Annotated in this window: 88 protein-coding genes and 1 tRNA gene (2 of these 89 only partly in view); 42 read left to right on the top strand and 47 right to left on the bottom strand. The window is 69.8% G+C overall.

Annotated features, from left to right (window positions below; all coding sequences use genetic code 11):
* Positions 1 to 513: the 5' portion of a cyclase family protein gene (locus tag ACIBH4_RS17120; RefSeq protein WP_362506526.1), read on the bottom strand. Its footprint begins 261 nt before the window's first position; only the first 513 of its 774 coding nucleotides appear in the window; the start codon lies at positions 511 to 513; its stop codon lies beyond the left edge, outside the window.
* 207 nt (positions 514 to 720) lie between these two features.
* On the opposite strand from ACIBH4_RS17120, the gene dhaK reads away from it, so the two are divergent.
* From dhaK to dhaM, 3 genes are all read left to right on the top strand, one after another.
* Positions 721 to 1,713, top strand: a complete 993-nt coding sequence (gene dhaK, locus ACIBH4_RS17115) for a dihydroxyacetone kinase subunit DhaK (protein WP_362506529.1) — start codon at positions 721 to 723, stop codon at positions 1,711 to 1,713.
* A 110-nt stretch (positions 1,714 to 1,823) separates the two neighbouring features.
* The gene (gene dhaL / locus ACIBH4_RS17110; protein ID WP_362766607.1) at positions 1,824 to 2,453 is read left to right on the top strand and encodes a dihydroxyacetone kinase subunit DhaL; all 630 of its coding nucleotides are present in this window, start codon (positions 1,824 to 1,826) and stop codon (positions 2,451 to 2,453) included.
* Positions 2,447 to 2,818: a dihydroxyacetone kinase phosphoryl donor subunit DhaM gene (dhaM, locus tag ACIBH4_RS17105; protein WP_362506535.1), complete on the top strand. Its 372-nt coding sequence runs from the start codon at positions 2,447 to 2,449 to the stop codon at positions 2,816 to 2,818. The genes dhaL and dhaM overlap by 7 nt, the downstream gene beginning before the upstream one ends.
* Positions 2,819 to 3,024: 206 nt before the next feature.
* Here dhaM and ACIBH4_RS17100 read toward each other — a convergent pair whose 3' ends face one another.
* The 3 genes from ACIBH4_RS17100 to ACIBH4_RS17090 form a co-directional block, all read right to left on the bottom strand.
* Positions 3,025 to 3,387: a hypothetical protein gene (locus ACIBH4_RS17100; protein WP_362506538.1), complete on the bottom strand. Its 363-nt coding sequence runs from the start codon at positions 3,385 to 3,387 to the stop codon at positions 3,025 to 3,027.
* A 274-nt stretch (positions 3,388 to 3,661) separates the two neighbouring features.
* The gene (locus ACIBH4_RS17095) at positions 3,662 to 5,017 is read right to left on the bottom strand and encodes a hypothetical protein (RefSeq protein ID WP_362766610.1); all 1,356 of its coding nucleotides are present in this window, start codon (positions 5,015 to 5,017) and stop codon (positions 3,662 to 3,664) included.
* A gap of 147 nt (positions 5,018 to 5,164) precedes the next feature.
* The gene (locus ACIBH4_RS17090) at positions 5,165 to 5,419 is read right to left on the bottom strand and encodes a Smr/MutS family protein (RefSeq protein ID WP_329093428.1); all 255 of its coding nucleotides are present in this window, start codon (positions 5,417 to 5,419) and stop codon (positions 5,165 to 5,167) included.
* 386 nt (positions 5,420 to 5,805) lie between these two features.
* Between ACIBH4_RS17090 and ACIBH4_RS17085 the strand changes: the two genes are divergently transcribed.
* Positions 5,806 to 9,150, top strand: a complete 3,345-nt coding sequence (locus ACIBH4_RS17085) for a S8 family serine peptidase (RefSeq protein WP_362506545.1) — start codon at positions 5,806 to 5,808, stop codon at positions 9,148 to 9,150.
* A gap of 266 nt (positions 9,151 to 9,416) precedes the next feature.
* Here the strand turns inward: ACIBH4_RS17085 and ACIBH4_RS17080 are convergent, their stop codons facing one another.
* Both ACIBH4_RS17080 and ACIBH4_RS17075 read right to left on the bottom strand, forming a co-directional pair.
* Positions 9,417 to 9,845, bottom strand: coding sequence for a CBS domain-containing protein (locus ACIBH4_RS17080; protein WP_362506548.1), 429 nt, complete (start codon positions 9,843 to 9,845; stop codon positions 9,417 to 9,419).
* A gap of 92 nt (positions 9,846 to 9,937) precedes the next feature.
* Positions 9,938 to 11,137, bottom strand: a complete 1,200-nt coding sequence (locus ACIBH4_RS17075) for a helix-turn-helix domain-containing protein (RefSeq protein ID WP_362506551.1) — start codon at positions 11,135 to 11,137, stop codon at positions 9,938 to 9,940.
* A gap of 183 nt (positions 11,138 to 11,320) precedes the next feature.
* Here ACIBH4_RS17075 and ACIBH4_RS17070 point away from each other — a divergent pair, with 183 nt between their 5' ends.
* From ACIBH4_RS17070 to ACIBH4_RS17030, 9 genes are all read left to right on the top strand, one after another.
* Positions 11,321 to 12,148 (top strand): ABC transporter ATP-binding protein, encoded by an 828-nt coding sequence (locus tag ACIBH4_RS17070; RefSeq protein WP_362506554.1) that lies wholly within the window; start codon positions 11,321 to 11,323, stop codon positions 12,146 to 12,148.
* The gene (locus ACIBH4_RS17065) at positions 12,145 to 13,119 is read left to right on the top strand and encodes an ABC transporter ATP-binding protein (RefSeq protein ID WP_362506557.1); all 975 of its coding nucleotides are present in this window, start codon (positions 12,145 to 12,147) and stop codon (positions 13,117 to 13,119) included. Before ACIBH4_RS17070 ends, ACIBH4_RS17065 begins: the two co-directional genes overlap by 4 nt.
* Entirely contained in the window at positions 13,116 to 14,006 is an 891-nt protein-coding gene (locus tag ACIBH4_RS17060) for a branched-chain amino acid ABC transporter permease (RefSeq protein WP_362766613.1), read from the top strand. The genes ACIBH4_RS17065 and ACIBH4_RS17060 overlap by 4 nt, the downstream gene beginning before the upstream one ends.
* Positions 13,999 to 15,177: a branched-chain amino acid ABC transporter permease gene (locus ACIBH4_RS17055; protein ID WP_362506563.1), complete on the top strand. Its 1,179-nt coding sequence runs from the start codon at positions 13,999 to 14,001 to the stop codon at positions 15,175 to 15,177. The genes ACIBH4_RS17060 and ACIBH4_RS17055 overlap by 8 nt, the downstream gene beginning before the upstream one ends.
* Before the next feature lie 4 nt (positions 15,178 to 15,181).
* Positions 15,182 to 16,465, top strand: a complete 1,284-nt coding sequence (locus tag ACIBH4_RS17050) for an ABC transporter substrate-binding protein (protein WP_362506566.1) — start codon at positions 15,182 to 15,184, stop codon at positions 16,463 to 16,465.
* 111 nt (positions 16,466 to 16,576) lie between these two features.
* Complete coding sequence (locus ACIBH4_RS17045; protein ID WP_362506569.1) at positions 16,577 to 18,001, top strand: aminopeptidase P family protein; 1,425 nt, start codon at positions 16,577 to 16,579, stop codon at positions 17,999 to 18,001.
* A 378-nt stretch (positions 18,002 to 18,379) separates the two neighbouring features.
* Positions 18,380 to 18,844 carry a MarR family transcriptional regulator gene (locus ACIBH4_RS17040; protein ID WP_362506572.1) on the top strand — a complete coding sequence of 155 codons (465 nt, stop codon included), beginning with the start codon at positions 18,380 to 18,382 and terminating at the stop codon, positions 18,842 to 18,844.
* 59 nt (positions 18,845 to 18,903) lie between these two features.
* Entirely contained in the window at positions 18,904 to 19,584 is a 681-nt protein-coding gene (locus ACIBH4_RS17035; RefSeq protein WP_362506575.1) for an LppX_LprAFG lipoprotein, read from the top strand.
* A gap of 49 nt (positions 19,585 to 19,633) precedes the next feature.
* Positions 19,634 to 21,184 carry an MFS transporter gene (locus tag ACIBH4_RS17030; protein ID WP_362766616.1) on the top strand — a complete coding sequence of 517 codons (1,551 nt, stop codon included), beginning with the start codon at positions 19,634 to 19,636 and terminating at the stop codon, positions 21,182 to 21,184.
* A gap of 147 nt (positions 21,185 to 21,331) precedes the next feature.
* On the opposite strand, the gene ACIBH4_RS17025 is transcribed toward ACIBH4_RS17030, so the two are convergent.
* The 4 genes from ACIBH4_RS17025 to ACIBH4_RS17010 are packed head-to-tail and all read right to left on the bottom strand — an operon-like array spanning position 21,332 to position 23,802.
* Positions 21,332 to 22,618 carry an ArsB/NhaD family transporter gene (locus tag ACIBH4_RS17025; RefSeq protein WP_362506581.1) on the bottom strand — a complete coding sequence of 429 codons (1,287 nt, stop codon included), beginning with the start codon at positions 22,616 to 22,618 and terminating at the stop codon, positions 21,332 to 21,334.
* On the bottom strand, positions 22,615 to 23,076 hold the full coding sequence (locus ACIBH4_RS17020; RefSeq protein WP_362506584.1) for a CBS domain-containing protein: 462 nt from the start codon (positions 23,074 to 23,076) through the stop codon (positions 22,615 to 22,617). The genes ACIBH4_RS17025 and ACIBH4_RS17020 overlap by 4 nt, the downstream gene beginning before the upstream one ends.
* 44 nt (positions 23,077 to 23,120) lie before the next feature.
* Complete coding sequence (locus ACIBH4_RS17015; RefSeq protein WP_362506587.1) at positions 23,121 to 23,423, bottom strand: hypothetical protein; 303 nt, start codon at positions 23,421 to 23,423, stop codon at positions 23,121 to 23,123.
* A 34-nt stretch (positions 23,424 to 23,457) separates the two neighbouring features.
* On the bottom strand, positions 23,458 to 23,802 hold the full coding sequence (locus ACIBH4_RS17010; protein ID WP_362506590.1) for a hypothetical protein: 345 nt from the start codon (positions 23,800 to 23,802) through the stop codon (positions 23,458 to 23,460).
* Positions 23,803 to 23,974: 172 nt separating this feature from the next.
* Here ACIBH4_RS17010 and ACIBH4_RS17005 point away from each other — a divergent pair, with 172 nt between their 5' ends.
* A complete protein-coding gene (locus tag ACIBH4_RS17005) occupies positions 23,975 to 24,979 on the top strand; it encodes a histidine kinase (protein ID WP_362506593.1) in 1,005 nt (334 codons plus the stop codon).
* Positions 24,976 to 25,680, top strand: coding sequence for a response regulator transcription factor (locus tag ACIBH4_RS17000; RefSeq protein ID WP_362506596.1), 705 nt, complete (start codon positions 24,976 to 24,978; stop codon positions 25,678 to 25,680). Before ACIBH4_RS17005 ends, ACIBH4_RS17000 begins: the two co-directional genes overlap by 4 nt.
* 76 nt (positions 25,681 to 25,756) lie before the next feature.
* On the opposite strand, the gene ACIBH4_RS16995 is transcribed toward ACIBH4_RS17000, so the two are convergent.
* Positions 25,757 to 26,284: an ATP-binding protein gene (locus ACIBH4_RS16995; protein WP_399172322.1), complete on the bottom strand. Its 528-nt coding sequence runs from the start codon at positions 26,282 to 26,284 to the stop codon at positions 25,757 to 25,759.
* 221 nt (positions 26,285 to 26,505) lie between these two features.
* Here ACIBH4_RS16995 and ACIBH4_RS16990 point away from each other — a divergent pair, with 221 nt between their 5' ends.
* Both ACIBH4_RS16990 and ACIBH4_RS16985 read left to right on the top strand, forming a co-directional pair.
* Positions 26,506 to 27,462 carry a helix-turn-helix transcriptional regulator gene (locus ACIBH4_RS16990; protein ID WP_362506602.1) on the top strand — a complete coding sequence of 319 codons (957 nt, stop codon included), beginning with the start codon at positions 26,506 to 26,508 and terminating at the stop codon, positions 27,460 to 27,462.
* Positions 27,463 to 27,495: 33 nt separating this feature from the next.
* Positions 27,496 to 27,906: a DUF397 domain-containing protein gene (locus ACIBH4_RS16985; RefSeq protein WP_362506605.1), complete on the top strand. Its 411-nt coding sequence runs from the start codon at positions 27,496 to 27,498 to the stop codon at positions 27,904 to 27,906.
* 55 nt (positions 27,907 to 27,961) lie between these two features.
* Here ACIBH4_RS16985 and der read toward each other — a convergent pair whose 3' ends face one another.
* From der to ACIBH4_RS16930, 11 genes are all read right to left on the bottom strand, one after another.
* Positions 27,962 to 29,386, bottom strand: a complete 1,425-nt coding sequence (der, locus tag ACIBH4_RS16980) for a ribosome biogenesis GTPase Der (RefSeq protein WP_362506607.1) — start codon at positions 29,384 to 29,386, stop codon at positions 27,962 to 27,964.
* Positions 29,383 to 30,039, bottom strand: a complete 657-nt coding sequence (gene cmk, locus ACIBH4_RS16975; protein ID WP_362506610.1) for a (d)CMP kinase — start codon at positions 30,037 to 30,039, stop codon at positions 29,383 to 29,385. Before cmk ends, der begins: the two co-directional genes overlap by 4 nt.
* 262 nt (positions 30,040 to 30,301) lie before the next feature.
* The gene (locus tag ACIBH4_RS16970) at positions 30,302 to 31,384 is read right to left on the bottom strand and encodes a prephenate dehydrogenase (protein WP_362506613.1); all 1,083 of its coding nucleotides are present in this window, start codon (positions 31,382 to 31,384) and stop codon (positions 30,302 to 30,304) included.
* Positions 31,385 to 31,418: 34 nt separating this feature from the next.
* Entirely contained in the window at positions 31,419 to 31,778 is a 360-nt protein-coding gene (gene aroH, locus ACIBH4_RS16965; RefSeq protein WP_350948236.1) for a chorismate mutase, read from the bottom strand.
* Between the two features lie 75 nt (positions 31,779 to 31,853).
* Positions 31,854 to 33,773, bottom strand: a complete 1,920-nt coding sequence (locus ACIBH4_RS16960) for a pseudouridine synthase (protein ID WP_362506617.1) — start codon at positions 33,771 to 33,773, stop codon at positions 31,854 to 31,856.
* A complete protein-coding gene (gene scpB, locus ACIBH4_RS16955) occupies positions 33,770 to 34,453 on the bottom strand; it encodes an SMC-Scp complex subunit ScpB (RefSeq protein ID WP_362766618.1) in 684 nt (227 codons plus the stop codon). The genes ACIBH4_RS16960 and scpB overlap by 4 nt, the downstream gene beginning before the upstream one ends.
* Positions 34,446 to 35,279, bottom strand: coding sequence for a segregation/condensation protein A (locus ACIBH4_RS16950; RefSeq protein ID WP_362506622.1), 834 nt, complete (start codon positions 35,277 to 35,279; stop codon positions 34,446 to 34,448). Before ACIBH4_RS16950 ends, scpB begins: the two co-directional genes overlap by 8 nt.
* 30 nt (positions 35,280 to 35,309) lie before the next feature.
* On the bottom strand, positions 35,310 to 36,257 hold the full coding sequence (locus ACIBH4_RS16945; protein ID WP_350948232.1) for a ParA family protein: 948 nt from the start codon (positions 36,255 to 36,257) through the stop codon (positions 35,310 to 35,312).
* Positions 36,258 to 36,356: 99 nt separating this feature from the next.
* A complete protein-coding gene (locus ACIBH4_RS16940) occupies positions 36,357 to 37,283 on the bottom strand; it encodes a tyrosine recombinase (protein ID WP_362507257.1) in 927 nt (308 codons plus the stop codon).
* A gap of 12 nt (positions 37,284 to 37,295) precedes the next feature.
* A complete protein-coding gene (locus ACIBH4_RS16935; RefSeq protein WP_399172378.1) occupies positions 37,296 to 37,946 on the bottom strand; it encodes an NUDIX domain-containing protein in 651 nt (216 codons plus the stop codon).
* A gap of 71 nt (positions 37,947 to 38,017) precedes the next feature.
* A complete protein-coding gene (locus tag ACIBH4_RS16930; RefSeq protein ID WP_362506626.1) occupies positions 38,018 to 39,688 on the bottom strand; it encodes a CTP synthase in 1,671 nt (556 codons plus the stop codon).
* A gap of 186 nt (positions 39,689 to 39,874) precedes the next feature.
* Between ACIBH4_RS16930 and ACIBH4_RS16925 the strand changes: the two genes are divergently transcribed.
* The 4 genes from ACIBH4_RS16925 (at position 39,875) to ACIBH4_RS16910 (ending at position 42,938) form a co-directional block, all read left to right on the top strand.
* The gene (locus ACIBH4_RS16925; protein WP_362766621.1) at positions 39,875 to 40,672 is read left to right on the top strand and encodes an acyltransferase; all 798 of its coding nucleotides are present in this window, start codon (positions 39,875 to 39,877) and stop codon (positions 40,670 to 40,672) included.
* A gap of 28 nt (positions 40,673 to 40,700) precedes the next feature.
* On the top strand, positions 40,701 to 41,294 hold the full coding sequence (locus ACIBH4_RS16920) for a DUF4126 domain-containing protein (RefSeq protein WP_362506632.1): 594 nt from the start codon (positions 40,701 to 40,703) through the stop codon (positions 41,292 to 41,294).
* A 265-nt stretch (positions 41,295 to 41,559) separates the two neighbouring features.
* A complete protein-coding gene (locus ACIBH4_RS16915; protein ID WP_362766624.1) occupies positions 41,560 to 42,174 on the top strand; it encodes a hypothetical protein in 615 nt (204 codons plus the stop codon).
* Between the two features lie 173 nt (positions 42,175 to 42,347).
* A complete protein-coding gene (locus ACIBH4_RS16910; RefSeq protein ID WP_362506638.1) occupies positions 42,348 to 42,938 on the top strand; it encodes a Uma2 family endonuclease in 591 nt (196 codons plus the stop codon).
* Position 42,939: 1 nt separating this feature from the next.
* Here the strand turns inward: ACIBH4_RS16910 and uvrB are convergent, their stop codons facing one another.
* A complete protein-coding gene (gene uvrB, locus ACIBH4_RS16905) occupies positions 42,940 to 45,051 on the bottom strand; it encodes an excinuclease ABC subunit UvrB (protein ID WP_362766627.1) in 2,112 nt (703 codons plus the stop codon).
* Between the two features lie 247 nt (positions 45,052 to 45,298).
* Between uvrB and ACIBH4_RS16900 the strand changes: the two genes are divergently transcribed.
* The 6 genes from ACIBH4_RS16900 (at position 45,299) to ACIBH4_RS16875 (ending at position 51,886) form a co-directional block, all read left to right on the top strand.
* Complete coding sequence (locus tag ACIBH4_RS16900) at positions 45,299 to 46,876, top strand: SPFH domain-containing protein (protein ID WP_399172315.1); 1,578 nt, start codon at positions 45,299 to 45,301, stop codon at positions 46,874 to 46,876.
* Positions 46,876 to 48,126 (top strand): SPFH domain-containing protein, encoded by a 1,251-nt coding sequence (locus ACIBH4_RS16895; protein WP_362766632.1) that lies wholly within the window; start codon positions 46,876 to 46,878, stop codon positions 48,124 to 48,126. Before ACIBH4_RS16900 ends, ACIBH4_RS16895 begins: the two co-directional genes overlap by 1 nt.
* Before the next feature lie 30 nt (positions 48,127 to 48,156).
* A complete protein-coding gene (locus ACIBH4_RS16890; RefSeq protein WP_362506650.1) occupies positions 48,157 to 48,930 on the top strand; it encodes a sporulation protein in 774 nt (257 codons plus the stop codon).
* 187 nt (positions 48,931 to 49,117) lie between these two features.
* Positions 49,118 to 50,167 carry a sigma-70 family RNA polymerase sigma factor gene (locus ACIBH4_RS16885; protein WP_362766635.1) on the top strand — a complete coding sequence of 350 codons (1,050 nt, stop codon included), beginning with the start codon at positions 49,118 to 49,120 and terminating at the stop codon, positions 50,165 to 50,167.
* 63 nt (positions 50,168 to 50,230) lie between these two features.
* On the top strand, positions 50,231 to 50,773 hold the full coding sequence (locus tag ACIBH4_RS16880; RefSeq protein ID WP_362766637.1) for a dihydrofolate reductase family protein: 543 nt from the start codon (positions 50,231 to 50,233) through the stop codon (positions 50,771 to 50,773).
* Positions 50,774 to 51,088: 315 nt separating this feature from the next.
* Positions 51,089 to 51,886, top strand: a complete 798-nt coding sequence (locus ACIBH4_RS16875) for a hypothetical protein (RefSeq protein ID WP_362766640.1) — start codon at positions 51,089 to 51,091, stop codon at positions 51,884 to 51,886.
* A gap of 130 nt (positions 51,887 to 52,016) precedes the next feature.
* Here ACIBH4_RS16875 and ACIBH4_RS16870 read toward each other — a convergent pair whose 3' ends face one another.
* The 4 genes from ACIBH4_RS16870 to ACIBH4_RS16855 all read right to left on the bottom strand — a co-directional run bounded on the left by ACIBH4_RS16870 (position 52,017) and on the right by ACIBH4_RS16855 (position 57,674).
* Positions 52,017 to 52,874: an SAM-dependent methyltransferase gene (locus tag ACIBH4_RS16870; protein WP_362766643.1), complete on the bottom strand. Its 858-nt coding sequence runs from the start codon at positions 52,872 to 52,874 to the stop codon at positions 52,017 to 52,019.
* A gap of 316 nt (positions 52,875 to 53,190) precedes the next feature.
* The gene (locus ACIBH4_RS16865; protein WP_362766646.1) at positions 53,191 to 54,594 is read right to left on the bottom strand and encodes an endo-1,4-beta-xylanase; all 1,404 of its coding nucleotides are present in this window, start codon (positions 54,592 to 54,594) and stop codon (positions 53,191 to 53,193) included.
* Between the two features lie 152 nt (positions 54,595 to 54,746).
* Positions 54,747 to 55,997 (bottom strand): cellulose-binding domain-containing protein, encoded by a 1,251-nt coding sequence (locus ACIBH4_RS16860; RefSeq protein ID WP_362766649.1) that lies wholly within the window; start codon positions 55,995 to 55,997, stop codon positions 54,747 to 54,749.
* 360 nt (positions 55,998 to 56,357) lie between these two features.
* Positions 56,358 to 57,674, bottom strand: a complete 1,317-nt coding sequence (locus ACIBH4_RS16855; protein WP_362766652.1) for a cellulose binding domain-containing protein — start codon at positions 57,672 to 57,674, stop codon at positions 56,358 to 56,360.
* 609 nt (positions 57,675 to 58,283) lie between these two features.
* Between ACIBH4_RS16855 and ACIBH4_RS16850 the strand changes: the two genes are divergently transcribed.
* From ACIBH4_RS16850 to ACIBH4_RS16835, 4 genes are all read left to right on the top strand, one after another.
* A complete protein-coding gene (locus ACIBH4_RS16850; protein WP_399172309.1) occupies positions 58,284 to 58,577 on the top strand; it encodes a DUF397 domain-containing protein in 294 nt (97 codons plus the stop codon).
* Positions 58,578 to 58,762: 185 nt separating this feature from the next.
* Positions 58,763 to 59,011 carry a type II toxin-antitoxin system prevent-host-death family antitoxin gene (locus tag ACIBH4_RS16845; protein WP_362506677.1) on the top strand — a complete coding sequence of 83 codons (249 nt, stop codon included), beginning with the start codon at positions 58,763 to 58,765 and terminating at the stop codon, positions 59,009 to 59,011.
* Positions 59,008 to 59,448, top strand: a complete 441-nt coding sequence (locus ACIBH4_RS16840) for a PIN domain-containing protein (RefSeq protein ID WP_362506680.1) — start codon at positions 59,008 to 59,010, stop codon at positions 59,446 to 59,448. Before ACIBH4_RS16845 ends, ACIBH4_RS16840 begins: the two co-directional genes overlap by 4 nt.
* A gap of 64 nt (positions 59,449 to 59,512) precedes the next feature.
* Positions 59,513 to 60,154, top strand: coding sequence for a transposase family protein (locus ACIBH4_RS16835; RefSeq protein WP_362507263.1), 642 nt, complete (start codon positions 59,513 to 59,515; stop codon positions 60,152 to 60,154).
* Positions 60,155 to 60,210: 56 nt separating this feature from the next.
* Here ACIBH4_RS16835 and ACIBH4_RS16830 read toward each other — a convergent pair whose 3' ends face one another.
* From ACIBH4_RS16830 to polA, 6 genes are all read right to left on the bottom strand, one after another.
* A complete protein-coding gene (locus ACIBH4_RS16830) occupies positions 60,211 to 61,389 on the bottom strand; it encodes an SLC13 family permease (protein WP_362506683.1) in 1,179 nt (392 codons plus the stop codon).
* Between the two features lie 56 nt (positions 61,390 to 61,445).
* Positions 61,446 to 62,045 carry a dephospho-CoA kinase gene (gene coaE / locus ACIBH4_RS16825; RefSeq protein ID WP_362506686.1) on the bottom strand — a complete coding sequence of 200 codons (600 nt, stop codon included), beginning with the start codon at positions 62,043 to 62,045 and terminating at the stop codon, positions 61,446 to 61,448.
* A 311-nt stretch (positions 62,046 to 62,356) separates the two neighbouring features.
* Entirely contained in the window at positions 62,357 to 62,812 is a 456-nt protein-coding gene (locus tag ACIBH4_RS16820) for a GNAT family N-acetyltransferase (protein ID WP_362506689.1), read from the bottom strand.
* A 128-nt stretch (positions 62,813 to 62,940) separates the two neighbouring features.
* On the bottom strand, positions 62,941 to 64,449 hold the full coding sequence (rpsA, locus tag ACIBH4_RS16815; RefSeq protein ID WP_362506692.1) for a 30S ribosomal protein S1: 1,509 nt from the start codon (positions 64,447 to 64,449) through the stop codon (positions 62,941 to 62,943).
* A gap of 219 nt (positions 64,450 to 64,668) precedes the next feature.
* Positions 64,669 to 65,784: a polysaccharide deacetylase family protein gene (locus tag ACIBH4_RS16810; protein ID WP_362766655.1), complete on the bottom strand. Its 1,116-nt coding sequence runs from the start codon at positions 65,782 to 65,784 to the stop codon at positions 64,669 to 64,671.
* A gap of 435 nt (positions 65,785 to 66,219) precedes the next feature.
* The gene (gene polA, locus ACIBH4_RS16805) at positions 66,220 to 68,955 is read right to left on the bottom strand and encodes a DNA polymerase I (RefSeq protein WP_362766658.1); all 2,736 of its coding nucleotides are present in this window, start codon (positions 68,953 to 68,955) and stop codon (positions 66,220 to 66,222) included.
* A 68-nt stretch (positions 68,956 to 69,023) separates the two neighbouring features.
* On the opposite strand from polA, the gene ACIBH4_RS16800 reads away from it, so the two are divergent.
* Complete coding sequence (locus ACIBH4_RS16800; protein ID WP_386211623.1) at positions 69,024 to 69,446, top strand: hotdog fold thioesterase; 423 nt, start codon at positions 69,024 to 69,026, stop codon at positions 69,444 to 69,446.
* 294 nt (positions 69,447 to 69,740) lie between these two features.
* Here the strand turns inward: ACIBH4_RS16800 and ACIBH4_RS16795 are convergent, their stop codons facing one another.
* The 3 genes from ACIBH4_RS16795 to ACIBH4_RS16785 are packed head-to-tail and all read right to left on the bottom strand — an operon-like array spanning position 69,741 to position 72,247.
* Complete coding sequence (locus ACIBH4_RS16795) at positions 69,741 to 70,535, bottom strand: amino acid ABC transporter ATP-binding protein (RefSeq protein ID WP_399172304.1); 795 nt, start codon at positions 70,533 to 70,535, stop codon at positions 69,741 to 69,743.
* Positions 70,532 to 71,380, bottom strand: a complete 849-nt coding sequence (locus ACIBH4_RS16790; RefSeq protein WP_362506704.1) for an amino acid ABC transporter permease — start codon at positions 71,378 to 71,380, stop codon at positions 70,532 to 70,534. Before ACIBH4_RS16790 ends, ACIBH4_RS16795 begins: the two co-directional genes overlap by 4 nt.
* A gap of 3 nt (positions 71,381 to 71,383) precedes the next feature.
* On the bottom strand, positions 71,384 to 72,247 hold the full coding sequence (locus ACIBH4_RS16785; RefSeq protein WP_362506707.1) for an ABC transporter substrate-binding protein: 864 nt from the start codon (positions 72,245 to 72,247) through the stop codon (positions 71,384 to 71,386).
* Between the two features lie 240 nt (positions 72,248 to 72,487).
* On the opposite strand from ACIBH4_RS16785, the gene ACIBH4_RS16780 reads away from it, so the two are divergent.
* Positions 72,488 to 73,048: a DUF4352 domain-containing protein gene (locus tag ACIBH4_RS16780; protein WP_362506710.1), complete on the top strand. Its 561-nt coding sequence runs from the start codon at positions 72,488 to 72,490 to the stop codon at positions 73,046 to 73,048.
* Positions 73,049 to 73,282: 234 nt separating this feature from the next.
* On the opposite strand, the gene ACIBH4_RS16775 is transcribed toward ACIBH4_RS16780, so the two are convergent.
* The 6 genes from ACIBH4_RS16775 to ACIBH4_RS16750 form a co-directional block, all read right to left on the bottom strand.
* On the bottom strand, positions 73,283 to 74,101 hold the full coding sequence (locus tag ACIBH4_RS16775) for an ABC transporter ATP-binding protein (RefSeq protein WP_362506713.1): 819 nt from the start codon (positions 74,099 to 74,101) through the stop codon (positions 73,283 to 73,285).
* Positions 74,091 to 74,855: an ABC transporter ATP-binding protein gene (locus ACIBH4_RS16770; RefSeq protein ID WP_362507269.1), complete on the bottom strand. Its 765-nt coding sequence runs from the start codon at positions 74,853 to 74,855 to the stop codon at positions 74,091 to 74,093. The genes ACIBH4_RS16775 and ACIBH4_RS16770 overlap by 11 nt, the downstream gene beginning before the upstream one ends.
* An 80-nt stretch (positions 74,856 to 74,935) precedes the next feature.
* Positions 74,936 to 76,105: a branched-chain amino acid ABC transporter permease gene (locus ACIBH4_RS16765; RefSeq protein WP_362506716.1), complete on the bottom strand. Its 1,170-nt coding sequence runs from the start codon at positions 76,103 to 76,105 to the stop codon at positions 74,936 to 74,938.
* On the bottom strand, positions 76,102 to 77,070 hold the full coding sequence (locus tag ACIBH4_RS16760; protein WP_362766664.1) for a branched-chain amino acid ABC transporter permease: 969 nt from the start codon (positions 77,068 to 77,070) through the stop codon (positions 76,102 to 76,104). Before ACIBH4_RS16760 ends, ACIBH4_RS16765 begins: the two co-directional genes overlap by 4 nt.
* 218 nt (positions 77,071 to 77,288) lie before the next feature.
* Positions 77,289 to 78,443, bottom strand: a complete 1,155-nt coding sequence (locus tag ACIBH4_RS16755) for a branched-chain amino acid ABC transporter substrate-binding protein (RefSeq protein ID WP_364237367.1) — start codon at positions 78,441 to 78,443, stop codon at positions 77,289 to 77,291.
* 355 nt (positions 78,444 to 78,798) lie between these two features.
* Positions 78,799 to 79,401, bottom strand: coding sequence for a response regulator (locus tag ACIBH4_RS16750; RefSeq protein WP_362766667.1), 603 nt, complete (start codon positions 79,399 to 79,401; stop codon positions 78,799 to 78,801).
* 112 nt (positions 79,402 to 79,513) lie between these two features.
* Here ACIBH4_RS16750 and ACIBH4_RS16745 point away from each other — a divergent pair.
* From ACIBH4_RS16745 to ACIBH4_RS16715, 7 genes are all read left to right on the top strand, one after another.
* A tRNA-Leu gene (locus ACIBH4_RS16745) sits at positions 79,514 to 79,590 on the top strand.
* Between the two features lie 400 nt (positions 79,591 to 79,990).
* Entirely contained in the window at positions 79,991 to 80,605 is a 615-nt protein-coding gene (locus ACIBH4_RS16740) for a GNAT family N-acetyltransferase (RefSeq protein ID WP_362766670.1), read from the top strand.
* Between the two features lie 146 nt (positions 80,606 to 80,751).
* Positions 80,752 to 87,648, top strand: a complete 6,897-nt coding sequence (locus ACIBH4_RS16735) for an amino acid adenylation domain-containing protein (protein ID WP_362766672.1) — start codon at positions 80,752 to 80,754, stop codon at positions 87,646 to 87,648.
* Positions 87,645 to 90,818, top strand: coding sequence for an amino acid adenylation domain-containing protein (locus tag ACIBH4_RS16730; protein WP_362506731.1), 3,174 nt, complete (start codon positions 87,645 to 87,647; stop codon positions 90,816 to 90,818). Before ACIBH4_RS16735 ends, ACIBH4_RS16730 begins: the two co-directional genes overlap by 4 nt.
* A 309-nt stretch (positions 90,819 to 91,127) precedes the next feature.
* On the top strand, positions 91,128 to 96,365 hold the full coding sequence (locus ACIBH4_RS16725; protein ID WP_362506734.1) for an amino acid adenylation domain-containing protein: 5,238 nt from the start codon (positions 91,128 to 91,130) through the stop codon (positions 96,363 to 96,365).
* Between the two features lie 202 nt (positions 96,366 to 96,567).
* Entirely contained in the window at positions 96,568 to 102,240 is a 5,673-nt protein-coding gene (locus ACIBH4_RS16720; RefSeq protein WP_362506737.1) for an SDR family NAD(P)-dependent oxidoreductase, read from the top strand.
* Positions 102,237 to 102,446 (top strand): MbtH family NRPS accessory protein, encoded by a 210-nt coding sequence (locus ACIBH4_RS16715; protein ID WP_362506740.1) that lies wholly within the window; start codon positions 102,237 to 102,239, stop codon positions 102,444 to 102,446. Before ACIBH4_RS16720 ends, ACIBH4_RS16715 begins: the two co-directional genes overlap by 4 nt.
* 250 nt (positions 102,447 to 102,696) lie before the next feature.
* Here ACIBH4_RS16715 and ACIBH4_RS16710 read toward each other — a convergent pair whose 3' ends face one another.
* Positions 102,697 to 107,274 (bottom strand): molybdopterin-dependent oxidoreductase, encoded by a 4,578-nt coding sequence (locus ACIBH4_RS16710; RefSeq protein WP_362506743.1) that lies wholly within the window; start codon positions 107,272 to 107,274, stop codon positions 102,697 to 102,699.
* Positions 107,275 to 107,724: 450 nt separating this feature from the next.
* Positions 107,725 to 108,771 (bottom strand): hypothetical protein, encoded by a 1,047-nt coding sequence (locus ACIBH4_RS16705; protein ID WP_362506746.1) that lies wholly within the window; start codon positions 108,769 to 108,771, stop codon positions 107,725 to 107,727.
* Between ACIBH4_RS16705 and ACIBH4_RS16700 the strand changes: the two genes are divergently transcribed.
* Both ACIBH4_RS16700 and ACIBH4_RS16695 read left to right on the top strand, forming a co-directional pair.
* A complete protein-coding gene (locus tag ACIBH4_RS16700) occupies positions 108,694 to 109,272 on the top strand; it encodes a DUF5753 domain-containing protein (protein WP_362766693.1) in 579 nt (192 codons plus the stop codon). The two genes, ACIBH4_RS16705 and ACIBH4_RS16700, sit on opposite strands and share 78 nt — an antisense overlap.
* 23 nt (positions 109,273 to 109,295) lie before the next feature.
* Positions 109,296 to 109,493 carry a DUF397 domain-containing protein gene (locus ACIBH4_RS16695; RefSeq protein WP_362506751.1) on the top strand — a complete coding sequence of 66 codons (198 nt, stop codon included), beginning with the start codon at positions 109,296 to 109,298 and terminating at the stop codon, positions 109,491 to 109,493.
* Between the two features lie 116 nt (positions 109,494 to 109,609).
* Here ACIBH4_RS16695 and ACIBH4_RS16690 read toward each other — a convergent pair whose 3' ends face one another.
* From ACIBH4_RS16690 to ACIBH4_RS16680, 3 genes are all read right to left on the bottom strand, one after another.
* Positions 109,610 to 110,647, bottom strand: a complete 1,038-nt coding sequence (locus ACIBH4_RS16690) for an LLM class F420-dependent oxidoreductase (protein ID WP_362766678.1) — start codon at positions 110,645 to 110,647, stop codon at positions 109,610 to 109,612.
* Positions 110,626 to 111,507, bottom strand: coding sequence for a thioesterase domain-containing protein (locus ACIBH4_RS16685; RefSeq protein ID WP_362766681.1), 882 nt, complete (start codon positions 111,505 to 111,507; stop codon positions 110,626 to 110,628). Before ACIBH4_RS16685 ends, ACIBH4_RS16690 begins: the two co-directional genes overlap by 22 nt.
* Before the next feature lie 91 nt (positions 111,508 to 111,598).
* Positions 111,599 to 115,343 carry the 3' portion of an amino acid adenylation domain-containing protein gene (locus ACIBH4_RS16680; RefSeq protein WP_362766684.1) on the bottom strand. Its footprint extends 887 nt past the window's final position, so only the last 3,745 of its 4,632 coding nucleotides appear in the window; its start codon lies beyond the right edge, outside the window; the stop codon is at positions 111,599 to 111,601.

The raw sequence follows: 115,343 nt of genomic DNA, 5'->3' as shown, positions 1-115,343 counted from the left end.
CTCGACCGAGACACCGGGCGTGTGCGGGCCCGTCTCGTTCGCGTTCAGGAAACGCTCCTGGTCGTGGGAGTAGGCGTCCCAGCCGGTGCGGTAGAGCAGCCATCCCCCCTCGGGCAGCGGCCCGTTGACCTTCTCCCACTCCTTGACGTGCGCGACCTCCAGCAGGAAGTCGGGATCCTCGGCAGCCTCCGCGGCGAAGTCGAGCACCACGGCCGGGGCGATCAGCCGCTCGACCGGCACCCGCGAGACGTCCTCGCCGTCCTTGCCGGTGACCCAGTGAACGGGCGCGTCGAAATGGGTGCCGGTGTGCTCACCGGTCACGATGTCGTTCCAGTACCACGCGGGGCCACGATCGTCGTAGTGGCTGATCTCCTTGAGCGTGAACGGGACGGTGTTGCCGAACGGCTCCGGCAGCCGCAGGATCGGCGTCTCCGACGACAGCGGCGCCGTCAGGTCGATCACCTCGATCCCGCCGCTCCGGATGCTCTCCACCAGGTTCCGCAACACCGACATGACGCCTCCAGCAGGGATGAGATCTGGGCAGATCCTCCTACACCGCCACCTCGGACCGCCAGCTTCGTGTGCGCGTGCCGGGACTCCGGGATCCGTACCGGTCTCGCGCCGATCCCCACCCGCCGCTTCGGGATCCGATCCCGGGCAGGAACGGGCTTCCACCGCCGGTGCTTGCCATCGCTTGCGAACAAGGCGAGGTTGGGAGTTGTGAAAAAGCTCATCAACGATGTCGGGTCAGTCGTTCCCGATGCGCTGCGCGGCCTCGCGGCGGCCCATCCCGGGCTCCGGGTGGACGTGGACAACCAGATCGTGTTCCGGGCCTCGGGGCCCCGCCCCGGCAAGGTGGGCCTGGTGTCCGGCGGTGGTTCGGGGCACGAGCCACTGCACGCCGGATTCGTGGGGTACGGCATGCTCGACGCGGCCTGCGCCGGTGAGATCTTCACCTCTCCCGTACCCGACCAGATGATCGAGGCCACCACGGCGGTGGACGGCGGGGCGGGAGTCCTGCACATCGTGAAGAACTACACGGGCGACGTGCTGAACTTCCGGATGGCGGCCGAACTGAGCGGCGAGGAGGGGGTGCGGGTGGAGAGCGTGCTGGTCGACGACGACGTGGCCGTACGCGACTCCCTCTACACGGCGGGGCGCAGGGGCACCGGCGCCACCCTGTTCGTCGAGAAGATCGCCGGGGCGCTCGCCGAGACCGGCGCGCCACTGCCCGAGGTCGCGCGGGTGGCCAGGGAGGTCAACGCCCGCAGCCGTTCCTTCGGGGTCGCGCTGAGCCCCTGCACCACGCCCGCGGCGGGCAGGCCCACCTTCGACCTCTCCGACACCGAGATCGAGCTGGGCATCGGCATCCACGGTGAACCCGGCAGGACGCGCTCGGCCATGCGCCCGGCCCGCGAACTGGTCCACCTCGCGATGGACGCGATCCACGAGGACCTGCCGATCTCCGGCGACACCCTCGTCATGGTGAACGGCATGGGCGGCACGCCGCTGATCGAGCTGTACATCGCCTACGCGGCCGTCGTGGAACACCTGGCGGAGAAGGGGGCGCGGGCGGCGCGCAACCTCGTCGGCAACTACGTGACGAGCCTCGACATGCAGGGATTCTCGATCACGGTCTGCCGGTTGAACGAGGAGCTCACCCGGCTCTGGGACGCCCCCGTCGAGACCTCCGCCCTGCGCTGGGGCCGCTGATGACCTCCGACTCGGGCGCCGGCTCGGGTGCTGACACGCCCACCGGAACACAGGCCGACACGGACACCGGGGCACACACTGACACGAACCAGGCCGAGATGAGCACCGCGATGGACACCGCCTTTTTCGCCGCCTGGATCGAGGAGATCGCCAGGGTCGTCGCCGCGGAGAAGGAGTGGCTGACCGGTCTGGACGCCGCGATCGGCGACGCCGACCACGGGGCCAACCTCGACCGGGGGTTCACCGCGGTCGCCGGGGCGCTCGCGGCCAAGGGACCCGACACCCCGGGGTCGCTGCTGGTGCTGGTGGGCAACACCTTGATCCGCAAGGTCGGCGGGGCGTCCGGCCCCCTCTACGGCACGGCGTTCCGCGAGGCGGGCAGGACGCTGGGCGACACCCCCGAGGTGTCCCTCGCGCAACTCCACACCGCTCTGGAGGCCGGGCTCGCCGGGGTGCGGAAGCTGGGCGCGGCCGCCGAGGGTGACAAGACCATGGTGGACGCCCTCGCCCCGGCCGTACGGGCACTGGAGCAGGCCGTACGGGACGGCAGGGACCCGGCGGAGGCGATCGGCGCCGCGTCGGAGGCGGCACGTACCGGAGCCGAGGCGACGATCCCGATGCAGGCACGCAAGGGGCGGGCGAGCTATCTCGGGCCGCGCAGCGTGGGCCACGAGGACCCCGGCGCCGCCTCCACCGCGCTCGTCGTCTCCGCCCTGCACACGGTGGCGACGTCGTGGTAGGCATCGTCCTCATCTCGCACAGCGGCCCGCTGGCGGCCGAGGTGGCACGGCTCGCCTCGCAGATCGGCGGCGCGAACGTGCCGCTCGCCGCCGCGGGCGGCACCGAGGACGGCGGTCTCGGGACCAGTCCCGACCTGGTGGCGGCGGCGATCGAGGAGGTGGACCGGGGGGACGGGGTGATCCTCATCCCCGACCTGGGAAGCTCGGTGCTCACCGCCCGGCTCTTCGCCGACGAGCGCGTGGTGATCGCCGACGTGCCGTTCGTCGAGGGGACCATCTCGGCCGTCGTGTCGGCGGGCATCGACTCCTCGCTGGACGTCGTGCTCGCGGCGGCCGAGGAGGCGAGGACCATCCGCAAACTCTGACGCGGAAAACCCCGCCCTCCGCGGGGGAGAGCGGGGTCCGGCGTACACGTGAGGCCGGACGGTGCGGGCCAAGGCTCCGGCGCACGACGCGGAGGCGCGGCGCGAGCCGAGGCCCGGCGCACGACGCGGAGGCGCGGAGGCGCGGAGGTGCGGAGGTGCGGAGGTGCGGTGCCGAGGCTCCGGCGCATGGCGCGCGAAGGTGCGGGCTAGCGCATGGCCAGCAGGCCCTCCAGCAGGCCGAGGACGGCCTGGATCGGAGGGGGCGTGGTCCCGAACTCCACGTCGGTCCCGCTGACTGAGTCCATCACGCTGACCGAGCTCTGCGGCAGCCCCCAGCGCTCACCGCCGTCGTGTCCCACGCCGACCTCGATACCGGCGAAGGTGACGTACTCCCAGTTCTTGAGGTCCCTCCTGAGCGCCTCGTGACCGCGTGCCGTGGCCCACTCGGCGACGGCCACGAGGATGCCGCCGAGCGTGTTCTCGCGCTCCTTCAGGTCTCCGGACTGGAGTTCCTCGATCTGACGGTCCAGCTCGGCGCGCTGGGCGAGGAGGGCGTTGAGGTCGCTCATGGGGGGCCTTTCGGGGAGGTGAGAAGTGTGCGGGCGGGACACCGGGCTCTTCAAAAAAGGTCGTGCACGAGGGAACCGGGCCCGTACCCGGGCAGAACCTCGCCGCGATCCACGAGCTGCTGGAGGCTTCGCCGATCCTCGGAGAGGACATTGCCGTCATGCGTCACATAATGGTGCCGTATGAGCCCACTCGGCGTCGATCTATCCCGATGGAATCCTCATGCTCAGAGACCTCGGGCGTCGAGATATACCCCTCGCGGCGTCGTCGCGCCGGTCAGGGCACGGCGTCCCGGGCGCGGGCGGTGAGGTCGAGATACTCCTCGCGGCCCAGCGTACGGGCCTCGAAGCCGAGTCCGTGCCGCGCGGCGAAGCGGTGCGCCTCCTCCGGCGGCCACGGCCCCGGCAGGTGGCGTACGGGCCTTCCCACACCGTCCATCACGAAGAGCCCGGACAGCCTCTCGTGACGGTAGGCCATCAGGCCGCCGACACAGCGGGATTCGGGTCCGATCTCCATGTCGTCGGGGACCATCCGCGAACCGAGCCGGACGCGCAGCGTCGTCCCTCCCCGGACGGAGAGGTACGGTCCGCCGGGCGGCCCGAGCGCGGCGCCGCGCCGGGTGCGCCAGGTGTGCCACGCCTCGCGCGCCGGTTTGAAGACGATGACCAGGGGGGCGAAGAAGACCGCCAGCCACTTGGCGTCCAGCAGGTCCAGCATCATCCCGCCCAGCGCGGACACCCCCCGCCACGCGAGCCAGCCACCCGCCGTGACGACGTAGGCCATCACGAACAACCCGGCCACCCCCGCGCCGGCCGCGACGGCCTTCTTGGCCCTGGACATCCGTGGGACCTCCAGGCCTGCGAGACGCGTCCATCCGGGGGCCCGCCTGCTCAGCGCGGCGCGCACCCCTTTCGACGATGTCTTCAGGGCGTCGTGCACGGGGAGTTTCCGCCCGGCCGCGAAGACGGCCACCTCGTGGACCGGCCAATCGCCGGGAAGGTCGGCGAGCACCAGCCCGTCGGCGTCGAGCACGGCGAGCCCGGTGAGAGAGCGCCGCTCCTCCTTGCCGGAGACGATCACCCGGCGCTCGTACCGGTAGTGGTACAGGGAGGCGGGCGCGAGCCGCAGCGAGCGTCCGGCCGCCGGATCCTTCGCGACCAGCGTCGGGCCGTCCCAGCTGAGCGCGGTCGCCGGACAGGGGGTGCCCTCCAGCGCGCCCTCGCGCGGCCTGATCTCGCCGGACACCTCGTCGTACGGCCGGAGCCTGAGCGCCACCTCCCCGGGAGAGTGGTCGCCACGCACCGGAAGCCCCGCGTGCTCCGTGGTGTGCCACCGCGGCGCCCGGTTCTCAAGGTCGGCGCGCCCCTCGAACTCCGTGGCGTAGCCCCGGTACTCGAAGGTCAACCCGGCGTCCTCGGCGAACTCCTCCACCAGGTGGCGATGTCTGGCCCCCGGGGAATCGAGCACGACCCTCCCGCCGGTGTCGCGGACCGTGATCCCGTAGACGACCCCGCTCTCGCGGGGAAGGCGGTACAGGACCAGGCCGGCCGCGCGTTCCTCGCCGGTGAGCGGCAACCGGATCGGATGGCGGCCCGGCACGTCGACGGCGAGACAGCCGTCGTCCACCCTCATCTCACACCCGCCTCCGGCGAGCACCCGCGTCGCGCCTATCGCTACCCCCGTCTCCCCCGCCCCGAAAATTCCCCCTTTTCCAGGAGCGACGGATAAAGCAAACATAAAGTTCCCGAAACGGCGAGACGCCACCGGGCCTGAAGGCCCCTACTTGTAACGGAAGTAGACGAAGAGGCGGCCGTGGTTCTTGGCGTCCTTGTCGATGCGGTGGTAGAGGGCCTTGATCTCCTTCTGCTCCAGGAAGCGCAGGACCTTCTTCTTCAACTGGCCCGAGCCCTTGCCGGGGATGATCTCGACCTCGGTGGCCTTCTTCCTGATGGCCTCGTCGATGATGCCCCGCAGCGCCTTGTCGATCTCTCCGCCCTTGTTGTAGAGGGGATGTAGATCAAGCTTGAGCTTCAACCGAGCCTCCCGTGTGTCAGGTGCGGCCAGTTTACGCGCGGCGGAACATCCTCCTCGGGGTGGTCGCGTCCTCCCGCCACGGGGCAGCGGGCACGGGGTACGCGAGCACGGAGGCGCCCGAACTGCGGAGGTGCGAGAACACCGCCGAGTCTGCAATCAAATTTGACCAATTCCGGGGATTATTGTGTCAATTTAACGATCTAGGCAAACAAATGCCCCCTAGTTAGGCTCCCTGTCATGATCGGCCGCCCCTGCCGGGTGGCCGAGCACGTGTCACCCGACGGGGAGGGTCGGCGCCCTCCCCGGCATGCCGTGCCCCAGGCATGCCAGGTGGCTTCCCCTCCCTGCCGCGTGATCTGTTCATGCGTGCCGACAGGGAGGTCTCGTTGACCAGAAGGCCCTACTCACCGAGGATCAGACGCGTGGCGGTGCTCGCCGCCGGCGTCGGGCTCGTCGCGGCGATGGCGCCGCCGGCGAGCGCGGATCCCACCCCCACCCCCACGCCGTCCGCCAAATGGACGGCGACTCCCCTGACCGGGGGTGAGCCGATCCAGGGCGCGAAGTCCCCCACCGGCAAACTCGCCCAAAGTGATGAGGGGCTGCTGAAGTCGACCTCGGCCGCCACGGTCAGCGTGATGGTCAAGCTCGACTACGACTCTTTCGCCGCCTATCAGGGCGGCCTCGCCGGACTTCCCGCGACGAGTCCGGCGAAGACCGGAAAGGCTCTTGACATCAAGAGCAACGACGCGAAGAAATACCAGCGACACATCGAGGACGTCGAGAACACCTTCCTCGCCGAACTCGCCAGGAACGTGCCAGGCGCCAGGGCGGGTCAGAAGCTGCGGACCGTCTACGGCGGTATCGCGCTGCGCATTCCCGCCAACAAGGCGGCCTCGCTGCTGAAGCTGCCCGGCGTGGCGGCCGTCCAGGAGGACAAGCCCGAGCAGCTGCTCACCGACTCCAGCCCCGCGTTCATCGGAGCGCCCACGATCTACAACAAGCTGGGCGGCAGCTCCTCCTCGGGCAAGGGCGTCATCGTCGGCATCCTGGACTCCGGCGCCTGGCCCGAGCACCCCCAGTTCGCCGACCCCGGCACGTTGCCCGCCGCACCGGCGACCAAGGACGGCACGCCGCGCACCTGTAACTTCGGCGACAACCCGCTCACCCCTGCGGCCGACCCGTTCGTCTGCAACCGGAAGCTCATCGGTGGCGCCCCGTTCCTGGAGACCTACAACGCGAACGTCGGCGGTGAGACCTTCCCCGACAGTGCCCGCGACTCCAACGGCCACGGCACCCACACCGCGACGACCTCGGCGGGCGGGCCGGTGGCCGACGCGAACCCGCTCGGCATCAGCCGGGGCCCGATCCACGGCATCGCCCCGGCGGCGCACGTGTCGGTCTACAAGGTCTGCGGTGAGGCCGGCTGCTACCCCTCCGACTCCGCCCAGGCGGTCGGCCGGGCCATCCTCGACGGCGTCCGCGTGATCAACTTCTCGATCTCCGGCGGCACCTCCCCCTACAGCGACCCGGTGGAGCTGGCCTTCCTCGACGCGTACTCCGCGGGCGTCCTCGTCTCGGCCTCGGCGGGCAACGCCGGCCCCGGCGCGGCGACCGTCAACCACGTCAGCCCGTGGGTGACCACGGTGGCGGCCTCCACGCAGACCAGGACCTTCCAGTCGACGATCACGCTGTCCGGTTCCGGCGGCGCGACGGCCACGGTGAAGGGCGCCTCCATCACCCCGGGCGTCGCCTCCGCGCTGCCGGTGGTGCGGGCCTCGGCCCCGCCGTACTCCAACCCGCTCTGTACCACGCCCGCACCCCCGGGTCTGTTCACCGGGAAGATCGTCCTTTGTGAGCGCGGCCCCGACCGTGTCCTGAAGGGCTTCAGTGTCCGGCAGGGCGGCGCGGCCGGCATGATCCTGTACAACTCCTCCCCGCTCGACGTGATGACGGACAACCACTGGCTCCCCACCGTCCACATCGACAAGCCCGAGGGGGACGCCCTGCTGGCGTTCCTGTCGGCCAACCCCGGCGCGACGGCCTCTTTCACCCAGGGCACCAAGACCACCTGGCAGGGCGACGCGATCACCACCTTCTCCTCGCGCGGCCCCGGTGGCGACTTCCTCAAGCCGGACGTCACCGCTCCCGGCCTGCACATCCTGGCCGGGCAGACACCGGTGCTGGAGAGCCCGGCCGGTGGCCCGCAGGGCAACCTCTACCAGGCCATCTCGGGCACCTCGATGTCGTCGCCGCACGTCGCGGGTTCCGCGGCCCTGCTGTTCGCGCTGCATCCGACCTGGACTCCCGGCCAGGTGAAGTCCGCGCTGGAGACGACGGCGAAGACCTCGGTCACCAAGCAGGACCGCGTCACCCCGGCCGACCCGTTCGACACCGGCGGCGGGCGCGTCGACCTGACCAAGGCCGGCGACCCCGGCCTGACCCTGGACGAAACGGGCGAGAACTTCGCCGCCTCGGCCGACGACCCGTTGAACCGCATCGACCTGAACCTGCCGTCGGTGAACGCCCCGATCATGCCGGGTCTCATCACCGCCAAGCGGACGTTCACCAACGTCACGAACTCGACGCTCACCTTCACCGCGACGGGCACGACGGTGAACGGCGCGAACATCACGGTGCTGCCGCCGCTGTTCAGCGTGAAGGCGGGCAAGAGCGTCAAGCTCAGCGTGGTGATCACCGCGCCGGACCTGCCGGAGGGTCAGTACTTCGGCCAGGTGAACCTCAAGCAGGTGGGCGGCTCGCGCAACCTGCACCTGCCGGTCGCGTTCGTCCGCAAGCAGGGCGCGGTCCCGGTGGAGCAGACCTGCGCACCGGCCACCATCCCGCGCAACACCGGCGAGTCCACCTGTACGGTGACCGTGCGGAACGACACCCTTGAGAACGCCGAGGTCACGGCGCTCAGCACGCTGGACGGAAAGCTGCGGCTGAACTCGGTGACCGGCGCCACCAAGATCGGTACCCAGATCGCGACGACGAAGACCACCCTCGCGGCCAGGCAGCCGGACAGGCCGGGCATCGCCCCGGGCACCGGTCCCGCCCCGTACCTGCCGCTCGACGCCTTCGGTATCGCGCCGGTACCGATCGGCGACGAGCAGGCGATCAACTTCACCGTGCCCTCGTTCCAGTACGCGGGCCAGACCTACAACAGGATCGGCATCGTCTCCAACGGCTACACGATCGCCGGGGGAAGTTCGGGCTCGGCCGACGTCTCGTTCGAACCGCAGACCCTGCCCGACCCCGCGACCCCGAACAACGTGCTCGCCACCTACTGGACCGACCTGGACGGCACCGGCGCGCCCGGCATCTACGCCGGCACGCTGACCGACGGCGTCAACGACTGGCTCGTCGTCGAGTGGCGGGTCAACCTCTACGGCACGAGCAACCTCAAGGTCTTCCAGCAGTGGATCGGCCTGAACGGGACCGAGGACATCACCTACACCTACGACCCGGGCAACCTGCCCGGTGATCCTCCCGCCGGCTACGGCCTGACCGTGGGCGCCGAGAACGCCGACGGCACCGCGGGCGGCCAGATCACCGGCCCGCCGACCACGGACCTCCGGGTGGCCAGCACGCCCGGCGCCCCCGGCGGCAGCCTGAGCTACACGATGAAGATCAAGGGCGTCGGCGCCGGGATCGGGACGGTGACGACGGGAACGTCGACACCGCAGGTCAAGGGGCTGACGATCGAGGTGGACAAGATAACCGTGCAGTAGCGAGAACGTGATGGGCCCGGCGCGACGCGCCGGGCCCATCCGGGCTTCCTGGGAGGATCACGGCGAGCCGGGGCCGGGCTCACGGATCCGGGAAACGGCCCCTGCCGGGGGCGGTGACAAGGGGTCGTCGCAACTCCTCAGATCGAGACGTTGCGACGACCACGTGAACCCAAGGGGACACGGGGCTCAGGAACTCGCGCCTCGGCGACCCCGGGGCTCGGACTCAGGGATCGAGCCCCGGTACCTCCGGTTCGGAAACCTCGGGTTCAGCGGTGAAGGTAGTCGACCAGGTGGGCCTTCTCGGTCTCCAGCGCCTCGATGGCGCTCTTGACCACGTCACCGATGCTCACGATCCCCGCCAGCCGGCCCGCGCTCACGACCGGCACGTGCCGGATACGGTGCGTGGTCATGGTCTGGCGGAGTCCGTCGACGTTGTCGTCCGGCGAGCAGGTGCGGACCTCGGCCGTCATGATGGAGGACACCGGGTCCTCCAGCACGGCGGCGCCCCGGTCGTGCAGTCGCCGCACCACGTCGCGCTCGGAGACGATGCCCGCGATGGACGAGCCGTCCTCGGACACCACCACGGCGCCGATGTTCTTCTCGGCCAGAACGGCCAGGAACGCGGCGACCGTCGAGTCCGGGCGGATGGTCGCCACCTCCGTGCCCTTGCCTTGAAGAATCGTACCTATCAGCATTGGCATCACCTCGGTTCAGCCTGGCGCGAGTATTCCTACCTTTGCCCTCTTGTGCCACACGCTAAGCACGCAGGAGAGCAAAGTATCGACCGTCAGGTGACGGGCAGCAACCGCACCGCGTCGAGGGCGAGGGTGAGCTCCACGATGTCGAGCGGGCGTGCGAGCGAGCGGCCGGTGAGCTGCTCGATTCGGCGGATGCGGTTGAAAACCGTGTTGCGGTGGCAGTACAGCCGCCCGGCGGCGCGCATGGCCGAGCCCTCGCATCGCAGCCACGCCTCCAGGGTCCCGAGGAGCACCTCCCTGTCGGCCGGGTCGAGGGCGAGGATGGGCCGTAATACGGCACCGCTGAGGTGACCCGCGAGTTCGGGCTGGCTGACCACCAGCGCGGCGGGCAGTCTGTCCTCCAGTCTGGCGATCTCCGGGCCTTCGCCCACGCAGGTCCGCAGGGCCAGTTCGGCGAGCCGCCTGGCGCGGCCCAGCTCGGCCAGTCCCTCGACGACCGGGCTGATCCCGGCGCATCCGGTGACGTACGGGCGAAGCTCTCCGGCGAGGTCGTCCATGTCCGCGTCGCGCAGCAACACGACCGACACCTCGTAGTCGGGGCGCATCCGCCACAGCAGCCGCATCACGCCCAGGGCGGTCGGCCGCGGGGTGTCGTTCCCGTGGTCGTGGCGGCCGGGCAGCCGGGTGATGACGACGGCGTACCGGCCCAGTTCGGGCAGGTCGAGCGCGGCGGCGGCGCTGCGGACGAGTCCGGCGTCGGCCCGGTCCTCAAGGAGCGCGTCGAGCAGGGCCTGGACCCTCTCGGCTGTGCGGCCGAACAACTCGGACTCCCGTCTCCGGTATGCCTCGGCGGCGGCGATCGCCTGCCGGTCGGTGGCGTGCCACACCTTCGTGGCGCTGCGGATCAGGACAGGCAGGCTGTCCGACTCCTCCTCGGTGACCACGTCGATGAGACCGTCCCACATCACCTGCGCGGAGAGCCGATAGCTGCGCAGCAGGGAGTCCATGGGCAGTCCCTGCTCAGCCCTGCGCCGGGCGGTCCTCTCCGCCTGCGGCACGTCACACCGTTCGGAGCGGGGCAGCAGGATGGCGCCGATACCGTCCCGCATCGCCTCGTAGACGCTCTGCCAGTGGTCGTCGGTGGGAACCATCCGCCGGTACGCCTCGTCGGTGTCACGGATCTTGGCGACGAGCTCGTCGGTGAGCTCGGGAAGTCTCAGCAACAGCCTGCGGGCGGCCAGGCGCATGACCCTGCGTACTTCGTCGTCCGTAACCGGCCGGGTCCCCATCTGGGGATCGTGACAGCAAAACACCTTGCCGAACAAGGTTCTGTTCTGTTTCGTGACCCGGGGTTGTGCACACGCACAACCGGGACCCGTCCCGCATGGGCGTCCGCCCCGACTTCACCCCGCCCTCTGGACGCCGGTGAAGCGTCTCGGTTGGGTGCGTTCATCGGCTGTCAGGAGGCACACATGGACGTGCACGCCCCTCGCCCTCCCGGGGACTCCGGGCTGGCCGTCAGGGATCTGGCGGTGGACTACGGCCCGGTCCCGGCCCTGCGGGGTGTCTCGCTGAGCGTCCCGCGCGGTTCGGTCGTCGCGGTGCTCGGCGGTAACGGCGCGGGGAAGTCGACCCTGCTGCGCGCCGTTTCCGGCACCCTCGGCTTCCACCGGGGCGGCATCACCGCGGGCGAGGTCGGGTTCGGCGGCACACGGCTGTCCGGCGCCGCCACCTCGGCCATCGTGGCGGGGGGTGTCGTCCAGGTACCCGAGGGGCGCAAGGTCTTCGCGCGGATGACAGTCGAGGAGAACCTGCGGGCCGGCGCCCTCGGCGCACCCGACCGGCGGTCGGCGGCCGAGGCGAGGGAGAGGGTGCTCGCGCTCTTCCCCGTGCTCGCCAGGCGCGCCGGACAACGCGCGGGCCTGCTGTCCGGCGGGGAGCAGCAGATGCTCGCCATCGGCCGCGCGCTGATGGCCAGGCCCAGGATGCTGCTGCTCGACGAGCCCACCCTCGGTCTCGCACCGCTGATGGCCGCCAGGATCGCCGAGACCGTCCGCGAGATCAACGCCGACGGCACCACCGTGCTCCTGGTGGAGCAGAACGCCGCGATGGCTCTGTCCCTGGCCTCGTACGCCTACGTGCTGGAGGTCGGCGAGGTGGTGCTGTCGGGGCCGGCCGCGGAACTCGCCGCGAGCGACGAGGTGCGCCGTCGCTACCTTGGCATCGAGGACACCTCCCCGGTCGCGGCCCGTGGGACGCGGAAGGCGGCTCGGCCCGCGCTGTCGAGGTGGTCCGCGTGAGCGACACATACCAACCGGATGGTACGGACCCTTCCATCCCCCGGCTCGACGTGCGTGACGTGACCGTGCGTTTCGCCGGGCTCACCGCGCTGGACGCGGTCGGCTTCACCGTCGAGCCCGGCAGCCTCCACGCGGTGATCGGGCCCAACGGGGCGGGCAAGTCGACCTTCTTCAACGTCCTGTCGGGCGTCTACCGGGCCGCCTCGGGCAGCGTGCGGTTCGGCGACGCGGAACTGACCTCCCTGGCCCCGCACCGTGTCGCCGCCCTGGGCGTGGCGCGCACCTTCCAGAACATCGCCCTGTCGCCGCGCCTGTCGGTAAGGGACAACCTCATGCTCGGCCGCCACCGGCTGACCCGCGCCGGGTTCCTCTCGGCCGGGTTGCGGCTGCCGTCGGCCCGGCGCGAGGCGGCCGCGCACGGCGAGCGGGTGACCGAGATCGCCGCGTTCGTCGGGCTCTCCGAACGGCTGGCCACGCCCGCCGGACTGCTGCCGTACGGCGTGCAGAAGCGCGTGGAGCTGGCGCGGGCCCTGTGCATGGAACCCCGGCTGCTGCTGCTGGACGAGCCGGTCGCCGGCATGAACGGCGGCGAGCGCCGCGACATGGCCGAGTTGATCGTCGCGGTACGGGAGAGCCTCGGCATCTCGATCCTGCTGGTCGAGCACGACATGGGGATCGTCATGCGGCTCGCCGACGCGGTGACGGTCCTGGACTTCGGCAGGCGCATCGCGGACGGTTCTCCCCGCGAGGTGCAGAACGATCCGGAGGTGGTCCGCGCCTACCTGGGCGCGGCGGTGGAAAGCACCGTGGTCGAGAGCGCGACCGCGGTGCTTCCCACCGCCGAGGACGCCACCGAGAGAAACACGACCGTCGAGAACGCGAGCGCGGAAAACACGACGGGCAAGGACACGACCGCTGGAAGCGCGGCGGGCGAGAGCGTGGCGGGCGGGGACGGGGAGGTCGCTTCGTGATCACTTTTCTCGAACTCCTGGTGAACGGGATCTCCGTCGGAGCCGTGTACGCGTTGATCGCCCTGGGCTTCGTCATCATCTTCAAGGCGACCGAGGTGGTGAACTTCGCGCACGCCTCGCTACTGCTGGTCGGCGGCTTCATCGTGGCCGGAACGCACCCGTCGGTGGGCTTCTGGACCGCCCTGCTGCTGGGCGTCGCCGGTGCGGCCGTCGTGGGCGCCCTCATCGAGTTCCTGGTCATCCGCAGGGCGAACACCGCCTCGCACAGCGTGCTGGCGATCGTGACGATCGGCGTCGACATCGTGCTGACGACCGAGCTGACCAGGCGGATCGGCACCGACGTGCTCGCCATGGGCGACCCTTGGCGTGACCGGGTGCTGCACCTGGGTGACGTCAGCGTCGCCCAGACCCGGGTGGTCGCACTGGCCGTCGCGGCGGCCCTGATCACCGCGTTCCTGCTGGCGTTCAAGCACACGAACTGGGGCATCGCCATGCGCGCCACCGCGGAGGACGCGGAGACCGCCGCGCTGATGGGCGTGCGGCGCGGGCGGGTCTCGATGGGAGCCTGGGCGGTCGCCGGGGCGCTCGCCGCCGTCGCGGCGCTCTTCCTGTGCGTCTTCCCGACCCCGGGGCTGGACCGCGGCACCGCCTTCGCGGCGATGAAGGCGTTCCCCGCGGCGATCCTGGGCGGCCTTGACTCCACCACGGGAGCGCTGGCCGGAGGACTGATCATCGGTGTCACCGAGGCCATGATGAGCGGCTACCAGAACGACCTCGCCTTCCTCGGCCGGGGCATCGGCGACGTCGCGCCGTTCCTCGTGATGATCGTGGTCCTGCTCATCCGCCCCGCGGGACTGTTCGGGACGAGGGAGCCGGCACGTGTCTAGGAAGATCATCCTCTCCTGCGCCGCACTGGCCGTGGTGGCGGTCGCCGTACCGTTCTACCTGGAGGGCTTCTGGCTGCAGACCGGGCTCTTCGCGATGTCGGCGGCGATCGGGGCGATCGGTGTCAACCTGCTGACCGGTGCCACCGGCCAGCTGTCCATGGGACACGCCTTCTTCCTGGCGGTCGGCGCGTACGCCTACGTCTACCTCGCCTCCGAGCCGGAGGGCGGCGCACACGCCCTCGGCGGCCTGGGCCTGCCCACCCCCGTGGCGGCGTTGCTCGCGGTGCTCGCGGCGGGCGTCGCGGGCGGCGTGTTCAGCCCCATCGCGGGACGCCTGAAAGGCGCCTACCTCGGCATCGCCACCCTCGCGCTGATCTTCGTCGGCCAGCACGTGCTGTTCAACGCCGAACCCGTGACGGGCGGATACAACGGGCGCCCGGTGCCACCGATGGAGCTGTTCGGGTTCGTGTTCGCCGACACCCCCGAACTGGTGGTCGCGCGGGTGCCCTTTGGTTCGCTGGAGCGGCTGTGGTTTCTGGGCCTGGTCCTGCTGACCGGCGCGGCGCTGTTCGCCCGAGGGGTGCTGCGCGGCCGTCCGGGGAGGGCCATGAACACCATCCGCGACCATGAGATCGCGGCGGGGGTGATGGGCGTGCCGGTGGCCCGCTACCGCGCCGGGGTGTTCGTGCTCTCGTCGATGTACGGAGGGCTGGCCGGGGTCCTGCTCGCGCTGATCTTCCAGCGCACCGTGCCCGACTACTTCGGCCTGCTGCTCTCCCTCGACTACCTTGCGATGATCGTCATCGGTGGACTCGGCTCCGTCGCGGGCGCGGTGATCGGCGCGTTCTTCGTCTCGATGCTCCCCCAGTTGCTCAGCCGCTACAGCGACGCCCTGCCGCTGGTGGCCGAGCCGGGCTCTGGCGGAGTCTCGCCCGCAGAGGCGGCCCGCGTCCTGTACGGCGCCGCCGTCGTCGTCATCGTCCTCTTCCTGCCCGGCGGGCTGCTCGGCCTCGCCGGCCGCCTGCGCCCGGCCGCCGGTCGGCGGCTCGCCCCCGTCCCCGCTTCCTCCGCTCGCGCTTCCCCGGCTCCCGCGGCGACGAAGGCCCCGCCGTCTCCGCCCCCACCCCCCGACTCCCCCGACTCCCCCGACTCCCCCGACACAAGGAACTGATGACATGGGAATCCCAAGAACCCCGGTCCGAGGCGTCGCGGCGCTCGCCGCCCTGGCCCTGGCCGTCACCGCGTGCGCCAGCGAGAAGGCCACCGGGGGCGGCGGGGAGGCCTCCGCCCCCTCCGCCGTCGGGGGGGACGGCGTGAAGACGGGCCCCGGCGTCACCGCCGACAAGATCACGATCGGTCTGATGACCGACCTCACCGGCCCGTACGCCTCGTTCGGCAAGAGCCTGACCCAGGCACAGCAGCTGTACTTCGAGCAGGCGAACGCGGCCGGGGGCGTGTGCGGACGGCAGCTGGAGGCCCTGGTGCGCGACCACGGCTACGACGCGCAGAAGGCGGTCGCGGCCTACACCGAGATCGCCCCGAAAGTGGTGGCGCTCGCCCACGTCGTCGGCTCGCCCATGGTCAACGCGCTCAAGCAGCGCATCGAGACCGACCAGATGCTCACCCTCCCGCAGGCCTGGGCGACCGGACTGCTCGGCAGCAGGGCCATCCAGGTCACCGGGACGACCTACGACATCGACATGATCAACGGGGTTGACTTCCTGACCAGGGAGAAGGGCCTCAAGTCCGGGGACAGGATCGGGCACCTGTACTTCGAGGGCGACTACGGTGAGAGCGCCCTCAACGGCTCCAAGTACGCGTCGGAGAAGCTCGGCCTCACGCTCGTGGAACAGAAGATCAAGGCCACCGACCAGGACATGAGCGCCCAGGTCGCCGCGTTCAAGGCGGAGGGCGTCAAGGCCGTCCTCGTCTCCGTCGGTCCGAGGCAGACCGCCTCGCTCGTCGGCGTCTCGCTCGCCAAGGGCATGGACGTGCCGTTCGTCGGCAGCAACTCGGCCTACTCCCCGCAACTGCTGCCCACTCCGGCCGGGCCCGCCCTGCTGAAGGACTTCTACTACATGACCGCCGGCACGCCGATCAGCTCAGAACTGCCCGCCCTGAAGAAGCTGGCCGCCGACTATACGGCGAAATATCCGGACACGGCCATCGACAGCGGCGTCCCCGCGGGCTACTCGGCGGCGGCGATCGTCGTCGACGCGCTCAAGAAGGCCTGCGAGGGCAAGGACCTGACCCGGGCGGCGGTGGTCGCCGCGCACCGCGGCCAGTCGGCCTGGGGCGAGGAGTTCGGCACGATCATGGACTTCACCGCCTTCGACAGGCCCGCCTCGCTGCTGTCGTACGTGGCCAAGCCGGACAAGGCGGCCCTGGGCGGCGCGGTCGTCTTCGAGGAGGCCGCGACGTCCGACCTGGCCAAGGAGTACCGGGTCCCGGTGGGCTGACCCACGGTCCCCTGTGCTCCTCTGTGCGGCCCGGTACGCGCCGGGTGTGCGGGGCCGCACCGCTCCGGGCTAGCGTGGGGGCGACCAGAGACCTCCGCTCCCGGGAACACGATGACCCAGAAGCTCAACACCGGCAGCCACGACCTGCCGGTCTCCGAGGCCCTCGCCGCGTTCATGAACACCGGCTGGGCCGACACGCACCGCGACGACCTGGCCCCGCTGCCGCAGGCGGCCTACACCGCCAAGCGGCGCGCCGCGCTCGCCGCCCGCTTTCCCGGCGAGCGGCTGGTCGTCCCGTCCGGCACGCTCAAGGTCCGCAGCAACGACAGCGACTACCGGTTCCGGGCGCACAGCGCCTTCGCCTACCTCACCGGCGACCAGGAGCCCGACGACGTGCTGGTCGTCGAACCCTCAGGGGAGGCCACGCTGTTCCTGCGCCCCCGCTCACCGAGATCGGCGCCGGGCGAGGCCGGGCAGGAGTTCTACCGCGACCGCCGCTACGGCGAGTTCTGGGTGGGCCGCCGCCCCGACCTGGCCGAGGCCGAGGCCCTGCACCAGATCGCCTGCGCGCCGATCGACAGACTGGACGACGTGCTCGGCGGACCGGCGCGGGTGCTGCGCGGGGTGGACGCGTCGGTCGACGCGCGGGTCTCCCCCGGCGACGGCGACGAGGAGCTGGAGACGTTCCTGTCCGAGATGCGGCTGATCAAGGACGAGTGGGAGGTCGCCGAGCTGCAGTTCTCGATCGACGCCACCGTGCGCGGGTTCGAGGACGTGGCGCGGGCCCTGCCGGCCGCGCTGGGACACCGGCGCGGCGAACGCTATCTGGAGGGGGTCTTCGGCCTCCGCGCCCGCCTGGAGGGCAACGCGGTCGGCTACGACAGCATCGTGGCCTCCGGCGCCAACGCGTGCGTGCTGCACTGGATCCGCAACGACGGGCGGCTGGACGCGAACGAACTGCTGCTCCTCGACGCGGGCGTGGAGACCGACCACCTCTACACCGCCGACATCACCAGGACCCTCCCGCTCTCCGGGCGCTTCAGCCCGGTCCAGCGCCAGGTCTACGAGCTGGTGTACGAGGCCCAGGAGGCGGCGATCGCCACCCTGCGCCCCGGTGTGAGCTTTCGTGACTTCCACCGCGCGGCCATGAGGGTCATCGCGGAAGGGCTGCACGACTGGGGTGTGCTGAAGATCGGCGCGGACGAGGCGATGGAGCCCGGCAGCGGCCTGTACCGCCGCTACACGCTGTGCAGCAGCGGCCACATGCTCGGCATGGACGTGCACGACTGCGCCAGGGCCCGCTCGGAGGTCTACCTGGACGGTGTGCTGGAGGAGGGACAGGTGCTGACGGTCGAGCCCGGCCTCTACCTGCAACCGGATGACCTCACGCTTCCGCCGGAACTGCGCGGTATCGGCGTGCGCATCGAGGACGACCTGATCATCACCTCCGACGGCGCCCGCCTCATGTCGGCCGGGCTGCCCCGCCACCCCGACAAGGTGGAGAGATGGATGGAGGATTCAGGCGTCACGAGTTGAGCGGGCGAGGACGGCAGACGACGGCAGACGACGGCAGACGACGACTGGGAAAAGGTCGCCGCGCTCTCGACCTCGGGCAGGGCGGCGATCTTTTCGCGGATCCGCCGCCTCCGCCACACCCTCACGTGCGTTCCTTCACCTGCCCCATCGGCGGCGTGGCCGATCCCGGCTGGTCATCGGGGTTGGGAGCGACAGCGGGAACCACAGGAGTTCCCTCACCTCGCCGCCTCGCCACCACGAGCGAACGACGCCTTCTGAGGTAGATTCTGATCTATGACCCCGAAGCAAGCCCCGCCCGGCGAGCGAAGTGGTCGACTGGGGGGTGGACCCGTTGGAGTCGTGGTCACACGCGCGGTGAACGAAAGTGGTGAGCGGCCGGTGAAAGATCAGGAGCCTCGCTGGCTGTCCTCCGTCGAGCAACGGGCATGGCGTGCCCACCTCGCCGCGCACAAGCTCCTCGAGCATCGCCTCGATCGTGAGCTCCAACCCCTCGGACTCTCGTTCAACGACTACGAGATCCTGGTGAACCTGTCGGAGACCTCCGGTCAGCGCATGCGGATGAGCGATCTGGCGGAGGCCACGATCCAGTCCCGCAGCCGCCTGTCACATCAGATCTCCCGGATGGAGGCCGCCGGTCTGGTCGCCAGGGAGACCTGCGCCGACGACAGGCGCGGCACCTTCGCCGTCCTCACCGAGCACGGCTGGGCCACCATCCAGAAGGTCGCACCCCACCACGTGACCGGCGTGCGCCGTCACTTCATCGACCTGCTCACCGACGATCAGCTGATCGAACTGGAAGCGGCGTACGCGCCGGTGGTCAAGCACCTCAAAAGCATCCGCTGACGCGAAACCGATACCGGTCGTTCCTCGTTAGTAGACCGGAAGGTCGTTACGATCCGCCCATGTCTGCTCGCCGGATCCTCATCACCGCGGTGATCGCCGCGTTATCCCTGGTCACCGCATGCAGTGGCGGCGGTGCCTCCGACGGCACGACAGCCCTTCCCAGCGGAGCCGAGCTGGTCAAGAAGTCCGCGGAGGCGATGCGCTCCGTGAAGTCCGCCACCTTCTCCCTGGAGACCGAGGGCACCCCACCCGTACCGGTCAAGAAGGCCTCCGGTCGTCTCAGCGGGACCGGCGACGCGGACGGCACCCTCCAGATCGACGTACTGGGCAGTCTCCAGGAGATCAACTTCGTGCTGATCGGGGAGACCGTCCACTTCAAGGGCGTGACCGGCGGCTTCCAGCAGATGTCGCGGAGCCAGCTGGCGGCGATCTACGACCCGTCCGCCATCCTCAACCCGGAGAAGGGCGTCGTACAGCTACTGACCAACGCGCTCGACGCGAAGACCCAGGCGGCGGAGAAGCTGGACGGCGTCGACACCTACCGGGTCTCGGCGACGCTCTCCCAGCAGGTGCTCGCCACGATGGTGCCCGGTCTCACCCAGAATGTCGACGCGGTGCTCTGGATCGACAAGGCCACCAACCGGCTGCTCAAGGCGGACCTGCCACTGACCGACGGCAAGGTGATCGTGGCCTTCGGCGACTACGACGTGCCGGTCCAGGTCACCGCTCCGGCGGAGTGACGGTGACCCGCACAGTGACCCGCACGGTGACCCGCACGGTGACCCGCAGATGACCTACACCGCCTCGGGCGACGCCCTTCCCACCCGGCGGCGAACCGCCCTCGGCGTCGGCGGCACCGCGGTGCTGCTCGCGGCCCTGGACGCCTACGTCGTGGTGACCGTCCTCGTCGACATCGCGAGGGACGTCGACGTTCCCCTCAACCACCTGGAGCGGGCCACCCCGATCGTCACCGGTTTCCTGCTCGGCTACATCGCGGCCATGCCGCTGCTCGGCCAGCTCTCCGACCGGTACGGCAGGCGCCCGCTCATCCACCTGTGCCTGGCGGGCTTCGCAGCGGGCTCGGTGATCACCGCGCTGGGTGAGACCGTGCCCTGGCTCGTCGCGGGGCGGACCCTGCAGGGAGTGGCGGGCGGCGCGCTGCTGCCCATCACCATGGCCCTGATCGGGGATTTGTGGGAGGAGGACGAGCGCCCGGTGGCGCTCGGCGCGGTGGGGTCGGCCCAGGAACTCGGCAGCGTGCTGGGCCCTCTGTACGGTGCCGCCCTCGCCGCCCTCGTCCCTGCCGGGCTCCAGATCGGCGGCGTGCAACTCGGCGGCTGGCGGTCGATCTTCTGGTTGAACGTCCCACTGGTGGCCCTGGCCGCGGTGGCCGTGCAGCGGTCGGTGCCGCCGCCCTCCCGCGACAGGGAACCCGGGGCGGGAAAGCGCGTCGACGTGGTGGGCGGGCTGCTGCTCGCGCTCTCGCTCGGCCTGCTCGTGGCCGGTCTCTACAACCCCGACCCCGGCCGGTCGGTCCTCCCCCCGTGGGGCATGCCCATGATCGTCGCCGGGGTCGTGTCCGGCGCGGCGTTCGTCGCCTGGGAGTGGCGCTCCAGGACCCGGCTGATCGACATGACGGGGGTGCGGCGCGGCCCGTTCTTCGCCACGCTCGGGGTGAGCTTCCTGACCGGCGCCGCGCTGCTGGTCACCCTGGTCGACGTGCAGCTGTCGGCGCAGACGCTGCTGGGGCTCGACAGCCTGGACGGCGCCCTGGTGCTGTCGCGCTTCCTCGTCGCGCTCTCGGTCGCCGCGCTGGTGGGCGGCGTGATGGCCCGCCGCTACGGCGAACGCGCGGTGACGGTGCTCGGGCTCGCGGTGGCCACGGCCGGGTACGCGCGCATCGGCCAGTGGCCCCTGGACCTGGCCTCGGCCGGATATCGCATGGACGTCGACCTCGTCGTCGCCGGCCTGGGTCTCGGCCTGGTGATCGCCCCGGTCTCCTCCGCGGTGCTGCGGGCCGTGCCCGCCGTCCAGCACGGGGTGGCCTCGGCGGCGGTGGTCGTGGCCCGGATGATGGGCATGCTACTCGGCGTCGCCGCGCTGTCCGCGTGGGGCTTCCACCGCTTCCAGTCACTCACCGCCGACCTGGACACGCCACTGCCCTTCGGGGTGGACCCCGTCGTGTACGCCGGGCGGCTCACCGAGTACCAGGAAAAGGTGAAGGAGGCGCTGCACACCGAGTACAGCGAGATCTTCCTGATCACGGCCGTCCTGTGCGGGGTGGGCGCGCTGGTCGCGCTACTCCTGCCCCGCGGATCCCGGCGAGCCGACCGATCCTGACCCCGACACCCGCGCCGACCGGGCACGAACCGGAACCGGAACCGGGCACGGACCCGGCCGGCACGAGCCGGAACCGGGCACGACCTCGACGCGGACCGGCCCGGTTCCGGCCCTCGACGCGGACCGGAACCAACCCCCGAGAGGCGGTCAGGTGAAGTAGCGCAGCCAGACGTACACCCACGCCATGAGCGTGCTCAGCACCGTCACCACGATCCCGTACTTGGTGAACTGCCAGAAGCTGATCGGGTGTCCCGTCCGCGCCGCGATGCCGATCGCGACCACGTTCGCGCTGGCCGCGACCGCCGTACCGTTGCCGCCGAAGTCGGCACCCAGCGCGAACGCCCACCACAGCGCCTGCCCGGTCGCCGGGTCGGGGGCCTGCGCCACCATCCCCTCGACGACCGGTGCCATCGTCGCGACGTAGGGGATGTTGTCGAAGAAAGCCCCCAGCACGCTGGAGCCGAACAGCAGCGACGTCGCCGCGAGGAAGTAGTCGTCGCCGACCACGTCGATCGCCCACGTCCCGATCGTCGCGATCACACCGGTCTGGACCAGGCCCGCGACCATCACGAACAGTCCCATGAAGAACACCAGCGTCGGCCACTCGACCTCCGCCAGCACCTCCGAGACCGACAGCCGCGACAGCAGGAGCATCACCCCCGCTCCGACGAGGGCGACGATGGACGGCTCGATGTGCACCACCGCGTGCATCCCGAACCCCACCACCACCACGGCGAGCACCGCCAGGCACCGCACGAGCAGGCGTGGGTCGGTGATCGCCCGCCTCTCCTGCAGGGCCATCACCGCGGAGACGTGCTCGGGGTTGTACTGGAAGGAGCTCCTGAACAACACTTTGGTCAGCAGGACGAACACAACGAAGATGATGACCACGACGGGTGCCATGTGCACCAGGAAGTCATTGAACGTCAGCCCCGCCCGACTGCCGATGATGATGTTGGGCGGGTCCCCGATGAGGGTGGCCGCACCACCGATGTTGGAGGCGAGCACCTCCGCGATCAGGTAGGGCTGCGCCGGGATCCGCAGCCGGTCGCACACCACCACCGTGACCGGCGCCACCAGCATGATCGTGGTGACGTTGTCGAGGAAGGGCGAGGCGATCGCTGTGATCACCATCAGCATGACCATGAGCCGGTACGGATCGCCTTTGGACCGCTTGGCCGCCCAGATCGCCAGGTAGTCGAAGATTCCCGTCTGCTTGATGATCCCTACGATGATCATCATCCCCAGCAGCAGGAAGATGACGTTCCAGTCGATGCCCTCGTGCTCGGAGAAGAAAACCTCCGATCCCGGTATCAACCCTAGGACCGCCATCACACCGGCGGCGATGAGGACCACCTTGACCTTGTTGGCCTTCTCGGTGGCGATGAAGAAGAACGCGACTAGAAAGATCGATAGGGCGAGCAGCGCGCTCAAGACTCACCCAGACCGAAGACCGCCAGGCTGGTGAGGAGCCGCTCCAGCGTGATCGCCCCGATCAGTGAGGCGTCTCGATCGACCACGGCCACGATCGGGCTGCGAGTCCTGGCCATCAGCGCGGCCACCTCGAGCAGGTTCGCCGTCGTGGAGACGGTGACCGGCCTGGCGGCATCGCGCGGCAGGCAGTCGCCGACCGTGCGATTGCCCAGCTCCTGCCAGAACTGGTCCGCGTAGTCCTCGTCGATGGTCCTGGCGAGGGCGGGATCCTCCTGGTAGGAACCGGGCACGGCGAGCCGCAGCACCTGGGTGCCGGGGAGCACCACCTTGGGCCGCGAGAGGTCGTCCACGATGATGAGCCCCGGCAGGCGGCCGATCACCATGATCCTGACCGCCTTCGCGACGGAGTCACCCTTGGTGACCGTCGGAATGGTCACCGCGATGTCGCGCGCTTGCATGGCACCTTCCCGTCGGGGGAGGTGGCGTACCGCGGGCGGTGTGCTCACGAGGCCCCTCCTGTACTCCCTGTGACCCCTGTGGCCTGCGTGGCCCTGGCGATGTCGGCCATCCGTCGTTCGAGGGCGGCGAGCCTGTCGTCCACCGAGCGGCTGTGCAGGACCTGCGCGATCTGGTCGGCCTCGTCCTGCTCCAGCGCGATGGCCTGCGCCGGCTCGTCGCCCGCGCCGTACACCAGAAGCCGCCGCGGTCCGTCGCTCTCCACGATGACCGCGAGTCGCTGACCGTCTCGGGTAGCGAAGTGGAACAGGGTTCCCGTACCGGGGACGGTCGTGCGGGTGATGTCCATATCGGCGATCACTTCCTTCCACTCGTGGTCGCCGTCACGACGCGAGTCGTTCCGCCCAGCGGATCAGGTCCTCGCGGCGCCGCACCTCGACGCGGGTGATCGCCACCAGTGCCACCTCGACGCCCCAGTGGCGGGCCTCGTCGCCGGCCGCGCAGGCGAGGTCGACCCGCTTGGACAGCCGGGACAGGTCGCGTCTCCCGACGTAGTCGCGGACCTCCGCCTCGACGGCGGCGAGTTTGGCGGCGTCCGGTGAGCCCGGGTAGGAGGCGCACGCCACGGGGTCAGCGATGAAGGCTCGGGCGGCCGCGTTCACCGTGATCGTGGCACCGTCGCGGGTGACGGCGTCCAGCCAGAGAATGCCGACATCGCTCGTACCCATCGCCCTCTCCCGTCTGCTGGTGGTCGCCGCCCTTTCATCCCATCGGTCCCACCTCTTCGCCGCCATTGGGGTCGGCACCCATCTGAGCAGGGGTGAAACATGTAGGGGCGGCACACGGGTATGGGAGGCACCCCGGATGGACAGCCTGTGCCACAACGAGGAAGCTGGTCAGATGAGCGAACGCACCCACCGTCAAGCAGGGGCGCGCAGTCCGGGGCGCATCCTGTTCAGGCGGCTGTTCGCGATCAACGGGCTGGTCTTCACCGTCGGTACGCTGGTGCTCGCCCTCTCACCGGCCACCGTCTCCTCCCCGGTGCTCCTGACCGAGATCCCGGTGCTGACGGTCGGCCTGGCGGTGATCCTGACGGCGAACGCCCTGCTCCTGCGCACCAGTCTGGCACCGCTCGACGCGCTCACCGCCCTCATGCAGCGTGTGGACCTGCTGCACCCCCATAATCGGCTGCCCAGCGGCGGCAATCGTGACCTCGCCCACCTGATCGACACCTTCAACGCGATGCTGGACCGGCTGGAGGCCGAACGCAGCGCCAGCAGCGCCCACGCCCTCGCGGCTCAGGAGGGCGAGCGACGCCGCATCGCCCGCGAGCTGCACGACGAGATCGGCCAGAGCCTGACCGTGGTCCTGCTGAGCCTCAAACACGCCGCCAACCGCGCGCCGCAAGAGCTGCGCGAGGACCTGCACGCGGTGCAGGAGAGCGTCCGCGCGAGCCTGGACGAGGTGGGGCAGGTCGCCCGCCGCCTGCGTCCCGGCGTCCTGGAAGACCTCGGCCTGCAGAGCGCCCTCAGCGCGCTGAGCAGCGATTTCTCCCAGAGCACCGGCGTTCCCGTGACACGCAGGGTCGAAGCCGACCTACCCTCGCTGAGCGAGGACGTCGAGCTGGTCCTCTACCGCATCGCCCAGGAGGGCCTGACCAACGCGGCCAGGCACGCCCGGGCATCCAACGTCGAGGTGTCGCTGACCGTCCGGCCCGGCGTCCTGGAACTGCGCATCACCGACGACGGCCGCGGCGGCGTACGCCAGGATGGGGCGGGTATCCGCGGAATGCGGGAGCGCGCCCTGCTCATCGGCGCCCAACTGACCGTGACCTCTCCGCAGGACGGCGGCACCGACGTCCGCCTCACCGTACCGGTCGCCGACACCGAACGGAGAGCCTCATGAGCACTGTGACCCCTGGGACCCCCGGGACCCCCGGGACCCCCGTGAGCGTCGGGAGCCCCACCAGGATCCTGCTCGCCGACGACCACGCCCTGGTCCGCCGCGGACTGCGGCTGATCCTGGACGCCGAGCCCGATCTCAGGGTGGTGGCCGAGGCCGCCAACGGCGCCGAAGCGGTGGAGGCGGCCACTCCCGAGGGGGTCGACCTCGCCATCCTCGACATCGCGATGCCTCGCATGACCGGCCTGCAGGCGGCCCGCGAGATCTCACGGCGCGCGCCCGGCATCCGGCTGCTGATCCTGTCGATGTACGACAACGAGCAGTACTTCTTCGAGGCGCTCAAGGCGGGAGCCTCGGGCTACGTGCTGAAGTCGGTGGCCGACCGCGACCTGCTGGAGGCGTGCAGGGCGGCGATGCGCGGTGAGCCGTTCCTGTATCCGGGTGCCGTCACCGCCCTGATCAGGCACTACCTGCAGCGCGACAGGATGGGGCAGAGCATGCCCGACAGCATCCTCACCCCGCGCGAGGAGGAGATCGTCAAGCTGATCGCCGAGGGCAACTCCGCCAAGCAGGTCGCCGAGACCCTCTTCATCAGCGTGAAGACCGTCGACCGGCATCGCGCCAACATCCTGCAGAAGCTCGGCATGCGCGACCGGCTCGACCTCACCCGCTACGCCATCCGCGCCGGCCTGATCGAACCCTGACCCGCCACCCACGCGGGCCTGATCGACACGAACAGCACGAACCTCGGCGGCGGGGAGGGTGCCCCCGCGCCTTCGATCAATCCTCTCCGCCTCGGCCAGGCGAGGGTGGGGCGAGCTGGAACCAGACGCTCGTGCTTCCGGGTGATCGATGGAAACCCCAGCGGGCCGCCAGGGTGTCGACCAGGGCGAGACCTCGGCCGCTCGGGGATTCCTCCTCGGCCACCCTCGGGTACGGGATCCTGGAGGACCCGCAGTCCCGGACCGCGACCAGCACGCCGCCGGTCGCGAACGCCAGCGAGACGAGGAACTCCCGCTGGACCGCGTGCCGGATCACGTTCCCGGCGAGCTCGCTGGTGAGCAGGACCGCGTCGTCCCTGCGCGGATGGTCCTCCCCCAGCAGGTCGGCGACGAAGGTACGGGCCGACCTGACCTGCGAGGCCGTGGCCGCGAACCGGCGGGAGAAGCTCGGCGAGGCGGACAGCACGTCCAGCGCGAACAGCTGCCAGTCCAGGCCGGAGAACCTCCGATCCGCGCCGTTGAACCGGGCGCTCCGGAACCATCCGGAGATCCCGCCGACGATCAGAGCACGCGAACGCTTCCCCATCATCCCTGTCCCTTCCTTCGTTCACAGAACCGATCGCTCCAGGAACGTTCCATCTCGCCTGACATGGCTTGTCCACATAGCGATACGCCGCCATCCGGCAGCTCACACGGGCGCCACCTTTCGCGGCGAGAGCGGCGTCCTCGACGCTTCGACCTCACCCAACCGCGATTACTGAACGCTTTTGATCGATCGCCTTCGGTGACCTATCGCTGGGGTCTACAGTGAGCTTCGCGGTTCCGGAGCGCAAGCTGGTTGAGCGAAATAGTTACGCCGAGTTTCTTTCTCGGCCCATCCTGATCGAGATCATTACTGCGGGAGGGAAAATGAACACCGACATACCGTCGCTTCGACAGCGCTGGCTCGGCGCGAAACTGGCAGAACTTCGCGCGGCGGCGGGAATCCCTTCACTTGCCATAGCAGCGGACAAATGCAAACGTTCCACGGCCTCGCTCAGCCGCATCGAGAACGGCATGGTCGGCATCCCTCCGCGCGACGTGCCTCCGATCCTGGATGCCTACGGAGTCACCGACCCAGCCGTCCGGGACAAGCTCATGGTCGTCGCGGCTGAGATACAACAGGAACGACGCGGCTGGTGGGTCGAGCACGGCGACGCGTTGGCGCCTTCGTACGTAGACCTGATACGGCTCGAATCGACGGCGACCGAGATCCAAACCTACGAGGCATACCTGATGCCGGGGCTGCTGCAGACAGAGGCGTATGCCCGAACGTTCGTGTCCGCCATGCAAGGCCTGAGCAGCGCCACCGAGCTTGGGGAGTTCGTCGCCGTCCGGGCGGCACGCAAGACCATCCTCAGGCGGCAGGAACCGGTCATCCTACGCGCCGTGATCAGCGAGGCCGCCCTCCGTCATCCCATTGGCGGCCCGGAGATCTTTCGTGATCAGATCGAGTATCTACGCGAGTGCGCGGCATGGCCCAACGTCACCCTGCAGATTCTGCCGTTCACCAGCCAACCTCATCCTGGAATGTCAGGAGCCTTCACCATCCTGCGTCTTCCCAGCCTGGACGTCGCGCATGTCGAGACGATGAACACCGACGCCTACATCGAAGACGAACACAGCGTCGAACAGTATCTCCGAGCTTTCGATCACCTCTGCGATCTTGCCCTGAGCCCTGATAAATCAGTCTCTTTCCTGCAGGAGATAGCCGTTACGCTCTAATTGTCGCGATTTATCCAGGGAGGACGTTCAACGATGGTTGGCGATCAGCATTCCTGCGGAGTTTGGCGTAAAAGCGCTCGCAGCGGCGCTCAGAGCAACTGCGTCGAAGCACGCTTCGACGGCACCGTCGTCTGGCTGCACAACTCCAACAACCCCTCCCCCCACGGTCCCGTCCTCGCCGTCACACCGAAAACCTGGCTTACCCTCCTCGACCAGGTCCGAGCGGGCAACCTCACCCTCAGAAAACCGGCCTCCCCCACCCTCGTCGCGGGTCACCTCCTCATCGGCCTCGACGGCGACCGCGTCACCATCCAGGACAGCGACACCCCGCCCACAATCACCGTCACCTACACACTCGGCGAATGGCACACGTTCCTCGACGGGGTGACCCACGACGACGAGTTCACCCTCCCCTGGCTCCTCGGCACCCCGATCGGCGCCTGACCTTCGGGAAACGACGAACGGCCCGGCGCGGGCCGGGCCGTTCGCGGTGAGGTGCTTACTTCTTCTGCCCCTGGCGCTTCTCGCGGATCTTCATGGTGACCTCGATGGGCGACCCGGCGAAGCCGAACTCCTCGCGGATCCGGCGCTCGATGAAGCGGCGGTAGGTCTCCTCCAGGAAGCCCGAGGTGAACAGCACGAACTTCGGCGGCTCCGTCGACGCCTGCGTGGCGAAGAGGATCTTGGGCTGCTTGCCGCTGCGGACCGGGGGCGGGGTCGCCGCGACCAGGTCGGTCAGGAAGGCGTTGAGCCTGGCGGTGGGCACCCGGGTCGACCAGGAGTCGAGCGCCTTCTCGATCGCGGGGACGATCCGGTCGACGTGCCAGCCGTTCTTCGCGGAGATGTTGATCCGCAGCGCCCACGGCACGCGGACGAGCTGGCGGTCGATCTCCTTCTCCAGGTAGTAGCGGCGGTCCTCGTCCAGCAGGTCCCACTTGTTGAACGCCACGACCATGCACCGGCCGGACTCGATCACCAGGGAGATGATCCGCAGGTCCTGCTCGGTCAGCACCTCGCTCGCGTCGATGAGCACGACCGCGATCTCCGAGCGCTCCAGGGCCCCCCGGGTGCGCATGCTCGCGTAGAAGTCGGCGCCCTTGAGCTCACGGTCGCGCCGCCTGATTCCGGCGGTGTCGACGAAGCGCCAGGTCTTGCCGCCGAGCTCGATCAGCTCGTCCACCGGGTCGCGGGTGGTGCCCGCCATCGGGTCGACGAGCACCCGCTCGGCGCCCGCCAGCTTGTTCAGCAGCGAAGACTTGCCCACGTTGGGCTTGCCGACCAGGGCGACCCTGCGCGGACCGCGCTCGGGGCCGAAGCGCTGCTCGGGCGTCTCGGGCAGCTTTTCGAGGATCACGTCCAGCAGGTCGCCGCTGGAGCGGCCGTGCAGGGCGGAGACCGGCTGCGGCTCGCCCAGGCCGAGGGACCACAGCCCTGCGGCCTCCAGCTCCATCTGCTGGTTGTCGACCTTGTTGGCGGCGAGGATGACCGGCTTGCCAGATCCGCGCAGTACGTGGCCGACGATCTCGTCCGCGTCGGTCACGCCCACGACGGCGTCGACCACGAACAGGATCACGTCGGCCAGCTCGGCCGCGATCTGGGCCTGCTCCGCGATCTTCAGCGCCATGCCGGTCGCGTCGGGGTCCCAGCCTCCGGTGTCGACCACCGTGAACCGGCGCCCCCGCCAGGTGGCGTCGTAGGTGACCCGGTCGCGGGTCACCCCCGGCACGTCCTCCACGACCGCCTCCCGGCGGCCGATGATCCGGTTGACCAGGGTGGACTTGCCCACGTTGGGGCGGCCCACCACGGCCACGACCGGCTGCGGGGAGGTGTCGGGCCCCGCCTCCCGCTGCGAGCTGTCATCGGTCCCTGAATCGGCGAGCTCCGCGTCGATCCAGCCGTTGTCGTCGTCGTATTCCCCGGTCACTCTTTTTCCTTAATTACACGCAGTATTTCGGCGATGACCTCTTCGAGGTTCAGCGCCGTGGTGTCGAGCTCGACGGCGTCGGCCGCCTTCGCCAGCGGGTCTGCCTTCCTGGTCGAGTCGAGGGTGTCGCGGCGGGCCATCGCGGCCCGCTGGGCGTCCACCGTGGTGCCGCTCAGCTCCGCCGTACGGCGCAGGGCCCTGGCCTCCGCGCTCGCGGTCAGGTAGATCTTGACCGCGGCGTCGGGCACCACCACCGTGCCGATGTCACGGCCCTCGACGACAATGCCGCCCGCACCGATGATCTCACGCTGCTCGGCCACCAGACGGCGCCGCACCTCGGGCACCGCGCTCACCGCCGAGACGGCCGCGGTCACCTCCGCGGTGCGGATCGGCGCGAGGGCGTCGACACCGTCGACCGCGATCACCGGCGCGTCCGGGTCGGTGCCCAGCGTGAGAACCGGGTCGAGCGCCCTGGCGGCGATCGCCTCGGGATCGGCGAGGTCGACGCCCCGCTGAAGCATCCACCAGGTGATCGCCCTGTACATCGCGCCGGTATCGAGATAACGCAGCCCCAGGGCTCGCGCCACTCCTCGCGACGCGCTCGACTTGCCCGATCCCGAAGGACCATCCATGGCGACGACCAGTCCGGTCACGACGCGCCTCTCCCTTACAGCCCGCTTCAATTGTCCGTACGAGGCTACCGGGATGCGGGAAGGAACCACGCATCGAACAGGGGCGCCCGCTCCGGAGATGAGCGGGCCTTACAGGACAGGCTCGCTCATGACGCGGCATGCGCGAGGCTCACCCGGACATGAGCGGGCCTCGCGAGAGATCACCCCGGGGTTCGGCGGCGGGCTCCGCCGAACCCTTGACGGATCATCGTGCGAACACCGCGTGATCACACAGGGGCGAGGATCACGGCAGGTGCCAGCCGTTCGCGCGCAGGGCCTCGGCCAGCGCCGTCACCGCCTCCGGTTGCACCCACAGATCGGCGGCGCCCAGCGGCAGGCCGGGGGCGTGCTCAAGCCTGACGTCCTCGATGTTGACGCCCGCCTCCTTGGCCACCTGGAACAGCCTGGCGAGCTCGCCGGGACGGTCGCCGATGATGACCTGGACGACCGCGTAGGTGCGCGCGGGACCGCCGTGCTTGCCGGGAATCCTGCCCGTACCCGCGACGCCCCGGTGCAGCAGATCGGTGACCCGGGTCATGGCGCCGGAATCGACGGAGGCCGCTGCGGCGCGCAGAGAGGCCGCCGCGGCGGCCAGGTCGGCCGCCACCGCCTCCAGCACCTCGGCCACCGGCAGCGCGTTACCCGACAGGATCCCGGTCCAGAGCCTCGGGTCGCTCGCCGCGACGCGGGTGACGTCGCGCACCCCGGGGCCGGCCAGGCCGAGCGCGGTGACCGGCGCCTCCGCGAGGCGGGCGGCCACCGCAGAGGCGGCCACGTGGGGGGCGTGCGAGACGACCGCGACGGCCCTGTCGTGCTCCTCGGCGGCGATCCTGACCGCCTCGCCCCCGCAGAGTTTGACGAGCCCGTGCAGGGCCTCCACGGCGTCCGGTGAGGTCTCCTCGGTCGGGCACAGCGCCCACGGGCGCCCGAGGAACAGGTCCGCCCGCGCCGCGGCGGGGCCCGAGCGCTCACGTCCGGCGAGCGGGTGCCCGGCGACATAGGTCGTCAGGTCGCAGCCGAGGCTCGCGGCCTCCCTGATCGGGAGCGCCTTGACGCTCGCCACGTCGGTGTAGAAACGGGCCGCTCCGGCGCCCTGCAGGGCGGCGAGCTGCCCCGCGACCGCCTGCGGCGGGATCGCGATGATCGCGATGTCCACGGTCACACCCTCGGCCCACTCGACACCGGCGCCCAGCTCCCGCGCCAGCCGCAGGGATCCCGCGTCGCGATCGGCCAGGTGGACGGCCACGCCCTGCTCGCGCAGGGCGAGGGCGATCGAGGTGCCGATCAGGCCCGTACCGACGACCAGGACGCTTTCAAGGCCGCTCACGCGCGTTCCTCCGAAATGGTGACGCACGTGGAACTCACTGGGCGATGTCCACGCGAAGGGCGACCGCGCCACGAAGGTAGACGTGCTGGATGTCCTGGCGGGGCCGATCGACGTCGACGTGTGCCATCAGCCGCACCACGCGGGGCAGCGCGCCGGGAACGTCGATCTCGGAGGCGCAGATCAGCGGAACGTCGTGAAAGCCGAGCTTGCGGGCGGCCAGAGCGGGAAACTCCGCGGTGAGATCGGGCGTGGCCGTGAAGATCACGCTGATCACGTCATCGGTGGTGAGCCTGTTGCGCCCCATCACCTCCGTCACCAACTCGGTGACGCCGGAGAGGATCTCATCCCGGTCGTTGGCACCGACCTGGATCGCTCCTCGGATCGCCCGCATCATCGCCGCACCTCCACTTCACCGCGCCGGATCACCCTCAGGGTGATCCGGCGCGTCTCAACACACGTTTCAGGAAGGCTACAACCCGACGGCGGCGTAGAGCTCCCCGACTTCCGTGAGGGTGAGTGCCCGGACGGTACCCGGCTTGAGGCGGCCGAGCTTGACCGGGCCGAACTCGATGCGCGCCAGGTCGATGACCGGGTGCCCAACCTCCTCCAGCATGCGGCGGACGATGTGCTTGCGACCCTCGTGCAGCACGATCTCGACCAGGGCCTGCTGGCCGTGCTCCTGGACCAGGGCGAAGGAGTCGGCCTTGGCCAGGCCGTCCTCCAGCTCAATGCCCTTCTTCAGGCGGCGGCCGAGGTCGCGCTCGATCCGGCCGGGAACCTTCGCCCAGTACTTCTTCTGGACCCCGTAGCTCGGATGGGTGAGCCTGTTGGCCAGCTCTCCGTCGTTGGTGAGCAGGATGAGGCCCTCGGTCTCGGTGTCGAGGCGGCCCACGTGGAACAACCGCTCGGTGCGGTCGGCCACGAAGTCGGCCAGCGAGGGACGGCCGTCCGGGTCGGACATGGTGCTGACGACGCCGATCGGCTTGTTGATCGCGAGGTAGACCAGGTCGGGCATGGTCGGCAGGCGCTTGCCGTCGACGTGGATGACCTGCTTGGTGGGGTCGACCCGGGCGCCGAAGCGGCGGACCACCTGACCGTCGACCGTCACCCGGCCCTCGCCGATCATGTCCTCGCAGGCCCGGCGGCTGGCGACACCCGCCTGGGCGAGGACCTTCTGCAGCCGGATGCCGTCGGGGACCTCGGTGGTGTCGCGCTCGTCGGTGTAGTCGCGGTCGTAGAAGTCGGAGTCGCGCTTGGGCTGGCGGGCGGTCTTGAACCGGTCGTTCGCGATCGTCCCGGGCCTGAGCGGCGCCTTCGCCTGGGGGGCACGGTTGGCGGCCCGATCCGAGGGTGCGCGGCGCTCGCCGTACGCCTCAGCGCGGTTGCCGCCGATGGTCTGGACGTCGTCCCGGCGTCCGGTTCTGCCGAAGCGGCCACGGGAACCACCGGCGGGCGCGTCACCGCGACCACGGTCGGAGCCCGGCCTGCCACGCGAGCCGTCGCGCTCCGCGCGGAAACCACCGCGGTCGTCACGACGCGGACCGTCCGAACGGTAACCGCCCTGCGAACCACCGGAGGACGAACCCCCACGCTCATCGCGGCGCGGAGCGTCGGAACGGTAGCCGTCACGGTCGTCACGGCGCGGAGCGTCGGAACGGTAACCACCCTGGGAGCCGCCCGAGGGCCGCTCGTACCGGCTCCGCGAACCGTCACGCTCCGCGCGGAAACCACCGCGATCGTCACGACGCGGACCATCGGAGCGGTAACCACCCTGCGAACCGCCGCGGTCGTCGCGGCGGGGACCGTCAGAGCGGTAACCACCCTGGGAGCCGCCCGAGGGCCGCTCGTACCGGCTCCGCGAACCGTCACGCTCCGCGCGGAAACCACCGCGGTCGTCACGACGCGGACCGTCCGAACGGTAACCACCGGAGGACGAGCCACCACGGTCATCGCGACGCGGAGCGTCGGAACGGTAACCGCCCTGCGAACCACCGGAGGACGAACCACCACGATCGTCACGACGCGGACCATCGGAACGGTAACCACCCGAGGGCGAGCCACCGCGATCGTCACGGCGCGGGCCGTCGGAGCGGTAACCGCCCTGGGAGCCGCCAGAGGGCTTGTCATACCGGCTCCGCGAACCGTCACGGTCGGCGCGGAAACCACCGCGATCATCGCGGCGCGGACCGTCGGAACGGTAACCGCCCTGGGAGCCTCCACGGGAGGAGGAGGGGCCGCCTCGGGAGGAGCCGGAGGAGGATCCGCCTCGGGAGGACCCGCCCCGGAATCCACCGGACTGTGAGCCTCCACGGGGATTGCCACCGCGCGGGGCTCCGCCACGGCCTTGACCGCGTCCATCACCGGACGGGGTACTGCGCCTGCTGTTCACTTCTGCTCCTCTAGGGATTCCATGTCGTCGGGCAGGAAGGGCGCCAGCTCGGGAAGCTCGCCGAGCTCCCGCAGGCCCATCCGCTCGAGAAAATACGAACTTGTCCGGTAGAGCATGGCTTGGCTCTCCGGTTCGGTGCCGGCCTCCTCGACCAGCCCTCTCGTCATCAGCGTGCGTATGACGCCGTCGCTGTTGACACCGCGGATGGCCGCCACCCGGGCCCGGCTCACCGGCTGCCGGTAGGCGACCACGGCCAGGGTCTCCAGAGCGGCCTGGGTGAGGCGCGTCTGCTGGCCGTCGCGGACGAACCGCTCCACGAGCGGTGCGCACTCGGCCCGCGTGTAGAACCGCCAGCCGCCCGCGACCTCTCTCAGGTCAAAACCCCGCCCGGAAGCGGTATATTCCGCCGAAAGCTCACGAATCGCCCGGCTGATCTCGTGGACGGGCCGCTCCAGAACCTGGGCGAGAGTCACCTCCGCGACGGGCTCGTCGACCACCAGCAGGATGGCCTCCAGCCCGGCGCGCAGGTCCGGCTCGGCACTCGGGCCGACCTCGGCACGCGAACCGGGCTCGCCGAACGGTCCGGCCTCAGTGCGTGAACCGGGCTCGGCTCGCGCTTCGGGGTCGGCGTACGGTCCGGCCTCGGCACGCGGACCGGCCTCGGGTGCCAGGTCAGTCATCGGCGGGCTCTTCCTTCGGGCTGTTCAGGGTCTCGTCGTAGTCGTCGGCCACGGCGACGTCGCCGTCGTCACTGCCGGTCCAGGTCACGTGCAACTCCCCGAGAGGCTCCACCTGCTCGAAGGAGACGGCGGCCTCCCGGTAGAGCTCCAGGACGGCCAGGAAACGCGCGACGACCTCGAAGGTGCCGGCGCAGTCGGAGGTGAGGGCCCGGAAAGTCGCCCGGCGCAACCGCCGCAGCCGCTCGACAAGGATAACCGCCTGCTCGCGGACATTGGCGAGCGGTTGGTAGATGTGGGCCACCGAGACCGACGGGGGCGCCTTGGGGGTGAAGGCCCGCTGGGCGATCTCCGCGAGGCGGTCGGGGCCGATGCCGAGGATCAACTCCGGCAGCAGGCTCGCGAACTCGGCCTCCATCGGCACCGTACGGGGGAAGCGCAGCGCCTCCTCGGCCATCCGGCCCGAGAAGACCTTCACGACCTCCTTGTAGGCCCGGTACTGCAGAAGGCGGGCGAACAGCAGGTCACGGGCCTCCAGGAGGGCGAGGTCCTCCTCGTCGTCGACCTCACCCGAGGGCAGCAGCCTCGCGGCCTTGAGATCGAGCAGGGTCGCCGCGACGAGCAGGAAGTGACTCGTCTGGTCCAGATCCCACTCCGGACCCCTCGCCCGGATGTAGGAGATGAACTCGTCGGTGACCTGGCTGAGCGAGACCTCGGTGATGTCCAGCTTGTGCTTGGAGATCAGGCCGAGCAGGAGGTCGAAGGGGCCCTCGAAGACCTCCAGATGCACCTTGAAGGTGCCATCGTCGGTCTTCGGCGGCTCGGTCATCCCTGCATTGTCCCGCACCCGGAGGCGAGATCACTGCTCCAGCGCGGCCCACCTGGCCAGGACTTCCCTCGCGAGCTCGCGGTACGCGCTGGCGCCGAGCGAGGAGGAGTCGAAACTGGTGATGGGCTCACCGGCCACGGTGGCGTCGGGGAAGCGAACCGTCCGGTTGATCACCGTGTGGTAGACCTTGTCGTCGAACGCCTCGACGACCCGGGCCAGCACCTCGCGGCCGTGCAGGGTGCGCGCGTCGTACATGGTGGCGAGCAGGCCCTCGATGACCAGCTCGTCGTTGATGCGCTCCTGGACCTTGATGATGGTGTCCATGAGCAGCGCGACACCGCGCAACGCGAAGAACTCGCACTCCAGCGGCACCATGACGCCGTGCGCGCAGGCGAGCGCGTTGATCGTGAGCAGTCCCAGCGAGGGCTGGCAGTCGATCAGGCACACGTCGTACTCGGGCAGGAGGGGTTTGATCACCCGGCCGAGCACCTGCTCACGGGCGACCTCCGTGACGAGCTGGACCTCGGCGGCCGACAGGTCGATGTTGCTGGGCAGCAGGTCCATGCCCTCGACGCCGGTCTCCAGCAGCACGTCCCTGGCGGTGATCTGCCGCTCCATGAGGAGGTTGTAGACCGTCAGGTCGAGCTGAAGGGGGTTGATCCCGAGGCCGACAGAGAGGGCGCCCTGCGGGTCGAAGTCGACCAGCAGGACCTTGAGCCCGGCCTCCGCCAGCGCGGCGCCCAGGTTGATGGTGGTGGTCGTCTTGCCGACGCCGCCCTTCTGGTTGACCATGGCGACGACCCTCGCCGGCCCGTGCACCGTGCGCGGGGGCGGATCGGGGAAGACCGGGCGGGGACGTCCGGTCGGGCCGAGGACTCCCCCGCTGCGAGGGGTCCCGGCGGTCTTGGTGTCGCCCCAGGGATTCTCGGGGTTTGCCGGGGTCGCTCCCCGGATAGAACCGTCGGCGGTCACAGTCACCAGTCGAACCTCCCTGACGGCCTCTAACCGGACCGTCCGGACGGACACTATGGCGTCAACACGTATGCGGCAAGGCGGCACGCCCGGACATAAGCAAGGTCAATCCCGCGTGCGCGAATGCGCCCCGGCATAGACCTCGCGGAGCTTGTCGACCGTGACCTGTGTGTACACCTGGGTGGTGGTCACCGAGGCGTGGCCGAGTAGTTCCTGAACCACCCTAACGTCCACACCCCCGTCAAGGAGGTGAGTTGCGAACGAATGTCGCAACATATGTGGCGACACTCCTTCGAGCCCGCCACGCTCGGCGGCGCCCTGAAGGACCTCCCAGGCGCCCTGGCGGGTGAGCCGTCCGCCTCTGGCGTTGAGGAAGAGCCCCGAGGTACCCCGGCCGTGTGAGGCGATACGGGGCCGCGCGCGGGTGAGGTAGGCGCGCAGCGCCTCCTCCGCGAAGCCTCCCAGCGGCACCAGGCGGGTGCGTCCGCCCTTGCCGCGCAGGCACACCCGCCGGGCCTCGGCACCCAGCTCGACGTCGTCGACGGCGAGCCCCACGGCCTCGGAGATGCGCGCGCCGGTGCCGTACAGCAGTTCGAGCAGTGCCCGGTTACGCAGTGTGAGCGGGGCTCCGTCCGGTCCCGAGGCGGCGATCAGGCGCTCGACGTCGCGGACGCTGATCGCCTTGGGAAGCCGCCTGAGCTGGCGTGGCGAGCGCACCTCGTGGGCCGGGTCGTGCCGGCAGACGCCCTGGCTCAGCGCGAAGCGGTGCAGGCCGCGCACCGCGGAGACGGCCCGCGCCGCCGAGGCGGCGACGAGGGCCTGGTGCTCGCCGTCGCCTTCCCTGAGCGCCGCCACGAAGGCGGCGACGTCACCCTCGGCGATCTGGCCGAAGGTGACGTGGCCGCGCCGCTTGAGATGTTCCACATATCGCAGGAGGTCACGGCGGTAGGAGGCCAGGGTGTTGGCGGCCAGGCCCCGCTCCACGGCCAGGTGGGCGAGGTAACTGGAGAGGACGGCCTCCGTCTCGCTCAGGGTGTCCTCCTGTCATGCCTCCGGTGCGTCGGCGGGCCGCAGTGAGGCGAATCCATCCGCCGAAGCGGCGTATGCGGCGAGAATACCGGTCACGGCTTGGGAATTGTGGATCATTCCCGCCATGGCACGCCGAACCGCGTCGGACAGGGGAATCCACACCACCGGCATGTCGGCCTCCTCATGCCGGTGGACGAAGTCGAGCTCCCCCTCGGGAATAGGGCTGACGTCCCTGGCGAGGAAGATCCGGGTGCGCTCGTCGCTCATTCCGGGCGAGACGAAGGTGTCGACCAGCGTGTGCCAGGTGTCCGCCCGGTAGCCCGCCTCCTCGGCGAGTTCACGGGCCGCCCCGACCCGCAGGGGCTCGCCCTCGACGTCGCGCAGCCCCGCGGGCAGCTCCCACAGCAGCCGCCGTGCGGGGTGGCGGTACTGGCGGATCAGCAGGACCCGATCCCTGTCGTCGAGGGCCACGACGGCCACGGAGCCCGGGTGGAGGACGTAGTCGCGATTGACGACCTCGCCGTCCGGCATCACGACCGCGTCGGTGACCCCGGTGATGACGCGGGCACGGAAGTGCTCGGTGGAGGAGACGACCTTCCATTCCTCGGAGGCGTCCACGATCTCCAGATCGTCCCGCCCCTCCCCAACTTCCTGAGCCGTCGAGATGTCCTGTCTCCTGTCGACCTCGTGAGCCTCCTGGGCCTTGCGGTCCTTCCCCGCACCCGCTCGCGAGCCGCTCACTTTCCCCGCCCCGCCTTGGCGACGGTGCCGCGGACGTCGGCGTACGTGAGGGCGGCACCGATCAGGCCCTTGAACAGCGGGTGCGCCCGGGTCGGCCGGGAACGGAACTCCGGGTGCGCCTGGGTGCCGATGAAGAAGGGATGGGTGCCGGCGGGCAGCTCGGCGTACTCCACCAGGCGGCCGTCGGGCGAGAGGCCGGAGAAGACCATGCCGGCCTTCTCCAACTGCTCGCGATAGGAGTTGTTGACCTCGTAGCGGTGGCGGTGGCGCTCGTCCACCTTCGCCATGCCGTACAGCCGGCGGGCGAGCGTGTCCTCCCCCAGCCTGGCCGGGTAGAGACCCAGCCTCATGGTGCCGCCCATGTCGCGCTCGCCGGAGACGACGTCCTCCTGGTCGGCCATGGTGGAGATGACCGGGTGGGTGGTCTCCGTGTCGAACTCGGTGCTTCCCGCGTCCTCGATGCCCGCGAGGTTGCGGGCGGCCTCGATGACCATGCACTGCATGCCGAGGCAGATGCCGAGCAGCGGGATCTTGTTCTCCCTGACGTGCCGGATCGCGCCGACCTTGCCCTCGATCCCGCGTACGCCGAAGCCGCCGGGGACCAGGACTCCGTCGACGCCGTCGAGCTCGCGGGCCGCACCCTCGGGGGTCTCGCAGTCGTCGCTCTTCACCCAGCGGATGTTGACGCGTGCGTCGTTGGCGAAGCCGCCCGCGCGCAGCGCCTCGGTGACCGACAGGTAGGCGTCGGGCAGGTCGATGTACTTGCCGACGAGCGCGATCGTGACCTCGTTGGCCGGGCGGTGCACCCGGCGCAGGAGCTGCTCCCACTCCTTCCAGTCGACGTCCCTGAAGGGCAGGCCCAGACGGCGCACCACGTAGGCGTCCAGGCCTTCGGAGTGCAGGACCTTGGGGATGTCGTAGATGCTGGCGGCGTCGATGGCGGAGACGACCGCGTCCTCGTCCACGTCGCACATCAGGCTGATCTTGCGCTTGAGCGAGTTGGTGATCGGCCGGTCGGAACGACACACGATCGCGTCGGGCTGGATACCGATGCTGCGCAGCGCGGCGACCGAGTGCTGGGTCGGCTTGGTCTTCAGCTCGCCGCTCGGCCCGATGTACGGCAGCAGCGAGACGTGGAGGAAGAACACGTTGTCACGGCCGACCTCGTGGCGGACCTGGCGGACGGCCTCCAGGAAGGGCAGCGACTCGATGTCGCCCACGGTGCCGCCGACCTCGGTGATGACCACGTCCACCTCAGGCCCGGCCATCGACCGGATGCGGTCTTTGATCTCGTTGGTGATGTGCGGGATGACCTGCACGGTGTCACCGAGATACTCGCCGCGGCGCTCCTTGGCGATGACGTTGGAGTAGACCTGGCCGGTGGTCACGTTGGCCGAGCCGTGCAGCTCGGTGTCGAGGAAGCGCTCGTAGTGACCGACGTCGAGGTCGGTCTCCGCGCCGTCGTCGGTGACGAACACCTCACCGTGCTGGAACGGGTTCATGGTGCCGGGGTCGACGTTGAGGTAGGGGTCGAGTTTCTGCATGGTGACCCGCAGGCCGCGCAGCTTGAGAAGGCGCCCGAGGCTGGAGGCCGTCAGTCCCTTCCCGAGACTGGAGGCGACGCCGCCGGTGACGAACAGATGCTTGGTGTGTGCGGCGCTGCGCAAGAAGGCTCCCGTGGTCGTTACAGATCGTCGGCTCACCCTTGTGAATGGCCTACAGGTCCACGGGCTCTCAGAATATCAAACGGTGCAGGCGAACTGCCCTAACAACCCCCCACCCGCATTTTTCTCAAACCCAACCAAGCGGTAATTTGATCCGTTATGTCACTTCATGGTGTGGTAAGGCGGGCCATGGGCAGCCTCGTGCACCGGCTCTGGGCGGCGGTTCGCGCGGCCGGCACCATCACTCCCGTCAGCCCCGCCGGATACCGCTTCAGGCGCCTCGGCGAGGGCGCCTGCCTGTCGTTCCCGCCCGGAGCCATCTTCGGCGAGGCCTGGATCGAGATCGGCGACCACACCCTGATCGGCGAGCGGGTCTCCATCTCTGCGGGGATGGGCCCCGGGGTGGACCTGGGTCCGGACTCGATCGTACGGATCGGCGGAAGCTGCTCCATCGGCAGGGGCACGCACATCGTGGGCCACCAGTCGATCGACATCGGCGACGACGTCTTCACCGGCCCGTACGTCTACATCACCGACCAGAACCACGTCTACGACGATCCGGAGGCACCGATCGGCCGCCAGTGGCCGCGCAACAACCCGGTTTCCATCGGGTCGGGATCGTGGCTGGGCACCGGCGCGATCATCCTGCCCGGCACCCGGATCGGCAGGCAGTGCGTGGTGGCGGGCGGGGCGGTGGTGCGCGGGGAGTTCCCCGACCACAGCGTGATCGCGGGCATCCCCGCCAAGGTGGTGCGCCACTACGTACCCGGCCAGGGGTGGCTACCGCCCCACCTGGACGCCGTGGAGAACGCGGAAACAGTGGACGCCATGGAAACGGCGAGGACTGTGGAGGTCACGAGGGTCACGGAGGGCATGGAGGGCATGGCCCTCGGGGTCTCGGGGCCAGCGGAGGGCATCGACACCGAGACCGGAGTGATACCCCGGGAGGGGACGGATCGGGATCGATCGACGGCCGGTAACCGTTGAAGGGGGAGAGAGACACTACGGAGGTGCGATGCTCGCGGCACTGACGGGCCTTGGACTCTCCACAGCGGCCGGGCTCAACGCCTACATCCCGCTGCTGGTGGTCGGCCTGCTCGCCAACTTCACCGACCAGGTACGGCTGCCGCAGGAGTTCGCCTGGCTGTCCAACGGCTGGGTGCTCGGGATCATCGGCGTGCTGCTCCTGGCGGAGTTCGTGCTCGACAAGGTCCCGGTGGTCGACAGCGTCAACGACATGATCCAGACCGTCGTCCGCCCCGCCTCGGGCGGCGTGGTCTTCAGCGCCACCGAGGCCGCGGCCCGGCTGGACGGCTCCACCTGGATGAGCCACAACCCCTGGCTCAGCTGGGTCCTGGGGATCGCGATCGCCCTGACCGTACACACCATGAAGGCGGTCACCAGGCCCGTGGTGAACACCACCACGGCCGGGGTGGGCGCACCCGTGGCCAGCACGGTCGAGGACGCCGGATCACTGGGCATCGCCCTGGTTGCGATCTTCCTGCCGGTCCTGGTCATCGTGATGGTGGCGGGACTGGCGCTGTTCGCCTGGTGGGCGACCCGCAGGATACGACGACGGCGGCGAACGGCCGTCCCGAGCCCACGATGAGAGCGCGTCCGCGCGTCCGCGTCACGGGCCACACCGGACATCACGCCGCCCCCCTCGGCACAGACGGTGCCGTGGCACCCGTCACGGTCGGCGCCGTGTCCCTCACCACACGCGATGCCGTGGCACCCCTCACGGTCGGTTCCACGCCCTCCGCCGGGTGCGTGGCCCCCCTTACCGCGCCGACCGGCTCCACGCGGCTCTACGCCCGCGCGAGGATCGCGGCGCGGGCTATGCTCGAAACATCCCGTCCAGTCCCCGCAGGGAGGTGGCTCCGATCGGCGATTTCCTCATCGTCCTGATGGTGATCCTGCTGTTCTTCCTTCTCCTGGGAGCGGCCGGGATCTACCTGCTGGTCAAGATCGGCAAGAAGGCCACAAAGAAGGCCAGGAGCGTCTCCACCAGGGTCGCCGACCACGTGGCGGCGATGGGCACCGGCGACGCCGCGGAGACCGAGCGGATGCGCCTCGACCTGCGGCGCGAGGTCTCCCTCACCCGCCAGGCCGTCGACCACGCGCTGCGCGACGGCTGGGGCCTGGGCGACCTGCCCCACCTCGTGGCCGAGATCGAGGTGCACGCCGAGCAGCTCGACGCCCAGCTCGCCCACTACGCCCAGGAGCGCCGGGTCTCGCCCTACATCGACCACACGGCGCTGGGCCGCCTGCGCGAGCACCACGCCAAGCTGACCACCTCCTGCGCCAGGATCAGGGCCGACCTGCGCAACGACCAGATGGCGCACTCGGCCGGGAGCATCGACGCGATCCAGGGCCGCACCGACCTGGAGATCGAGGCGCGCCGCCGCGCCCCCGACCCCCTGGAACAGATCGACGAGCTCTACAACCGCACGATGGTCAACCGCGCCCGCCCCGACGACTCCCGCTGATCCCCTCGCTGTGGTCCCTTCGTGAAGGGACCACAGCCGGGCAGGCCATCGGCGAAAACCGTCGGCGTCCCCTTATGGTCACCGCATCTCGAACACCCACACGCCATACACGGTGAGTGTCAGGATGACTCCGTCAGGTAATGTTTCCGGGTGTCGCCGAAGGAGGTTCTCTGATGACAGCCGTTTTCCCCGAGTGGTTCTACCCGGGGCCGGCAGGCGGGTGGACCGCCGACATGCTCGATCATCTCCCCCCCGGTGCGCCCCGGCATGTCGAACTGATCGACGGGTCGCTCATCATGATGTCTCCGCAGACCACTTTTCACATGCTCATGCTCAGACTTCTCGAAAGAGAGCTCACACCACCTAACGATCTCGCCGTCGTCCGTGAGATGACCGTGACTCTGGGGATGAGACAGCGACCCGAGCCCGACATCATGGTGGTGGCGAGCTCCGCCCTGACCAGCCTGAGAACGACCTCGTTCAAGCCTGAGGACGTGCACCTGGTGGTCGAGGTGGTCTCCCCCGAGTCGCTGGAGCGAGACCGCACCACCAAGCCGATCAAATACTCCGGCGCCGGGATCAGGCACCTCTGGCGCGTGGAGCAGGAGGACGACAAACCCGTCGTCTACACCTTCGAGCTGGAACCCTCCGTCAAGGCCTACGTCCCCACGGGCATTCACCGGGGGCGGTTGAAGACGGACATCGGCTTCGACGTCGATATCGATCTCGACCTCGGAAGGTTCATCGGCTCGGGAGGCTCGTGAATCAGGAGACCCCCGCCTCGCGCATGTCCCGCACCTCGCGTTTGAGCTCCTTGATCTCGTCGCGGAGCCGGGCGGCGACCTCGAACTGCAGGTCGGTGGCGGCCTGGTGCATCTGCTCGGTGAGCGACTCCATCAGCGCCTCCAGCTGAGCCCTGGGCATCTCTCCGGCGATCGCCCTGGCGTGCTGGCCCGCCTGCTTGATCGCGAACCCCGGGACGGGGGCCTTGCCACGCGACTGCTGACGGCCGCTACCGCCGAGGAGCTGGGCGGTGTCGGCGTCCTCGCGGTTGAGCGAGTCGAGGATGTCGGCGATCTTCTTGCGGAGCGGCTGCGGGTCGATGCCGTTGGCCTCGTTGTAGGCGATCTGCTTGGCCCTGCGGCGGTTGGTCTCGTCGATCGCCCGCTCCATGGAGGGGGTGACCCGGTCGGCGTACATGTGCACCTGGCCGGAGACGTTTCTGGCCGCGCGGCCGATGGTCTGGATCAGGGAGGTCTCCGAACGCAGGAAGCCCTCCTTGTCGGCGTCGAGGATGGCCACCAGCGAGACCTCGGGCAGGTCGAGGCCCTCGCGGAGCAGGTTGATGCCGACCAGCACGTCGAACTCGCCCATCCGCAGCTCGCGCAGCAGCTCGATGCGGCGCAGGGTGTCGACCTCGCTGTGCAGGTAGCGGACCCGGATGCCGAGCTCCAGCAGGTAGTCGGTGAGGTCTTCCGACATCTTCTTGGTCAGCGTGGTGACCAGGACCCGCTCGTCCTTCTCCGTACGGGTGCGGATCTCGTGGACCAGGTCGTCGATCTGCGACTTGGTCGGCTTCACGATCACCTCGGGGTCGATCAGCCCGGTCGGCCGGATGACCTGCTCGACCACGTCACCCTTGGAACGGCCCAGCTCATAGGAGCCTGGGGTGGCCGACAGGTAGACCGTCTGGCCGATCCGCTCCAGGAACTCCTCCCACTTCAGCGGGCGGTTGTCCATCGCGGAGGGCAGGCGGAAGCCGTGGTCGACGAGCGTGCGCTTACGGGAGGCGTCTCCCTCGTACATCGCGCCGATCTGCGGGACGGTCTGGTGGGACTCGTCCAGGACCAGCATGAAGTCTTCGGGGAAGTAGTCGAGCAGGGTGTTGGGCGCGCTGCCCGGGGTGCGCCCGTCCATGTGGCGCGAGTAGTTCTCGATGCCGGAGCAGGTGCCGATCTGGCGCATCATCTCCAGGTCGTAGGTGGTGCGCATGCGCAGCCGCTGGGCCTCCAGGAGCTTGCCCTGGCGCTCCATCGTCTCCAGGGTCTCGGCGAGCTCGGCCTCGATGCCCCGGATCGCGCTCTCCATCCGCTCGGCGCCCGCGACGTAGTGGGAGGCGGGGAAGATGTAGAGCTCGGTGTCCTCGGTGATCACCTCGCCGGTGAGCGGGTGCATGGTCGCGAGCTTCTCGATCTCGTCGCCGAACATCTCGATCCGGACGGCGAGCTCCTCGTACTTGGGAATGATCTCGACGGTGTCGCCGCGCACCCGGAAGGTGCCCCGGGTGAAGGCCACGTCGTTGCGGGTGTACTGCATGTCGACCAGGCGGCGCAGCAGGGTGTCGCGGTCGATCTCCTGGCCGACCTTGAGCCTCACCATGCGGTCGACGTACTCCTGCGGGGTGCCGAGGCCGTAGATGCAGGAGACGGAGGCCACCACGATCGTGTCGCGGCGGGTCAGCAGCGAGTTGGTCGCCGAGTGGCGCAGCCGCTCGACCTCCTCGTTGATCGAGGAGTCCTTCTCGATGTAGGTGTCGCTCTGCGGGACGTATGCCTCGGGCTGGTAGTAGTCGTAGTAGGAGACGAAGTATTCGACCGCGTTGTTGGGCATCATCTCGCGCAGCTCGTTGGCGAACTGGGCGGCGAGCGTCTTGTTGGGCTGGATGACCAGGGTGGGCCGCTGGAGGCGCTCGATCAGCCAGGCGACCGTGGCGGTCTTGCCCGTGCCCGTGGCGCCCAGCAGGACGTTGTCCCTGTCGCCGGCCGTGACGCGCCGTTCAAGCTCGGCGATCGCGGCGGGCTGGTCGCCCGAAGGGGTCATGTCGGTGACGACCTCGAAGGGTGCCACCTTGCGCTGCAAATCTGTTACCGGCCTCACCTGTCCCACTGTAGGTGGCGTGACCGACAATTCTTCTTCACAGGTCCACGTACGAGTGGGCAGGTGTCAACCGCGTGGCAAGTGATCCGCAAGTGGGGTCCCCTTTACTGTCCCGCGTGCCAACGCTCACGAAGCGTGATATATCGAGCTCTCGACGTATCCCAAACCTGGAGGTGTGATGTCCCGCCCAAGAGAAGCCATGCAGTACGCGAGAGCCGCGGCGCAAGCCATAGGACAGGGAGGCGACGTGCGCCAGGTGGTCGGACAGGCCGTGGGGCAGTACGCCGGCCAGTCCGCGGGGCAGTACGCCGGGCAGGTGGCCGAGCAGGTCACAGGACAGAGGCAGGCCAGAGGCACCGAGTCCGCAGGCGACAAGGGCTTCGCGCTCAACCCCTCCGACTTCATGGCCGCCCGTGATCAGGGTTCCTCCATGGGCACGATCATCGAGGCCCGCAGCGCCGCCCTCAACGAGGCCGGGGAGATCGTCAACCAGAGCTTCAGCGGCAAGGGACCCGCCGGGGAGCCGGTCCACGTCATCTCCCCCGTGGTCATCCCCAAGAGCACCACCGCCAGGGTGGTCGTCCCGCTCGTCGTACTGGCCGGGCTCGGCCTGGTCGGGCTCGTCGCCACCGGGCTGCCCGACGGTTTCCGCGTGCTGTTCGGCCCGCACTACTGGGCCGTGCTGGTGCTGGCCGCGGCGTTCCTGTGGTGGCGCAGGAGCGTGGTCATGGTGCCCGAGGGGTGCAAGGCTCTGATCACGAAGTTCGGCAAGCTCGTGACCATCGCCGAGCCCGGCCGGGTGACGCTGTTCAACCCGTGGAAGCGGGTCAGCTACATCGTCAACACCACCCGCGAGTATCCCTTCAACGCCCCCATCCGCGAGGCTCCCACCCAGCAGGGCGTCAAGGCGAGCGTCGACCTGTTCCTGCAGTTCCGGATCGAGAACCCCGCCGAGTTCATCTTCGTGCTCGGCTCGGTGAGCGGTTTTCAGGCCAAGCTGCAGAACGCCATCAGCGAGGTCACCCGCTCCCTCATCTACGCCCAGCGCGCCGAGGAGATCTACGACCTGGTGGGCGAGAGCACCATGGGCATGCTGGACAGCCTCAACCATCAGTTCCTGCCCGCCGTGCGGCTCACCGACGTCAACATCACGCACGCCGAGCCCTCCAGCCAGGAGTACCGGATGGACCTCGCCGCTCCCGAGATGATCAGGGTCGCGAAGGAGGCGTACACCTACGAGTACGAGCTGCAGCTGCGCAAGGAGCAGAACGAGGGCGACCTGATCAGGGAGCTCGCCGGGCTGCAGGAGCAGCTGTCGGCCATCCACGCCGAGATCGCCGGGCACCAGGCCAGGATCGACACCGCGCTGGAGCGCGCCTCCCACCAGGCCAAGGCCCAGGGCGGCCAGCGGCTGGTGGAGGCGGAGTCCACCGCGAAGGCGAACGCGGCACTGCTGGAGGCCCAGGCGCTGGACATCCGCTCGCTGAGCGCCGCCGAGGCGCCGGAGATCCTCGACTACCGCTTCCAGCAGGACCTGCTCGACAAGCTGGAGTCCGTCGCCTCGCACCTGCCCCGCCTGGTGCAGGTCGGCGACACCGTCGACATCGACCTGCTCACCCTCGCCAGGCAGCTGGTCGGCAACCCCGAGGCCCAGCTGTTCTCCCAAGCGGACATGGCCGCGATCAGGGCACGGATGACCGAGATCGGCGACCGCGTCGAGAGGCGCGGGGCGGAGATCAGCTCCCTTCTCAACCCGCCCGCCGACACCACCGTCCCCATCCCCGTCCCCGTCGCGGGACGCGTCGCGCAGGAAGAAGAGGTCTGATGAGCGGCAGAGAGTTCTCCAAGATCAAGGAATCCCTCGCCTCCTGGTCGGAGATCCGCCAACTGCTGCGCGGCGGAGAGTCCGGCCAGCTGGTCCCCGTGGTCATCCCCAAGGACCGCCGCGGCTTCGCCTGGGTGACACTCCTCTTCTTCTCCCTGTACCTGGCCGGTACGGCGGCGTTCGCCGGAGGGGCGCTCTCCTTCCTGGCCGCGATCGGAGCGGTGTTCTCGCTGATCGCGGCGCTGGTGTGGCTGTGGCGCCGGGCGATCATCGAGATCGAGGAGGGCACCACCGGCGTGCGCAGCCGGTGGGGCGCCATCGTCGGCACGCTGCCCCCCGGGCGCCACTACCTGTGGCTGCCGTGGGACCGGGTGGACGCGGTGGTCGACACCTCCACCGAGATCCCCTACTCCGCGCCGATCGTGGCCTGCCCGACGGCGGAGAACGTCCCGCTCAAGTCGATCGAGTTCTTCCTGAAGTTCCGCATCGTCGACCCGGTGGCCTTCGTCCGTACGATCGGCGCCGGCAACTTCGACCTGGTGCTCAGCAGCGCCGTACAGGACGCCATCCGCCAGCGCAGCCGCCGGGTGAACACCGAGCGCGCCTACGACCTGCGCGGCTCCGACGTCGGCGACATGCAGGAGCTCCTCACCCGCCAGCTCGGCCGGTACGGCGTGCGCATCACCGGCGCCAACATCCCCGACGTGCAGCTGCCCGACCAGTACCAGCAGCACCTCGCCACCCGCGAGAAGGTCGCCAAGGAGCTGTCGGCCTTCGAGCGCGAGTGGGAGCTCACCCGCAAGCGCAGGATCGACACCCTCCTGATGGAGATCGAACGTTCCAAAAAGACGCGGGACGCGCGTATCGTCGAGGTCAGAGCAGCCGCCAACACCGCGCGTAAGGACGTCGCCCGCATGCTGGAGGAGCACGAGACCGAGGCGCAGCGGGTGCGCTGGGAGATCGAGGCGAAGGGCCGGGCCGAGCTCACCTCCGCCGAGAACGAGGCGAAGGGGCTGCGCAGGCTCGCCGACTCCTACCGCGACAACCGCGCGGTGCTCCAGTACGAGCTGGCCCGCCGCAGGCTCGACGTGGGCGCCAAGCTCGCCGACAGCGCCCCGCGTCCCGTCGTCGTCCGCACCTCCGGCGCCTCCGGCGACCCCTCCGTGCTGTCCACCATGCTTCTGGCCCAGATCCTGCCCGAGCTGAGCAACGGCAACGGCCAGACCAAGCCACAGAGTCAAATCCCCTGATGAGAAATTCTCCAGACCCCAGGAGTACAGATGGTGTTCCGTAAGCTGATGGCCGCGTTCGGCGCCGGTGTCGAGGTCGACACCGTGCTGCAGAACTCGCACGTGCGGCCCGGCGAGGTCCTGCGCGGGCAGGTCAACTTCCGCGGAGGCGGCTCCGACTACAAGGTGGAGGGCATCTTCATCGACTTCACCGCCGTGGTCGAGGTCGAGAGCGGCGACAACGAGTACAAGTCGACGTACAGCTTCCTGCGCCAGCAGATCACCGGGCCGTTCCACCTCGCCGCGGGCGCCCCGCAGTCGGCCCCCTTCCAGATCCAGGTCCCCTGGGAGACCCCGATCAGCGCCGTCGGCGGCCACCCGCTGCACGGTATGAAGCTCGGCGTCTCCACCGAGCTCGCCCTCGCCGGCGCGCTCGACAAGGGCGACCTCGACCCGCTGTTCGTCAACCCGCTGCCCGCCCAGGACCACCTGCTCGGCGCGCTGGACCGGATGGGCTTCCGCTTCAAGAAGGCCGACCTGGAGCGGGGCACCCTGCACGGCTCGCGGATGCCGTTCTTCCAGGAGATCGAGTACTACGCCGGCGGCGAGTACCACCGTCACTTCAACGAGCTTGAGCTCACCTTCATCTCCGGCCCCCAGTCGATGGACGTCATCCTGGAGGCCGACAAGCGCGGCGGCTTCCTGTCCTCCAGCCACGACACCTACAGCCGCTTCACCGTCCACTACAACGACCACCCCGGCCAGGTCGAGCAGTCGCTGCGCGCCGGCCTGCAGGCCATGGCCCAGCGGCGCGGCTGGTTCTAGCCTCCCTCGCGCACGTGCGGGTGTGCCCCGGTCCGCCGGGGCACACCCGTTTCGTGTGTTCGTACGGAACGCGTGGGGGCGCTTCGCACGAAGCGCGGGAAGCGCCGAGCCGCGACGTCGTCCCACCTGGCGTAGGGTTCCCGCCAAAGACCGGCCGTCGGCCGGGGCGGGGACGAAGGGTGGCCGGGTGGGCGCGGGTGACGGCGACGAGACGGTGGCCGCCGCACGGGCGGGCGACGAGTCCGCGTTCACCGCGCTCGTCGAGCGTCACCGGGGTGAGCTGCGCGTGCACTGCTACCGGATGCTGGGCTCGTTCGACGAGGCGGAGGACCTGGTGCAGGAGACGTTCCTGCGCGCCTGGAAGGGCCTCGGCGGTTTCGAAGGGCGCTCGACACTCAGGACCTGGCTGTACCGGATCGCGACGAACGCATGCCTCGACGCCCTCGACGGCCGGGCGCACCGGGTGCTCCCCCGTCACCTGGCCGGGCCGTCGGATCCGAGCGCCGCGCTCTCGCCCCCGGCCGACATCGCGTGGCTGCAGCCCTACCCCGACCGGCTCTGGGAGCCGGTCGCGCCCGGCGAGGCCGAGCCGGACTCCGTGGCCGTCACCAGGGAGACGATCGAGCTGGCGTTCCTCGCCGCGCTCCAGCACCTGCCGCCCCGGCAGCGGGCGGCGCTGATCCTGCGCGACGTGCTCGGCTGGCCCGCCAAGCGGGTCGCGGCGCTGCTGGAGGGCAGCGTGGCCTCGGTGAACAGCGCCTTGCAGCGGGCCAGGGCGACGCTCAAGGAGCACCTGCCGGAACGCCGCCTGGACTGGGCGCCGTCGGCCGAACCCACCGAGCGGGAGCGGGCGGTGCTGCGCCGCTACATGGACGCGATGGAGCGCGCCGACCTCACCGCGATCGCCGACCTGCTCGCCGAGGACGTAAGGACGGAGATGCCGCCGTGGCCCACGTGGTTCAGGGGTCGTGACGCGGTCGTGGCGGCACTGGCGGCGAGCTGGGACGCAGGCTCGCCCGAATACGTGGGCCGGTTCCGGATGCTCCCCGTCCGGGCCAACCGGCAACCGGCCGTGGCGGCCTACGTACGAGGGCTCGGCGAGCCCGCCCACCGCGCCTTCGGGATCTCCGTGCTGCGGATCGAGGACGACCGGATCGCGGAGATCGTCGCCTTCCACGACCCCGGCCTGTTCGCGACGTTCGCCCTGCCCACGACGCTCTCTCCAGAACACCGATGAGTTTTCGCGCGATCCCCCGTCTCAGGACAGGTCACCCAAAACCGATCCTGACGGAGGCACCTCATGGGCAAGACGCTGTATTCGGTCACCATGTCGCTGGACGGCTTCATCGCCGGTCCTGGCGGTGACATGTCCTGGCTGACCGAGCACCTCGGCCCCAACCCGACGGCCGACAGGCTCATGGGTGAGATCGGCGCGCTTCTCATCGGGAACCGCACCTTCGGCGGCGACGACCCCCACCGGGGTACGGACAGCGAGGGCAAGGCGTTCGGCGGAGGGTGGAGCGGACCGCAGTTCGTGCTCACCCACCACATCCCGGACACGCCGGTACCGGGCATCACCTTCGTCGGCGACCTCGGCGGTGGCGTCACCGCGGCCAAGGCCGCCGCGGGTGAGAAGTACGTCAACATCCTCGGTGCCGACATCGCCCGGCAGTGCCTTGAGGCGGGGATGCTCGACGAGATCCTCGTGTTCGTCGCGCCCGTCCTGCTGGGCGACGGTGTCCGGCTGTTCGACCGCCCGGGCGGGACCAACGTCAGGCTGGAGCGTATCGAGCTGACCCACGTGCCGCACGCGACGAGCATCCGGTTCCGCGTCGTCGGCTGAGCCATCCTCGGTGAGGTCCGCGCCATCGCCCCTGATCAAGCGGCCTTGCGGGCGAGGGTGAGCAGGTGGCCACCGACAAGGGAACCGCCTCCGGGCGACGCTGGGCGCCGAGCATGAGAGCTTGGCGCTCGGGGTCGTCGAGCCAGTCGTCGTACAGCGAGAAGGCTTGTTTCACGCCGTAGCGAGTGACGTCCGGGAGTGTCGCGCCGGGTCCGACCGTCACAGGGAAGCCAGGTGTAAGGCATTGTCCGGCCCACCTCGATAAGCCGTAAATTAGCTAATCAAGTGCTGTCATATGCCCTAATGTCAGTGACTATGAAAATTCGCGTGATCATGGCGATGGCCGTCGCCTTCATTCTGCTTTTCCCCGGCACGGCCACCGCCTTCGCATATCCGGTCGAGGACGCCCCGCTCCTGACCGGCAACCCCCTTTACTCCGCCGGTAAGCTCCCCGCCGCGAGCTGCGCGAGGAAACCTGCCAAGGGCAAGAGCCTCGCCTCGGTGAAGAGGCACGTCAAAGCGCTCGTCACCTGCATGAACGACACCTGGAGCCCCTACCTGAAGGAGGCCCACTTCTCGTTCGTGCCGCCCATGCTGGACATGACCGGAGCCCCTTTGTCGGCGAAGTCCGAGCGCTACTGTTTCGGGGCCAAGATGGACCCGGCCAAGTCGGAGGCCGTCACCTGCTTCGGGGTCGGCTTCTCCGTGCATATTCGCCCTGACTGGATCAAGGCATCCGACGATCTCCCGATCCTCGCGGAGCTGAGCTCTGTCTACGGTGAGTACGTGCAGAGCCTGGTCGATATCAGGGAGGGCTACAACGCCCTGCACGCCGACGGCGACGACGAGATCCAGGAGCAGCTCCGCCGTTACAGCCTCCAGGCGCAGTGCCTGGGCGGAGTGACCGCGAGGAGTGTGTGGTCCGCCCTCGGTTACCCCGCCAAGGACGCCCGCCGCCTGCTGGACCTCGCCAAGGCCGAGGCCGACCCCAAGGGCAAGCCCGGTTACTTCGGCAAGGGCGCCAATCTCGTCCACTGGACCAAGCGGGGCTACTCCACCGCCAACCCCGGGTCCTGCAAGACCTGGACGGCTCCTTCCGCCAAGGTCTCGTAACCGACTTCCTGGACTCTCTGGGTTTTCGAGGTTTCCGCCATCACGACGGCATCCCCTCGGGACGACGGCTGACAGATGGCGGCGTGGGTCGATGTGCGGGCGGTCATTCGACGTGACCGCTCGCGAAGTCCTACGGCTTTACGGCCAGGCCACCGTAGGCCCACGCGTGGCCGCCGCCGGGAATCGGTTCCTGGTATTCGTCCTCGTCCGGCCGCCAGGTGACCACTTCGACGAGCCCGGGAGGCACCATCGTCCAGCCCTGGAAGAATTCCGTCACCTGCGCGTGAGTTCGGGGAACCATGGGCGCCGTACTCTTGTCATAGGGCTTGGTGAATTCCTCTTTGGGCACCTTCGGTGCGAAGTCGAGCGTGATGTGCGACACCAGCATCCGGCTACCCGAGGGGATGGCCGCTTTGTATTGCTCGACCAGCTCGCAGGGTTTTTCTTCCTCGGTGATGAAGTGCAGGACACCGGCCATGATGAGCGCCACCGGCCGGGTGAAGTCGATGACTTCGGTGATCTCCGGATGCGACAGGATCCGATCCGGATCCCGCAGGTCCGCCTCGATCACCGTGGTCATGCCTTCTTCGCTGCTCGCCAGCAGGGCACGTCCATGCGCCAGGACGATGGGATCGTTGTCCACGTACGCCACGCGAGCTGCTGGATTGACCTGCTGAGCGATCTCGTGGGTGTTCCCCTGCGTGGGGATGCCGGTGCCGATGTCTAGAAATTGGGCCATTTTAGCGTTTTCGGCGAGATAACGTACGGCTCGGCCGAGAAACGCCCGATGGGCGCGTACCCCCTCTCGCGTGCCAGGTGAAAGCTTGGCGAGCTGCTCCCCCACCTCGCGGTCGGCGGCGAAGTGGTCTTTGCCGCCCAGGAGATAGTCATATACGCGTGCCGGGTGAGGGATCGTCGGGTCGATTCGCGCGCCGGGCGCATTGGCATCGGCCGCCTGAGCACTTACTCGGTTGATGGAATCGGCCATTGATGCTCCTCGAAGATATGCCTGTATCGACGCGGCCGTCGATACAGAACGCGACTCGCACACTGTAGCCCGTTACCAACCGGTTCGCCGCTTATGCGTATCGGCTGACGGCCGACATCGATGCTCATGACCAATGGGCGGGGACGGCCCGATGAACCTACCCTCGGCGTATATAACCCATAACTACATCAAGCTCCCAAAGAATGTCATCCTTCGCGATTCGATTGAACCGTTTCATTGTTCACCGGGTACGGCCCGTGACCGTTGAAACGGCTTCGTCTCCGGCGGAGGGGTGCTCTCGCCGCCGAGCCGGGGTTCATCCTGTCAGGCCCTCGCAGGTGATCGGCGGGGTGGCCGCCGTGCCGTGGGCGATGAAGCCGAAGGTGGTCGAGGCACCCGCCGCGACGGAGCCGTTGTAGGCGGCGTTGCGGACGGTCACGCTGGAGCCGGACGCGGTGTGCCGGCCGTTCCACAGGCTGCTGACGGTCTGCCCGCCTGGCCAGGTCCACCGCACGGTCCACCCGTTGATCGGCGCGCTGCCCGCGCTGACCGTCACCGTCGACTGGAAGCCACCCGGCCAGGTGTCGTTCGTCCGCATCGTCGCCGAGCACTGGCCGGTCCGGGGAGTCGGTGTGGATTTTGGAGTCAGTGTGGGAGTCGCTGTGGGGGTGGGGTTCGGATCGGCGGCGTTGAGTGCGTCCAGGACGGCGTTGTAGGCGGGTTTCTTGTCGCTGCCGCTGAAGAGCAGCGGAGTGTCGCTCGAACGCCAGGAGTCCTGGTCGCGGACGCCCCACACGGTGATGCCAGTGCAGCGCGCCACGGCCAGGCAGTCGTTGACCACGTTGGCGTAGGTCTGAGCGGGGGCACCTTGGATGTCCAGCTCGGTGATCTGTACGTCCACGCCGAGGGCGGCGAAGCTGGAGATGGTGGTGCGGTAGTTGCTGTTGTACGGGCTGCCGCTGTTGAAGTGCGACTGCAGGCCCACGCAGTCGACCGGCACGCCGCGCGCCTTGAAGTCGCGGACCATGTTGTAGACGGCCTGGGTCTTGGCCCAGCTCCAGTTGTCGATGTTGTAGTCGTTGTAGCAGAGCTTGGCGGCCGGGTCCGCGGCCCGCGCGGTGCGGAAGGCGACCTCGATCCAGTCGTTGCCGGTGCGCTGGAAGTTGGAGTCGCGCCGCCCGCCGGAGTTACCGTCGGCGAAGGCCTCGTTCACCACATCCCAGGCGTAGATCTTGCCCCTGTAGTGGTTCATCACACCGTTGATGTGGTCGATCATCGCCTGACGAAGGCTGCTGCCCGAGAGCGACTGCATCCAGGTCGGCTGGCCGGGGTGCCAGAGCAGGGTGTGCCCGCGCACCCGCTTGCCGTTCTGCACCGCCCAGTCGTAGATGCGGTCGCCACTGGTGAAGGTGAACTGGCCCCGCCACGGCTCGGTGGCGTCGATCTTCATCTCGTTCTCGGCGGTGATCATGTCGAACTCACGGTTCGCGATCGTGGTGTACGCCGAGTCACCGAGCTTGCCCGCACTGATCGCGGTGCCGAAGTAGCGACCGCTCTGCTGGGCCGCAGCGGCCAGCGTGGACGCGGCCGCGTCGGCCGGGAGCGGCATCGTCTGCGCGGAGACCATGCCGAGGATTCCGACCGCTGTGGCCAGCAACGCGCGTCGCAGGCCACGGAAACGTCCGCGGGTTCGGGAGGGGGGTAACGCGTGCGAGCTCATGCCTGCCTCCATGACTGGACTGACGATGCGGAAGGTCCCGGAGCGTCCATGTGTACGGCGTCTCGGCCCCGGTCGCCGTGTCCATCGGCGGCCGGGGCCGAATTCTCGCTCTCGCTCCCTTGGGATCAGCGGTCGGCGGTGCGGGTAAGCGGTCAGAAGTTCTTGTTGCGAACCGTCCAGGGGGCCCTCGCCGCCAGTCCCGACGGGCTGAGGATGTAGGCGCGTGCCGTGGCGTTGTCGTTGAGGGTCATGTCCAGGAACTGGACCACCGCGGTCATGCCCTCGTTCATCTGCGCGCCGGTGATGAACCCGACGTGACCGGCTTGCGGATGCTCGGCCAGCACGGACGGTACGCGCGCGAGGTCGTAGTTGGCCCGGCTGTTGTCGTAGGCGATGTCGGAGGGGCCGCCGTGCATGAACATCGCCGGGGTGTGCAGCTTGGACAGTTCCGAACGCGGATATCCGAACGAGCCGTCCGCGAAGAGTCCGCTGTCCAGTGAGACGACACTCTTGACCCGCTGGTCCTGAGCGGCGATCAGCGCTTCCAGTCCTCCACAGGAGTGGCCGGCCGTGGCGACCCTGGACAGGTCGAGGCGCTGGTAGAGCGGTGAGCCGGTGCGGGCGTTCTCCCGTTCGGCCCAGCCGATACCGTCGGTCAGCAGCGACGGTATCGGAGAACCGCTCGCCACCCCGTTCGGCGAGTTGTCGACCGACGCGGTGTTCACCACGACGATTCCGCGGGCCGCGATGAACGTCAGCGCTCGGACGACCTCGCTCCCGTTGGTGTGGGCGCACGCCCCGTTACCGAAGAGCAGCACGGGCATGGCGCGCCCGAGGGCCGCCGGATTCGTCGGTCTGTACACGGTGTAGCGGTTGGTGCCGTACGCCCCCTCCCGCGTGACCGGGAAGTTGTTCTCGATGAGCGGCCGGTTGGAAGGGTCGGGAGTCGGGGTCGGAGTGGGAGTCGGCGTCGGCGTGGGGGTTGGAGTGGGGGTCGGTGTCGGAGAGGGAGTGGGCGTCGGGGTGGGCGAGGCGATGACGCCGGTGCAGGTCACGCCGTTCAAGGCGAAACTGGACGGCACCGGGTTGGAGCCGTTCCAGCTTCCGTTGAAACCGAAGCTCGTGCTGCCTCCACTGGGGATGCTGCCGTTGTAGGGGGCGTTCGTCACCGTGACCTGCGCCCCGGACTGGACGACGGTGCCGTTCCACAGCTGGGTGATGGTCTGCCCTGCGGGGAACGACCAGGTCAACCTCCAGCCGCTGATCGGGTCCCCGAGGTTGTCGACGTTCACACTCGCGCCGAAGCCGCCCTGCCACTGGCTGGTGACCGTGTAACTGACCCGGCATCCGGCCGCCGACGCCGACGCCGACGCCGACGCCGACGCGATGTGCGTACCGGCCACACCGGCACCGACCATCAACAGCGCGGCTGCGACGGCTGCCGACGGCTTTAACCGCAGGCGGAGGGAAGTGAGGTGTCGCATCGATCATTCCAATCTCGAGACATGGCGTTCCGCAGGAAGAAAGCGTCATCGCGGAACCCCGGCCGAGGACTCGCTACGGCGGTGGCCGAGGTTCCGCTGCTCGCCCGCGGGCCGCCCGGCGACCGGGAGGGCGGGCTGTTCCACGTGGTACGGGGTTCCCTCGCCCAGTCAGAAGGCGAGGCCATGCGTCGTCGCGACGAACGGTCACCCCGGCCTGCCACGGTGCCCTGGCGAGGGGATGGGGCGTTGGCTCCCATCCCCTCGCCGCTGGTGACCGGGTCAGGCGGTGGTGCAGGTATTGCCGTTGAGGGTGAAGGAGCTGGGTTTGGAAGTGTTGCCGCTGTGGGTGGCCTGGAAGCCGATCTCAAGGCTGGCCCCGGGGGCCAGGGCGGCGTTGTAGCCGACGTTGGCCGCGTTCACGGTGCCGGTGGTGGGACTGTAGGTGGCGTTCCAGCCGCTGGTGATGGCCTGGCCCGAGGGCAGGGTGAAGCTCAGGGACCAGCCGTTCAACGCCGTCGAGCCGGTGTTGGTGATGCTGATGGCGGTGGTGAAACCGTTGTTCCAGCTGTTCATCGTGTACGCCACCCGGCAGGCCCCTGTCCCAGGTGTGGGGCTTGGTGACGGGCTTGGGGTGGCGCTCGGCGACGGACTTGGTGAGGGAGTGGCGGTGGAGGAGAACTGCGTGAAGAACTTCCACACCTCTGCCGGCACCCATGTCCTGGAGCCGCTGTCACCGGGGGCGCCGTCCTGCGGGGCGGCGATGTGGCCTTCGTCGAAGGCGGCCCAGGCGACCGGATAACCCGCCCGGCACCCGGAGTAGGTGGTGACGCGGTGCGTCAGACTGCCCTGGCTGGGCTCGGGAGGGTTCTGCGCGGTGCATCCGTTGTTGCGGACGAACGTGTCCCGCAGAGACCGGCCGCTGCCGACGCCGAGGACCGAGTCCCTGATCCCGTGGATTCCGAGGTAGGCGATGGGCTGGGTGCCGCCGCTACAGCCGCTGAGCAGCCCGCCGGACTGCACCGCGACGGCGCGGAAGACGGTGGGCCGGGAACACGCCAGCGAGTAGGACATCGCCCCGCCGTAGCTGAATCCCAGCGCAAAACGCTGGGAGGTGTCGACGCACAGATCGGCTTCGATTTGCCGAAGGATGTTGTCGACCAAGGTGACATCCTCGCCACCGGAGTTGGCCCATCCGTTGTTGAGCCCCTGGGGTGCGACGAAGATGGCGCTGTTGTCGGCCAGCCTCTGCAACCCGTAGTAGGCCCATACGTCGCGCTGTACGGTCTGCCCGGTCGCCACGTCGGTGGCGGTGCCGTTCAGCCAGTGGAACCCGAAGATCAGCCGGTAGGGGCGGTTGTTGTCGTAGCCGTCGGGAATCCGCAGGATGTAGGAGCGGTTCTTGCCGTTGTTCTGGATCGAGTAGGTGCCGCTGCGCAGGGTCGGCGCCTTGCCGCACCCGGCGGTCGGGGCCATCGCGGCCAGGCCGCCGGACGAGGTGGTGCCGGCGCTGTGGCTCAGCGCCGCGTGAACCTGGACCAGGACGAGGAGCACCGCGATACCGGCAGCGGCGAAAATGGACTGAGTTCGTGAGATCACGTTGCCTTCTCTGGATTTGGTCTCGACGACATGGCTGGAAACCCTCACTCCTTCCTCTCGGACCAGGCACCGAGGTGCCGATGACGGCACACCAGGGTCTGCGCGCAGGCCGTTGCCGGCCTGTGGTGGGGGGGTTCAGCCCGGCGGACCGAATCGGCCGTCGAACCTTTGCCGCACGTTTCTCGCACACGGCGGCAATCGTCGGAGAAAGCAGCACCGACATCATGATTCGGCATGCACCATCGGCAAATCGGCACACCGGCCGATCACGGTCCTGGCTATATCTCCAAAGTAAGGTCGGTGATTGTTAACGCTAGCATTTCAGCGCGTCGGATTGCGCGTTACGGTAGGCGCGGGAAAGCCGGGCTGTCAAGCAAGGGCGTGGGGTTCATGCGTGGATACGGCCGGCGGGGTGAAACTTTCATCTCGAGGCGCCGACGGGCGACCCCGTCCAACAACGAGAATGCAGGTCATGGCGTTGAAGAACCACAAATCGCTATCTCAATGAATACGCTTATGCTGAGAGGCCTAACATCGTTGAATAAACCCCGCGAAACTGCCTTTCATGGGGATGGCCGCATGGGCGGATTGACCGACTAATCAGAAACCATGATTGTTCACGGCAAAGCTCGCATTCACCCAGCTTCCATGTCGAGAAACTCAAGCTCCACGTGGCATACATCGAGGTGGGCAAGGGGTCGCACAGAGCCGATCGAGCCCCATTTCTCCGAGGCTGCCTGGGAGAAGAGTTCCCTCAGCGGCGAGAGCGGTGAAAGCTGCGTCGAAATCGCCGGAAACCTCCCCGAGGTCGTCGCCGTCCACGACAGCAAAAATCCCGCAGACCCAACCCTCTCCTTCACCTCAGGACCTCAGGCGAGTGGCAAAACTTCCTCAATGCGGTGAGGGCGGGCCGGTTCGACTGACCGGCGAGACCGCTCTCGACAGTTCGATCCGGAGCAACGCTCTTGGCCGAGAATCGCACCCTCGATCATTTTCAGCGATCAGACGTGCGTACGCCCTCCAGGCAGCGGAAATCAATGCATCCGCAGACTCACTCCAATGTAGTACATAAGTAGTACCATGGGAACATGGAAGCCACAGCCCGCGAGTTCAACCAGCAGTCCGCCCGGATCCTCGCCGCCGCCGAGCACGGAGAGACGGTCGCCGTCACCAAGAACGGCCGCCACATCGCCACCCTGGTACCCGCCCACCAGGCCGAGCCACCATTCCCGTTCCCCACCGACCCCATGGGCGAGGACGATCTTCCCCTGTTCGACGGGCCTGCCGATCTGTCAGCACGCACCGACGCTTTCCTTGCCGAGGGTTTCGGCCGGTGAACGTGCCTGTGGCCATCGCTGACACCTCCGCTCTGCTGGCGACCTTCAACCGCCAGGACGCCGAGCACGTCGCCTGCGTCAAAGCCCGCGCACAGGTGGGCCATCTGGTCATCTCTCCACTTGTCCTGGCCGAGCTCGACTATCTGATCACGAGCAGGATCGGCCAGCATGCCGCTTTCGCAGTCCTCGACCACATCATGGGCAGAATCGACGTGAAACGATACGAAGTACCCGAGGTGTCACCGCATCTGCGCACCGCCGGCGCGCTCATGACTCGCTACCGGACGATGAACATCGGCCTGACCGACGCGATGAACGTGGCTCTGGCAGCCGAGTTCCGGACCGACGCCCTCTTCACTCTTGATCGTGAACACTTCCGCGCGATCCGCCCGCTCACCGGCCACGAATGCTTCCGGCTCCTGCCCGACGACATTTGATGAGATCGACAGCGTCGAGTCGGTCAGCCCAAATCGTCACGACGCTCTCCTCGATCGCAGGAGCATCTCCAGGTTGACGGCTACTGTCGCTGGTAACAACGGTTCGACCTGGCGCCGGCTCAACCCCGGACAGCAGGCACTGCTGGTCGGAGTCCACCTGCGCAAGGGGGAGACGTTGCTCGCGCGACGTTCGCCCACTTTGGACCAGGCGCTGCGCACGGCCAAGCGCACCGGATACGCCTTCGTCGTTTTGGACGGCACGCTCATCCCGATCGAGCGGGTCGCCGCCGACCGACCGTACTACTCCGGAAAACACCACCATCACGGCATGAACGTCCAAATCGTCGCCGCTCCGGACGGTACGCCGTTGTGGACGTCGGGCTCCCTTCCAGGGTTCGTGCACGACCTGACGGGGGCGCGGATCTGGGGCATCATCCGGCGTCTGGAGAGCGCCGGACTGATCACCCTTGCCGATAAGGCCTACATCGGCGCTGGTCGGCGGGTGCTGGTGCCGTACGAAGGGAGGAAGAAGCCCGCCTCGCAGAAGGCGGCCAACTTCGCCCACGCCAAGTTCTGCGGCCCCGGCGAGCGGACCAATGCGGTGCTGAAGACCTGGCGCATCCTACGGAAACTACGCTGTTGTCCCCTTCGCGCAGGTCAGCTCATCAAAGCCATCTGCGTTCTCCAAGCCCGCGAATCGGGATGAAATACGTTCAAGGAACCTTTTTCCTCCTCAGGCGGCGTCGGCAAGCCGTACGCCTTTCAGGCGGTGAGCAGCAGGGCCGCCACGGTGGCCGGGACGGCCACCACGACCAGTGCGGTCCCCGCCAGCACGAAGGTGCGTATCGGCACCCGCACTCCCCTGCGGCGGCACCACTCGAACCAGAGCAGGGTGGCGAGGGAGGCCCACGGGGTGATCACCGCGCCGACGTTGGTGCCGATGAGCAGGGCGAACAGCGTTTCCCGGTCGCCGACGGGGATGACCTGCTCCACGGCGGTGTAGGCGGGCAGGTTGTTGATCAGGTTGGACAGCACCGCGCCGACGGCCGCCACTCCATAGGCTCCATCACCCGCGTGGGTCCCGATCAGGGTGCCCATCACCGAGGCCAGGCCGTGCCGACTCAGCGTGGGCACCACCAGGAACAGGCCCAATACGAAGACGAGCAGCTGCCAGGGGAACAGGGCGAAGGTGAGCTTGGCACGGTCCCGCCAGGCGAAGGCGGCGACCATCAGGGCCGCCCCAGCCAGGGCGGCGAACTGGATCGGCAGTTCCAGGAGGATCGCGGCGACGAACAGTACGCAGACCCCGGCCGCGATTCCGAACAGCACCCGATCCGCGACGGGCTCGGGGATCGGCGGGGTGTAGCGATCGGCGCCGCGCCGGCCTCGGCGCCAGAAGAAGGCCCACAGGAAGATCATGGTGATCGCGATCGCGACGAGCTGGGGGATCCAGAGCCTTCCCGCGAACTCGCGGGTGGACATCTCCACCCGTCCCAGGACCAGGAGGTTCGTCAGGTTCGAGACCGGCAGCAGCAGGCTGGCGGTGTTGGCCAGCCACAGGGTCGTCATGGCCAGCGGCAGCGCGGCGATCCCGGTCCTGGCCGCGAGGGCGAGCATCACGGGCGTCAGCAGTACCGCGGTGGTGTCCAGGTTCAGGAAAATGGTGACCAGCGACGCGAAGGTCGTGCAGAGCAGGAAGAGGACGGCGTACCCACCGCCGCCCAGCATCGCCAGCCGGGTCGCGATCACGTCGAAGAGCCCGGCCTCCTTGACGAGGTCGGCGAGAACGACCACCGCGGCGAGGAAGAGCAGGATGGGCGCGATCCGCTCCATCTGGCTCTCGGCCTCCAGCAGGGGAAGCAGGCCGGTCGCGACGAACAGGAGTCCGAGGCCCAGCAGCGCGAGCCGGATCCAGTCCAGGAGGTGCAGTTGTCGCAGCACATCGGAAATGATCGCACGCCTCACCTGGGCGGATCGCTCCAGGAGGAGGACCGGGCTCAGTCGGCGGCGCGGGCCGTCAGGTCGGACCAGAGGCCGTCCATCCGGGCCTCCAACTCCTCCAGGGTCCCCTCGTTCGGCACCACGATGTCGGCGATCTCCAGCCGCTCCTCGCGGGTCGCCTGGGCCGCGAGCCTCGCCCTCGCGTCCTGCTCGCTCATGCCGCGCAGCTCGACCAGCCGGGCCACGCGCACCTCGTCGGAGGCGTCGACGACGATCACCACCTCGTACATGGGGGCGAGCTTGTTCTCCGCCAGCAGCGGCACGTCGTAGATCACGATGCTGCCGGGGGCAGTCTGCTCCTGCAGCTCGGCGACCCGCGCGCCGACGAGGGGGTGGACGATGGCGTTGAGCGAGGCGAGTTTCTCGGAGTCGGAGAAGACGATCGAGCCGAGCTTCTCCCGATCGAGTGAGCCGTCCTCGCGCAGGATGCCCGTGCCGAAGACTCCGGTCACGCGCGCCAGCCCGGGGGTTCCCGGCTCGACCACCTCTCTGGCGATCTTGTCGGCGTCGATGATCACGGCACCACGGGCGCCCAGCCTCCGGGAGACCTCGCTCTTGCCAGATCCGATGCCACCGGTAAGCCCCACCATCAACATGATCCGCAGCATACGCCGTACCGGCCGTGCTCCGGTGCGGTCGGCGACGAGGTCTTCACATCGGGTCGCCGGGCGAGGGTCGCCGTTTCTCCTTCCCCACTTCCTACGGGGCGGTCGGCCCCGCCACCGCGCCCTTCCTGCAAAGCGGTCGTCATCGCTGAGTCCCACCGCCGCGCATCCCTTCTGCGAGGCGGTCCCCGGGTAGGAGACCGGAATCGCCCCTCTTGGCGTCGGAGGTCACGCCTGCCGCCCCTTCAAGCACAGGACGCTCCGGGAGACCGAGCGGCGTACCGGGGCGCCCCTGGGTGCCCTCAGAGCTCCCTGCGCATGTGCACCAGGGTGAGGTGGTCGGTCATCCGTTCCCTGCGCGTCTCGCGGTAGCCGTGGCGACGGTAGAGACGCAGGTTGCCCTCCGACAGATGGCCGGTGAACAGGTCGAAGGCGAGCGCCGTGGCGGCCTCCTCGTGCAGGGCTGCCAGCAGGGCTCCGCCGATGCCCTCGCCCTGCCGGTCGGGGGCGACCACCAGACGGCCGACCAGGCAGGTCGTGCCGGACATCCGGCCGCGGACCGCGCCCACGATTCGCGCTCCGTCGCGGGCGACGAGCACGGTCGCCGTCTCGACCGCCTTGCGGACCTGGGCGATCGACTCCACGAGCGGCGCGATGAACGGGTCGCCGTAGAGCTGGGCCTCGCTCACGTAGGCGGCGCGCTGCACGGTCAGGATCTCGCCCGCGTCCTCGGGTTCCGCCCACTCGATCACGGTCACGGCGCCACCCTAGCGGCCGGGCGAGAGATCCCGGCAGGGGAAGCGCTCCGGGAACGTGGAAAGGGCCCCGCCGGAGCGGGGCCCTTTCTTCGATCTTCTACCGCGTTGTCAGCGCCGTCGGCACCGGGTCAGCTCTGGCCGCCCGCGAGCTTCTCGCGCAGGGCCGCGAGAGCCTCGTCGGAGGCGAGGGCACCTGCCGCCGGAGCGGAGGAGCCGCTGCTGCCGCTGGAGGAGGAGCCGGTGGAACCCGGAGCCGGGGTCTCGCCGGAGTAGGACGTGGGGGCCGCCTCGCCCGCCTCGGCCTCGGCCTTGCGGGCCTCCTCGACCTGCTTCTTGTGAGCCTCGAAGCGGGTCTGAGCCTCGGCGTACTGCCGCTCCCACTCCTCGCGCTGCTTGTCGAAGCCTTCGAGCCACTCGCCGGTCTCGGAGTCGAAGCCCTCGGGGTAGATGTAGTTGCCCGAGTCGTCGTAGGTCGCCGCCATGCCGTACAGCGTGGGGTCGAACTCGACGTCGGCGCCGATCGCACCCTCGTTCGCCTGCTTGAGCGAGAGCGAGATCCGGCGGCGCTCAAGGTCGATGTCGATGATCTTCACGAAGATCTCGTCGCCGACCTGAACGACCTGCTCGGGAATCTCGACGTGGCGCTCGGCCAGCTCGGAGATGTGGACCAGGCCCTCGATGCCCTCCTCGACGCGGACGAACGCACCGAACGGCACCAGCTTGGTGACGCGACCCGGAACGACCTGACCGATCTGGTGGGTGCGGGCGAACTGCTGCCAGGGGTCTTCCTGCGTCGCCTTGAGCGACAGGGAGACGCGCTCGCGCTCCATGTCGACGTCGAGCACCTCGACGGTGACCTCCTGGCCGACCTCGACGACCTCGGAGGGGTGGTCGATGTGCTTCCAGGAGAGCTCGGAGACGTGGACCAGACCGTCGACGCCGCCGAGGTCGACGAACGCACCGAAGTTGACGATCGAGGAGACGACGCCCTTGCGGACCTGACCCTTCTGCAGGGTGTTGAGGAACGTCTGGCGAACCTCGGACTGGGTCTGCTCAAGCCAGGCACGGCGGGAGAGAACCACGTTGTTGCGGTTCTTGTCGAGCTCTATGATCTTCGCTTCGAGCTCGCGGCCCACGTACGGCTGGAGGTCGCGGACGCGCCGCATCTCGACCAGGGACGCCGGCAGGAAGCCACGCAGGCCGATGTCGAGGATGAGACCACCCTTGACGACCTCGATGACCGTGCCGGTGACGATGCCGTCCTCGTCCTTGATCTTCTCGATCGTGCCCCAGGCCCGCTCGTACTGAGCGCGCTTCTTGGACAGGATCAGGCGGCCTTCCTTGTCTTCCTTCTGGAGAACAAGGGCCTCGACGTGCTCGCCAACCTCGACGACATCCGCCGGGTCGACATCGTGCTTGATCGAGAGCTCTCGCGAGGGGATGACACCCTCGGTCTTGTAGCCGATGTCGAGCAAAACTTCGTCTCGATCGACCTTGACGACGGTGCCCTCGACGATGTCGCCGTCGTTGAAGTACTTGATGGTCAGGTCGATCGCTGCGAGGAACTCTTCCTCGGAGCCGATGTCGTTGACCGCTACCTGCGGGGTGCTCGAGGTGGCCTCAGTGCTGCTCGTCATGTGTGGAGTTGCTCCGAACGCGGACAGATGTCGATGTGGCGAACGCGCGGCAGGCTTCTTACCGTCAGCCGAAGAAAAGTATCGGCGTGATCGAGCGCGAGCCCACTCCGTCCGAGACACGCGCGAGCCCACAACGCAGCGATCAGCATATGAGACCAGACGGGTATGGTCAATCCAACGACTCTATGCGCCCACGTGCCGGAAGGATAACGATCTCGCTTAATAAGCGTTGATCTTCTTCCTCTGGTCCGCCCTGATACTACCTCGAAGCCTGTCCGGGATGGAGATGCGTTCGGGGTCGCCGTCGGCCGTGTAACGCTCGCCGGGATGCTTGTTCAACCACCCGAGCCAGTGGTCCGAACACCACTTGCGGCACTCCCCCTTTTTGCCGTTGCTCTGGATCCGCTGGATCGCGCGCCAGTCGTAGCCCTTGACGAACGGCGAGACCGACGGCTCGGCGCCGGCCAGGAAGACGCCCTTGAACCGATAGGAAACGCCGTGCCATTTTCCCGACTGCACGGTAGATCTTTTGCGGGGCATCGCGCCGAACGGCAGCGCCAGCGTCTCCGAGGGGGGCACGCCGAGTCTCTTCAGCAGCCGCTCGACCCTGGCGAGCTGCTCGGCGATCTTCTTCTTGGGCAGGCTCGGCAGGTGGGGGTGGCCCCAGGTGTGGTTCGCCACCTCGAAGCCCCGCGAGACCAGCCATCGCACGGCCCGTTCCTGATCTTTCTGCTCGCGCAGGCCGAACGGCTGTTGGTTGACCCAGAAGGTGGCGACGGGCCGGAAGCCGGGATACTTCACGGCGACCTGGTAGATGATGCCGACCGCGGTGTCCTTGACCGGGGTGCCGTCCGCCTCAAGGGCGAAGTGGCTGGGATGGCCGTCGTCGAAGGTGAGCACGACCGGATACCTGCCCGCCGGGATGTCCATCCTGCCGGTGGCGAACTCGCGTGCGGTGACCGGCACGTAGCCGTCCCTGGCGAGCCTCTCCAGCTCCTTGCGCACCTGGGCGGGGGTGCGGTCGATCGACGCCAGCCGCTTGCGGGTGATCCGGTGGTACATCAGGATCGGGACCACACCGGCCTCGTTCGCCTTCACCTGCCGCGCGAACTCCGCCGAGGCGGTGATCGGCGGCGGCAGTTCGGCCGAGGGCAGGTCGGGTGTCGGCGAGGGGGACGCGGAGGAGGTCGGGGGCGGACCGCTCGCCGTCCCCTGCCGGGGGGCGCCGGGCGGCGCCGAGGCGGACGGGAGGACCAGGAGCCCTGTCAGCGCCACCGCGATGACCAGCACGTTGGCCAGCATGATGATCTTCGTCAGGGGGGTCGTACTCCGCACTGAACTCCCGTGCCCGTCGAGCTTTCCGGCTTGGATCACCACCTTAGAACAGGCTTCGGACAGGCCCGGCCGATCGGTGGGGCCCGACGGGGCGGAAACGGTCTCTCCCCATCCGGGAGATGATCGCCAGGACCAGGCGTCCTCCCAGGTGGGACCGGTGAGGCTCCCGGTGGTCGACGTCCTCACAAGTTTGTGAGAGAGCCTGTGGGATGGTGCCCGCCGAATGGGCCGTCGGCGCCCGAAGTCTCCACAGGCGCGGCCGAGAGCCGGTTGGGCGGTGTCCGGCGGACGGGCCCCGGGCACCGTCGGCGCCCGGCGCCTCCCAGATGCGGCCGAGAGCCGGTTGGGACGGCGCCGACCGTCCTCAGGAGTCGGGCGCCCCCCAGAGGCCGTCAGTGCCCGCCGGCCGTCCTCCGGAGCCGCCCCGGGGACCCGTCAGTGGCCGGCGTCCTCCCAGGTGCGGCCGACGCCCACCGAGACGGCGAGCGGGACGCGCAGGGAGTATGCGGCGTTCATCCGGTCGGTGACCAGCTCCCGCAGGGTCTCCAGCTCGCCCGGGGCCACTTCGAACACGAGCTCGTCGTGGACCTGCAGCAGCATCCGGGAGCCGAGGGCCGCCTCCTTCAGCGCGCCCTGCACGTTGAGCATCGCGACCTTGATGATGTCGGCGGCCGACCCCTGAATGGGCGCGTTGAGCGCCATCCGCTCGGCGATCTCGCGGCGCTGGCGGTTGTCGCTGTTGAGGTCGGGCAGATAGCGGCGGCGGCCGAGGATGGTCTCGGTGTAGCCGTCGTTCCTGGCCTGCGCGACGATCGCGTTGAGGAAGTCGCGGACGCCGCCGAACTCCTCGAAGTATTCCTCCTTGAGCGCCCGCGCCTCGGAGACCGGGATGTTGAGCTGCTCCGAGAGCCCGAAGTCGGACAGGCCGTAGGCGAGGCCGTAGTTCATCGCCTTGATCTTGGCCCGCATCTCCCCGGTGACCTTCTCCGGCTCGACGTCGAAGACCCTCGCCGCGGTGGCCATGTGGAAGTCGTGCCCGGACTCGAAGGAGGCGATGAGCGCCTCGTCACCGGACAGGTGGGCCATCACGCGCAGCTCGATCTGGCTGTAGTCGGCGGTGAGCAAAGTCTCGAAGCCCTTGCCGACCACGAAGCCCTGCCGGATGCGGCGGCCCTCGGCGGTGCGGATCGGGATGTTCTGCAGGTTGGGCTTCTCCGAGCTGAGCCGGCCGGTGACGGCCACGATCTGGTTGAACGTGGTGTGGATGCGGCCGTCGTCGGCGATCTCCTTGATCAGGCCCTCGACGGTGACCTTCAGCTTGGCCTGGTCGCGGTGGCGCAGCATGATCGTCGGCAGCTCGTGCTCGGTCTGGGCGGCGAGCCAGGCCAGCGCGGAGGCGTCGGTGGTGTAACCCGTCTTGGTCTTCTTCGTCTTGGGCAGGTTGAGCTTGACGAACAGGATCTCCTGGAGCTGCTTGGGCGAGCCCAGGTTGAACTGCTCGCCGCCCACGGACGCGTGCGCCGCCTCGACCGCCTGCTTGACCGCGGCGCCGAACTCGGCCTCCAGGCCGCTGAGCTGCTCCCTGTCGGCGGCGATGCCGACCCGCTCCAGCTCGGCGAGCACGGTGACGAGCGGCAGCTCCACGTCGCGCATGAGGTGGGTGCCGCCCAACGGCTCCAGGAACGTCTCCAGCGCGTCGGCGAGCTCGCCGACCGCGAGCGCCCGCAGGGCGAGGTCGTGGGCGCCGTCGTCGTCCTGGTCGTCGAAGAGGCTCGCCTGGCCGCCGTTGTCGGTCTCACCGCGCAGCTCGCGTCGCAGGTAGACCCGCACGAGGTCTTCCAGCGGGAACGAGCGCTGCCCCGGCATCGCCAGGTAGGCCGCGAGCGCGGTGTCGCAGGTGAGGCCGCGCAGCTCCATGCCCTGCGCCCACAGCGCGAGCATCGGGCCCTTGGCGTCGTGCACGGCCTTGGGCTTCGAGGCGTCGGCGAGCCACTCGCGCAGAGCCGCCTCGTCGGCCTCGGTCAGTGTGGTCGGGTCGATGAACGCGGCGCCGGGGCCGCCCGGGGCCGCCTTCCCCTCCCCCGCGCCGGCTCCCGCTCCGGCCGCCGCGACGGCGATGCTGTCGACACGGCCGGTGCCGCTGCCGTAGGTGCCCTTGAAGGCGAGGCCGGCGCGGCCCTCGGGCAGCGCGCGCAGCCACGGGGCCACCTCGTCGGGGCCCAGGGTGACGACCTCGACCTCGAAGCCCTCCTCCGCCTCGGCCTCGGGCGAGCCGATCGTCTTGAACAGCCGGTCGCGGATCTCGCCGCGGAACTCCAGCGTGTCGAGGATCTTGTTGATCTCGTCGCGGTCGGTCGTGCCGATCTGCAGGCTCGTGACCTCGTGCTCCAGCGGCACATCGCGGATCAGCTGGGTGAGGCGCCGGTTCATCAGCACCTGGTCGAGGTGGTCGCGGAGCTTGTCGCCGACCTTGCCCTTGACCTCGTCGACGCGGTTGACCAGCTCCTCCAGCGAGCCGAACTCGCGGATCCACTTCGCCGCGGTCTTCTCGCCCACACCGGGGATGTTCTTCAGGTTGTCGCTGGAGTCGCCGCGGATGGCCGCGAAGTCGGGATATTGAGCCGGGGTGAGCTCGTACTTCTCCAGCACCGCCTCGGGGGTGAAGCGGGTCATGTTGCTGATGCCGACGCGGGTCATCAGCACGGTGATCCGCTCGTCGACGAGCTGCAGCGCGTCGCGGTCGCCGGTGACGACGAGCACGTTCATGCCCTGCTCGGCGGCGCGGGTGGCGAGGGTGGCGATCAGGTCGTCGGCCTCGTAGCCGGCGAGCGACAGGTGCGGCACGCCCATCGCGTCGAGCACCTCGTGGATCAGGCTCATCTGGCTGCGGAAACTGTCGGGGCTCGCGCTGCGGTTCGCCTTGTAGTCGGCGTACTCCTCGTGCCGGAACGTCGGCTCCGAGCGATCGAAGCAGACCGCCATGTGGGTCGGCCGCTCGTCGCGGAGCACGTTGACCAGCATCGAGGTGAAACCGTAGACCGCGTTGGTCGTCTGGCCCGTGCTGGTGGAGAAATTCTCCTCCGGCAGGGCATAGAACGCCCGATAGGCCAGTGAATGCCCATCCAGCAGCAGGAGACACGGTCGAGTGGGGGTCGCTTCGCTCTTCGGCACAAAGAAAGCCTAGTCTCCTGGTGCGACAGAAAACCTGGCCTCGCACGACAGGAGACTTCCCTTTGACCGTGACAGACCCCGAGGAAGCCGCTCGGCGGATCGAGGAGGCGCTCGGCGCCTCGTACAAGAACACGCTGGTGGAGCTGATGGGCATCGTCATCACCGAGGCCGATGCCGAGCGGGTGGTGGGCACGATGCCGGTCGAGGGCAACATCCAACCCTTCGGCCTGCTGCACGGCGGCGCCTCGTGCGTGCTGGCGGAGACCCTGGGGTCGACGGGAGCGACCCTCCACGCGGGTCCCGGGCGGGTCGCGATGGGTATCGAGATCAACGCCACCCACCACCGCGCGGCCACGTCAGGGCTGGTCACCGGGGTCGCCACCCGGATCCACGGCGGCCGTACGCTCGCCACCTACGACGTCGAGATCCTCGACGAGCAGGGCCGCAGGGTGTGCACCTCACGCCTCACGTGCATGCTCCGCGACGCCTGAGGCGTCCGAATCGCGCCCGATCACGTCCGCCGATCGCCTGATCACATCTCGTCCTCGATCATATTCCGACCGCCTTTTTGCCTTCCTCGCGCAACCGGTCCGCTACGGTGGGTGACGGTGATGCCCGTGGGGAGGCCGAGTAGAAAACGTACGGGGTCGGGGAAGCTCCGTATGGCGCCAAAGGCCTCCCCCGGGCTCGCCGGGTCCACACGCCCTGGGGTTCGCGGGCCTGCCGTGCGGCCCGCGCCGGGCGGGCGCGGGCCGTACGGGGGCGGGCTTGGCCGCCGACGCGCGTCAGATGTCGGTGTGCGTCGGGTCGAGCACGCGGCGCAGGAAGGTCTTCGTACGCTCGTGCTGGGGCGCGCCGATCACCCGCTCGGGACTGCCGTCCTCCACGATCACGCCGCCGTCCATGAACACGACCCGGTCGGCCACGTCGCGCGCGAACGCCATCTCGTGGGTGACCACGAGCATGGTCATCCCCTCCTCGGCGAGCTTGCGCATGACCGTGAGCACGTCTCCGACGAGCTCGGGGTCGAGCGCCGAGGTGGGCTCGTCGAAGAGCATCAGCGCCGGGCTCATCGCGAGTGCCCTCGCGATGGCCACGCGCTGCTGCTGCCCGCCGGAGAGCTGGGCGGGGAAGGCGTCGCACTTCTCGCCGATGCCGACCTTCTCCAGGTTCTCCCTCGCGATCCGCTCGGCCTCCGCCTTGCCCCGCTTCAGCACCCGGCGCTGCGAGATCATCACGTTCTGCAGGACGGTCATGTGCGGGAACAGGTTGAACTGCTGGAAGACCATGCCGACGCCCCGGCGGGCGGCGTCGATGTCGACGTCGCGGTCGGTCAGCTCCACGCCGTGGACGAAGACCTTGCCCGACGTGGGCTGCTCCAGGAGGTTCACGCAGCGCAGCAGCGTGGACTTGCCGGAGCCGGAGGGGCCGATCACGCAGACCACCTGGCCGGGGTCGACGGCGAAGTCGATGCCCCGCAGGACTTCGTTCTTGCCGAAGTACTTGTGCAGGTCACGGATCTCGACCGCGTGGTTCGCCGGGGCCTCCGGGGTTTCCGGATTCGCTGAGCTCACTGTCACCGTCCCCTCGCCTGTCGCCTCTCCAGCCGGGACGCGAGGTAGCCCAGCGGGATGGTGACCAGTAGATACGTCACGCCTACGACCAGGATGGGCGTGGCGTTGGCATAGGTCGAGGCCGTGTCGTTGCCGAACTTGGTGAGCTCGACGTAGTCGCCGGAGACGCCGAGGAACAACACCAGCGAGGAGTCCTTGAGCAGGGACACGAACTGGTTGGTCGTCGGCGGGATGACGATGCGAACGGCCTGCGGGATGACGATGGAGACCATGGCCCGCGTGTGCGACATGCCCAGCGAGCGCGCCGCCTCCATCTGCCCCTTGGGCACCGCCTGGAGTCCGGCGCGGAGCGTCTCGGCCATGTAGGCCGAGCCGACGATCGTCAGGCCCAGGATGCCCTGGCCGTACGTGCCGCCGGGGATCTCCAGGCCGGTGATGGCGAGCGGCAGGAACAGGATGAGCAGGAAGATCAGCAGCGCGGGCAGGCCGCGGAAGATCTCGATGTAGGCGACCGCGATCCACCGGTAGGGACGCACCGACGACAGCCGCATCAGCGCGAGCACCAGGCCGAGCAGGAAGGCGAAGACGAAACCGCCGACCGAGTAGATGATCGTGTTCTTCAGCGCGACCGTGAACAGGTCGGGAAGCGTCTTCTCGGCGACGTCGAGCTTGGTGAAGTTCTCACCGAGCTTGCCCCACTCGATGCGCAGGGCGAGGAAGACCGCCACGGCCACCAGTACGACGTACTGGACGGCCCTGCTGATCTGCTGCCTCTTGCGGGGACTGAGCCCGCTCCTGCCGGGGGCGCCCCCGGCAGGAGCGGGCTCAGTCGTCTTTGGCTGGTCGGTCATCGATTAGCCGAGCTCGCCGGGCTTCTTACCGAACCACTTGACGAAGATCTGCTCGTAGGTGCCGTCGGCCTTGGCCTCGGTGATCGAGTCGTTGATCGCCTTGAGCACGATCGGGTCGGCGCCCTTCTTCAGGCCGACGCCGTACTGCTCGCCGGTGTCGAGGCTGGCGACCAGCTCGAACTTGTCGGCGATCTCGGGCTTCTTCAGCCAGGTCAGGACGACCGGGAGGTCCTGGACGATCACGTCGACCTGGCCGGACTGCAGGCCGAGCAGTTCCTTGGGAGAGTCGGCGAACTCCTTGGGGTCGAAGCCCTTCCCCTTGACGTAGTCGAGGCCCGTGGTCGAGGCCTGGGCGCCGAGCTTGAGGCTCTTCGCCTTCACGTCGTCGAGGGTCGTGACGCCGGTCCCCTTCTTGGCCAGCAGAGCCTGCGTGGCGTCGAAGTAGGGCACGGAGAAGTCGATGTTGGCCTTGCGCTCATCGGTGATCGTCATACCGGCGGCGGCGACGTCACACTTGTTGGTGGCCATCGCCGCACCGCTCTTGATGACGGCGAAGTCGATGTCGACGATCTCCTGCGTCAGGCCGAGCTTCTTGGCGGCGAGGTCGACGATGTCGACGTCGAAGCCGACGACCTTGTCGCCCTCCTTGAACTGGAAGGGCTCGTACGGAAGGTTGGTGCAGGTGGTCAGCTTGCCGGGAGTGACGAGCTTGGGACCCTCCGCGGCCGCGGGAGCACTTGCCGAGGCACCATCGCTTGGGCTGGCGGTGGTGGACGCGCCACCCCCGCAGGCCGAAAGGCCGAGCGCACCGGCGACGACCATGGCGCCCACCGCCATCGCACGACGGGAAACAAAACTCAGGCCCACGAAGGCCTCCTTACGGTCAATGTCGCTTCTTGTATGGATACCTCAGTGCAGGTCATGCTTCATCACCTGCATAACCATGCAGATCACCACTACGACACAATTCGGACAACAACCGCGGTCAGGGGGCTCTGTTCAATACCCTGCCCCCACGCGGATCGAGACGTCGGCACTTGCCTGATCGTCAACCGTCATCCGGGGAGCCGTTGAACCAGAGGATCTACCTCGACTACCTTGCCGGATGTGCGTGATCCCCTGAAGCCGCTTGCCGGTGCCGCCCTCGCCGCCTTCCTCCTGTCCGGCTGCTCGGGAGCGCCCCAGGCGAGCCCCGCCTCCCCCCGGGCCACGCCCACCCCGACCTACGAGCTCCCGCCGCGCCCGGTGCGGCCGGGTGAGAGTCCCGTCAAAGCCGCGCCGGTCAACGACGGTGACACCCGCTTCCAGGTGATCGGCCTGCAGAAGGGCCTGAGCGGCTTCTTCGGCAGCCACGCCGAGTGGCAGGCGAAGGGGCAGTACGTGGTCGTGCGGATCCTCGTGGAGAACCCCGGCCGCACCAACGCCCGCTTCGACGCCAAGCGGCAGAAGCTCGTCGCCGCCGACGGCGCCACCTACACGGTCGACAAGTTCGCGCAGGCCATCAAGCGGCAGCCCGACGAGCTCCCGCTCGGCGCCCAGGTCAGGATCGAGCTGGACCTCTGGTACGACATCCCCAAGGAGGCGAAGGTCTCCGCGATCCGGCTGTTCGGCGACCCGCCTCTCGGCGTGACCGGCAGCACCGACGGCGTGCAGGTGCCGCTGCCCTGAAGCCGGCCCCGGTCTCCCCCACCACCCCGGCGCCGCGCGGAGCGGTCCCGGGGCCCGTGAGGGGTCTTCGACGTCCGAGGTGCCCTGACGCTCTTCCTGCGGGCTCCTCTTGGGCAGGGGAGCCTCCCGTACCGGGTGCTCCTCGCCGTACTCGCACGGACGGGCCCGCCGCGCGGAGCGCGCGACGGACCCGTCAGGTGCCCTCAGACCCGTGCGGGCCGTGGAATCACGGCCTCAGGGCGACTCTTCCCTGCTCTCCTTCGGAGCGGGGCTCTCCTTCGGAGCGGGAGCCGGAGCCGAGGCCGCCGGAGCGGCCTGTGCCTTTGCCTCCGCCTCCAGGTCGATCTCCGCGCCGCCGCCCAGATAGGCGGCCTGCACGGCGGGGTCGTTGAGCAGCTCGTCCGCGGGCGCGCTCTTGACCACCTTCCCGGTCTCCAGGACGTAGGCGCGGTGGGCCAGCTTCAGCGCCTGCTGTGCGTTCTGCTCCACCAGCAGCACCGTGGTGCCCCGGCGGTTGATCTCCTCGATGATCTCGAAGATCTGCTGCACCAGCAGCGGTGCCAGGCCCATCGACGGCTCGTCGAGCAGCAGCACCTTGGGCTTGGCCATCAGCGCGCGGCCGATGGCGAGCATCTGCTGCTCGCCACCGGACATTGTGCCGCCCATCTGGTTTCTGCGCTCGGCCAGGCGGGGGAACAGCTCGTAGACCTCGGCCAGGTCGGCGCTGAAGTCGCCGGAGCGGGTGTAGGCGCCCATGAGCAGGTTGTCGTGCACCGTCATGCCGGGGAACACTCCCCGGCCTTCGGGCGACTGCCCCAGTCCCGCGATGACCCGCTTGTGGCCGGGCATCTTGCTGATGTCCTGGCCGTCGAAGAGGATGCTCCCCGACGTCAGGCCGCGCAGGCCCGAGATCGTCTTCAGGGTCGTGGTCTTGCCCGCCCCGTTCGCCCCGATGAGCGTGACGATCTCGCCCTCGTTCACCTCGACCGAGATGCCCTTGAGCGCCTCGATCTTGCCGTAGTGGACACGGATGTCCTTGACCTCAAGAAGCATCGGCGGGAGCTCCCAAATACGCCTCGACGACCCGGGGGTCGGTCCGCACCTCGTCCGGCAGACCATCGGCGATCTTCTGGCCGAAGTCCAGCACCGCGATGCGGTCACTGATGCCCATGATGAGGCTCATGTCGTGCTCGATGATCAGGATCGTCCGGCCCGCGTCGCGGATGTCCCGGATCAGCTGCTGCAGCGCCACCTTCTCCGCCGGGTTCATACCGGCGGCGGGCTCGTCGAGCAGCAGCAGCTTCGGGTTGGTCGCGAGCGCGCGGGCGATCTCCAGACGGCGCTGGTCACCGTAGGGCAGGTTCTTGGCGTGCTCGTTGGCGCGGTGCGAGATGCCGACGAAGTCGAGCAGCTCCATCGCGAGCTTGCGCCCGTCCTTCTCGGCCCTGCGGTGCCAGGGAAGCCCCAGCGCCACGCTGACCATGCCCGACTTGTGGTGCGCGTCCGCGCCCACCATCACGTTCTCGATCGCCGTCATGTTGTGGAACAGCCGGATGTTCTGGAACGTGCGGGCGATGCCCCGCTTGGTGATCTTGAACCGCTTGATGCCGCTGATCTTCTCGTCCAGAAAGCGGACCTCGCCCTCGGTCGGCTGGTAGACGCCGGTCACCACGTTGAACACCGTGGTCTTTCCCGCGCCGTTCGGGCCGATGAGAGCGAAGATCTCTCCCTCGTTGACGGTGAGGTTCACCTCGCGCAGTGCCGTGACACCGCCGAACCGCATGACGAGGCCCCTCAACTCCAGCATGGCGCGACCAGCGCGTTCCACCTGGACCGCCTCGAGGTTCTTACCTTCCGGATTCACCTCGGCCGGATCCACTTCGGCGCTCACTTGGAAGCCACCTCCTCGCCGTGCGACTCGGGCCCGGGAACCTCGGCTCCGAGCGTACCCATCCCGCCTGACCCCTCTTTCAGCTCCGCCTTGCGTTGGCGCGATGGCAGCAGACCCTCCGGACGGAAGATCATCAGCGCCACGAGCACCGCACCGAAGATCAGCATGCGGTATTCCTGCAGGCCGCGGAACCGCTCGGGCAGCCACGCCACCACGAAGGCTCCCAGCATGACACCCGGCAGGTTGCCCGCGCCGCCCATGACCACCGCGGCCAGGATCGTCGCCGACAGCAGGAACTGGAAGTCGTTCGGGTTGATCGAGATGGCCTTCGCCGCCCACAGCACGCCCATCAGGCCACCGATGGAGGCACCGATGGCGAAGGCGAGCATCTTGAAGCGGAACGTCGGCACGCCCATGACCTCGGCCGCGTCCTCGTCCTCGCGGATCGCCGCCCAGGCGCGCCCGACCCGGCTCTTCTCCCAGCGCTTCACCAGGATGATCACAACGACGGCGAGCGCGACCAGCAGGTAGTAATAGGGCCGCGGGTCCAGCACGCCGTACTTGAATGGATCGACCCCGAACACCTCGGAGAAGTTGAAGCCGAGGAAGTGGAAGTCCTCGACGCTCGGCGGGTGCGGGATGCCGCGGATGCCGTTCGGACCGCCGATCTCGTCGGTGTTGCGGGCGGTGATGCGAATGATCTCACCGAAGCCCAGCGTGACGATCGCCAGATAGTCACCGCGCAACCGCAGCGTCGGAGCGCCCAGGGTGAGGCCCGACAGGGCGCAGATCCCGATGCCGACCAGCATGATGAGCCAGAAGTTCCAGCCCAGTCTGGTGCCGAGCAGCGCCATCGCGTAGCCGCCGACCGCGTAGAACGCGACGAAGCCCAGGTCGAGCAGGCCCGCCTGGCCGACCACCACGTTCAGGCCGATCGCCAGGACCACGTACGTCCCGATCGGGAAGAACAGGATGCTCGCCCAGTCGGTGTAGGGCGACATGAAGGGGGCGAGGCTCTCCGAGGGCAGCAGCAGCGCCGCGACGATCAGGAGCACATAGAGGATCCAACGCTGCCAGCCAGGAGTGGTCTGCCAGCGATCGTGCATGACGTCGCCGAAGCGGCCGAGACCCGAACGGAAGCCTGCCAGGGGATTCTTCTGGTTCATGCGCGCGCCTGCTGGAGTGATTCACCGAGGATGCCGGTGGGGCGGAACATCAGGACCAAGATGAGGATGGTGAAGGAGATCACGTGTTTCCAGTCGGAGCCGAAGAAGATGGCTCCGTAGTTCTCCACCAGCCCGAGCGTGATTCCGCCGACCAGAGCGCCCCGCAGGTTACCGATACCGCCCAGGACCGCCGCGGTGAACGCCTTGATACCGAAGAGGAATCCGACGTAGTAGTGCGTGTTCTCGTATGAGATCAGGTAGAGCGCTCCCGCCACACCGGCCATGCTGCCACCGACGAGGAAGGTCATCCGCACGATCCTGTTGATGTCGACACCCATCAGGACGGCCGCCTCGGGGTTCTGCGCGGTGGCGCGGATACCCCGGCCGATCTTCGTCCGGTTCACCAGGGCGTCCAGCGCGATCATCATGCCGATGGCGGCGACGATGACGAAGACCTGGTCGACCCGGACCGTGTGGCCGAAGATCGAGAAAAGCTCGGTCCGCTCCATGATGCGGGGCAGGGCCATCTGGATCCTGCCCTGCTCGGGACGGTTGAAGACGTTCGGGATCACCAGGAGCGCGAACAGCTCCTGCAGGAAGATCGAGGCGCCGATCGCCGAGATCAGCGCCGCCAGCCGGGAGGCGCCGCGCTTGCGCAGCGGCCGGTAGGCGATGCGCTCCAGCCCCACCGCGACGGTCGCCGAGGCGATCATGCCGGCCAGGATCATCGCGACGACGAGGCCGACCAGCGCGATGCCCGTGAGGGGGGAGTTGATGCCGAACACGAACGGTACGAGCATCGCACCGAAGGTCCCGATCATGAAGACTTCGGAATGCGCAAAGTTGATCAGCCGCAGCACGCCGTACACCATCGTGTAGCCGAGCGCGATCAGGGCATAGATCGATCCGAAGGACAGGCCGTCGATCGTCGCCGGCCAGAACAGATTGATGAAGTCATTGAGCACTAGGGTTTACCACTTCTAGCGGGGGTCGCCTGCACGTCCGGGTAGCACACCGCCTCCAGCGGAATCTCGTGGATTCGGCGGAATCCCGTGGACTCTGCGGAATCTCGTGGATTCAGCGGAATCCCGCGGATTCTCTGGAGGCGCGAGAGGAGCGGGAACGCATTCGCGGCGTTCCCGCTCCCCGCGCGTCGGCTACCTAAATATCCTTCAGCGCTCGACTAGCCCAGCTTGGCCTCGTTGGCCTTGCCCAGCAGGCCGATGGCACCGTCCTTGACCTGGTAGATGTAGATGTCCTTCGCCGAGACCTCACCGTTGGCCTCGAACTTGACCTGCTTCGAGACACCCGCGAAGTCCACCGTGGCGATGAACTCGTTGATCTTGTCAGGAGTGACGCTGCCTGCCTTGATCGCCTCGACGAAGACCGTCGCGGCGTCGTAGCCCTCGGCCGCGTAGATGGCCGGGTCGGCGCTGTAGGCGGCCTTGTAGGCGTCGGCGAAGCCCTTCACCTTCTCGTCGGTGACGTCCGGGGTGGCGATGTAGCAGGGGCAGCCCACCAGGGCGCCCTCGGCGTTGTCGGCACCGGCGCCGTCGATCAGGCCCTTGTCCAGCGAACCGTCACCGGAGAGGAACTTCGCGGTCACGCCCTTGTCACGGAGCTGCTTGAGCAGGTTGCCGCCCGCGGCGTAGTAACCGCCGAAGAAGATCGCTTCCGGCTTGGACGCCGCGACCTTGTTCACCACGGAGGAGAAGTCGCTCTCGGCCGGGTCGAGCGAGTCGGTCTCGGGCTTCACGCCCTTGGCCTCGAGCTCGGCCTTGACGGCGTCGGCGAGCGGCTTGCCGTACTCGGACTTGTCGTCGATCACGAAGACCTTCTTCGCGCCGATGCCGGTCGCGATGAAGGCGCCGATGCCGGGGCCCTGGACGCTGTCGCTCGGCAGCACGCGGTGCCAGAACTTCCAGCCGTTCGTCGACAGCGCGGCGTTGGTGGCGGAGGCCGAGACGCTCGGCAGCTGCGCCTCCTCCAGCACCGGAGCCACCTGGGCGGACTCACCGGAGAACGCGGGGCCGATCATCGCGACGATCTTGTCGGTCTTGATGGCCTGCTGGGCCAGGGCGACCGCCTTCGACGGGTCCGCCTGGCTGTCATATTCAACCAGCTCGATCTTCACAGCCGGGTTGGTCTTGTTGTACTCGTCAATGGCGAGCTTCGCACCGTTCCTGGGGGGAATGACGATGCCGGCGTTGGCGCCGGTCAGGTCTCCCATGAAGCCAATCTTGACGGTACTGGGGGCGGCAGCACTGGAGCCACCCTCAGCCGGCGTGGCCTCCGTACCACCGCTGCCACAGGCAGCGAGACCGAGGGTGAGCGCCACACCGGCGGCAAGCACTCCACCGAGGCGTGCAGTCTTAAGCCGCAAGGTTGCCTTCCTTTCGCCCGGTCCCTCGTCAGGACCGAGTTCACAGATACCCTTCCCTGGCGGGTGGCCAGGGGTTGTGTCGGTTAGTACAACTAGCGGATGTCACGGGTCGATACAGGACGGCCCACCGTTACCGCTTCGTTATTACACCGATCCTTTTCGGCTATCAGACACAAAAGCCGTGGTCACTGGCGACCTCGCGGCTTCCGCAGGGTGTCGTCCCGACCGCCCGGAAGCCCCCCGCCGCCCCTGAGGCGCGTCCTGCGGCCACCCGGTGGACCACTGCCCCAAAAAGGGTCAAAACGCCCGATCAGGCCTCAGGGGCCCGCGCCTCGGGCTCCGTCCCGTCGGTCACCACGATCTGCGCCACCTGTCGCATGCTCAGCCTGCGATCCATCGACGCCTTCTGGATCCACCGGAACGCCTGCGGCTCACTCCACCCGTGGCGCTCCATCAGCAGCCCCTTGGCCCGCTCCACCAGCTTGCGCGTCTCCAGCCGCTCCGAGAGCGTCCCGACCTCCCGCTCCAGCGCGGTGATCTCCTGATGCCTGCTCACCGCCATCTCGATCGCCGGAACCAGGTCCGACTTGGTGAACGGCTTCACCAGGTACGCCATCGCCCCGGCGTCCCTGGCCCGCTCGACCAGGTCACGCTGGGAGAAGGCCGTGAGGATGAGACACGGCGCGATCCGCTGCGACACGATCTGCTCGGCCGCCGAGATCCCGTCCAGGATGGGCATCTTCACATCCAGGATCACCAGATCGGGCCGCTGCTCCATCGCCAGCTTGACCGCGGACTCCCCGTCTCCGGCCTCCGCGACGACCGCATACCCCTCCTCCTCCAGCATCTCCTTGAGGTCGAGGCGGATCAACGCCTCGTCTTCCGCGATCACCACTCGCCGCTGCGTACTCACGAGCAAGAGAGTACCGACGTCCGCTAGATTGAGACCACGCCGGTGCCCGAGAGTGATCTACTTCTAGGTAAGCTCTTCACTGGTACGCGAGATCCAGACAAAACGGAAAAATGCCCCGATAGACCAATCGGCAGAGTCGATGGACTCAAAATCCATTCAGTGTGGGTTCGAATCCCACTCGGGGCACCATGTGATGTCTCAGGACATCGGAAACCCCTGAACCTACGGGTTCAGGGGTTTCCGCCTGTTCTGGGGCTGGTAGTCGCGGGTGGGGTCGATGGTCAGCTCGCGGAGGAGTTCTCCGGTGGGCGTCGAGTCGCTCGAAAGCCGCCGATGGCGCCTGGGGCGGCGACCCCGCCCACCTCCCGCGAAAACCCCTGAGCCTCCTCTGGGCGAGCCGGTGCTCCCGCCCCCGCGAAAACCGTTGGCCCCACCTCATGGACCGGCGACCCGAGGCCCGAGGCGTCCTCACCGGACCGGCAGGAGACGGCGTACCGGTGACTTCCGCTCCCCACCCACGAATGGGAGCTCCACGAGCGGAGTAGGTTGCTCGCAAGTCGCGTGAGACGGCGTAACGGGAGGTGGCGACGTGGAAGCTGCGGGGAACGGCCGGGCGGAGCGGGGTGAACTCGGTGCCGGGCTCGGTGCCGGGGGGGTGCGCCTTCCGGAGCGGGTGAGGCTCAGCGGGCACGGGGTGGTGCTGCGGGAGTGGGAGGACGGCGACCTGGCAGCGATGGTGAAGCTGTTCGACGAACCGCAGGTGGCGTACTGGACGCCGCTCGCCTCTCCGTTCGACCTCGAGGCGGCACGCGCCTATCTGGAACGGGCCAGGCGGCGGCGGGCCTCCGGGGAGCGGATGCAGCTGGCGATCACCGTGGACGGGGGCGAGCCGGCGGGCGAGGTGCTGCTGATGATGAGCGGGCTCGGCCTCGACGTCGCGGAGATCGGTTACAGCCTGGGGGCCGCCTACCGGGGGCGAGGGCTCGCCTCGGAGGCGGTACGGGTGATGACGGAGTTCGCCAGGAAGACGGTGCGTGTCTCACGGCTGCTGCTGGAGATCGAGGACGCCAACGCGGCGAGCGTGGCGGTGGCCCGTGCGGCTGGGTACCGCCTCACCGACGCGCCGCCGGTCCCCACAGAGGAAAAGGGACGATCGACCATGTTGCGGACATGGGAGTACGAGGAGACCGAGACTCGCAGATGAGTCGTGTGTGTTGTTGATCTCGACTCGGTCAGACAGATATGTATGAATGTCATTAATCATGAGGAAAGGTAAGCGGTCTGGAGAGATCCGACGCGCTCCCCGGCCGCGGAGCCCGTCTCAGCCCCACCCCCCGAAAGTGAGCCACGTTGACGCCCTCGCCTGGCCAATCCCTGAGCAGCACCCAGCTTTCCGACGCCAAGCGAGCACTACTGGAGAAACGGCTGCGCCGTCGCGCACCGGATCCGGTGTTCACGATCCCCCGCCGCCCCCCGGGGCGAGGGGCGCCGCTGTCCTTCGGGCAGGAGCGGCTGTGGTTCATGGACCAGTTCGCCCCCGGCACCGCCGCGTACACGATCCCGATGACGTTGCGGTTGACGGGGCCGCTGGACGTCGCGGCGCTGGAGCGGGCGATCGCGGCGGTGGTCGCCAGGCACGAGAGCCTGCGGACGCGTTTTCCCCCCGACGAGGACGGGCGCCCGACCGCGGTGGTGGAGGAGCGGGTCGAGGTCCCGCTGGAGAGGGCCGAGGCCGACGGCGAACGGTCCGCGATACGGCTGGTGAGCGACGCGGCCGCGCTGCCGTTCGACCTGGCGCGGGGGCCGCTGCTGCGGACGCTGCTGGTACGGGTGGGCGGCGGGAACGCCGACCCCCCGGACGCGGCGAAAGCCGGGGAGACGAGAGAAGGCGGGACCGCGGAGGACACCGCGGGCGCCGAGAATCACGTGCTGCTGGTGGCGCTGCACCACATCTGCGGTGACGGCTGGTCCACCGACATCCTCGCCGAGGAGCTGAGGGCCAGCTACGCGGGGACGGAGCTTCCCGAGCCGCCGTTGCAGTACGGCGACTACGCGCTGTGGCAGCGGGAACGGCCGGTCTCCGAGGCCGCCCTGACCTACTGGCGCTCGCGGCTCGCCGGGGTGGTGCCGCTGGAGCTTCCCCTGGACGGGCGGCGGCGGGGCGAGCAGACGTTCGCGGGGGCCTCGCACGGTTTCACGCTGCGACCGGAACTGATGGAGGGGCTGACGCGGCTGGCACGGGAGTCCGGCGCGACCCTGTACATGGTTCTGCTCGCGGCCTACCAGGTGCTGCTCGGCCGGTACGCGCGCCAGGACGACTTCGCGATCGGTTCCCCGGTGGGCGGGCGCCCCCGGCGGGAGCTGGAGAGCGTGATCGGCATGTTCGTGAACGTGCTCGCGATGCGCGCGGACCTGTCGGGCGACCCGGGGTTCCTGGAGCTGCTCGAGAGGGTCAGGCGGACCACGACGGAGGCGTACGAGCACCAGGAGCTGCCGTTCGAGCAGTTGGTCGGGGAGCTGGGCATCGAGCGGGACGTGAGCAGGTCGCCGGTGTTCCAGGCGGTGTTCGCGCTGCAGAGTTACGGGCGCAGGGAGGGGACGCGCTGGCCGGGGTTGTCGGTGGAGCCGTTCGACTTCGAGGCGAGAGCGACGCGTTTCGACCTGGAGCTGTTCCTGAGCGAGCAGCCGGACGGGATGGGCGGGCTCTTCGTCTACAACCGCGACCTGTTCGACGCGGCCACGATCGAGGGGATGGCCGCGCAGCTGGAGGCACTGCTGGGAGCGGTGGTGGCCACTCCGGCGGCGCGGATCTCGGAGCTGAACGTCCTTCCCGCCGAGGAGCGGGACCGGGTGCTGGCGTGCGCGGCGGGTCCCGGGGAGCCGTACCCGGACGGGGCGACGCTGGGCGGGATGTTCGAGGCGCAGGTGGCCAGGACGCCGGGGACGGTGGCGCTGGAGTTCGAGGACGAACGCCTGACGTACGCGCAGCTGGAGGGGCGGGCCAACCGGCTCGCGCACCGGCTGCGCGGGCTGGGGGTGGGGCCCGGCTCGCTGGTGGCGGTGTGCGCGGAGCGGTCGGTCGAGCTGGTGGTGGCGCTGCTGGGGGTGGTGAAGGCCGGGGGGGCGTACGTGCCGCTGGATCCGGAGTATCCGCCGGAGCGGCTGGCGTTCATGCTGGCCGACGCGGCGGTGCCGGTGCTGCTCGCGCAACGGGCGGTGCTCGACGTGCTCCCCGAGGATCCGGGAGGCGCGCTTCCCGTCGGCTCGGTGGACACCCTCGCGGATGCGGAGGCCGCGAGGATGCCCCGGGACGGCGGGATGACGACGGTCGTCCTGGACGATCCGCTGGACGAGCCGGACACGCCCGTGGAGCCGTCGGCGACGTCGGCCGACGCGGCGTACATGATCTACACCTCGGGGTCGACGGGACGACCCAAGGGGGTGCCCAACACGCACGGGGGCATCCGCAACCGGCTGGGCTGGATGCAGAGCGTCTACGGGCTGACCGGCGACGACGCGGTGGTGCAGAAGACCCCGGCGGGTTTCGACGTGTCGGTGTGGGAGTTCTTCTGGCCGCTGGTGACGGGCGCGCGGCTGGTGCTGGCCCGTCCCGGCGGGCACAGGGACGCGGCGTACCTGCGGGACCTGATCGTGGACCGTGGGGTGACGACGGCGCATTTCGTCCCCTCGATGCTGGCGGCGTTCCTGGAGGAGGAGGGCGTCGAGGCGTGCGGGTCGCTACGCAGGGTGGTGTGCAGCGGCGAGGAGCTGACGGCGCACGTGGCCGAACGCTTCTTCGCGCGGCTGCCGGGGACGGGGCTGTACAACCTGTACGGGCCGACGGAGGCGGCGATCGACGTGAGCCTGTGGCGGTGCCGCCCGGGTGACGCGACGGTGCCGATCGGGCACCCGGTGCAGAACACCTCGCTGTACGTGCTGGACCGCCACCTGCGGCCGGTGCCCTTCGGGGTTCCCGGTGAGCTGCACATCGGCGGGACGCAGGTGGCGATGGGCTATCACGCCCGGCCCGGCCTGACGGCTGAGCGGTTCGTGCCCGACCCGTTCGGGACGGCGGGGGCACGCCTGTACCGGACGGGTGACCTCGTGCGGCTCCGCCGCGACGGCGCGATCGAGTTCCTGGGGCGGATCGACCACCAGGTGAAGATCCGCGGGCAGCGGATCGAGCTGGGCGAGATCGAGACGGTGCTGCGCGGGCTCGCCGGGGTGCGCGAGGCGGTGGTGACGGTGCGGGAGGACGGCGCGCCGGGCGACAGGCGGCTGGTCGCGTACGTGGTGCCCGCCGTCGTGACGGCGGGCACGGCCGGGGACGGTCCGGCGGGGACGGGGCCGAACGGGGCGGCGGCAGACGGGACGGCGACGAGCGGAACAGCGCCGAACGGGACAGCGACGAGCGGGACGGCGCGGGGCGGGACGGCCCCGGATGGGACCGGGCTGGACGGGGCGGAGCTGCGGCGGGCGTTGAAGGTGACGCTGCCCGAGCACATGGTGCCTTCGGCGTTCGTGGTGCTGGACGCGCTGCCGCTGAGCCCGAACGGCAAGCTGGATCGCGGAGCGCTGCCCGCGCCGGAGCGCCGGGGTGCCGAGGCGGCGGGACCGGGTGCCGAGCCGCGGACGCCGGTGGAGCGGGCGATCGCCGACATCTGGCGTGAACTGCTCGAAGTGGAGTCGGTCGGCGCCGACGGTGACTTCTTCGAACTGGGCGGTCACTCGCTCGTCGCGATCCAGGCGGTGGCGCGGATGCGCAAGGCGCTGCCGGTGGTCGGTGGGCGCGCGGTCGGGGTGATGGACCTGTTCAAGCATCCGACGGTGCGCGAGCTGGCGGCCCTGGTGGAGCGGCCCGCGGGCCCCGCGGGGCCGCGCAGCCTGCTGTACGAGCTGACCAGGCCGGGACCCGCGCTGATGACGTACGTGTGCATACCGTACGGCGGAGGCAGTCCGCTGATCTTCCAGCCGCTCGCCGACGCGCTTCCCGACGGGTGCTCGCTGCACGCGCTCGCCTTCCCCGGTCACGACCCCGGGTTGCCCGACGAGGAGACCCGGCCGATCGACGAGGTCGCGGACCTGTGCGTGACCGAGATCCTGGAGAACATCGAGGGTCCCCTCGCCCTGTACGGGCACTGCGGCATCGGCGGCGCGCTCGTGGTGGAGGTGGCGCGGCGGCTGGAGGAGCGGGGCCGCGCGCTGGAGGCGGTGTACATCGGGGCGATCTTCCCGTTCGCCAGGCCCAGGGGCAGGATCGCGGGGCCGCTGGCGCGGTTGACGCGCTACGACCGGTTGCGCGGCGACCGGGTGTACGAGAACCGGATGAGGTCGATGGGCACCGACATCTCGGGGCTCGACGACGAGCAGATCCGCTTCATGGTGCGCAACCAGCGGCGTGACACCCTCATCGCGGAGGAGATCTTCACGCGGGTGCTGGCCGAGCGGGTGGAGCGGCTGCGGGCACCGGTGATCTCGGTGGTGGGCGAGCAGGACCCGACGACCGACTACTACCAGGAGCGTTATCGGGAGTGGCACTTCCTGAGTGACACCACGGCGCTCGTGATCCTGGACGAGGCAGGCCACTATTTCCTGAAATATCGTGCTGCGGAGCTGTCGGAGATCCTCACCAACACCCACATCGCGATGGGGTACGGCGCGGCCGGCACGCTCGACCGGCCCTCGCGGGGTCCCGGGGCCGGCTGGTGGGTCGAGGAGGTCTCCGTCCTCTCCCCCGCCCCGGAGGAGGAGGCCACCGCGCCCGAGAAAGCGTCCGCTGCGGAGGAGGAGACCACCGCTCCCAAGGAGGCATCCGCTCCCGAGCGACCCGCCGCACGGGAGAGAGCGGCCGCGCGGAAGAGACCGGCCGCTCGAGAGAAACCGGCCGCGCGGGAGAGAACGGACGGGACCACGGCGCGGGCCGGAACGCGGATGAAGGCGCCGCCGCCGAGTCTGCGGCGGTTCATGGTGGTCGCGGGGTTCCAGCTGGTGTCGATGGTGGGCACCGCGGTCACCGACTTCGCGATCCCGGTGTGGATCTACCTGACCACCGGGTCACTGGTGGACTTCGCCCTGTTCGTGGCGTTGTCGATCATGCCGGGGGTGGTGATCGCGCCGCTCGCGGGGGCGATCGTGGACCGGTCGAGCCGTCGCTCGATGATGATCCTCGGCAACTGCATGGCCGGGGGCACCCAGCTCGTCCTGGGCGCCCTGTTCTGGACGGGCACGCTGGAGATCTGGCACATCTACCCGCTCACCGCGTGCCTCTCGATCGCGCTGATCTTCCAGCGGCTCGGCTTCACCACCGCGCTCCCCCAGCTCGTCCCCAAGGAGTACATGGGGCACGCGGCCGGGGTGGTGCAGATGGTGATCGGCACCGCGCAGTTCGCGGCGCCGCTGCTGGCCGTCGCGCTGCTCTCCAGCATCGGCCTGGGCGGCATCCTCGTCGTCGACGTGGCGAGCTTCTTCCTCGTGCTGGGCGCCCTGCTGCTGATCCGCTTCCCCGACACGATGGCGCACTCGCCCAGGGAACCGCTCTCGAAGGAGATCGCGCAGGGGTTGCGGATGTCGATCGGCAACCGCCACCTGCGGGCGGCGATGATCTACTTCGCCTCGCTCAACGTGATGCTCGCGGCGCTGCTGCTCTCGATAACCCCGCTGGTGCTGTCGTTCTCGACGCTGACCGTCGCCGGGCAGATCTCCTTCGTCGGCGGCCTGGGCGGGGCGCTGGGCGGCATGGTGATCGCGCTGTGGGGCGGGCCGAAGCGTCGGCGGATGCGCGGGGTGATGCTGGCGACGCTGGGGCTCTCGGTCTTCGCGGTGATCACCGGGTTGCGGCCCTCGGCGTGGGTGGTGGGCATCGGGGCGTTCGGCCTGTGGGGCTGTCTGTCCATCGTGAACGGCACCTTCCTGACGATCATCCACACGAAGGTGCCCCAGCGTTTCCACGGCCGCGTGCAGTCGCTCAACCAGATGGTGTCGTGGTCGACGCTGCCGATCGGCATGGCGGTGGTCGCACCGCTGGGCGAGCGGCTGCTCAACCCGCTGCTGGTGCCCGGCGGCGCGCTCGCTCCGACGGTCGGCTCGGTGATCGGCGTCGGGCCCGGCCGTGGCGTGGCGCTCATGTACATCGTGCTGGGTCTGGGCATCGCGGTGCACGTGCTGATCTCGATGCGTACGCGGGTGCTGTCGACGTTCGACGACGAGATGCCGGACGCCCCGGCGGACGACCTGGTCGGCGCCCAGATCCTGCGGGAGCGGGCGGGCAACCGGGTGAGCGTGGCCTGGACCGCCCCCGCGTTCGCCAAGGCGATCACGATGCCGCTGTCGCCGGAACGCGCACAGGTGCTGCTGCGCACCCCGTACCCGGACGCGGAGGTGAGGGAGGTCGTGCTGCGGACCGGCGGGGAGATCAGCGCGGTGTACGAGGTCAGGTGCGCCGACCGCGACCTCATCGTGAAGATCTACCCGAATGTGCTGACGGCCCGGCTGCACAAGGAGGTGCACGTCTACGAGCTGCTGCGCGGCAGCGGCGCCTCCTGTCCCGAGATGGTCCACTGGGACGTCTCGCGACGCGACCTGCCGCACGCGTACGCGGTGATGACGAAAGTGCCGGGCCGCCCGCTGTCGGAGGTCTCCGGCGGGCTCTCCGCCGAGGAGGTCGCGGGCCTGTACCGGGAGATGGGCCGGACGCTGCGGGCGGTGCACGGGGTGCGGGTGCAGAGGTTCGGGCCGATCGACGGGCCGCAGGAGAGCTCCAACGAGGCGTACGTGGGCGGGCAGCTGGACCTGAGGCTCGCGCAGTTCGTCGAGTTCGGCGGGGATCCCGAGCTGCACGCGGAGCTGAGCGCCCACGTCCGGCGCGACCGCCACCTGCTGGCGCGCTGCGACGCGCCCGTGCTGTGCCACAACGACTTCCACGAGCGCAACGTCATGGTCGCCGAGACCGAAGGCCCCGGTAGCCCGCTACGGATGACGGGGGTCATCGACATGGAGAACGCGCTGGGCGGCGATCCGCTGATGGACCTGGCGCGGACCGACTACTTCGCGGTCAGGGGTGACGCGGAGCGGCGGCGGTACCTGCTTGAGGGGTACGGCGACCTACCCGACGACTGGCCGGAGCGCCTCGCGTTCTACCGGCTCTGCCACGCCCTGGAACAGTGGCACTGGCTGGCCACCCTGGGCGAGACCGCCGCCCTGCCCGTGATCGCGGAACAGCTTCGTGAGTGTCTCAAGGAGAAGGTGTGACAGACGTCTTTCCCGCCTCGTTCGCCCAGGAGCGGATCTGGTTCCTGCACGAGCTCCTGCCGGACCTGGCCGTGTACAACATCCCCGTCCGCCTGGAGGCGACCGACCTGCGGCCGGTGGACCCCGATCTCCTGGAGCGGGCTCTGACGGTGCTCGCGAACAGGCACGAGTCGATGCGGACGTCGTTCGAGCTGCGCGACGAGCAGGTCGTGCAGACGATCGCGGACCGGGTGCCGGTCTCGGTGGCCAGGACCGACCTTTCCGGATTGCCCCCACGGGAGGCGGCCGAGGAGTTCGAGCGGGTCGCGGCGGCGGAGGCGCGCGCGCCGTTCCGGCTGGACGAGGCCCCGCTCTGGCGGGTGCGGCTGGTGACGATGGGCGGCGAGGAGTGTCGGCTGCTGCTCGTCCTGCACCACACGATCTTCGACGCCTGGTCGTCGACCATCCTGTGGCGGGAGCTGGTGGAGGTCTACCAGGCGCTGCGCGAGGACCGCGACCCCAAGCTGCCCGAGCTGGCGATCCAGTACGCCGACTACGCGGTCTGGCAGCGCGACCGGCTGGGCGGCGGCGAGCTGGACGACGACCTGGCCTACTGGCGGGAGCGGCTGCGCGGCAGCGTACCGCTGGAGTTGCCGTCCGACCGGCCGCGCCCCGCGGAGATGAGATACACCGGCTCGGTGCTGGACTTCGCGGTGCCGGAGGAGCTCACCGAGCGGGTGGGCGCGCTGGCGAGAGGGCGGAACACCACGCCGTTCACGGTGCTGCTCACCGCGTTCTCGGTGCTGCTGGCGCGCTGGAGCGGGCGCGGTGACGTCGTGGTGGGCTCCCCCGTCGCCGGGCGGGAGCTGCCTGAGCTGGACGCGCTGATCGGCATGTTCGTCAACACGCTGCCGCTCCGTACCGACCTGGGCGGCGACCCCGCGTTCGACGAGGCGCTGGACCGGGTCCGCACGACCGTGCTCGAGGCGTTCGACCACCAGAACGTGCCGTTCGCGAAGCTCGTGGAGGCGGTGAGCCCGCCCCGCGACCCCGGCAGGACGCCGCTGTTCCAGGTGGGGTTCAACCAGATCGCGGTGGACGGGCGCGGCCGGTACGGCAACGGCACCTCCAAGGCCGATCTCACCATGGAGCTCCACAATCCGGACGGCAGGCTGGAGGGCTGGGTCGAGTACAGCACGGACCTGTTCGACGAGGACACGATCCGCCGCCTGGTGTCGGCGTACCTGACGTTGCTCGGCGCGGCCGTCGAGGACCCGGGGCTGCCGATCTCCCGGCTGCCGCTGCTGGACGGGGCGGAGCGCGCCCGGCTGCTGTCCTCCTGGCACGGCCCCGAGGCCTCCTACCCGCAGCGCTGCCTGCACGAGCTGATCACCGAGCGGGCGCGGCTGACGCCGGACGCCCCCGCGGTCGTCTCCTCGGAGGGGACGCTCACCTACGGGCGGCTTGAGGAGCGGGCGAACGCGCTGGCCCGGCGGCTGCGCGAGCGCGGGGTGGGGGCGGAGAGCCCGGTCGCGGTGTGCCTGCCGAGGAGCGCCGAGCTGATCGTGGCGCTGCTCGCGGTGCTGAAGACCGGCGGCTGCTACGTGCCGCTGGACCCGGAGTATCCGAAGGAGCGGCTGGGGCTCATGCTGGCCGACTCGGGGACCCGTCTGCTGCTGACCCGCGCGACGCTGGTGGAGCGGCTGCCGTCCAACCATCCCCCGGCGATCCTGCTCGACGCGATGCCCTCAGGCGGAACGTCCGAGTTCGTCCCCGACCCCGTCTCCCCGGACTCGCCCGCCTACGTGATCTACACCTCGGGGTCGACGGGGGTGCCCAAGGGGGTGGTGGTGCCGCATCGCGGGGTGGTGAACCTGGTCACCGCCCTGGGGTTCACCGAGCGGGAGCGGATGCTGCTGCTCACCTCGCTGTCGTTCGACATCGCGGCGCTGGAGATCTTCGGTCCGCTCACGGCGGGCGGTGCGGTGGTCCTCGCTCCCCCGTACGGCACGGGCCGGCTGGGCGAGCTGGTGACGGAGGCGGGGGTGACGACGGTGCAGGCGCCGCCGTCGGTGCTGGAGGAGATCCTGGAACGGCTGCCCACGGGGCTGCCTCGCGTGTTCAGCGGCGGGGAGCCGCTCCCGGTGTCGCTCGCCGGGCGGATCCACCGGGTCGCCGACGAGCTGTGGAACCTCTACGGGCCGACGGAGACGACGATCTGGTCGTTCGCGCACCGGGTGCCCAAGGGCGCGGAGTCGATGTCGATCGGCATGCCGGTCGCGGGCACCACCGCGTACGTGCTGGACGAGGCGATGGAGCCGGTGCCCTCCGGTGTCGTGGGGGAGCTGTTCCTGGGCGGCGACGGGGTCGCCCGCGGCTACCGGGGGCGGCCGGGGCTGACCGCCGAGCGGTTCGTCCCCGACCCGTTCGGCCGGGGCGGGCGTCTCTACCGGACGGGTGACCTCGTACGGCGGCTGCCCGACGGCACCCTGGAGTTCCTTGGACGCGCGGACGACCAGGTGAAGGTGCGGGGGGTGCGGATCGAGCTGGGCGAGGTGGAGGCGGCGCTGACGGCCTACCCGGGGGTGCGCCGGGCGGTCGCCGCGGTCAGGGACGACGCCCCCGGCGGCCGGGCGCTGGTCGCGTACCTGGACATGGGCGCGGACGCCGAGACGAGCGCGGGCACGCCCGCGGACGCCGGGGGGAGTGCGGAGGCGACGGCCGGGGAGCTCAGGGCGTTCCTGGCGACGCGGCTGCCCGCCACGATGGTGCCGAGCCTCTTCGTGCCGGTACGGGATTTCCCGAAGCTGCCCAACGGCAAGCTCGACCGCGCCTCGCTGCCCTCCCCCGTCTCCGAGGAGGTCCCGGCGGCACCCACGAGACCGGTCACGGCGAGCGAGGAGCTGGTGCACGAGATCTGGTGCGAGGTGCTGGGCAGGAGCGGCATCGGGATCGACGACGACTTCTTCGACGTCGGCGGGCACTCGCTGCTCGGTACCAAGGTCGTCGCCAGGATCTGCTCGACGGTGGGCGTCGACCTGCCGCTCAACGCCCTGTTCACCACGCGCTCGGTCCGCGGGCTCGCGCTGGTGGTCGAGGAGTGCCTGGCCACCGAGATCGACCGGCTCACGGACGAGGAGGCCGAGCGGATCGCCGAGGGGTACGACCAAAATGACGGTGCGGTGAACTAGGACCGAAATAGGTATTTAGGACACTTGCTCTTGGTAGCCTCCGGCCACGGCCGGTGTCCACGGAGTGAGACGCTTCACGACGCACGGAAGCGGTAAGTCACCTTCCGTTCACCGGATCGCCACGAACTGCGGCGATCCCGGAGCGTCACGACGATCGAAGATCTTCCCGTACGGCCGAAACCGGCATTACGCCACACGTTTAACTTTCAATCCTTGACTGTCCGATGACACCAATAATAGGAATGACCTGGCTTATTGCTCGTGAATACTTGGCAGGGCAAAAACCCTGTTTGGGGCTATGGGGGGTGGATGCTCGAAGCGATGCGGGGGGACTCGTCGTCCGCCTCTTTGCACGGTCCGTCATTCACCTCACCGGCTCCCGCCCCCGTCGCCTGGACGACCGGGCCACCCCACCTCGCCCCGGACGCGCTGCTGTGCGACCTGATCGCCGCCCAGGCGGCGCGGACGCCCTCCGCGCCGGCGATCCGCCAGTGGGACGCCGACCTCACCTACCGCGACCTGGTCGACGCCGCCACCACGCTCGCGCTGCGGTTACGTGCCCTCGGGGTGGGCCCTGAGGATCGGGTCGGGCTCTGCGCCAGGCGCACACCGCTGATGACCGTCGCCGCCCTCGGCATCATGATGGCGGGCGGCGCGTACGTCCCCCTCGACCCCGCGCATCCACGCCGGCGACTCGACGAGGTCCTCGACGACGCGGGCATCGCGGTCGTCGTGGCCGACGACCACGGCCGCGCGATGCTGGACGGATGCGGGCGCCCCCTGGTCGAGCCGGAGACGGGCGCCGCGGCCGTGTCCGAAATTACTTCCGCAATCACCTCAGGGCCCCCGGCCGTAACGGGTCCGGGAGGTGGCGGCGAGAGCGTCGGCGGCCCGGCGCTGCCGGGGAACGCCGCCTACGTCCTGTACACGTCCGGATCGACCGGACGGCCCAAGGGCGTGGTGGTGAGCCACGCCTCCGCGGTCGCGTTCGCCTCCGCCGCGACGGCCCACTTCGGCCTGGACGACACATGCCGGTCGATCGCGTTCTCCGCGCTCGGCTTCGACGTCTCGGTGCTCGACATGCTCGCGCCGCTCACCGTGGGCGGCTGCGTGCAGCTGGTGCCGGACGAGGACAGGACCGACCCGGCCCGGCTGCAACGGTTCCTGGAGGCGCACGACGTCACCTGGGGGTTCATCCCGCCCGCGCTGCTGCCGCTGGTCGACCCGGCCCGGCTGCCGCACCTGCGCGACCTGATCACGGCCGGAGAGCCGCCGGGCCCCGAGCAGGTGGCCCGCTGGTCGGCGCACACCCGTTTCCACAACTGGTACGGCCCCACGGAGACGACCGTCTGCGTGGTCGGCACCGAGCTGTCGGGGACCTGGGAGCGTTCGCTGCCGATCGGGTACCCCCTGCGCGGCTGCCGGGCGCACGTCCTGGACGAGGACATGCGCGAGTGTCCCGTCGGCGTCCCCGGCGAGCTGTACATCGGCGGGCCTCAGGTGAGCCGCGGCTACCTGGGCCTGCCCGGCATGACGGCCGAGAGGTTCGTACCCGACCCCTTCGAGTCCGCGCCCGGCGCGCGGCTCTACCGCACCGGCGACCACGTCGCCTGGCAGGAGGACGGCCGGATCGCCTTCATGGGACGGCTGGACCGGCAGGTGAAGATCCAGGGACAGCGGGTCGAGATCGGCGAGGTCGAGTCGGTGGTGCGGGCGCACCCCGAGGTGACGCAGGCGGTGGTCGACGCCCCCGGCGAGCTGGTCGCCTACGTCGCGCCACTGGACGCTCCCGGGCTCGCGGCCCTGCGGGTGCACTGCGCGGGACGGCTGCCGATCTACATGCTGCCCACCCGCGTGGTGCACGTACCCGTCCTGCCGCTGAACTCCTCGGGCAAGGTCGACCTCGCCGCCCTGCGCGACCTCGCCGGGGAATCCCCGGGCGCCTCCCGGAACACGACCGGCGACCGGGGCGGGGACGGGGACGGGGACACGACTGGGGACGCGGCTGGGGACACTGCTGGGGACACTGCCGGGGGTACGACCGGCGGCGCGGCCGGGCTCTCGGGGCTGGCGGGGATCTGGGCGCGGGTGCTCGACGCGCCTCCCCCCGGCCCCGACGACGACTTCTTCGAGCGCGGCGGGCACTCGTTGCGGGCGATGCGCCTGGTGTCGGCCATCAGGGCGGAACTCGGCAGGGACGTCTCGGTCGAGGACGTCTACACGGCCCGCACCTACGGCGCCCTCTCGTCCGGCGTCGAGAACGCCCCCTTCTCCGACGTCGAGAACACCCTCTTGTCCGGCGTCGAGAACGCCCCCTCGCGGGAGCCGGCGGGAGAGACCCCGCCGGCGAAGACTTCGGCGAGCTCGGCGATCCCCGCGCCCCCCACGCTGTCGCCCGCGCAACGACGCATGTGGTTCGTGGAGCGGCTCGCCCCCGACACCCCCGCCCACAACATCGCGATGGCCGAGCGCGTACGCGGCCCGCTGGACCACGGCGCGCTGCGCAGCGCCCTGGAGTCGGTGGTGGCGAGGCACGAGACGCTGCGCTGGCGGATCACCTCCCGTGACGGCGTGCCCCACGTGTCGGTCGTCCCGCCAGGCGGGGTGCCGCTCCCGCTCGACGACCTCTCGGCGCTCGCCCATCCCGAGACGACTCAGAAAAACACCTCGAAACCGGCTTCGGAGACCGCGCCGGAGGCGGTTCCGGAGACCACGCCGAAGACGGCTCCGGGGGCCGCGCCGAAGACGGCTCTGGAAAAAGCCCTGGAGACGGTTCTGGAAACGGAGGCGCGGACGCGGTTCGACCTGGCGCGCGACCCGCTGCTGCGGGCCAGGCTGATCCGGCTGGCCGAGGACGACCACGTGCTCGCGGTGACCGCGCATCACATCGTCTTCGACGGCTGGTCCCAGGACGTCTTCTACCGGGACCTGAGCGCCGCCTACCGCGGTGACCTCCGAGGGCCGGCGGGCGCGTCCTTCGCCGACTACGCGCGCTGGGCGAGGGAGCGGTCGGACGGCGACGGGGTCGACTGGTGGCGTGAGCACCTGAAGGACGCCCCGATGGTGCTCGACCTGCCCAGGGACACCCCGCGCCCTCCCGTCCAGACTTTTTTTGGAGCGCTCCGGACAGCGGAGATTGACAACGAGACCGGAGACCGCGTCAGGAGGCTCGCGGTCCGGCTGGGGGTCACCCCGTACCCGGTGCTGCTCGCCGCTTTCGCGCAGCTGCTCTCCAGGCTGTCCGGGCAGCGGGACCTGCTCGTCGGCACCCCGTACGCCGACCGGGGGCACGTCGCGTTCGAGTCGCTGATCGGCATGTGCGTGCGGATGCTGCCGCTACGGCTGCGTCAGGACCCCGAGGTCTCGTTCGAGGAGCACGTGAGACGCTGCCGCGACGAGCTCGCCGAGGTCGTCTCCCACGGCGACGTACCGCTGGAGCGCGTCGTGGAGGCGCTGCGCGTCCCGCGCGACCTGGGACGCAACCCGGTGACGCAGGTGCTGTTCAACATGTACAACTTCGCCGAGGCCAAGCTGGACCTGCCCGGGTGCGTGACCGAGCCGCTGCCCGCCGGGCTGCCGGGCGCGCTGTTCGACCTGACGATGTACGTCAGCGAGCGCGGCGACGGATACGCCCTGCAGCTCGTCTACAACCCCGACCTGTTCTCCGCCGCCAGGATGGACGCCCTGCTGGCCGGTTACGCGCACCTGCTGGGCGACCTGCTCGCCGACCCGGGACAGGCGACACGCGAGGCCCGGCTCACCCCGGGGAAACCGGCCGCCGCGCTGCCGGTCTGGGACGGTCCCGGGCCGCTGGACACCCTGCACGGCGACGTCGTGGTGGAGGGAGCGGGGCGGATCCTGGGACACGCGGAGCTCACCGCGCTGCGCCACCGTACGACCGCGGCGCTGCGCGCGGCCGGGGTGGAACCCGGCCAGGCGGTCGCGGTGCTCGCCGCGCGGGTCCCCGAGCTTCCCGGGCTGCTGCTGGGGGTGCTGGCCACCGGGGCCCGCTGGGTGATCCTCGACCCGGCGCACCCGGCTCCGGTGCTGGCCCGCCAGGCCGCCGCCGCCGGCGCCGTGGCGACAGTGCGCTGTCCGGGCGCGCCCCCTCTGGCGGGTCTGCCGGAGATCGCGCTCCCGCAGACCTCGCCGCCGGAAACCGCGCCGCACCCCGAGCGGGGCTACCTCTCGCTCACCTCGGGGACCACCGGCGATCCCAAGCCGGTGGTGACCGGTGAGGGACCGCTCGCCCACTTCGTCGCCTGGTACGCGGCGACCTTCGCGGTGACCCCCGCCGATCGCTTCGCCCTGCTGTCGGGCCTGGCGCACGACCCCGCGCTGCGCGACGTGTTCGTGCCGCTCGCCACCGGCGCCCGGCTGTGCGTGCCGGAGGGGGAACTGCTCCGTGACCCCGTCCGGCTGGTCGCGTGGCTGCGCGAACACCGCGTCACCGTGGTGCACCTGACCCCGCAGCTGGCCAGGATGCTCTGCGGGACCGGCGCGATGCTGCCCGGGGTGCGGCTGGTGGCGACCGGCGGCGACCGGCTCACCCACGCCGACGCCGCGCGGCTGCGCCGTCTCGTCCCCGCCGCCCGGCTGGTGGCCTTCTACGGCACCACCGAGACCCCGCAGGCCCACGCCTGGTACGAGATCCCCTCCGGGGTGCGCGAGAGCGCCGAACCCGTCCCCGCCGGACGCGGCATCGAGGGCAGCGAGCTGGTCGTGACCGCCGAGCACGGCGGCCGGGCCGGGGTGGGTGAGCTGGGCGAGGTGGTCGTGCGCAGCACCAACCTGGCGAACGGCTATCTCGACGCCGAACTCACCCGGCTCCGCTTCACCGGTGACGCCTTCGCCACCGGCGACCTCGGCCGCCTCAACCCCGACGGGACGGTGACGATCGCCGGACGGCGCGACGACCAGGTGAAGATCCGCGGCTTCCGGGTGGAGCTGGGCGAGGTGGAGGCGGCGCTGTCGGCCCACCCCGAGGTCCGCGCCGCCGTCGCGGTGGCCGACCGGGACGAGCGGCGCGAGACGGTGCTGCACGCCTACGCGGTGCCGCGCAGGCCGGGTCCGGCCCCGCCGAGATTGCTCGACCACCTGCGCGCGGTGCTGCCCGAGCACGCGGTGCCCGCCGAGGTGTTCGTGGTTCCCGCGCTCCCGCTCACCCCCAACGGCAAGGTCGACCGCGCCGCGCTGCGCCGCCCCGTGTCCCGGCCGGGAGGCGAGGCCGGCGGGGAGGTGTCCGGCCCGACCGAGCGGGCCGTGGCCGAGGTGTGGCGGGCCGTGCTCGGCGTGCCTCGGGTGGGGGCGGCCGACAACTTCTTCGAGATCGGCGGCCACTCGCTCGCGATCGCCGCCGTCCAGGCCCGCCTGGGCAGGGCCCTCGGCAGGGAGATCCCGATCGTGGACCTGTTCCGCCACCCGACCATCCGCGCCCTCGCGGCGCACCTCGACGGTGGAGGCCCCACCGCCGGCCTCGACCGCGCCGCACGGCGGCTCGCCGTGCGGCGAGACCGCCTCAAGGACCGCTCAAGGAAGCCGAGCTGACAACCGCACGATTCCCCCGCATCCGACCCCGAACCGACGTCCGCCCCCTCCGGCCCTTCGCGGCCGGACCGGCCCCCATCCCCCACCCCCTCCCGCGACCGGGGCGGCGCCCCGACCGACGGCCGCACGACGTCCCGCACCGCGAACCGATCCACGAACCCACCCGCTGACCCGACCGGCGCCCCGGCAGACCGTCGAGCCGGTGACCGAACCGGCCACCCCGCCGGAGACCGAGTTGATGCCCGTCCAACCCCCCGCGCCGGAGCCGACCGCGGCCGGCAAGGAAGAAAGGGACCCCCGCATGGCCGAGGAGCCCACCGTCGAACCGATCGCGATCATCGGCCTTTCGTGCCGGGTGCCCGGAGCCGGGGACGCCAGGCAGTTCTGGCGCAACCTCGCCGACGGCGTCGAGTCGCTGACGCACTTCACCCGCGAGGAACAGCGCGCGCTCGGCGTGCCCGACCACGTTCTCGACGACCCCGACTTCGTACCGGCCGCGATGATGCTCGACGACCACCAGGGGTTCGACGCCGCGTTCTTCGGCATGTCGATCAGGGAGGCGGAGATCCGGGACCCGCAGCACCGGCTCTTCCTCGAACTGTCGCACACGGCCTTGGAGGACGCGGGCTACGACCCGTTCAGGTATCCGGGCGAGATCGGCGTCTACGCCGGTTCCGGCTCGGACTTCTACCAGTGGATCAATATCAGGAGCAACGCGCAGGCCCACGCGAACGCGGGCTGGCTCGCCGTCATGGTCGGCAACCACGTCGACTACTGCGCCACGCTGTCGTCGTACAAACTGGACCTGCGCGGCCCGAGCTACACCCTGCACACCGCGTGCTCGACCTCGCTGGTCGCGATCCACGTCGCCGCCGAGGCCCTGCGCAACGGCGAGTGCGACATGGCCCTGGCGGGCAGCGCGATGCTCGACCTGCCGCAGGGCCAGGGATATGTGTACGACGAGGACGGCATCGTCTCCCCCGACGGCCACTGCCGGGCCTTCGACGCCAAGGCGGCCGGCACGATCTGGGGCAGCGGCGGCGGTGTGATCGTGCTGAAGCGGCTGTCCGAGGCGATCGAGGACGGCGACAACGTCCGGGCCGTCATCCTGGGCAACGCGATCAACAACGACGGCGCGGGCAAGGTCGGGTTCTCCGCGCCCAGCATGGACGGCCAGGCCGCGGTGATCGCCCAGGCGCTCGGGGTGGGCGGGGTCGACCCGCGCACGGTCACCTACGTCGAGGCGCACGGCACGGGCACCGCGCTGGGCGACCCGATCGAGGTCGCGGCGCTGAGCAGCGTGTTCGGCCAGGACACCGACGACACCCAGTGGTGCGGCATCGGCTCGGTCAAGAGCAACATCGGACACCTGGGCCAGTCGGCGGGCATCGCGAGCATCATCAAGGCGGTGCTCGCCCTGGAGAACGGTCTGATCCCGCCCACGCTGCACTACGAGAGCCCCAATCCGAAGATCGACTTCCCCCGGAGCCCGTTCTACGTGACGGGGACGCCCACCAAGTGGGAGCGCAACGGCTTCCCCCGGCGCGCGGGCGTCAGCTCGTTCGGCATCGGCGGCACCAACGCGCACATCGTGCTGGAGGAGGCTCCGGCACCGGCACGCGAGGAGCGCGACCCCCGCCCGGCGCACCTGCTGCGGCTGTCGGGCAGGACCGACACCGCGCTCGCCGCCGCCGCCGAGCGCCTCGCCGCGCACCTGGAGGCCCACCCCGGCATCGACCTGGCCGACGTCGCCCACACCCTGCGGGTGGGGCGCAGGGAACTGTCGCGCAGGAGCGCGGTGGTCGCCTCCGACGTCGCCGACGCGATCGCCGCGCTCCGCGACCCCAAGCGGACGATCTCCGGTGCCGCCTCCCGGCGCACCCCGAGCATGGCGTTCCTGTTCTCGGGGCAGGGATCGCAGTACGCGGGCATGGGCGCCGAGCTGTACCGCACCGAGGAGGTCTTCAGGGACGCGGTCGACGAGTGCGCCGAGATCCTGCGGCCCGTGCTGGGCGAGGACCTGCGCGAGCTGATCTTCGCCACCGGCGAGGAGGCGGGCGAGCGGCTGCGGCAGACGGCGCTGACCCAGCCCGCGCTGTTCACCGTGGAGTACGCCCTGGCAGCGCTCTGGCGCTCGCTGGGTGTCGAGCCCGCCGGGATGATCGGCCACAGCATCGGCGAGTACGTCGCGGCGACCGTGGCCGGGGTCTTCAGCCTGCCGGACGCGTTGCGGCTGGTGGCCGCGAGGGGACGCCTGGTGCAGAGCTTGCCCGCCGGAGCGATGCTCGCCGTGCAGCTCGCGCCGGATGAGATCGGGCCGCTGCTGCCCGACGACGTGTCGGTGGCGACCGTCAACGGCCCCGGGACGTGTGTGGTCGCCGGTCCCGGTGCCTCGATCGCCGAGCTGGCGGACATGCTGGAGGAGGAGGGCATCGGCCGGATGGAGCTGCGTACCTCGCACGCCTTCCACTCCTCGATGATGGACCCGATCCTGGGTGAGTTCCGCGCGCTGGTCGCCGGTGTCGAGCGGTCGGCGCCGAGCCTGCCGTTCCTGTCGAACGTGACCGGCACCTGGATCACCGCGGCCGAGGCGACGGACCCGTCGTACTGGGCCCGGCACATGCGCGAGCCGGTGCTGTTCGGCGACTGCGTGACGGCTCTGCTCGCCGAGGGCGACTGGATCATGATCGAGTGCGGCCCCGGCAAGCAGCTGGCGGGGCTCGCCAGGGCGCAGACCCCGCCGGGCGCGGTCGCGCCGCTGCCCTCCCTGCCCGGCCCCAAGGACGCCGGTGGCGACGTGGGCGTGCTGTCGGCCGCGTACGGCACCCTGTGGGTGAACGGTGTCGCGCTGGAGGCTTTCGGCGAGGAGGGGCACCGGGTCTCGCTGCCGACCTACCCCTGGGAGCGCCGGCGCGCCTGGATCGACCCCGACCCGCACGGGGCGTTCGTCGGCGGCGTGGCCAACCACGCGCAGGTCGAGGAGGACCTGCCGCTGGACCGCTGGTTCAGCGTGCCGGTGTGGCGGCAGGTCCCGCCGAGGCCGGCGCCTTTGTCGCCGGTCACCCGCACCCTGGTCTTCGCCGACGACGGCTCGGCCGGGCTGGTGGACGCGCTGCGCGCGACGGGGGCCGAGGTGGTCGAGGTGCGGCCGGGCGACGGGTTCTCCGCGGAGCGCCCCGACGGCGTCTACACCGTCCGTCCCTCCGAGCGCGCCGACTACGACGCGCTGCTGGCGGCCGTGGGCGAGGTGCCGGGGCGGGTGGTCCACGCGTGGACCGTCGGCGACGAGCCGGCCGCCGGCACCGAGGGGACCTGGCGGGCTCAGGACCGCGGCTTCTTCAGTGTGCTCGCGCTGGTGCAGGCGCTGACCTCGGCCCAGCCGGCCGACTCCACCGGCGGGGTGGAGCTGACCCTGCTCACCTCGGGGGCGCAGGACGTCACCGGCGGCGACCTGCTCCGCCCCGAGCACGCGACCCTCGCCGGGTTCCCCCGGGTGGTGCCGCTGGAGACGCCGTGGCTGCGGGTGCGCCACGTCGACGTCGAGGGACGCGACTGGATCAGGCACGCCGCCGCGGAACTGGGCAGGAGGCCGGAACCGGACGAGGCGGGACTGCTGCCCACCGTGAGCATCAGGGGCGGCCGCCGCTGGCTGCAGCACTACGAGCAGCTGGAGGTGCCCGCGGCCGGGACGTCCTCACCGGAGACGGCCGAGGCGGTCGGCGGGCAGTCGAGCCCTCGGGACGGACAGGTCTACCTGATCACCGGCGGCCTGGGCGGCATCGGCGTCTCGCTCGCCGAGGACCTCGCCGCGCGGGCCCGGGTACGGCTGGTCCTGCTGTCCAGGACCGGTCTGCCCGACAGGGCTGAGTGGGACGCGCACGAGACCGGCCGCGCGGGCCGGGCGATCGCCGCGATCCGCAGGATGGAGGAGGCGGGGGCCGAGGTCCTGGTGCTCGCCGCCGACGTCACCTCCCCCGCCGACATGCGCAGGGTGAGGGAGGAGACGATCGCCGGGTTCGGCCGGGTGGACGTGATCGTGCACGCCGCGGGACTGCCCGGCGGCGGCATGGCCGAGATCAAGGAGCGGGCCGCCGCGGAGGAGGTGCTCGCGCCCAAGGTGGTCGGCACGCTCGCGCTGCGCGAGGCCTTCGGTGGCCTCGACCTGGAGGCCGTCGTGCTCTGCTCGTCGATCACCGCGGTCGCGGGCGGATTCGGCCAGGTCGACTACTGCGCGGCCAACAACTTCCTCGACGCGCACGCCAGGGGCGAGCACGGCTGGGGCGCGGCCACGGTCGTCTCCGCCAACTGGGGCAAGTGGCTTGAGGTCGGCATGGCGGCCGAGGTCGCCGCACCCGCCGGGTTCGTGGCGCTGCAGCGCGGCGACCGGATCAGGGCCGTGGACCACCCGGTGCTGTCCGCCTGGCACGAGGCCGACGGCGAAGGTCTCGGCTGGGCCGGGGGCAGCCTCTCCCCCGACACCCACTGGGCGCTCGACGGGCACCGCATCTCCGGGGTGCCGGTGCTGCCCGGCACCGGTCACCTGGAGCTGGCCCGCTGCGCCGGAGAGGTGGTGCTGCCCGGCACCGGCGCCATCGAGTTGCGCGACGTGGTGTTCGTCGAACCGCTCTCGGTGGCCGACGGTGCCTCCGCCGAGATACGCGTGACGTTCAGCACCGAGACGGACGGCGCGGACTTCCAGGTGCGCAGCGTCATCGGCGGCGAACAGCGCACCCACGCGCGCGGCACCGCGGCCAAGGTCGACGCCGGGTCCACCGGGCACGCCGACGTGGCGGCGATCGTCGACCGCTGCACCCTCGCGTCCGACGAGCAGGGCGGGGTGCCGCTGTCCGGGCTGCTCACGCTCGGCCCCCACTGGGGTCACATGCAGAAGTGGTACATCGGCCAGAACGAGGCCCTGGGACTGTTCGATCTGCCCGAGGAGCTGTCCGAGGACCTGGAGGGCTGGGGCCTGCACCCGGCACTGCTCGACAGCGCCACCTCCTTCACCTGGGTCGACGTCGTCGGCCACTACCTGCCGCTCGGCTACGGCCGCATCACCGTCAGGGACCGGCTGCCCGGCAGGTTCTGGAGCCACATGCGCTTCCGCGACAGCGGCACCGACGAGGTGCTCGCGGTCGACGTGACGCTCATCGACTCCGAAGGCACGATCGTCACCGAGATCTCCGACTACGTGCTGCGCCGCATCAACACCGACGCCGTGGTGGCCGGGGTGACGGCCGACGCCGGAGCCCAGCGGGCCGGTACCGTCTCCGGCACCGTCGCCGGCGCTGTCACCGCCCCCGACTCCGGCGGCCAGGTCACGACGGCCGCCGGAGGCCCCGACGCGGTCGGCATCCGTCCCGCCGAGGGCGCCGAGGCGTTCCACCGGCTGCTCACCACCCCGCTCGGCGCGCAGGTGGTGATCGCCGCGACCCCGGTGGCCGCCTACCTGGCCGGTGTCGGGTCGGTCACCCAGGAGACGGTCGAGACGGAGCTGGACCCGGCCGCCGTGTCGGACCGTCCCCGTACCGGCGCGGCGACCGACGACTACGTGGCGCCGCGCGGTGACGTCGAGGCCGCCATCGCCCGGCTGTGGAGCGAGGTGCTCGGCGGCGAGCGCATCGGCGTCGACGACGACTTCTTCGAGCTCGGCGGCAACTCGCTGATCGCCGTGCAGCTCATCGCCCTCATCCGCAAGGAGCTGGGGGTGCGGCTGCCGATGCGCAGCCTCTTCGAGGAGCCCACGGTGGCCGGGGTCACCTCGCTGATCGAGCAGGCCCGTGCCACCACGCCGGCGGCGGAGACCACCCCGGCCGCGAACCAGTCCACCCAGTCCACGATCCCCCGCCTCCCCCGCAGGAGTGAGCAGCAGTGACCGAAACCCTTCCCGACACCAAGGTCGTCCTCAACGACGAGGAGCAGTACTCCATCTGGCCCTCGGGCCGCGACAATCCGGACGGCTGGCACGACGCGGGCTTCACCGGCACCAAGGACGAGTGCCTGGCCCACATCGAGCAGGTCTGGACCGACATGCGTCCGCGCAGCCTGCGCGAGGCGATGAGCGCGGGAGAGGCGGAATGACCGAATAGGGGGACGTCTTCCCGTCCTCCTCCGGGTTCCGGGCGGGAACGAACGTGGTTTCTCGCCCGCTTCGAACCCGAGCCCGCCGTCCACGACATCGGCGTGCTCATACCGACGAGGCGCCGACCGGTCGATCCGCACCGGTCGGCGCGCATCTCGGATGTCGCGCTTCCCCCGGTGGTCCGGGCATCGGCCCTCGCGCCCCACTGGTCCGGGTATCGGCCCTCGCGAACACGAGGGCGGCGAGGGGTCAGTACACGTCGCGTACGTAGCGTCTGCTCGCGGCGAGCTGTTTGACGTAGAGGGCGGCCTCGTCGTCGCCGAGGCCGCCGTGGGTGACGGCGATCTCGCGCAGGGTCCGGTCGACGTCCTTGGCCATCCGGCTGGCGTCGCCGCAGACGTACAGGTGAGCGCCGTCCTGAAGCCAGGACCAGAGTCGGCCGCCGTGCTCGCGCATGCGGTCCTGGACGTAGAGCTTGGCGCGCTGGTCGCGGGAGAAGGCGAGATCCAGCCGGGTGAGCAGCCCGTCGCGGTACGACGCGTCGAGTTCGTCGCGGTAGTAGAAGTCGGTGGAGCGGCGCTGCTCGCCGAAGAAGAGCCAGTTGCGGCCGGAGTGCCCCAGCGCCCGGCGCTCGTCCAGGAAACCGAGAAAGGGCGCGACGCCCGTACCCGGGCCGATCATTATCATCGACGCGGCCGGATCCGCGGGAGGGCGGAAGTGCCTGGTGCGCTGGACGAAGACGGGCACCGAAGTGTGCTCCGGACCGTCCGCGAGGAAGGACGAGCACACCCCTCTGCGCTCCGTACCCCGCGGGTTCTCGAACCGGACGACCGAGACCGTCAGGCGCACCCGGTGGGGGTCGACGAGCGGGCTGGAGGAGATGGAGTACAGGCGCGGCTTCAGGCGTTTGAGTACATCCGCCCACTCCTGGGCGGTGGCCCGGACGGAAAGCTCGCCGACCACGTCGACGGCCTGGCGGCCCCACGTCCACTTCGCCAGCTCGCCCCCGTTGCCCGAGCGCAGAAACCTGGTGAGGTCGCGGTCGCGGGTACGGTCGGCGACGAACCTGAGCAGGCCGGGGGTGATCCTGGTGATCTCCAGCCGGCTCCGCAGGGCCTCACCGAACGGGAGGGGGCCGACGTCGGGAATGTCGACGGTGTCGGTGGGGTCGAGACCGGTCACGGCGAGCCATTCCGCGACCAGGTCGGCGCCGTTGACCGGCAGCACCCCGAGCGCGTCACCGGCCTGGTAGGTCAGCTCGCCACCGGTGTCGAAGGTGAACTGCCGCACCTCCTTGGCCGACCCCGGCAGGCTGAGCAGCCGGTTACCGGCCAGGGGCGCGCCGAACGGCGCGGCCCTCCCGGACCCCGTCGGCGACTCGGTGCCCAAGGGCACCGCCCCCGGCTTCGCGGGCGTCATCCCGAGGCGCGGGGGCGTCGGCTCAGGCCCGGACGACGTCGAGCCGGGGGCTGACACCGGACCAGGACCTGACGTGCGTCCGGGACCTGACATCGGACCAGAGCCCGACATCGGACCGGAATCCGGCATCGGGCCGGAGGCTGAGGGAGACGGATCAAGTCCCGGAGGTGTCGATCCGTGGCCCGAGAGGGCCGGATCGGAAGGTGAGAGCGTCGTTCCCGGCCCCGCGCGCGTGGGCTCGGGCTCCGAACTCGCCGGGGACGAAGCGGAAGGTGTCGTCGAGGACGGGACGGAAGGTTCGGTGAGGGCGGTGAGCAGCCGCTCAAGCCAGCCGAGGGCCCGCGAATGGTCGTCGGGCTCGCAGTCCACCCGAGGTGCCAGGCGCTGAGCGCCCAACTCCTCAAGGCGCTGGTCGAGCCGCCGGCCGTGGCCGCAGAAGTCGTCGTAGCTGGAGTCGCCGAAGGCGAGTACGGCGTAGCGTACGCCGTCGAGCCGGGGCGCGCCGGACCCGATGAGGGCTTCCCAGAAACCGACACCGTTGTCGGGGGCCTCGCCGTCGCCGAAGGTGCTGGAGATGACGAGCAGGTCCGCGCCACGGGGGATGCTGTCCGGGGCGCAGTCGGCCATGCTGATCAGCCGGGGGGTGCGCCCCGCGCCGGTCAGCCTGTCGGCGCTGGCGACGGCGAACTCCTCGGCGTTCCCGGTCTGGGAGGCCCACAGGACGACGATGTCGCGTGTCGGCGACGCCGGATCGCCGCTCGCTCGCCCGGGTGGCGGCGCAAGGGTCCGGGAGAACATCCCGGCCAGCACCCCGTTGATCCACAGGGCGTGGGCGGGATCGACGGGGGCGTGGTCCGGCAGGACCGGCACGACCGTACCCGCGGACGCCGGACCGTCGTGAGCGGACCCCGGCCCTTCCAGGGCGAACGCCGCGCCGTCGAGCGCCGACAGGAAACCGGCCATGTAGCGGCGCTCGTGGTCGGCGAGCACCGGCGGCGTCAGGTCGGCCACCCCGAGCAGGCCGGCCAGCGCGGCGATCCGGGCGGGCCGGGAACTCTCCGGGGCGGTTCCCGCGTACCCCGGGGCCTCCGAGGACGCCGAGAACGCCGAGAACGCCGACGCCCCCGCGTACCCCGGAACCGTAGGGAACGCGGTCGTCCCGGCGTGCGCGGGGACGGCGGGGGGTCCCACCGTCCCCGCGTGCCCGGAAACCGAGGAGGCCCCGTGCTCGGGAGCCGCGGGGGACGCCTCGGAGGCGACCCTGGTGAGGGAGACCGCGCACACCTTGAGCTCGGGCTGGAACGAGATGGGATCGACGGCGTCGCTGGTGACCGCGTTGACGCTGAGATATTCGCCGAACAGGTCGTTCCAGTGGAACGGCGCGAAGCAGTCGCCCGGCATGACCCGGTCGGTCAGGCGGGCGGGCAGCACGGCCCTGCCGCGCCGGGAGGCGATCTCCACCAGGTCGCCCTCGCCGATCCCCTGCTCGGCGGCGTCGCGCGGGTTGATCTCGACGAACGGCCCGGGGTTGAGCTTGTTGAGCTTGGCGACCCTTCCCGTCTTGGTCAGGGTGTGCCACTGGTGCTGCAGCCTGCCGGTGTTGAGAACGAACGGGTAGGCGTCGTCGGGCAGCTCGGCGGCGGGCAGGTACGGGCGGGGCAGGAAGGCGGCCCTGCCGCTCGGAGTGGCGAAGGCGAGGCGCGGGCGGCTGCCGTCGGGCCGGGTCAGCGTCGCCTGGCTGGTGCCGTCGTTGAGGTAGCGGACGGGGTTGCGCGCACCGCCCTCCGGCGCACTCGGCCACTGGACGGGGGTCTCGCGCAGCCGCTCGTAGGTGACGCCCCGCAGGTCGTAGCCGGTCTTGGGATTCCACGCCCGCTTGATCTCCTCGAACACCTCCTCCGCGCAGCTGTAGGAGAAGGCGTCCTCGAAGCCCATCTCGCAGGCGACGCGGGCGATGATCTGCCAGTCGGGCAGCGCCTGTCCCGGCGGTTCCACGGCCTGCCGCAGCAGGGTGAGGTTCCGTTCGGAGTTGACCATCACGCCTTCGGTCTCGGCCCACATGGCCGCGGGCAGGACCACGTCGGCGTAGGCGTTGGTCTCGGTGGCGGCGAAGACGTCCTGGGTGACGACGAACTCGGCGGCCTCCAGGCCCGCGATCACGGTCCTGCGGTTGGCGACGCTGGCGACCGGGTTGGTGCAGATGATCCAGCACGCCTTGATCTCGCCCTCGGCCATCCGGGAGAACATCTCGATGGTCCCCTGACCGACCTCGGTGCGCAGGGTGCCGGACGGCAGGTTCCACAGCTCCTCGGTGAAGCGGCGGTCCTCCTCCACCAGCACCGAGCGCTGGCCCGGCAGACCCGGCCCCATGTAGCCCATCTCGCGTCCGCCCATCGCGTTGGGCTGACCGGTCAAGGAGAACGGGCCGCTGCCGGGGCGGCAGATCGCGCCGGTGGCGAGGTGCAGGTTGCACAGCGCGTTGGTGTTCCAGGTGCCGTGCGTGCTCTGGTTGAGCCCCATCGTCCAACAGCTCATCCACTCCCCCGCCGCGCCGATCCACTCGGCCGCCCGGCGCAGGTCGTCCTCGGGGATGCCGGTGAGGTCGGCGACCGTCTCGGGGGGATAGTCCCGCAGGAAGTCCGGCATCGCCTCCCATCCGTCGGTGTGCCGCTCGACGAACTCGTGGTCGACATGGCCGCCCTCGACCAGCAGGTGGAGCAGCCCGTTGAGCAGGGCCAGGTCGGTGCCCGGCCTGATCCGCAGGAACAGGTCGGCCTTGTCGGCGGTGGCGGTACGGCGGGGATCGACCACGATGAGTTTGGCACCGGCCTTGACCCGCTCCATCATGCGCAGGAACAGGATCGGATGGCAGTCGGCCATGTTCGCGCCGATCACGAAGAACAGGTCGGCGCGGTCGAAGTCCTCATAGGAGCCCGGCGGGCCGTCCGACCCCAGCGACAGCTTGTAGCCGCTGCCCGCGCTGGCCATGCACAGCCGGGAGTTCGACTCGATCTGGTTGGTGCCGACGAAGCCCTTGGCGAGCTTGTTGACCAGATACTGCGCCTCCAGCGTCATCTGGCCGGACACGTAGAACGACAGGGCGTCCGGCCCGTGCTCGTCCAGGATCCGCCGCAGCCCGCGGGCGGTCTCGCCGATCGCCGCGTCCACGCTCGTCGGCGCGGGCTCGGCGCCCCGGTCCGGCCTGACCAGCCCGTTTTCGAGGCGACCGGGGGCGGCGAGCATGTCCGCGGTGGTCGCCCCCTTGGTGCACAGCCGACCGGCGTTGGCCGGGTGGCTCTTGTCGCCGGAGGCCTTGACGACCCGGCGCCGCCCGTCCACCTCCAGGACGATCCCGCAGCCGACACCGCAGTACGAGCAGACCGTCTTCACTTTCTCTGACGCCGCCATTAGGTCCCTTCTCCCTGAGCAGGGGCCCGTGACACCCTCCGCCGAACAGCGGGGACACCAAAGCCGCATCGGGCGGATCCAACGACGGAAACATAAGAAACAGGCGTTACGTAGATGTCACATCTGTCCGCGTCCGTCTGTTACATCCACATCACCGCCGATCTCCCCCGGCCACGCGCGGCCCTCCTCGACGTGCATTCGGGCGTCAGGGAGCCCGTCGACCGACAAGGAAACCGGCGCGGAAACCGGGCGGAGCATCCACGATTCGGCATCGCCTCTTCGCGAATACGGGCCGGACCGAGAGATCCGGTAAGCGTCGGCACGGAGCCGACGCCAGCCGATCACCATCAGGGACGGGCCCATGTTTTGAATGTCACTCGTTCCACCGGGATCCCCGCCGTCATCCAGACCTCGGTGACCGCGCCGATTCGACGAGCAGGAAGCCTCCGGTCAAGCAGCGACCTGCGAAGTGACCGACGCGCGGGCCGCGAAGTCCGCAGCCTGAGCGCGGAGTTCAACGATCTCGGCCGTGTGGTGCCTGTCCGCAGCGGACAACAGGGTGTTGAGTCTGGCCGCTACAAGGGCCGACTGCAGGCCGGCGCTCTCCAGTGCCTGGCGGCCGGCGGCTGCGGCCCGGTCAAGGTCACCCTCGTCGAGGAGTGCGGCTGCCAAGCCAATCAGGTCCATCGTCTGTACCCGGTCGAACCCTGGTTTGCGGAGCCGCAGCGCGGCTTCGAAGTGAGGGCTGGCGGGGTGCCCACGATGGCCGAGATGAGTGAGATCGCGGGCGCTGACGGCTCGGGCGCCTGCGTGCTCGGCGTCATCGAAGTAGGCGATCCATTCGGGACTGTCCGTGATCTGAACGAGAAGTTCGTCAGCGTGACCGAGATGACGGGCGGCTTCGCCGGGCCGGCCGAGGCCCGCGTGGACGCGACCGGTCTGGGATTGCACGAGCGCCTGCACCGCCACCTGGCCGTCGCGTCGCGCGCGGACCGCTGCGAGGTCAAGCAGCGCGAGCGCGTCATGCAACCGCCCCAGGTAGATCATCTGGTGTGACATGCGGGTGACGATCTCCGCTCCGCGACCGGGTACCCCGGCCTCGCCGGCGGCGTAGAGGGCATATGACCAGTACCGCTGCGCGGCGCCATAGCGGCCGGCGTCGTGGCTGGTCCACCCGGCAAGCGCGGCCAGGTCGGCTGTGGTGGCGAAGACACGGATGCGAAGACTGTCCGGGACGCCGTCTTGGATACGGCGCATGACCTCCGCGAGCTGGCCGACGATCGCAGAGCGACACAGGGCGCCGCCGTGCGCCGATTCCAGCCGCGCGAAGGCAGCGGTGACTTCCTCCAGAGCGGCGACGGTGTCGGTGCTGAAACCAGCCTGGCGGCGGCTGAGCGGGCGGCCGACCGTCTCAAGCAGGTGCGCGGTGCCGGCGACCAGCGGGGTACCGACGATGAGGTTGAGGACTTCGCGGCGATCGGGCATCAGCAGGTCCATCCGAGTCCATCCGACCAAGGTCTCCGCAGCGGGTTCTCTTCACATCCTCTCCCCCTTGAGGGGAGAGGATGTGAAGGCCTGCCTGGGGTCCTGCGAGAAGCGATCCAGTCGTTGACGAAGCCGACCGGCTCATCGCGTCCTTGTTCGATCGTCACCCGTCTGACCCAACAGGTCATCTACAGCGCCCGTGGCTGTCGCAGGGGACACGCACCCTGCGCGACGTCAAACGAGCTCGGCCGGCGCCCCAACGTGATGCTCCAGATCCTCCCCTACCGGGCCGGGGCGCATCCGGCGATGACCGGATCGTTCACCGTCGTGGGCTTTCCCGCTTCGAGCGACCTGGACGTCATCTACCTGGAGAACATGTCCAGCGGCCTGTACCTGGAGGACGCCGCGGACGTCCGCCGGTACGTCTCGGTGTTCGACTACCTCAGGGCAGCGGCCCTCAGCCCTGCCGACACCATGACTATGCTGACAAATGCGCCGAACAACCCGGCGTGAGTGTCCAACCGAAGGGGCGCGCGATGTCCAATCCGGTAGACCTGACCACCGCAGCGTGGCGCAAGAGTTCGCTCAGCGGAGCCAACGGCGACTGCGTGGAGGTCGCGGACCTGGGCGACGTCGTGGCCGTCCGCGACTCCAAGAACCCCGGCGGCCCCAAGCTCGTCTTCACCCGTGACACCTGGTCGGCCTTCGTCAAGCGGCTGAAGAACGACGCGTAACTCCCCGAAACCGGAGCCGGACCGGAGACGGCCGCTCGCCTCGGCTGCCGGTGAGTTTCGGGCACCCAGTGTTGGGATCGTACGGGCCATGGGCCGCACGATCCCAACAGAGACCGTCAGGTGACCAGGTCGGCGACGAGTTCCAGTTGTTCCAGGCGGAGGCGGAGGGTCGGGGTGACCAGGCCGACGACGAGGGAGGTGGCGCCCGCCTCGCGGTAGGCGGCGACCCGTTCGCGGAGCTTGCCGGGCGGCCCGCACATCGTCATCGCGTCGACCAGGCCGTCGGGGAGCAGCGACATCGCCTCGCCCTGACGCCCGCCCAGGAACGCCTCCTGGACCGCCTCGGCCTCCTTCTCGAAGCCGAGGGAGCGGGCCAGACGGTTGTAGAAGTTGGTACGGCGCGAGCCCATGCCGCCCAGATAGAGGGCGAGCATGGGCCGCATCATGTCGAAGGCGAGTTCCTCGTCCTCGTCGACGAGGGTGAGGATCATCGGGGCGACGTCGAAGCCGTCCAGAGTGCGGCCCGCCCGCGCCGCGCCCGCGCGCAGCTGGGCCGTGCGCTCGGCCAGGTGCTCGGGCGGGAAGTGGATCGCGAGCCAGCCGTCGGCCAGCTCCCCGGCGAGCGCGGTCGTCTGCGGGCCCATCGCGCCGAGATAGACGGGAAGGTGCTTCTGGACCGGGGAGACGCCCAGGGAGAGCTCCTTGCCCTGCCCACCGGGGAGCGGCAGCGTCACGGTCTCGCCCGAGTAGCTCACCGGGCGTCCGGCCAGGGCGAGACGCAGCACCGACAGGTAGTCGCGGGCGCGGGCCACCGGCCGGTCGAAACGCTCCCCGTGCCAGCCCTCCACGACCTGCGGCCCCGACACGCCCACGCCCAGCCGGGCCCGGCCGCCGGAGATCTGGTCGACGGTGGCGGCCGTCATCGCCGCCACCGTGGGCTTGCGGCCCGACATCTGCAGCACGCCGGTGCCCAGCGCGATCCGTTCGGTCCGGCCCGCGATCCACGCCATCAGGCTCGCCGGATCGGTGCCGTAGGTCTCGGCGGCCCACACCGACTCGTAGCCCAGCCTCTCGGCCTCGCGGACCAGGGTGAGGTGGTCGGCGGGGCCGAGCCCGGCACCACCCCAGTAGCTCATGCTGTAACCGAGACGCATCCGATCTCCTCTGCGATGACGGTGGCGAGCAGGTCGGGGGTCTCCTCGGCCAGCCAGTGTGAGGCGTCGAGCTCGCGCATCGACGGCCGAAAGACGCTCTGCCTGCGCCAGCCGAGCAGCCCGCCGCGCGACATGGAGCCGTCTCGGCTGCCGTACAGGACGGTGACGGGTACCGGCAGCGGCGGCCCCTGCCGGTGCCGGTATCGGGCGAGCATCCCGAAGTCGGCGCGGAGTGCGGGTTCGAGGATCGGCCTGAGCACCTCGCGCTCGGCCACCTCCGCCGGAACCCCGCCCAGCTCGATCAGCTGGTCCCAGAACAGCCACGACGGCAGGGAGGGCAGCCTGCGCAGCAGGAGCGTGACGTCCGGCGCGGCGAAGGACCCCACGAGCAGCCGTTCCGGCCACCACCCTCCGGACTCGGGTGAACGACCGGCTCCGGCGCGCTCCGGTGACGGGCCTCCGATGGGCCCGGACGACTCCGGCGAGGGAGCCGACTCGAAAGACGCCGGGAGTCCGGTCCCGGCCGGTCCGGAGGCCGGGGCGAGTTCGGTCAGGCGGCGGCAGACCAGGTAGGCCAGCAGCGCGCCGCTGCAGTAGCCGAACAGCGCGTACGGCTCGCGGGCGTTCGCCAGCAGGTCTCGGGCCAGGACGTCGACCAGCGCGTCCAGGTCCTCGACGGGCGGCTCCGCCAGCCTGGCCTGGCGGCCGGGGAGGTTCACCGACCACACGTCGACCTCGTCGGGGAACCGCCCGGCCAGGTCGGTGAGCGAGGCGGGACCGCTGCCCGCGTTGGGGAAGGTGTACAGGCGGATCCGCCCTCCCTGCCGCTCCCCCACCGGCACGAACCACGGCGCGGTCATCGCGTTCCTTCCGGCGTGGAGACGTCGGGCGCGGGTTCCGGGGAGCCCGGCCCCGCGGAAGAGGCCGGGAGTCGTACGACGGGAACGGAGGTCACGAGCCCGCCCCTTCCTGGATGAACGCGGCCAGCTCGGCCGGGGTGGGATGGTCGAATACCGCGCGAACGTTGACCGCCCGGCCCGCGAGCTCCTCCAGCGGGGCGATCAGCCGTACGGCGAGCACCGAGTGCCCCCCGTTGAGGAAGAAGTTGTCGTGCTCACCGAGTCCCGGGCGGCGCAGTGCCTCCCGCCAGAGCCGCAGCACCCCCTCGGCGAGTTCCGAGCTCGCCGGGGCACGGGGGACGGACGGGGAGGCGTCCTCGGGGACGGTGAGCCCCCGATAGTCGATCTTGCCGTTGGCGGTCGTCGGGAACTCCCCGGCCAGGACGATCCCCGAGGGGACCGCGTAGTCCGGCAGCCGCGTCCCCGCGTACCTCCACAGCTCCTCCCGCAGCGCGGCCTCGGTCTCCCCGTCGGGAGGGTCCGTGGGCTGCACGAACGCCACCAGCCGGTCGTCGTGGACGATGACGGCCGCGACCTTGACGGCGTCGTGGTGGTGCAGCACCGCCTCGATCTCGCCCAGCTCGATGCGGTGTCCGCGCAGCTTGATCTGGCGGTCGTCACGGCCAAGCAGTTCCAGGGTCGCGTCGTGCCTGAGCCTGGCCATGTCCCCTGTCCGGTAGAAGCGCCCGTGGCGGGGATGTTCTCCGAACCGCTCCGCGGTCAGCTCAGGACGGTTGACGTACCCTGCGCTCACCCCGTCGCCCGCCACGCACAGCTCGCCGGGTACGCCTGGCGGGGCCTCGCGTCCGTCGGCGTCCCTGACGAAGATCCGGGTGTTGGCGAGCGGCACCCCGATCGGCACCGGGTCGGCCGGGGGGCCGAGGATCTCGGCGGCGGTGGACCAGATGGTCGTCTCGGTCGGCCCGTAGACGTTGAACAACCGGCAGCCCAGGCCCAGCAGGTCCGTGGCGAGCGCGGCAGGCATGGGCTCTCCGCCGCAGAGCACGACGCGCCCGGCCAGTTCGTCGCGCGCCTCGGGGGCGATGAGCCGCCACGCCGTCGGGGTGGCCTGCACGACGCGTACGTCCCGCGCCGCGATGAGTTCCAGGAACCTGCGCGGCTGCAGCTGGTCGTCGTCGGAGGCGACGACCAGGGTGCCGCCGACGGTGAGCGGGAGCATCAGCTCCAGGGCCGAGATGTCGAAGGAGGTCGTGGTGGACCACAGCACCGCGTCGGCCGCGCCCGCCCCCAGCCGGTCGGCGAAGTCCAGGACGAGGTTGGCCAGGTTGCCGTGGGTGACGGCCACTCCCTTGGGCCTGCCGGTGGACCCCGAGGTGTAGATCACGTAGGCGATCGACTCCCCGGAGATCGTCGCGGAGACCTCGGCCGCGTCCAGCGGTCTTCGCGGCCCCTGATCCGCCTCGGCGCCGGAGGCGGGGGCCTGCGGCATGGGGAGCACGGGCGTCTCCCCCGCCCAGGGAGCCTCGGAGTCGGCGACGACCAGGCGGGCACCGCAGTCCTCCACCTGGTAGGCGAGGCGCAGCTCGGGCTGGCGCGGGTCCAGCGGCAGGTAGGCGGCTCCGGCCGCCCAGACGCCGAGCACGGCGGCGACCATCTCCGCCGAACGGCTCAGGCCGAGCGCCACGATGTCGCCGGGGCCCGCGCCGTACGCGACGAGGGTGTCCCGCACGGAGGCCGCCCAGCCGAGCAGCTCGCCGTAGGTGACCTCCCGGTCGCCGTCACGGATCGCCGTCCCGGTGCGGGTGATGATCCGCTCCAGCAGGGTGGCCGGTCCTTCCCAGGTCCGCGCGGTGTCGTTGAGCCGGTCGAGCAGTCGCCGGTCGTCCGCCGAGAGGGAGTCCAGCTCTCTCTGGGGCCGGTGCGCGTCCTCGGCGGCCCGCCGCAGCAGCGCGGTCATCCGCGCGACGAACGCGGCGATCTCGGCCTCGTCGTGGACCTCCGTGCTGTGCCAGACCCTGAGCGTGAGCCTGCCGGGCTCCTGCACCGCGATGCACTGCAGGTCCAGGCGGCTGCGGTCGAACAGGTCCTCGACGTACTCGGGGACGGAGCCCAGGATGCTCACCTGGTCGTCGGTCCACGGCCGGTAGTTGAACATGTGCCGGAACAGCGGCACCCTCCAGTCTCCGGTGCCGTGCCCGCGCTCGACCAGCACCGCCTCCACCGAGGCGTCCGCGTGTTCGACGCCCTCGAAGAAGACGTCCTCGACCCGTCTGACCAGGGCCGCGAAACCCTCCTCCGGATCGGCGCGCACCCGGATCGGCAGGGTGCTGACGCCGTAGCCGACATGGCCGCGCATCGTGGCCGTCCTGGTGGTGACCGGCATCGCGGCCACCAGTTCCGGACCGGCGCCGTGCGCGCGCAGGGTGAGCATGAAAGCGGCGGCGAGCACGATGTTGTCGGTGGTGCGCAGGCCGGTCCGCAGCGTGTCGAGCGCCCGGCGCGTGTCCGCGTCCACCTCCCAGGAGCAGGTGTGCCCGGCGAAGGTGGGCCGGGCGGGCGACGGCCTGCTGCCGGGGAGCACCATCGCGGCCGGGTCGACGTCCCTGAGCTTGTCGAGCCAGTAGTCCAGCGACTCCCGGGACGCCGCTTTCGGCTCCAGCATGGGCGCGGTGCCCGCGAGCGCGGCGGGGAGCGGTTCCTGGCTCGTCTGCGCGTCGTAGAAACCGCCCAGTTCCTCGACGAGGAACTGCATCGAGGTCGCGTCGATGACGATGTGGTGCGCGACCAGGCAGACCACGCTCCCGCCGCCGTCGGGCAGCGTGAAGTGCCCGGCCCGAAAGAGCAGGTCGCGGCCCAGGTCGAAGGGTTCGTCCAGGAAACCCTGGAGGTCGGCGACGAGCGTCTCCCGCGTGGTCTCGCCGTTCACCAGCTTGATCTGCGCGTCCTTCGGGGCGGTGAGATGCCGCACGGGTGCGCCGTCCACCTCGGGAAACCGCAGGCGCAGCGCCGGGTGCCGCTTGAGCAGCCGGTTCACCGCGATCTGCAGCGGGAGCCTGCGCAGCGGCTGCCGGGTCCTGAACGCCACCGCCAGGTTGGACACCCCGCTCGACCCGGCGAGTTGCTCCAGCACCCAGAACGAGTACGGGACCGCCTCGGGCCTGCGCAGTGGCTCCGCTGGCTCCGGCAGGCCCTCGGGGACCCGCGACGCGCTCTCGCGTTCCCGCGCCTCGGGAGCCGGTACGGGAACGGGTGTCACCTCGGCGGGGCGGTGCCCTCCGGGGACGGGCAGTCGCTGCAGGGGGTGGTCGGGGTCGAGCGCGACCCAGTCCACCGGACAGCCGAGGGTCCACAGCCGGGCGAGCGCCGTGAGCAGACCCCGGCGGTCGTCCCCACAGTGGATCGTCCCCTCGCCCGGCGGCCTCCCTGCCGTCCCCGCCGTACCGACCAGGAGGGACGGCGCGCCTCGCGCACCGCCGGCCTTCGGCCCTGCTGCCGGCTCGGACGAGGGCTCCGGCCCCGCGACCGGCTCAGGACGGGCCTCCACTTCGTGGAAGGCACGTCCCGACTCCTGCTCGGGCGCCGCGCCGGAGGCGGCCACCCGGGCGATCGCCTCGTCCAGTTCGAGCGTTCCCGAGAAGGCGGCGGCGGTGAGTTCTCCCACCCCCTCCCCCGTACACCCTCCGGGGGTGACACCCCAGCCGGTCAGGGTGGCCGCCAGGGAGTAGGTCACCGCGAACGTCACCGGGTCGTCGTCGCGCTCCCCGGCGAGCCAGGCGTCGCAGAGGTCGACGCCGTGCCGTTCGAAAGCCTCCAGGCAGACGTCCATCGTCTCGCTG

The sequence above is a fragment of the Streptosporangium sp. NPDC050284 genome (assembly GCF_044459525.1).
GTDB lineage: Bacteria > Actinomycetota > Actinomycetes > Streptosporangiales > Streptosporangiaceae > Streptosporangium.
This window is presented reverse-complemented; position numbering and strand designations above follow the sequence as displayed.

Coding starts and splice junctions, on each gene's coding strand:
- ACIBH4_RS17000 (WP_362506596.1), top strand. CDS start 24,976: ATGAGCACTGTGACCCCTGGGACCCCCGGGACCCCCGGGACCCCCGTG.
- ACIBH4_RS17095 (WP_362766610.1), bottom strand. CDS start 5,017: ATGAGGGTGGACGACGGCTGTCTCGCCGTCGACGTGCCGGGCCGCCAT.
- ACIBH4_RS16995 (WP_399172322.1), bottom strand. CDS start 26,284: ATGGGGAAGCGTTCGCGTGCTCTGATCGTCGGCGGGATCTCCGGATGG.
- ACIBH4_RS16765 (WP_362506716.1), bottom strand. CDS start 76,105: ATGAACCAGAAGAATCCCCTGGCAGGCTTCCGTTCGGGTCTCGGCCGC.
- ACIBH4_RS16775 (WP_362506713.1), bottom strand. CDS start 74,101: ATGCTTCTTGAGGTCAAGGACATCCGTGTCCACTACGGCAAGATCGAG.
- ACIBH4_RS17015 (WP_362506587.1), bottom strand. CDS start 23,423: ATGGACATCACCCGCACGACCGTCCCCGGTACGGGAACCCTGTTCCAC.
- ACIBH4_RS16845 (WP_362506677.1), top strand. CDS start 58,763: ATGGAAGCCACAGCCCGCGAGTTCAACCAGCAGTCCGCCCGGATCCTC.
- ACIBH4_RS17030 (WP_362766616.1), top strand. CDS start 19,634: ATGACCTACACCGCCTCGGGCGACGCCCTTCCCACCCGGCGGCGAACC.
- ACIBH4_RS16770 (WP_362507269.1), bottom strand. CDS start 74,855: ATGCTGGAGTTGAGGGGCCTCGTCATGCGGTTCGGCGGTGTCACGGCA.
- ACIBH4_RS16870 (WP_362766643.1), bottom strand. CDS start 52,874: ATGGCCGATTCCATCAACCGAGTAAGTGCTCAGGCGGCCGATGCCAAT.
- ACIBH4_RS17045 (WP_362506569.1), top strand. CDS start 16,577: ATGACCCAGAAGCTCAACACCGGCAGCCACGACCTGCCGGTCTCCGAG.
- ACIBH4_RS16880 (WP_362766637.1), top strand. CDS start 50,231: ATGGGCAAGACGCTGTATTCGGTCACCATGTCGCTGGACGGCTTCATC.
- ACIBH4_RS16685 (WP_362766681.1), bottom strand. CDS start 111,507: ATGACCGCGCCGTGGTTCGTGCCGGTGGGGGAGCGGCAGGGAGGGCGG.
- ACIBH4_RS16705 (WP_362506746.1), bottom strand. CDS start 108,771: ATGGACCTGCTGATGCCCGATCGCCGCGAAGTCCTCAACCTCATCGTC.
- ACIBH4_RS16910 (WP_362506638.1), top strand. CDS start 42,348: ATGACAGCCGTTTTCCCCGAGTGGTTCTACCCGGGGCCGGCAGGCGGG.
- ACIBH4_RS17020 (WP_362506584.1), bottom strand. CDS start 23,076: ATGCAAGCGCGCGACATCGCGGTGACCATTCCGACGGTCACCAAGGGT.
- ACIBH4_RS16985 (WP_362506605.1), top strand. CDS start 27,496: ATGGTTGGCGATCAGCATTCCTGCGGAGTTTGGCGTAAAAGCGCTCGC.
- ACIBH4_RS17005 (WP_362506593.1), top strand. CDS start 23,975: ATGAGCGAACGCACCCACCGTCAAGCAGGGGCGCGCAGTCCGGGGCGC.
- ACIBH4_RS16725 (WP_362506734.1), top strand. CDS start 91,128: ATGCTCGAAGCGATGCGGGGGGACTCGTCGTCCGCCTCTTTGCACGGT.
- ACIBH4_RS17080 (WP_362506548.1), bottom strand. CDS start 9,845: ATGCTGATAGGTACGATTCTTCAAGGCAAGGGCACGGAGGTGGCGACC.
- ACIBH4_RS16865 (WP_362766646.1), bottom strand. CDS start 54,594: ATGAGCTCGCACGCGTTACCCCCCTCCCGAACCCGCGGACGTTTCCGT.
- aroH (WP_350948236.1), bottom strand. CDS start 31,778: ATGATGCGGGCGATCCGAGGAGCGATCCAGGTCGGTGCCAACGACCGG.
- ACIBH4_RS16920 (WP_362506632.1), top strand. CDS start 40,701: ATGCTCGCGGCACTGACGGGCCTTGGACTCTCCACAGCGGCCGGGCTC.
- ACIBH4_RS16925 (WP_362766621.1), top strand. CDS start 39,875: ATGGGCAGCCTCGTGCACCGGCTCTGGGCGGCGGTTCGCGCGGCCGGC.
- rpsA (WP_362506692.1), bottom strand. CDS start 64,449: ATGACGAGCAGCACTGAGGCCACCTCGAGCACCCCGCAGGTAGCGGTC.
- ACIBH4_RS16895 (WP_362766632.1), top strand. CDS start 46,876: ATGAGCGGCAGAGAGTTCTCCAAGATCAAGGAATCCCTCGCCTCCTGG.
- ACIBH4_RS16890 (WP_362506650.1), top strand. CDS start 48,157: ATGGTGTTCCGTAAGCTGATGGCCGCGTTCGGCGCCGGTGTCGAGGTC.
- ACIBH4_RS16690 (WP_362766678.1), bottom strand. CDS start 110,647: ATGCGTCTCGGTTACAGCATGAGCTACTGGGGTGGTGCCGGGCTCGGC.
- ACIBH4_RS16850 (WP_399172309.1), top strand. CDS start 58,284: ATGATTGTTCACGGCAAAGCTCGCATTCACCCAGCTTCCATGTCGAGA.
- ACIBH4_RS17035 (WP_362506575.1), top strand. CDS start 18,904: ATGTCTGCTCGCCGGATCCTCATCACCGCGGTGATCGCCGCGTTATCC.
- ACIBH4_RS16695 (WP_362506751.1), top strand. CDS start 109,296: ATGTCCAATCCGGTAGACCTGACCACCGCAGCGTGGCGCAAGAGTTCG.
- dhaL (WP_362766607.1), top strand. CDS start 1,824: ATGGACACCGCCTTTTTCGCCGCCTGGATCGAGGAGATCGCCAGGGTC.
- ACIBH4_RS17010 (WP_362506590.1), bottom strand. CDS start 23,802: ATGGGTACGAGCGATGTCGGCATTCTCTGGCTGGACGCCGTCACCCGC.
- ACIBH4_RS16710 (WP_362506743.1), bottom strand. CDS start 107,274: ATGGCGGCGTCAGAGAAAGTGAAGACGGTCTGCTCGTACTGCGGTGTC.
- ACIBH4_RS16875 (WP_362766640.1), top strand. CDS start 51,089: ATGAAAATTCGCGTGATCATGGCGATGGCCGTCGCCTTCATTCTGCTT.
- ACIBH4_RS17075 (WP_362506551.1), bottom strand. CDS start 11,137: ATGGGGACCCGGCCGGTTACGGACGACGAAGTACGCAGGGTCATGCGC.
- ACIBH4_RS17100 (WP_362506538.1), bottom strand. CDS start 3,387: ATGAGCGACCTCAACGCCCTCCTCGCCCAGCGCGCCGAGCTGGACCGT.
- ACIBH4_RS17070 (WP_362506554.1), top strand. CDS start 11,321: ATGGACGTGCACGCCCCTCGCCCTCCCGGGGACTCCGGGCTGGCCGTC.
- coaE (WP_362506686.1), bottom strand. CDS start 62,045: ATGTTGATGGTGGGGCTTACCGGTGGCATCGGATCTGGCAAGAGCGAG.
- scpB (WP_362766618.1), bottom strand. CDS start 34,453: ATGACTGACCTGGCACCCGAGGCCGGTCCGCGTGCCGAGGCCGGACCG.
- ACIBH4_RS16790 (WP_362506704.1), bottom strand. CDS start 71,380: ATGACCGACCAGCCAAAGACGACTGAGCCCGCTCCTGCCGGGGGCGCC.
- ACIBH4_RS17050 (WP_362506566.1), top strand. CDS start 15,182: ATGGGAATCCCAAGAACCCCGGTCCGAGGCGTCGCGGCGCTCGCCGCC.
- ACIBH4_RS16950 (WP_362506622.1), bottom strand. CDS start 35,279: ATGACCGAGCCGCCGAAGACCGACGATGGCACCTTCAAGGTGCATCTG.